Origin of the sequence: Mesorhizobium sp. M0910, from assembly GCF_040319465.1 — a bacterium.
GTDB lineage: Bacteria > Pseudomonadota > Alphaproteobacteria > Rhizobiales > Rhizobiaceae > Mesorhizobium.
In genome coordinates, this window is record NZ_JAMYNZ010000001.1 from 1 (window position 1) to 115,343 (window position 115,343).

Annotated in this window: 102 protein-coding genes and 14 pseudogenes (1 of these 116 running past the window's edge); 54 read left to right on the top strand and 62 right to left on the bottom strand. The window is 60.0% G+C overall.

Features of this window, described 5'->3' with window-relative positions:
• A pseudogene (locus NKH78_RS00005) lies at positions 1–441 on the top strand (ATP-grasp domain-containing protein); the annotation flags it as partial.
• Positions 442–635: 194 nt separating this feature from the next.
• On the opposite strand, the gene NKH78_RS00010 reads toward NKH78_RS00005, so the two are convergent.
• From NKH78_RS00010 to NKH78_RS00200, 38 genes and pseudogenes are all read right to left on the bottom strand, one after another.
• On the bottom strand, positions 636–1,382 hold the full coding sequence (locus NKH78_RS00010) for a GntR family transcriptional regulator (RefSeq protein WP_352881353.1): 747 nt from the start codon (positions 1,380–1,382) through the stop codon (positions 636–638).
• A 258-nt stretch (positions 1,383–1,640) separates the two neighbouring features.
• Positions 1,641–1,892 carry a hypothetical protein gene (locus NKH78_RS32550; protein WP_502899771.1) on the bottom strand — a complete coding sequence of 84 codons (252 nt, stop codon included), beginning with the start codon at positions 1,890–1,892 and terminating at the stop codon, positions 1,641–1,643.
• Between the two features lie 300 nt (positions 1,893–2,192).
• On the bottom strand, positions 2,193–4,133 hold the full coding sequence (locus NKH78_RS00020) for an HAD-IA family hydrolase (protein ID WP_352881356.1): 1,941 nt from the start codon (positions 4,131–4,133) through the stop codon (positions 2,193–2,195).
• Positions 4,134–4,433: 300 nt separating this feature from the next.
• Positions 4,434–5,456 (bottom strand): hydroxymethylglutaryl-CoA lyase-like TIM-barrel protein, encoded by a 1,023-nt coding sequence (locus tag NKH78_RS00025; protein WP_352881359.1) that lies wholly within the window; start codon positions 5,454–5,456, stop codon positions 4,434–4,436.
• A gap of 45 nt (positions 5,457–5,501) precedes the next feature.
• Positions 5,502–6,308 carry an SDR family NAD(P)-dependent oxidoreductase gene (locus NKH78_RS00030; protein ID WP_352881362.1) on the bottom strand — a complete coding sequence of 269 codons (807 nt, stop codon included), beginning with the start codon at positions 6,306–6,308 and terminating at the stop codon, positions 5,502–5,504.
• A 47-nt stretch (positions 6,309–6,355) separates the two neighbouring features.
• Entirely contained in the window at positions 6,356–6,712 is a 357-nt protein-coding gene (locus NKH78_RS00035) for a hypothetical protein (protein ID WP_352881365.1), read from the bottom strand.
• 27 nt (positions 6,713–6,739) lie between these two features.
• On the bottom strand, positions 6,740–7,504 hold the full coding sequence (locus NKH78_RS00040; RefSeq protein ID WP_352881368.1) for an SDR family oxidoreductase: 765 nt from the start codon (positions 7,502–7,504) through the stop codon (positions 6,740–6,742).
• A gap of 547 nt (positions 7,505–8,051) precedes the next feature.
• Positions 8,052–8,822: pseudogene (locus tag NKH78_RS00045) on the bottom strand (transposase); the annotation flags it as partial.
• 637 nt (positions 8,823–9,459) lie between these two features.
• Positions 9,460–10,082: pseudogene (gene queE, locus NKH78_RS00050) on the bottom strand (7-carboxy-7-deazaguanine synthase).
• Between the two features lie 177 nt (positions 10,083–10,259).
• Positions 10,260–11,180: pseudogene (locus NKH78_RS00055) on the bottom strand (aminocyclopropane-1-carboxylate deaminase).
• Between the two features lie 49 nt (positions 11,181–11,229).
• Positions 11,230–11,451, bottom strand: a complete 222-nt coding sequence (locus NKH78_RS00060) for a hypothetical protein (protein ID WP_352881371.1) — start codon at positions 11,449–11,451, stop codon at positions 11,230–11,232.
• A 34-nt stretch (positions 11,452–11,485) separates the two neighbouring features.
• Positions 11,486–11,926 (bottom strand): exopolysaccharide production repressor protein, encoded by a 441-nt coding sequence (locus NKH78_RS00065; RefSeq protein WP_352881374.1) that lies wholly within the window; start codon positions 11,924–11,926, stop codon positions 11,486–11,488.
• A complete protein-coding gene (gene fdxB, locus NKH78_RS00070; RefSeq protein WP_352881377.1) occupies positions 11,835–12,155 on the bottom strand; it encodes a ferredoxin III, nif-specific in 321 nt (106 codons plus the stop codon). Before fdxB ends, NKH78_RS00065 begins: the two co-directional genes overlap by 92 nt.
• Positions 12,152–12,355 (bottom strand): CCE_0567 family metalloprotein, encoded by a 204-nt coding sequence (locus NKH78_RS00075; protein WP_352881379.1) that lies wholly within the window; start codon positions 12,353–12,355, stop codon positions 12,152–12,154. The genes fdxB and NKH78_RS00075 overlap by 4 nt, the downstream gene beginning before the upstream one ends.
• Before the next feature lie 25 nt (positions 12,356–12,380).
• Positions 12,381–12,668, bottom strand: a complete 288-nt coding sequence (locus NKH78_RS00080; RefSeq protein WP_352881382.1) for a DUF269 domain-containing protein — start codon at positions 12,666–12,668, stop codon at positions 12,381–12,383.
• A 524-nt stretch (positions 12,669–13,192) separates the two neighbouring features.
• The gene (locus tag NKH78_RS00085) at positions 13,193–14,353 is read right to left on the bottom strand and encodes a TlpA disulfide reductase family protein (protein WP_352881385.1); all 1,161 of its coding nucleotides are present in this window, start codon (positions 14,351–14,353) and stop codon (positions 13,193–13,195) included.
• 419 nt (positions 14,354–14,772) lie between these two features.
• Positions 14,773–15,030 carry a FixH family protein gene (locus NKH78_RS00090; protein WP_352881387.1) on the bottom strand — a complete coding sequence of 86 codons (258 nt, stop codon included), beginning with the start codon at positions 15,028–15,030 and terminating at the stop codon, positions 14,773–14,775.
• Positions 15,031–15,721: 691 nt separating this feature from the next.
• Positions 15,722–16,608, bottom strand: a pseudogene (locus NKH78_RS32555) (universal stress protein).
• A 107-nt stretch (positions 16,609–16,715) separates the two neighbouring features.
• Entirely contained in the window at positions 16,716–17,501 is a 786-nt protein-coding gene (locus NKH78_RS00100; protein WP_352881393.1) for a response regulator transcription factor, read from the bottom strand.
• Positions 17,502–17,528: 27 nt separating this feature from the next.
• On the bottom strand, positions 17,529–18,008 hold the full coding sequence (locus tag NKH78_RS00105; RefSeq protein WP_352881395.1) for a NifX-associated nitrogen fixation protein: 480 nt from the start codon (positions 18,006–18,008) through the stop codon (positions 17,529–17,531).
• Positions 18,009–18,025: 17 nt separating this feature from the next.
• Positions 18,026–18,523 carry a nitrogen fixation protein NifX gene (gene nifX / locus NKH78_RS00110; protein ID WP_352786134.1) on the bottom strand — a complete coding sequence of 166 codons (498 nt, stop codon included), beginning with the start codon at positions 18,521–18,523 and terminating at the stop codon, positions 18,026–18,028.
• On the bottom strand, positions 18,489–19,871 hold the full coding sequence (nifN, locus tag NKH78_RS00115) for a nitrogenase iron-molybdenum cofactor biosynthesis protein NifN (protein ID WP_352881400.1): 1,383 nt from the start codon (positions 19,869–19,871) through the stop codon (positions 18,489–18,491). The genes nifX and nifN overlap by 35 nt, the downstream gene beginning before the upstream one ends.
• 9 nt (positions 19,872–19,880) lie before the next feature.
• A complete protein-coding gene (gene nifE, locus NKH78_RS00120; protein WP_352881403.1) occupies positions 19,881–21,371 on the bottom strand; it encodes a nitrogenase iron-molybdenum cofactor biosynthesis protein NifE in 1,491 nt (496 codons plus the stop codon).
• A gap of 57 nt (positions 21,372–21,428) precedes the next feature.
• Positions 21,429–22,970, bottom strand: coding sequence for a nitrogenase molybdenum-iron protein subunit beta (gene nifK, locus NKH78_RS00125; protein WP_352881406.1), 1,542 nt, complete (start codon positions 22,968–22,970; stop codon positions 21,429–21,431).
• A gap of 128 nt (positions 22,971–23,098) precedes the next feature.
• Positions 23,099–24,601, bottom strand: a complete 1,503-nt coding sequence (gene nifD, locus NKH78_RS00130; RefSeq protein WP_352623436.1) for a nitrogenase molybdenum-iron protein alpha chain — start codon at positions 24,599–24,601, stop codon at positions 23,099–23,101.
• A gap of 99 nt (positions 24,602–24,700) precedes the next feature.
• A complete protein-coding gene (nifH, locus tag NKH78_RS00135; protein WP_352881409.1) occupies positions 24,701–25,594 on the bottom strand; it encodes a nitrogenase iron protein in 894 nt (297 codons plus the stop codon).
• Between the two features lie 486 nt (positions 25,595–26,080).
• Positions 26,081–27,332 (bottom strand): annotated as a pseudogene (locus NKH78_RS00140) (type II toxin-antitoxin system HipA family toxin).
• Positions 27,307–27,636 carry a helix-turn-helix domain-containing protein gene (locus NKH78_RS00145; RefSeq protein ID WP_352615419.1) on the bottom strand — a complete coding sequence of 110 codons (330 nt, stop codon included), beginning with the start codon at positions 27,634–27,636 and terminating at the stop codon, positions 27,307–27,309. Before NKH78_RS00145 ends, NKH78_RS00140 begins: the two are co-directional and overlap by 26 nt.
• 472 nt (positions 27,637–28,108) lie before the next feature.
• Positions 28,109–28,303 (bottom strand): annotated as a pseudogene (locus NKH78_RS00150) (hypothetical protein); the annotation flags it as partial.
• Between the two features lie 297 nt (positions 28,304–28,600).
• Positions 28,601–29,650 carry a type 2 isopentenyl-diphosphate Delta-isomerase gene (gene fni, locus NKH78_RS00160; RefSeq protein WP_352881413.1) on the bottom strand — a complete coding sequence of 350 codons (1,050 nt, stop codon included), beginning with the start codon at positions 29,648–29,650 and terminating at the stop codon, positions 28,601–28,603.
• 85 nt (positions 29,651–29,735) lie between these two features.
• Positions 29,736–30,638 (bottom strand): terpene synthase family protein, encoded by a 903-nt coding sequence (locus NKH78_RS00165; protein WP_352881416.1) that lies wholly within the window; start codon positions 30,636–30,638, stop codon positions 29,736–29,738.
• Positions 30,635–32,185 carry a hypothetical protein gene (locus NKH78_RS00170; RefSeq protein ID WP_352881420.1) on the bottom strand — a complete coding sequence of 517 codons (1,551 nt, stop codon included), beginning with the start codon at positions 32,183–32,185 and terminating at the stop codon, positions 30,635–30,637. The genes NKH78_RS00165 and NKH78_RS00170 overlap by 4 nt, the downstream gene beginning before the upstream one ends.
• Before the next feature lie 149 nt (positions 32,186–32,334).
• On the bottom strand, positions 32,335–33,333 hold the full coding sequence (locus NKH78_RS00175; RefSeq protein ID WP_352881960.1) for a polyprenyl synthetase family protein: 999 nt from the start codon (positions 33,331–33,333) through the stop codon (positions 32,335–32,337).
• 148 nt (positions 33,334–33,481) lie between these two features.
• The gene (locus NKH78_RS00180; RefSeq protein ID WP_352881423.1) at positions 33,482–34,825 is read right to left on the bottom strand and encodes a cytochrome P450; all 1,344 of its coding nucleotides are present in this window, start codon (positions 34,823–34,825) and stop codon (positions 33,482–33,484) included.
• Positions 34,825–35,667: an SDR family oxidoreductase gene (locus NKH78_RS00185; protein ID WP_352881963.1), complete on the bottom strand. Its 843-nt coding sequence runs from the start codon at positions 35,665–35,667 to the stop codon at positions 34,825–34,827. Before NKH78_RS00185 ends, NKH78_RS00180 begins: the two co-directional genes overlap by 1 nt.
• A 168-nt stretch (positions 35,668–35,835) precedes the next feature.
• Positions 35,836–35,979: pseudogene (locus tag NKH78_RS00190) on the bottom strand (ferredoxin); the annotation flags it as partial.
• Positions 35,963–37,252 (bottom strand): cytochrome P450, encoded by a 1,290-nt coding sequence (locus tag NKH78_RS00195; protein ID WP_352881426.1) that lies wholly within the window; start codon positions 37,250–37,252, stop codon positions 35,963–35,965. The gene NKH78_RS00195 and the pseudogene NKH78_RS00190, both read right to left, overlap by 17 nt.
• A 90-nt stretch (positions 37,253–37,342) precedes the next feature.
• Positions 37,343–38,545, bottom strand: coding sequence for a cytochrome P450 (locus NKH78_RS00200; RefSeq protein ID WP_352881429.1), 1,203 nt, complete (start codon positions 38,543–38,545; stop codon positions 37,343–37,345).
• A 1,651-nt stretch (positions 38,546–40,196) separates the two neighbouring features.
• Between NKH78_RS00200 and NKH78_RS00205 the strand changes: the two genes are divergently transcribed.
• The 9 genes from NKH78_RS00205 (at position 40,197) to NKH78_RS00245 (ending at position 46,526) form a co-directional block, all read left to right on the top strand.
• On the top strand, positions 40,197–40,730 hold the full coding sequence (locus NKH78_RS00205) for a peroxiredoxin (protein WP_352881432.1): 534 nt from the start codon (positions 40,197–40,199) through the stop codon (positions 40,728–40,730).
• Between the two features lie 70 nt (positions 40,731–40,800).
• Positions 40,801–42,237, top strand: coding sequence for an RNA polymerase factor sigma-54 (gene rpoN, locus NKH78_RS00210; protein WP_352829388.1), 1,437 nt, complete (start codon positions 40,801–40,803; stop codon positions 42,235–42,237).
• A gap of 57 nt (positions 42,238–42,294) precedes the next feature.
• The gene (locus NKH78_RS00215; protein WP_352881436.1) at positions 42,295–43,512 is read left to right on the top strand and encodes an MFS transporter; all 1,218 of its coding nucleotides are present in this window, start codon (positions 42,295–42,297) and stop codon (positions 43,510–43,512) included.
• 367 nt (positions 43,513–43,879) lie between these two features.
• Entirely contained in the window at positions 43,880–44,086 is a 207-nt protein-coding gene (locus NKH78_RS00220; RefSeq protein WP_352881440.1) for a transcriptional regulator, read from the top strand.
• Between the two features lie 456 nt (positions 44,087–44,542).
• A complete protein-coding gene (locus NKH78_RS00225) occupies positions 44,543–45,028 on the top strand; it encodes a hypothetical protein (protein WP_352881443.1) in 486 nt (161 codons plus the stop codon).
• A gap of 357 nt (positions 45,029–45,385) precedes the next feature.
• A complete protein-coding gene (locus tag NKH78_RS00230; RefSeq protein ID WP_352881445.1) occupies positions 45,386–45,520 on the top strand; it encodes a YHYH domain-containing protein in 135 nt (44 codons plus the stop codon).
• Positions 45,521–45,530: 10 nt separating this feature from the next.
• Positions 45,531–45,806 (top strand): hypothetical protein, encoded by a 276-nt coding sequence (locus NKH78_RS00235; protein ID WP_352548246.1) that lies wholly within the window; start codon positions 45,531–45,533, stop codon positions 45,804–45,806.
• A 303-nt stretch (positions 45,807–46,109) separates the two neighbouring features.
• Positions 46,110–46,340: a hypothetical protein gene (locus NKH78_RS00240; RefSeq protein ID WP_352881448.1), complete on the top strand. Its 231-nt coding sequence runs from the start codon at positions 46,110–46,112 to the stop codon at positions 46,338–46,340.
• 57 nt (positions 46,341–46,397) lie between these two features.
• Positions 46,398–46,526, top strand: coding sequence for a hypothetical protein (locus NKH78_RS00245; protein WP_352548242.1), 129 nt, complete (start codon positions 46,398–46,400; stop codon positions 46,524–46,526).
• Between the two features lie 604 nt (positions 46,527–47,130).
• On the opposite strand, the gene NKH78_RS00250 is transcribed toward NKH78_RS00245, so the two are convergent.
• Positions 47,131–47,442: a hypothetical protein gene (locus NKH78_RS00250; protein WP_352548240.1), complete on the bottom strand. Its 312-nt coding sequence runs from the start codon at positions 47,440–47,442 to the stop codon at positions 47,131–47,133.
• Positions 47,426–47,602 carry a hypothetical protein gene (locus NKH78_RS00255; protein ID WP_352548238.1) on the bottom strand — a complete coding sequence of 59 codons (177 nt, stop codon included), beginning with the start codon at positions 47,600–47,602 and terminating at the stop codon, positions 47,426–47,428. Before NKH78_RS00255 ends, NKH78_RS00250 begins: the two co-directional genes overlap by 17 nt.
• 801 nt (positions 47,603–48,403) lie before the next feature.
• Between NKH78_RS00255 and NKH78_RS00260 the strand changes: the two genes are divergently transcribed.
• Complete coding sequence (locus tag NKH78_RS00260; RefSeq protein ID WP_352548236.1) at positions 48,404–48,850, top strand: hypothetical protein; 447 nt, start codon at positions 48,404–48,406, stop codon at positions 48,848–48,850.
• Positions 48,851–49,061: 211 nt separating this feature from the next.
• Here NKH78_RS00260 and NKH78_RS00265 read toward each other — a convergent pair.
• Positions 49,062–50,251 (bottom strand): IS3 family transposase gene (locus NKH78_RS00265; RefSeq protein WP_352881454.1). Its coding sequence is split into 2 segments (ribosomal slippage): positions 49,062–50,002 and positions 50,002–50,251, totalling 1,191 coding nucleotides; the frame shifts between segments, so codons are not numbered across the junction.
• Positions 50,252–50,361: 110 nt separating this feature from the next.
• Between NKH78_RS00265 and NKH78_RS00270 the strand changes: the two are divergent.
• A pseudogene (locus NKH78_RS00270) lies at positions 50,362–51,361 on the top strand (IS5 family transposase); the annotation flags it as partial.
• 305 nt (positions 51,362–51,666) lie between these two features.
• On the opposite strand, the gene NKH78_RS00275 reads toward NKH78_RS00270, so the two are convergent.
• The 5 genes from NKH78_RS00275 to NKH78_RS00295 form a co-directional block, all read right to left on the bottom strand.
• Positions 51,667–51,810, bottom strand: coding sequence for a DUF3768 domain-containing protein (locus NKH78_RS00275; protein ID WP_352881966.1), 144 nt, complete (start codon positions 51,808–51,810; stop codon positions 51,667–51,669).
• Positions 51,811–52,271: 461 nt separating this feature from the next.
• Positions 52,272–52,892 (bottom strand): nitrogen fixation protein NifQ, encoded by a 621-nt coding sequence (locus NKH78_RS00280; RefSeq protein WP_352881969.1) that lies wholly within the window; start codon positions 52,890–52,892, stop codon positions 52,272–52,274.
• A 360-nt stretch (positions 52,893–53,252) separates the two neighbouring features.
• Positions 53,253–53,444 (bottom strand): ferredoxin, encoded by a 192-nt coding sequence (locus NKH78_RS00285; protein ID WP_352705440.1) that lies wholly within the window; start codon positions 53,442–53,444, stop codon positions 53,253–53,255.
• Between the two features lie 40 nt (positions 53,445–53,484).
• Entirely contained in the window at positions 53,485–54,702 is a 1,218-nt protein-coding gene (locus NKH78_RS00290) for a cytochrome P450 (RefSeq protein WP_352881457.1), read from the bottom strand.
• 853 nt (positions 54,703–55,555) lie between these two features.
• Complete coding sequence (locus NKH78_RS00295) at positions 55,556–56,623, bottom strand: hemin-degrading factor (RefSeq protein ID WP_352881460.1); 1,068 nt, start codon at positions 56,621–56,623, stop codon at positions 55,556–55,558.
• 725 nt (positions 56,624–57,348) lie between these two features.
• Between NKH78_RS00295 and NKH78_RS00300 the strand changes: the two genes are divergently transcribed.
• Positions 57,349–57,669, top strand: a complete 321-nt coding sequence (locus NKH78_RS00300) for a HesB/IscA family protein (protein WP_352881463.1) — start codon at positions 57,349–57,351, stop codon at positions 57,667–57,669.
• A gap of 69 nt (positions 57,670–57,738) precedes the next feature.
• On the opposite strand, the gene NKH78_RS00305 is transcribed toward NKH78_RS00300, so the two are convergent.
• Positions 57,739–58,131 (bottom strand): hypothetical protein, encoded by a 393-nt coding sequence (locus NKH78_RS00305; protein ID WP_352705436.1) that lies wholly within the window; start codon positions 58,129–58,131, stop codon positions 57,739–57,741.
• On the opposite strand from NKH78_RS00305, the gene nifS reads away from it, so the two are divergent.
• From nifS to NKH78_RS00380, 15 genes are all read left to right on the top strand, one after another.
• The gene (nifS, locus tag NKH78_RS00310; RefSeq protein WP_352881467.1) at positions 58,130–59,347 is read left to right on the top strand and encodes a cysteine desulfurase NifS; all 1,218 of its coding nucleotides are present in this window, start codon (positions 58,130–58,132) and stop codon (positions 59,345–59,347) included. The genes NKH78_RS00305 and nifS overlap by 2 nt on opposite strands.
• A complete protein-coding gene (nifV, locus tag NKH78_RS00315; RefSeq protein ID WP_352881470.1) occupies positions 59,344–60,552 on the top strand; it encodes a homocitrate synthase in 1,209 nt (402 codons plus the stop codon). The genes nifS and nifV overlap by 4 nt, the downstream gene beginning before the upstream one ends.
• Positions 60,549–60,929 (top strand): nitrogenase stabilizing/protective protein NifW, encoded by a 381-nt coding sequence (gene nifW / locus NKH78_RS00320; RefSeq protein WP_352881473.1) that lies wholly within the window; start codon positions 60,549–60,551, stop codon positions 60,927–60,929. The genes nifV and nifW overlap by 4 nt, the downstream gene beginning before the upstream one ends.
• A gap of 178 nt (positions 60,930–61,107) precedes the next feature.
• On the top strand, positions 61,108–61,959 hold the full coding sequence (locus tag NKH78_RS00325) for an electron transfer flavoprotein subunit beta/FixA family protein (protein WP_352881476.1): 852 nt from the start codon (positions 61,108–61,110) through the stop codon (positions 61,957–61,959).
• An 18-nt stretch (positions 61,960–61,977) separates the two neighbouring features.
• Positions 61,978–63,087, top strand: coding sequence for an electron transfer flavoprotein subunit alpha/FixB family protein (locus tag NKH78_RS00330; protein ID WP_352491473.1), 1,110 nt, complete (start codon positions 61,978–61,980; stop codon positions 63,085–63,087).
• Between the two features lie 9 nt (positions 63,088–63,096).
• Complete coding sequence (locus NKH78_RS00335; RefSeq protein ID WP_352491521.1) at positions 63,097–64,404, top strand: FAD-binding protein; 1,308 nt, start codon at positions 63,097–63,099, stop codon at positions 64,402–64,404.
• 11 nt (positions 64,405–64,415) lie between these two features.
• Positions 64,416–64,715 carry a ferredoxin family protein gene (locus NKH78_RS00340; protein WP_352480510.1) on the top strand — a complete coding sequence of 100 codons (300 nt, stop codon included), beginning with the start codon at positions 64,416–64,418 and terminating at the stop codon, positions 64,713–64,715.
• Positions 64,716–64,897: 182 nt separating this feature from the next.
• The gene (gene nifA / locus NKH78_RS00345; protein WP_352881479.1) at positions 64,898–66,661 is read left to right on the top strand and encodes a nif-specific transcriptional activator NifA; all 1,764 of its coding nucleotides are present in this window, start codon (positions 64,898–64,900) and stop codon (positions 66,659–66,661) included.
• A 238-nt stretch (positions 66,662–66,899) separates the two neighbouring features.
• The gene (gene nifB / locus NKH78_RS00350) at positions 66,900–68,378 is read left to right on the top strand and encodes a nitrogenase cofactor biosynthesis protein NifB (protein ID WP_352881481.1); all 1,479 of its coding nucleotides are present in this window, start codon (positions 66,900–66,902) and stop codon (positions 68,376–68,378) included.
• Positions 68,379–68,410: 32 nt separating this feature from the next.
• The gene (locus NKH78_RS32560) at positions 68,411–68,605 is read left to right on the top strand and encodes a 4Fe-4S dicluster domain-containing protein (protein ID WP_023678248.1); all 195 of its coding nucleotides are present in this window, start codon (positions 68,411–68,413) and stop codon (positions 68,603–68,605) included.
• Positions 68,606–68,704: 99 nt separating this feature from the next.
• Entirely contained in the window at positions 68,705–69,025 is a 321-nt protein-coding gene (locus NKH78_RS00360) for a nitrogen fixation protein NifZ (protein WP_352450751.1), read from the top strand.
• Positions 69,022–69,234 carry a putative nitrogen fixation protein NifT gene (nifT, locus tag NKH78_RS00365; RefSeq protein ID WP_352506796.1) on the top strand — a complete coding sequence of 71 codons (213 nt, stop codon included), beginning with the start codon at positions 69,022–69,024 and terminating at the stop codon, positions 69,232–69,234. The genes NKH78_RS00360 and nifT overlap by 4 nt, the downstream gene beginning before the upstream one ends.
• 36 nt (positions 69,235–69,270) lie before the next feature.
• Positions 69,271–70,176: an SIR2 family NAD-dependent protein deacylase gene (locus NKH78_RS00370; RefSeq protein ID WP_352881485.1), complete on the top strand. Its 906-nt coding sequence runs from the start codon at positions 69,271–69,273 to the stop codon at positions 70,174–70,176.
• Positions 70,177–70,249: 73 nt separating this feature from the next.
• Entirely contained in the window at positions 70,250–72,118 is a 1,869-nt protein-coding gene (locus NKH78_RS00375) for an ABC transporter ATP-binding protein (protein WP_352881488.1), read from the top strand.
• The gene (locus tag NKH78_RS00380; RefSeq protein ID WP_352881492.1) at positions 72,118–74,013 is read left to right on the top strand and encodes an ABC transporter ATP-binding protein; all 1,896 of its coding nucleotides are present in this window, start codon (positions 72,118–72,120) and stop codon (positions 74,011–74,013) included. The genes NKH78_RS00375 and NKH78_RS00380 overlap by 1 nt, the downstream gene beginning before the upstream one ends.
• A gap of 609 nt (positions 74,014–74,622) precedes the next feature.
• On the opposite strand, the gene NKH78_RS00385 is transcribed toward NKH78_RS00380, so the two are convergent.
• The 4 genes from NKH78_RS00385 to NKH78_RS00400 form a co-directional block, all read right to left on the bottom strand.
• Positions 74,623–75,663, bottom strand: a complete 1,041-nt coding sequence (locus NKH78_RS00385) for an LLM class flavin-dependent oxidoreductase (RefSeq protein WP_023678254.1) — start codon at positions 75,661–75,663, stop codon at positions 74,623–74,625.
• A 91-nt stretch (positions 75,664–75,754) separates the two neighbouring features.
• Entirely contained in the window at positions 75,755–76,894 is a 1,140-nt protein-coding gene (hisC, locus tag NKH78_RS00390) for a histidinol-phosphate transaminase (RefSeq protein ID WP_352720350.1), read from the bottom strand.
• A 235-nt stretch (positions 76,895–77,129) separates the two neighbouring features.
• On the bottom strand, positions 77,130–78,902 hold the full coding sequence (gene nifA, locus NKH78_RS00395) for a nif-specific transcriptional activator NifA (protein ID WP_352881497.1): 1,773 nt from the start codon (positions 78,900–78,902) through the stop codon (positions 77,130–77,132).
• Between the two features lie 253 nt (positions 78,903–79,155).
• A complete protein-coding gene (locus NKH78_RS00400; protein WP_352855089.1) occupies positions 79,156–79,371 on the bottom strand; it encodes a hypothetical protein in 216 nt (71 codons plus the stop codon).
• A 273-nt stretch (positions 79,372–79,644) separates the two neighbouring features.
• Here NKH78_RS00400 and NKH78_RS00405 point away from each other — a divergent pair, with 273 nt between their 5' ends.
• From NKH78_RS00405 to NKH78_RS00420, 4 genes and pseudogenes are all read left to right on the top strand, one after another.
• Positions 79,645–79,854 carry a hypothetical protein gene (locus NKH78_RS00405; protein WP_156937379.1) on the top strand — a complete coding sequence of 70 codons (210 nt, stop codon included), beginning with the start codon at positions 79,645–79,647 and terminating at the stop codon, positions 79,852–79,854.
• A gap of 54 nt (positions 79,855–79,908) precedes the next feature.
• Positions 79,909–81,237 carry a dicarboxylate/amino acid:cation symporter gene (locus NKH78_RS00410; protein WP_023678259.1) on the top strand — a complete coding sequence of 443 codons (1,329 nt, stop codon included), beginning with the start codon at positions 79,909–79,911 and terminating at the stop codon, positions 81,235–81,237.
• 302 nt (positions 81,238–81,539) lie between these two features.
• Positions 81,540–82,570, top strand: a pseudogene (locus tag NKH78_RS00415) (LacI family DNA-binding transcriptional regulator).
• A 61-nt stretch (positions 82,571–82,631) separates the two neighbouring features.
• Positions 82,632–82,817, top strand: coding sequence for a hypothetical protein (locus NKH78_RS00420; protein ID WP_352591356.1), 186 nt, complete (start codon positions 82,632–82,634; stop codon positions 82,815–82,817).
• 307 nt (positions 82,818–83,124) lie between these two features.
• On the opposite strand, the gene NKH78_RS00425 is transcribed toward NKH78_RS00420, so the two are convergent.
• Positions 83,125–84,054 carry a LysR family transcriptional regulator gene (locus NKH78_RS00425; RefSeq protein WP_352457033.1) on the bottom strand — a complete coding sequence of 310 codons (930 nt, stop codon included), beginning with the start codon at positions 84,052–84,054 and terminating at the stop codon, positions 83,125–83,127.
• A gap of 266 nt (positions 84,055–84,320) precedes the next feature.
• On the opposite strand from NKH78_RS00425, the gene NKH78_RS00430 reads away from it, so the two are divergent.
• From NKH78_RS00430 to NKH78_RS00470, 9 genes and pseudogenes are all read left to right on the top strand, one after another.
• Positions 84,321–84,914, top strand: coding sequence for a NodA family N-acyltransferase (locus tag NKH78_RS00430; protein WP_352881500.1), 594 nt, complete (start codon positions 84,321–84,323; stop codon positions 84,912–84,914).
• Positions 84,911–85,570 (top strand): chitooligosaccharide deacetylase NodB, encoded by a 660-nt coding sequence (gene nodB, locus NKH78_RS00435; protein WP_352523368.1) that lies wholly within the window; start codon positions 84,911–84,913, stop codon positions 85,568–85,570. The genes NKH78_RS00430 and nodB overlap by 4 nt, the downstream gene beginning before the upstream one ends.
• A gap of 14 nt (positions 85,571–85,584) precedes the next feature.
• Complete coding sequence (nodC, locus tag NKH78_RS00440) at positions 85,585–86,910, top strand: chitooligosaccharide synthase NodC (RefSeq protein ID WP_352457036.1); 1,326 nt, start codon at positions 85,585–85,587, stop codon at positions 86,908–86,910.
• 80 nt (positions 86,911–86,990) lie between these two features.
• Positions 86,991–87,587, top strand: coding sequence for a nodulation methyltransferase NodS (nodS, locus tag NKH78_RS00445; RefSeq protein WP_352450799.1), 597 nt, complete (start codon positions 86,991–86,993; stop codon positions 87,585–87,587).
• 35 nt (positions 87,588–87,622) lie between these two features.
• Positions 87,623–87,868: pseudogene (locus tag NKH78_RS00450) on the top strand (carbamoyltransferase N-terminal domain-containing protein); the annotation flags it as partial.
• A gap of 43 nt (positions 87,869–87,911) precedes the next feature.
• Positions 87,912–88,823, top strand: coding sequence for a nodulation factor ABC transporter ATP-binding protein NodI (gene nodI / locus NKH78_RS00455; RefSeq protein WP_023719311.1), 912 nt, complete (start codon positions 87,912–87,914; stop codon positions 88,821–88,823).
• A gap of 3 nt (positions 88,824–88,826) precedes the next feature.
• On the top strand, positions 88,827–89,615 hold the full coding sequence (locus tag NKH78_RS00460; protein ID WP_352483783.1) for an ABC transporter permease: 789 nt from the start codon (positions 88,827–88,829) through the stop codon (positions 89,613–89,615).
• Between the two features lie 67 nt (positions 89,616–89,682).
• Positions 89,683–90,645 carry a LysR family transcriptional regulator gene (locus NKH78_RS00465; RefSeq protein ID WP_023678269.1) on the top strand — a complete coding sequence of 321 codons (963 nt, stop codon included), beginning with the start codon at positions 89,683–89,685 and terminating at the stop codon, positions 90,643–90,645.
• An 8-nt stretch (positions 90,646–90,653) separates the two neighbouring features.
• A pseudogene (locus NKH78_RS00470) lies at positions 90,654–90,916 on the top strand (hypothetical protein); the annotation flags it as partial.
• Between the two features lie 111 nt (positions 90,917–91,027).
• On the opposite strand, the gene NKH78_RS00475 reads toward NKH78_RS00470, so the two are convergent.
• Positions 91,028–91,261 (bottom strand): hypothetical protein, encoded by a 234-nt coding sequence (locus NKH78_RS00475; protein WP_352881504.1) that lies wholly within the window; start codon positions 91,259–91,261, stop codon positions 91,028–91,030.
• A 542-nt stretch (positions 91,262–91,803) separates the two neighbouring features.
• Here NKH78_RS00475 and NKH78_RS00480 point away from each other — a divergent pair.
• The 9 genes and pseudogenes from NKH78_RS00480 to NKH78_RS00520 all read left to right on the top strand — a co-directional run bounded on the left by NKH78_RS00480 (position 91,804) and on the right by NKH78_RS00520 (position 102,129).
• A complete protein-coding gene (locus NKH78_RS00480; RefSeq protein WP_352450736.1) occupies positions 91,804–92,595 on the top strand; it encodes a calcium-binding protein in 792 nt (263 codons plus the stop codon).
• Between the two features lie 396 nt (positions 92,596–92,991).
• Positions 92,992–94,767, top strand: coding sequence for a type I secretion system permease/ATPase (locus NKH78_RS00485; RefSeq protein ID WP_352881972.1), 1,776 nt, complete (start codon positions 92,992–92,994; stop codon positions 94,765–94,767).
• The gene (locus NKH78_RS00490; protein ID WP_352881507.1) at positions 94,742–96,055 is read left to right on the top strand and encodes an HlyD family type I secretion periplasmic adaptor subunit; all 1,314 of its coding nucleotides are present in this window, start codon (positions 94,742–94,744) and stop codon (positions 96,053–96,055) included. Before NKH78_RS00485 ends, NKH78_RS00490 begins: the two co-directional genes overlap by 26 nt.
• 671 nt (positions 96,056–96,726) lie before the next feature.
• A complete protein-coding gene (locus NKH78_RS00495; protein ID WP_352881510.1) occupies positions 96,727–97,944 on the top strand; it encodes a tyrosine-type recombinase/integrase in 1,218 nt (405 codons plus the stop codon).
• 404 nt (positions 97,945–98,348) lie between these two features.
• Positions 98,349–99,265: pseudogene (locus NKH78_RS00500) on the top strand (MBL fold metallo-hydrolase).
• Between the two features lie 27 nt (positions 99,266–99,292).
• On the top strand, positions 99,293–99,556 hold the full coding sequence (locus tag NKH78_RS00505; RefSeq protein WP_352571041.1) for a hypothetical protein: 264 nt from the start codon (positions 99,293–99,295) through the stop codon (positions 99,554–99,556).
• A gap of 1 nt (position 99,557) precedes the next feature.
• Positions 99,558–100,790: an aconitase family protein gene (locus tag NKH78_RS00510; protein ID WP_352881514.1), complete on the top strand. Its 1,233-nt coding sequence runs from the start codon at positions 99,558–99,560 to the stop codon at positions 100,788–100,790.
• Between the two features lie 17 nt (positions 100,791–100,807).
• Complete coding sequence (locus NKH78_RS00515; RefSeq protein ID WP_352571039.1) at positions 100,808–101,170, top strand: hypothetical protein; 363 nt, start codon at positions 100,808–100,810, stop codon at positions 101,168–101,170.
• On the top strand, positions 101,170–102,129 hold the full coding sequence (locus NKH78_RS00520) for a radical SAM protein (RefSeq protein WP_352881518.1): 960 nt from the start codon (positions 101,170–101,172) through the stop codon (positions 102,127–102,129). Before NKH78_RS00515 ends, NKH78_RS00520 begins: the two co-directional genes overlap by 1 nt.
• Before the next feature lie 527 nt (positions 102,130–102,656).
• Here the strand turns inward: NKH78_RS00520 and NKH78_RS00525 are convergent.
• From NKH78_RS00525 to NKH78_RS00545, 5 genes are all read right to left on the bottom strand, one after another.
• Positions 102,657–102,872, bottom strand: coding sequence for a hypothetical protein (locus NKH78_RS00525; protein WP_352571036.1), 216 nt, complete (start codon positions 102,870–102,872; stop codon positions 102,657–102,659).
• 204 nt (positions 102,873–103,076) lie between these two features.
• Positions 103,077–103,589 (bottom strand): P-loop nucleotide/nucleoside kinase family protein, encoded by a 513-nt coding sequence (locus tag NKH78_RS00530; RefSeq protein WP_352571035.1) that lies wholly within the window; start codon positions 103,587–103,589, stop codon positions 103,077–103,079.
• Positions 103,590–103,614: 25 nt separating this feature from the next.
• On the bottom strand, positions 103,615–103,920 hold the full coding sequence (locus NKH78_RS00535; protein WP_352571034.1) for a hypothetical protein: 306 nt from the start codon (positions 103,918–103,920) through the stop codon (positions 103,615–103,617).
• Positions 103,921–103,948: 28 nt separating this feature from the next.
• Positions 103,949–104,932 carry a phosphoribosylaminoimidazolesuccinocarboxamide synthase gene (locus tag NKH78_RS00540; RefSeq protein WP_352571033.1) on the bottom strand — a complete coding sequence of 328 codons (984 nt, stop codon included), beginning with the start codon at positions 104,930–104,932 and terminating at the stop codon, positions 103,949–103,951.
• Positions 104,933–104,945: 13 nt separating this feature from the next.
• On the bottom strand, positions 104,946–106,244 hold the full coding sequence (locus NKH78_RS00545) for a hypothetical protein (protein ID WP_352571032.1): 1,299 nt from the start codon (positions 106,242–106,244) through the stop codon (positions 104,946–104,948).
• Between the two features lie 249 nt (positions 106,245–106,493).
• Here NKH78_RS00545 and NKH78_RS00550 point away from each other — a divergent pair, with 249 nt between their 5' ends.
• A complete protein-coding gene (locus NKH78_RS00550) occupies positions 106,494–107,771 on the top strand; it encodes a hypothetical protein (protein WP_352881527.1) in 1,278 nt (425 codons plus the stop codon).
• A gap of 17 nt (positions 107,772–107,788) precedes the next feature.
• On the opposite strand, the gene NKH78_RS00555 is transcribed toward NKH78_RS00550, so the two are convergent.
• The 3 genes from NKH78_RS00555 to NKH78_RS00565 are packed head-to-tail and all read right to left on the bottom strand — an operon-like array spanning position 107,789 to position 111,057.
• Entirely contained in the window at positions 107,789–108,982 is a 1,194-nt protein-coding gene (locus tag NKH78_RS00555) for a ferritin-like domain-containing protein (protein ID WP_352822214.1), read from the bottom strand.
• A 4-nt stretch (positions 108,983–108,986) separates the two neighbouring features.
• Entirely contained in the window at positions 108,987–110,669 is a 1,683-nt protein-coding gene (locus tag NKH78_RS00560; protein ID WP_352881530.1) for a GMC family oxidoreductase, read from the bottom strand.
• Positions 110,662–111,057 carry a sugar dehydrogenase complex small subunit gene (locus tag NKH78_RS00565; RefSeq protein ID WP_352571027.1) on the bottom strand — a complete coding sequence of 132 codons (396 nt, stop codon included), beginning with the start codon at positions 111,055–111,057 and terminating at the stop codon, positions 110,662–110,664. Before NKH78_RS00565 ends, NKH78_RS00560 begins: the two co-directional genes overlap by 8 nt.
• Before the next feature lie 285 nt (positions 111,058–111,342).
• Between NKH78_RS00565 and NKH78_RS00570 the strand changes: the two genes are divergently transcribed.
• The 3 genes and pseudogenes from NKH78_RS00570 (at position 111,343) to NKH78_RS00580 (ending at position 114,460) form a co-directional block, all read left to right on the top strand.
• A complete protein-coding gene (locus NKH78_RS00570) occupies positions 111,343–112,230 on the top strand; it encodes a carbon-nitrogen hydrolase family protein (protein ID WP_352881534.1) in 888 nt (295 codons plus the stop codon).
• A gap of 352 nt (positions 112,231–112,582) precedes the next feature.
• Positions 112,583–112,684 (top strand): annotated as a pseudogene (locus tag NKH78_RS00575) (transposase); the annotation flags it as partial.
• A 432-nt stretch (positions 112,685–113,116) separates the two neighbouring features.
• Positions 113,117–114,460: a hypothetical protein gene (locus NKH78_RS00580; RefSeq protein WP_352822207.1), complete on the top strand. Its 1,344-nt coding sequence runs from the start codon at positions 113,117–113,119 to the stop codon at positions 114,458–114,460.
• A 173-nt stretch (positions 114,461–114,633) separates the two neighbouring features.
• Here NKH78_RS00580 and NKH78_RS00585 read toward each other — a convergent pair whose 3' ends face one another.
• On the bottom strand, positions 114,634–115,343 hold the 3' portion of the coding sequence (locus NKH78_RS00585; RefSeq protein ID WP_352881537.1) for a restriction endonuclease. 169 nt of this gene lie beyond the right edge of the window; 710 of the gene's 879 nt are visible here — the last part of the coding sequence; its start codon lies off the right edge, out of view — the gene reads right to left on this strand; it ends in the stop codon at positions 114,634–114,636.

The following is a 115,343-nucleotide window of genomic DNA, read 5'->3' on the forward strand; positions in this document are numbered from 1 at the left end:
GCGTCAACTTCTCGCGGCCTCAGGCGTTCCGATACCTGCTTATCGCTTGGCGGCCAATGCAGCGGATGTAGAGGATTCTGCCGCGGAGATCGGACTGCCGGTGATAGTTAAGCCTGTGGTGGGCAGCGGCAGCGTCGGGGTCCGATTGTGCCGCACTGCCGATGAGGTAGTCGAACACACGATTCATCTGTTGGGCGGGACACACATTGGGCGGTCGGCGCCGAGGATACTGGTCGAAGAATTCGCACAAGCACCTTGTATGGCGCCGACAAAATCGGGAATGAGCTCATTGGGATTGGCACCGGTGACTTCGGCCCTCCACCGCATTTCGTCTATCGTGGGTGCACCTACCCGGCACTGCTGAGTGATGACGAGCATGAGCGTATCGCCGATGTTTCGCTGAGCTGTTTGCGCGCTCTGGGCCTTGGCTGGGGGCCAACGGGAAATGACACTGCGCGAGGCGCTCAGCGCGATCGAGAGCGGTACGCGGGGTGGATGTATCAACATCAGCCGATCGAGCAGGAGCGACCAGCGCTTCATGGTCAAACCTCTCCACACACCAGAACAGGCTGATTGTCAAGTCAGGCAGGCGGCGCCTCGACCTGCTCAAATGATCTCGCAGCCGGCAGCCCGGCTTAGGCCATTACGATCTTCACTTTTGACGTGACTGACTGCTCTAGATACTCGAGAAAGTTCCCCTTAAACTGGGTGGCGTGCTCGTACGCCAACTGCTCGGCTCGGTCGGCGTCCCGGTCGCGAATGGCCTCCACGATCTCGGGGTGACCGAGATCAAGCCGATCCGCGGTCGCTCCGAGGCGTTTAGAAAGGAACTCGTTGTGGAAGTAAAGCATACGCCTGCCTTCCTCAAGAACGCGCTTGTAAAAGCTGGCTAAATACTGGTTCCGACCCGCCCTCGCGATTGTCATGTGGAAATTATAGTTGCCCTCGATGATCGCCAGCCACTCGCCGCTCTCATAAGTTTTTTGTGCGGCCAGGCTGCAGTTCCGTTCGGACTCCTCGATTTCCTTAAGTTCTTCTTCCGACCTGCACACAGCCGCCGACCGGTGCGTGGCGCGTTGTAGGAGGTCGAGGGCGTCCAAATATTCGGGCACGCTGCGGAAATCGAGCGGGGCGACGATGGTGCTTCTGTTCGGAAGCGTCAGAACGAGCCCTTCGCTCGCCAGCCTGACCAGCGCTTCGCGTATCGGCGATCTCGAAAGATTGAAACGCTGGCTCAGGCTGACCTCGTCCAATGGGTAGCTCGGCGGCAAAGACATGTTGAGGATGTTGTGGCGGAGCTCGGAATAAACCCTTGCGCTACCGGTTTCCTTGCTGATGACCGGTATGCTCACGTTATTGCAAACGGCCTTTTTCTTAGTCATCACTTTCCTTTCATGCGACATGGAACCCTCGGTTGCCTCCGGATCCTGAACCTCCTTCTCGCTGGGACGGCAACACGCACCCTCATTAGAGCGCGCGTGTTGCGTCCCAAAATATGAGCCGCAGCCCTATCACTGCGCTTGGGGCGGAAGACAAAGACGTAGCCGCAAGAGCGGCCGCGACCAGCGCAATCAGGCCGTTTATGGCGCGGCGGAAACCGACATCGCTACAGCGACCTTCACCTCAACCGCAAAGGGCAATTACTGCGCCACTCGCACCGCACCCACAACATCAACCGCCAAGGATGGTTCGACCGAACCCGTCAGGTCGAGCCGGCTTCCACCCATCTCAAGCAACTGAAGAGTTGTCGTCTCCGTCATCACGTCTGGGTTCACTAATTTAGCCCCGCCTGCCGCCGCCAGACCCAAAAGCAGGCCGCGGCTGACGCCCCAACGCCGTGCGGCGGCCGAGATGTTGGCGCCCGGCTGCGCACTTTCCGCAACGATCCGCACCTTCTCCGCCGGCGTCCAGTCGCGCCGCCTCCAGACGGCCAGTAATCACTTCCACGCGGCGATAATGATCATCTTCGTGCCTGTCTTGATGCCTGGCATCACTGCGTCCCACTACATCCGTCGGTGCTCCTTGCAAATCAGCGACAAATCTCGGCGGGGCCCAAAAAAACCCGCAAGGTGGGCTGCATCATCACGACCCTTTCGCCGAAATAGTCGAAACGATTATCGCCATCTCCCTCATAACCATGCTGCCGCGTTCAACCGCTGCCGCCAAGATGCGCCTTGTCCGCTCCGCAATTCTCACTCGAAGCTGCCCCAAACCTGATTTGTTGTGCTGGAATGCTTCGACGATCGAAGATGTGGACACAAACTGCCGTCGAAGATCTGACCGAGGTTTTTTGCGACATAATCGGGAGCGCCGTTCTCGTCTTGACGCAACTCGCCGCTGTTGTTGAGGCCAGTGGTTACGAGAAGTGCGTCGAGCCCGGCAGCCTTTGCGCCCTTGATGTCAGTGTCAACCTGATCGCCGACCATCAAAAGACGGTCGGTACCGGCCCGACCGATGCACTCTTCGAAAATCGCTCTTCCTGGCTTGCCCATAATCTCTAGTGAGATTGGAGGAGCACCGAAGGGCGCTAATCCAGCTTGAAGCATTGGCCCTATTATGCCTGGTCCAAAGACGAGTGTGCCGTTTTTGCCAGGATAAATGATGTCCGCGTTTGCCGCTATAATACGGGGCATTTCACCCGTCTCGATCAGTCTGCGTTGAAAGGTCGACAGGATGTTATCGGCAGCCCGCTTAAAATCGAAATCTTCGTCATCGAGCACTACGAGTGTGTCGAATGTCGCGGCCGTATCAGCGCAATGAAGATTTGGATGCTTGCCGAAGATGTCATGCGCAGCGTGTGCACTGCCCACATACGAAACTAGTCGCCCGGCCGCTAGCTCTCCGAGTACGCAATGTCGCGTGACCCCGCCCGCAGACACGATACGGTCGACCGCCGGAATTGGAAGTCCCGCGCAGCGAAGACGCGCAAATATCGTTTCGTCCGATCCACTGCTGATATTCGTCACGATATAGTATGGTTGACCTGACATATTAAGTCGGGCCAAAACATCAGCGGCGCCCGGGAGGGCATCATTTTGGCTGATCAGGACCCCCGTCGCGTCGAAAAGCATCGCGTCATAGCAATCTGCCAGTGTCTGGGGTGGTGGGCTTTCGAGGGCCGCGGTTTGAGGACAAGCCGACTCCGTCCTTGGCTGAACTACGAGCGCCTTAGAGGGCGGAAAGTAGCCGTGACGCACGACCCTCGCTTCGGGTGGTATGTTGGCCTCGCACGTCTGGCTATAAGCCCAGGCCAGCCACTCGCATAGAATCGCCAAGTCGTCTGTCTCGACCGTAGGCCCCGCCCATATCCGGAATCCCGGCGGCGCGTCACCGTAGCTCCAGATGTCAAAAGCCGCGCCTTCGGCTTCGAGTAGACGGATTATCCCCCCAGCGATTTTACCGTCGTCCTCTGTCTCGCCGGCAGCGAGTTGCTCTCGCACAAGCCGAAGGGTAATTGAACAGGTGGAGCGTGCTGCCTGATCGGTGCAAATCCAATCGATCCAAGGAGTAGAGTTCACCCAGTCGTCCATCACAGCATAATTATTGGCAACCCTGTTCAGAAGCGCGGGTAGTCCACCGCACGCTTCGGCCCAGTCGAGCGCAGAGTGGATATCCTCGACGGCGAACATGCTGGGGGTCGAGATCGTGCGGCCGCCAAAGAACGCTTTGTTTAGAGACCCGTCGGCGTTGTGCAGCCTCATGAGCCTGGCGACAGGCTTACGACCGCCGGCTTCCAGCCGTGCCTGGGCTCGAGGCGAGAGCGCGATCATGCCGTGGCCGCCTTCGCCGCCAAGCGCCTTTTGCCATGACCAGCACAGAACATCGATCCGATCGTAGTCGATCTGCCTCGTAAAAGCTGCCGAGACGGCATCTGCGATCACAAGCCCGGCACGGTCAGGACGAATCCAGTCAAGGTCCGGTGGACAAACGCCGCTGCTGGTGCCGTTTAGCACTAGAACGATGTCGTGATTGGGGTCGATCCTGCTGGTGTTCGGAAAATCGCCGTAAGCACAGATGTGCCGCCTTTGGGACGTAAGGGCCAACGTATCGATCTCATTTGCCCAATACTGCGAGAAGCTGTCTGACAAGAATGTCTCGACTGGAAACGGGCCGAGTAGATTTTGTAAGGCCATGCTGCAAGCCCCAGTGCCTGAACCGGGCACGATTCCGCAAAGCCAGCTATCAGGGAGTTCTAGCAAAGAGGCCATGCGCCTGATTACTTCACCTAGCCTTTCTGCTCCCTCGGAGCTCCGGTGACTCCGTCCAACATAGCGCAGCATAGTTGGGTGCACGCTCCAACCGGGATGTTTACGGCAAGGGCCTGATGAAAACCGTGGATCGGACGGGAGGACTGATGGTTTCACTACCGCATTCGATGGAGTCATGGCTTCCTCCAAGTTTGGAAAAGGGCACCTCAACAGAGATATCTGCGATCAAGCGATGTCCTGCGCCATCAGCGCCGACACCTTTTCATCGGCAAAACTCATCCGTTCATCGGCGCGAAGTTCCGAAAGGCGCCTGATAATCGCGGCGTCAGACAAAGCCCCGCCTTCACGTAGCTTTTGAACATAGGACGGATGGATAAAGTTTGAGCCCGCGAATTGATATGCCGCGCTGCTGCCCCAGCCATAGCGTTTGCGAAGCGGATCGAAGTGACGCAAGACGTGCTCGAGGAGTGCCCGTTCCTTGGATGTTTCGAGACGAGTGAGAATCGGTAGGAGCTGTTCACTAGCCGTATTTCCTGCCCCGCGGCCCATGCCACCCATGGTGCAGTCTATCCAGGTCGCTCCCGCCATAGCGGCGGCTACTGAATTGACCAGTGCATATCCGCGGTTGTCATGGCCGTGGAATCCAATGTCAGGCTCAAGTCGACCCGCAAACCGGCCGATAAGTTCCTGAACGCGATTCGGCTTCATTGAGCCAAAGGAGTCGGCAATATAAAGCACGTCGATCGTGTCGATCTGCTTTACCTCCTCCAGGCACGTCTCAACTTCTGCAGCAGTTGCTGCATCGAGCTGCATGAGATTCAAAAACACACGGAAGCCTCTGTGAGACAACTCAGCGCAAATGTTTTGGCAGGCAGCCAAGTTGCTGTAATGCGCTGCCACGCGGACGGTCGTGATGCGCCCTGGTAGTAGGCCTTCTGTCAGACGGATCACGGCAAGGGGCGTAGGCAGTTCGCTCGCAAGCACATCCTTGGCATCGATCATCACGCATGCCTTGACCAGGAGACCAGCAGCCACCTCTTCGGCCTTAGAGCTCGTCACACTGGCGAAATATCCGTGGCTCTCAGGCTTTCCGGCGAGCCCCAGCTCGACCATGCGCACCGGGAGAGTGTTGATAGTAGCGACATAGTCCGACACCAGTTCCGGCGCGAAATCCCAACCTGTGTAGTAGCCACCGTCGCGCAAGGTGCAGTCTAGGAAGTTCACTTCATCTGGTATTGCGCTTAACATTGCCTAGCCACCTCCAAATACCGCCACAACATGGAACCACCTGCATCAGCTCGCGGCGTAGCCCCCATCGACATAGAGAATCTCGCCTGTGACGAATGATGCAGCTGGGCTCGCGAGGAAAATGTAAGGCCCGAAATACTCGGACAAATTGCCGCGGCGTCGCATCGGAGTGAGTTCCATTGCGCGGCGCTGATAAGGGCTATCGAGATTAGGATGAACCCCATCCATGAAGTTGTTGATGAATCCAGGTGCGACCGCGTTTACACGAATACCCTTATTGGCCCATTCTACCGCCATGGTACGCGTCAGTTGATTGACGCCACCCTTGCTCGCAGCATAGACAGCGAGGCCCGGTATGCCGAGCGAACTGGCGACAGAAGAAGTCATGATGATGCTGCCGCCGCCTTGTTCCAGCATTGCTTGGGCGGCAAACTTCGCACAATAATAGTAGCCCCGCAGATTGGTATCGACGATTTCGTCCCATTCCGGCTCTTCATATGAATGCGCTGGCTTAATGACGTCGGTACCTGCGTTGCAGACCATCACATCGATCTGGCCAAACCGGTCGACCGTGCCACTGATAAGTAGCTTGCAATCGTCGTGCGACCGCACATCAGCGCGGATAGCCGTCACGTTGATTCCTTGGCCCGCAAGTTCGGCCTCTGCTTCGGCCAGCTCTTCATAATTGTGCGAGGAAACGACTACCTTCGCCCCCAATCGGCCAAAGCAGGTGGCGAGCGACTTCCCTAGACCGCGGCTGGAGCCTGAAATGCAGACTACCTTGCCATCAACTCCGAAGAGCTCCTGGTATCTTTCTGCACCAATTGGAGAATTACGATTCGTATCGGACATTGTAGATTACTCACTATAGCTATTATTTTGATTTAGTTGAGGTAACGTCATGGTTCGGCAGGAAAGATCAGCGTGAGGCAAATCGCAAGAGCGGCGATGCCCCGCGATAAAAGTAAATACCTTGCATAGCCAAAAGCGCGATGAAACGCAGGAAGCGCGTCGACCAGCTCAGCTGCGTCAACCACCTCTTCAGAATTCATTCCCGAGTCGCGCTGTGAAAGATCGATCACCTTGAATTGATCGCGCACTGTCAGGCGCGGCGTCGGCGGGTTTGCGGATCTATTTCCAAGGGTTAGAAGACTAAAGGGCAAAGTGAGCTCCTGCTCAGGACGATCCCGAATACACGCATGTGCGGTTGAAGGGCCAAGATCGATGACGGCTCTGTTTGCGTTGACTTCGTTCATGCGACGGCTCCTAGAACGACGAATTGTTCAGACGGTTGCACTCAGCCCACCATCGATGACGATCAGCACGCCGCTGACATAGGCCGCACGGGCGCTGGCCAAGAATGCAGCGACTGCTGCGAATTCCGAAGGATCGCCAAGGCGCCTTGCCGGGGTCCTATCCTCGAGCGCACGGATGGCTTCGGCGTGGTCGCCGAGGCGATTGGCTTCGTGAATAGCGGTGCTGTGTGCTCCAGGAGCGAGCACGTTTACGGTGATGCTCTCCCCCGACAATTCTTGTACGAGCGCGTGGCAGTAGGGCACTAGCCCTGCTCGTGCGACACCCGAGAGCGCGAAATGTACTGGGGTCCGTACAATAGCCTCGGAAGCGAGCATCAATATTCGCCCCGCCCGCGAGCGCCGCAGATACGGCAAGGCAGCCGTAACTAGATTTATCGAAGGTAAAAGCACTCGGTCAAACGCATCGCCGAAATCCTTAGGCGTCATGGCCGAGGGTGGTCCGGCAGAAACGCCGCCGCTATTCGTCACCAAGATGTCGATACACCGAAAATGCTCTGCTGTTTCGGCAACCCAAGCTGCGGCATCCGCGCAGTCAGTTACATCGGTCGCGCGCGCGAGCACTTCGGCGCGTGTGCCGCGCAACCGATCCGCTGCTCTTTCGAGCCGCCCCGAATCCCGCCCACAGATGGACAGGCGGCAGCCTTCCTTAGCTAGCTCCTCAGCTGTGGCAAAACCTAAGCCGCTGGAGGCGGCCGCGACCATTGCCACCTTGCCGTCAAGCCCTAAATCCATTTCTCACCCCAATCAACATCACAACGCTTCTTGGCATCGTTGCAGACAGCGCAGCATGTATCGTGCCAAACGAAAAATCCTTCCAAAACAAGATGACAGCCCTGCTGATAAAACGTCGGTTTGCTCTTACGTCGGATCCCCTACATTTGTGTCGCATGCACGCCGAACCCCTTTCGGCTCTGAAGACAGCGGTGGGTGGAGTTTTTGCCCCAGGTGAATTAGTGTGCACAAGATCGGCTGCAGCGCCCTCACGACGCACTGGGCGGCGTGCCGCTCGATCGCTACCATCGCTCGCCGCGCGAGTATCACAAAACTGTCGAGCCATTCGAATACGCCAAGGGAGGTCTTCTGCGTCGCGTACAGCAGCATGGCTTTAGCGTTCAACCCCTGACCATCGCGGACCGCATCTCGAGTGATGTAAGTGAGGGGCGGTTGCCTCGCAGGTGCCGCAAAGATCAGCGTGCCACACTGCCAGCAGACTGATCATGTCGTTTTGCAGTTAATCATGAGACTCTCTCCGCGACGATTTCAATGGGATGCCTTGGCACTGATGGGGCAGCCAGAGCCAGGCCGTCTGGATCAGCGACGTTCGCAACCTCGGATTGCCGGCTTTCGATACCCCCTGGTCGTGATTGACCGAGCCGCTCTGCCAGGGGGTCGCCGCCAGGCCGGCATTGGGCGGCGACCTGTCGCCGGTTGTCGAAGTGACGCGACAGCCCCCTCCGACCACAGAACAGCGGCAAACTCCGGCCCGATGCCCTTCAGGTCGAGCAGCATCGCCGGTGCCGGCGAGACAACCTCGGTGGCCGCGAGCATGGCATCGCGCTCGGTCTCGACCGCCTTGTGCTCGAGCAGCAGTTCGAGCCTGTCGAGTTCCCGGCCGACCTGCGCCTGCAGATGGGCCGGCAAGGGTCGGCCGTCGCCGGTCTTGAGCGCCTCCAATCTCTTCCGCCGGTCGCGGCGGAGCGGCTCTTAGCCGGACACGCCCTGGGCGAACGGCAGGCCTTTGACGCGATTGACGTGTCGCACGCGCTCGTTCGTCAAGGGTCTTGGCTCGGCGCCGTCGGCGCGAGGTTGCAATCGATGCCGGATCGACGACGTGGCTTTCGATTCCTTCGGCTTGCAGCACGCCATGGATCCAGAAGCCGTCGAGCCCGTCCTCCTGGATCACGATGATCGGAAAGCACTGCCCGGTCCGAGCCTCTGCCTTTTCCTGAGCTCGGCAAAGCGCGCCAGCATGCCGGCGACGTCGCCGGCCGCCACCATATGTTTCGACATCTTCTCGGCCACCCGGCGACAGCGAGGTGAAAACCGCGATCGTGAAGAAGACACAGGCGGTTCCTGGGGTGTTCGGCGCCTCTCGGCCTTTGCAGGTCGTTCAGGTCGATCATACGAAGGAGATATCTTTGTCGTCTCTTCATCGTAAGACCGTATGTCCGCCTCTGTCGGTGAGGTGGCTCGCCCTACACTGCGCGTCCGAAGATTGCTCGGGCGGGCCGAGCCGATACTCAACACCGCATAGAGCTTTCAGATTTCATGCTCGAGTTTTTCCCTCGATGAACGCAAGCTCACTCCTCTTGTGCTCTGCGTCAGTTCAGATTTCAGAACTACTAGCGACGCCCGCTTACGTCCGGCGGGCAAAGGGACCTGCGAACCTGCCGCCATCGATGACAAGTTCTGTCCCGCTCGTGAAGCTCGCGACGAGGGCAAGATACAAGACGTGTCAGCGACTTCCCAGGCCTGCCCCGCGAAACCCACCAGTAGCAGTCGTTTCGCGTCCTTGGAATGGACAAGCGCGGTATTTTCCGCGCCACCGGCTCCTCCCATTGAAATCTTTCCCCGCATGCACGCGCTCTGTAGCCATACGGGCCAGTTCGGGATCGAGACCGGGTTCGTCATCGCACCGCGCTGCCATCGAATTCATGCTGCCTCGAACGTGAAAGCCTGTGTAATTTTCATGGGATCCCACGAAACTTGTCGGTTAGAAGAGTCAGCCGCCAGCGTGGGTTGGCAAGGCAATAGCGGACGGCAGCCGCCGTATTCGCCTCGCGTTTAGGCCCGTCCATCGGCTGGAGTAAAAAGTGCTTAAATGCGGGCCTTCAAGAAGCTCGGGCTCCGCCCCAGCTGAGGATAGACAAGCTTAAGTTCGTCACCGGCCGTGACTACGAGCGGTGCGCCGGCCTTCGGACTGATACCGATTCAAGCGATGCCAGTCGGCGGATGAATGGTACCGTTGGTCTCCACAGCAATTTCAAATCCCGAGTCGTGCAGGGCTTTTAGCTTTACAAGTTTTTTCATCTACCTGCAGAAGCGGTTCCCCTCCAGTGAGGACGACTAGGCGCTCCCCAGCCCCACGCCATGCCTGCTCAATGTCAGATGCAAGCTCCAGCGCGGTCGCAAAGCGTCCACCGCCGGCGCCGTCCATACCAAGGAAATCGGTATCACAAAACCTGCAGATTGCCGTAGCGCGATCGAGCTGCACGCCCCGACCAAAGGTTACATCCAGCGAACGACAGAATTCGGCAGCCCGCCCAACACCTTGGAGCGTGTAGAAGATTTCCTTGACCGCGTATGACATGGCTAAATTGCCTCTGATTGAGCAAGTGACAGCTTCGCCTCGCCCACCGGACGAGCGTGAGTCAGCGTATATCCGACGGCAGCGTCTGGAGCCCATTCCACCGTCGATCCCGAAATCCAGTCACCCGAACTTGGAGCGCATCGCCGGCACGGCAGGGACGTCGCAGCCTCTCGATCGTCAGCCGTTGCGGAAGGTGTAGCTATAACCGCTGATCGCCGGCGCGCCGCCGAGGTGCGCATAGAGAACTCTCGATCCCTCTGGAAAGAAGCCCGTTTGGACGCGGTCGATCATCCCTTGCATCGCTTTGCCATCATAGATGGGATCAGTAATTGTACCCTCGAGCCGCGCGCACAGACGGATGGCATCCTTGGTTTCCTCGGACGGAATGCCATAACGCGGGTACGCGTACTCCTCGAGCAACACCACGTCATCCTCGACGATTTCCGTGCCAAGCTCGACGAGCTTCGCAGTATGCCGGGCAAGTGTTTAGGACCTGCGCCATGGTTTGGGCGGGAGTGGCGGAGGCATCGATACCGATCACGTTTCGCTGTCGACCGTCCTTAGCGAATCCAACGACCATGCCGGCATGCGTCGAGCCCGTGACTGTGCAAACGACGATGTGGTCGAAGGCGAACCCAAGCTGTTTCTCCTGGGCGCGCACCTCCTAAGCGCTTGTTCCCGGCTGCGGCGGATGCCGATGTCAAAGCCCTCATCGACCAGGCGCACCTCTGCTCCCATGATGCGGCTCAAGAGAATGTTGCCGACCCGGTCATAGACGGCATCCTCATGTGGTACCCAGCTCTCCTGACCAGGAGGCATTTCATGCCGATCTTGGCGGCGACCGCGGCGACCATCCGCGTGTGGTTGGACTGCACGCCGCCGATGGAGACGAGCGTATCGGCGTTTGACGCGATCACGTCGGGGATTAATATATTCGAGCTTGCGCAGCTTGTTTCCGCCAAATGCGAGACCGGAGTTGCAGTCCTCGCGTTTGGCGTAAATTTCCACCTTGCCCCCGAGATGCTTGCCGAAGCGGTCGAGCTTCTCGATGGGCGTTGGTCCAAAGGTGAGCGGATAGCGTTCGAATCTTTCAAGCATGTTCTCTCCGAACACGTGATTGAGCTGAAATTAGCTTGCACGGGTCATTCTAAAAGGCATGTTTGATTTGAGGTTTAGCTGCATCCTCCGACGTTCCAGAATGAGGCCCATCATTAGTTCCAGCGCCTCGTTTGTCGTCGAGACCAAGCACCCGCATGGACAAGCTACCATCTATGGACTCGAAGAACTGCATTTCCCGGATTAAATAGAATGACCGATTGCGGCCGCCATCGACCTCAAGCCCTCCTTGCAAGATCCGCTCAATGTTCATGCTTGATCCAAAGTATCCTGACCTTTCATGGCCCTCAAGGCAGCAGCAGCGATATGGCTAGCATTTGATCGAGCTGGCGTAAGTCTGCAGATTCATTCGTCACCTCATCATGGCCTGGCGGCTCGGATCCAAGGTCCTTGCAGCTGCCGAAATGCACAGCCATTCGGCCATCTCTGGTAGCGCAGCCAGACCGCCAGATTATAAAGAGCACGCTCGCGAAATAGCAGACCTGGAGGAGCAGCCAACAAGCCAGCGTCGTGACGACTACTGTGCGGATGGAGTGAGAAGCGAAGTAGACAATCAGAGCGTTGCTGCACAGCACCAGCCCCAGGACGCGACAAAAGATTTTTAAGGGCAACGCCGTTCTCCTGGTTCTCCTCAGATCATGCTGCGACCTGGTCGGCCGCAACATGGGTCTGGCAGTTCTTCGGGCAGACGCGGCCGCAGGCTCCGCAGCCAATGCAGCGGCCGGCATGGTCGACGACCATGATCATGCGATTGAGCTCCCCATCGAAGTCGTCGTCGTCCTCGCCGTCGCAGGCGCCGAGGATTTTACCCGCGTCATCGACGCCGTAGAGATGCATGACCTCGCGCGAGCAGACTTTGAAACAGCGGCCGCAGCCGATGCAGGTCGTGCCGTCTATTGCGGTGAGATATTCCGGCACCCATCCGGAGCCGTCGCGGGTGGTGAATGTGCTCGTCATCGTAACTTCTTCATTGCAGCGAGCTCTCTCTTGGCACCATCCAACTCGGCAAAAACCGCCGACGTTTCCTCGGCAACTTCCTTGATCTCCGTCCATTTTCCCGGGAGATTCTCTGCAAGGTCGCGCAATTTCATCTTGGCAACTGCCGCGCGCAGCTGAAGCTTTCGGACTTTCTTCCCCATCTCATCTAGCTTTGACATAAATCCTTCCTCGAAATCGGTTTCTTCACGCCCGTGCCACGTCGGGATAGTCTTCGATGGCTGCAGTCGCATCGTCGACCAGTTTCGTACCGGTCTCCGAGAGCGTCCTGAACGTCTCGAAGCCGAACCGGTGGATGTCTCGACAGAGCGACCAACCGCCCGGCCGTGGCAAGCAATCGTCCGAAGCCCCCATGGGTTTCATCTCCATTGTTGGCGATGTCATCAGGCCGGAGCGCTCCTCGATCCTAAGCCCGACGGCCGTGTAGAACATATCGAGCCTCCACAGCAGGTCCGGATCGGGATCGCCGATCATGGGGATCGCACGGCGCTGTTCTGGTGATGATGAAGTCGCCCAGCAGTCCGGCGTCCGATTTGGCTTCCCGTGACCCGGAGGCATCCTGAGCACGGATCAGCCCGCACGAGGCATCTGACAAAAGGCATGGCAAGGGCCGCCTCGTCCTCGTTGACAGCCGGGCTGACCGCGGCATCAGACATTTAGCCTTCTCCTCATTTCAGTCCCCTTCCTCGAAGCACGATGTCTGTTTTCTGGGATGCCTACTTCGGGCACACTTGCGCAGCCGACGCCCGGCTCGGCGCGGCTGATGCCACGCAATTAAAATCCCTCTGGCCGACCTTGAACACGTCCTTGACTGCGAAGTCTTCAACGTAAATTCGCGTCGAACATCACTTCCGCCGCAATGCGGCCGGAGGCCATGAAGTTTCGAGCCTCGATCCTGCTGGAAGCGATCGACCAAGTGCTGCATGGACCCTCCTGCTGCGGTCACGCCAGGGAAATGGACGAATTGGCCAGTAAGCCAATTCGACCAATTACCCTTTTTATCTTTCCTCCTCGGCCGACCACGCTTTGGCGCCTTCGGGAAATTGTTTTTGCGGAGCCGCAAAGAGAGCGCCGCAACAAACCTTCCCACCCCTGTACTTGGCGAGGGCCTGCAGCAAATCCGGCAGATGCTGCTCTTTCAATTCGGCCGGGATAGGCTCCGGACCGTCCAGCGACGTCAGTGCCATTTCGACCAACTCGATCGCGCGATCATTGTTGCCGTTCTCGTGATAACACCGGGCGACCGCGGGATAGGATCGGAACTTAGGGCTGTCGCCTTGCGGGGGATTCAGCGCCAGGATGTGTTCGGACAGCTCCTTGCCCATCGCGAAGCGCTCAGCAGGGGGAAGGCGCGAATGGTCATTGGCCGGATGGAAAAGTTGGTCTAGCGCCGAAACCATCCAGTCCTCGGAGTTTTTGTCGATCGCGTCGCGAACCAATTGGCGCATCACGGGCAAGCCGGTCCACATGTCTTGAATTTTGTGTAGCAACAGATGCGCATGAGCCAGGCGAAAATTGATGTCGTCGGGCATCAAGGCGATGCCCTCTTCGATCGCCCAGAGCGCCGTCTTCCAATCTTCTAACTTCACCGCCGCCCAGAATCTGTCATCGATCGGCTGCTTCAACGCTTGTTTGCGCGCCATGGGTTCGCTTGTGGCGATCCGCTCCATATCGGCGGCTTTAGCTTTATCGCTGATGCGCCAGCTGCCGTTGAGCACTTTGGACAAAACCTCATCGAGTTGGCTGGGATGACCGGTAAAGGCGATGTGGCCGTCTCGGTCGACCACGAACGAGGTCGGAATCCCGACGGAAAAGCTGGGGTTCATCCAAAGCTTGTTCATTTCACCTGTGTGGTCGAACGCGATCCGATAGCTCAGATGCGAGCACTTTTCGGTCAACCACGCGTCCAACTTGGTGCGAGCCTCAACGGCTGTTGCAGCGTCTTCATTAGCCGCGACGCCGACGACCTCAAGTCCGCTGTCCCTGTATTTTTCCTGGAGCCGCATCAGATCGAGCATCTCCGCCATGCATAGTTCGCACCAAGTTGCCCAAAATTCGACGATATAGACTTTGCCGGGCTGGAAGTTCGCAAGGGGCTCGCCACGCAGCCAGTCCTCCACTTTGATCGAAGGAGCCGGTGACCCCATCTGCAATACCATGTTGCTCTCCAAAGCTGTTGCCAAAGGTTGCGTGACCTATGCGCGAGCTTGTTCCCCCTTTGAGACGGGGCACGAGGGTTCAAGGAAGGGAGAGCATCGCTCGTCTTGCGCATCTGCGTGCAGTCAGCATTCACTCCGTGTTGCTGAAGCTCAATTCGCAAAGGCCGTGCCAACGCGCTAAGCGCGCACTAAACGCATGATTACAGTAGAAAAACACCTCCGGATGCCCAAGATGGCCGGTTGTATTGAACCCGACATGTTTTCTGCCGCTGTCAGGTTTTGGACAAGCATCACGCGCTTCGCGTCGGCAGAAAAGCGTGGCCCGGACGACTCGATGTGCATTCGGGCGAGGGACGAGGCCGATGGACATCATGACTGCGTTGGCTATCGTCAGGCCCGTCACAATCGTCTCGTCCGCTTCACGCCACCGGCTTGAGCGTCTTGCCGTTCCAGTCCTTCAGGCGGTAGCGGATTTCGCCATTTGCGATTGCAGGGAGGCGCTCCATCCCGATCGAGCGCCGCCTGCCTCTGCCCTCTTGCGCGTTGCGATTGAATTCGTGGCTGTCGACATGGGAGTTTTTCACGACGAAGCCGGTCCAGCTTCGGCTCGCCAATACCGCCATCGTCAGCTCGACGATTATGATCGTGGCGAAAAAGGCCAGGATGAGTGCCGGCATGTGCGGCCGGTGAGCTCTCCGGGGTTCCTGCTTCGTGCCTTTATCTTCTGTGTTCCCTGTGCTCAGGCGCTACAGGGACCGCCTGGTGCGAATGTGAGCGTTGTCGGAATTTGACCAGCCTCAAGGCCGCTCGGTCGCCACGCGGTGGGCCGGGCAGACTGAAAGCGCTGAAGATGCGGCCGCCCTCGCCGCTGACGGCTACCATCCCAGGCGATGACAATGTGATTGATGCCATCGTTCGCGCCGACTCCGGCAAGAGCCCGACCGTCCCGACTCGAAGTTGGGGGCCTCGGCCACGGCACGGTCATCGCGTTGTTCAGCTCCCGGCCAAAGTTGAGGAGATCGGGATAGCGCCCATGCGATGCCGCTACGGGTCCGAACTCGGCCAGCCGCGCTGAAACGACTCTCTTCGACCATACGCCGACCTGCGCGCGTGATCTTGGCTGCATTGAGGACTGCCCATACCTCTGCCCGGCCATTGGTCTCCGCATTACGGACCAACTCGGGCGAGCAGACCCCCTGAGCGCGGTTAGAGACGTCCGGGATGTTCTCGCCGGGCTCGTGCACATTGGCTCCGAGGAGCTTCGCGAAAGTTGCGCCCCCTTGCCGCGACCCTTCTCCGACTTGGCATCAGAATAGGTGACCAAGGGGAGTAGAGCCTCGAACAGCATCGGGGCTACTTCAGAACCCGTCAGCGAGCCAAAAACAGCGGCAATGGCGGCTTCCCAATTATCCATCTCGTCACGCCACCGAAGAGCCGCTCGCGCAGCCGGCGGCTGCCGTAAGCGCCCATGACTATCATGTCGGCAGACGTGTCGATTGCGTGCTGCGCGAGTACCGTGGCCACCGGTTTGCCGGCACTCGCCAGCAGGTCAACCGACACCCGAGCACCGTGCCGAGTGAGATAGGCAGCGATGTCGGCTCCCGGCTCGGCGCCGCTTCCGGTCCAGGTCGTCTCAGGATCGACGAGGGCGACACGAACTTCCTCAGCGGCGGATAGCAGATCCAGCGCTTCCCGAACCGCGCGGGACGCCTCGGCTCGCGAATCCCAGCCGACCAGCACGCGCCGTGGCGACAGAGTCGCCTCAGCGCCCTCCGGCACGACAAGCACCGGCTTTCCGGTATCGAATAGGCTGCCGTTGATAACAAGGGGCCGAGGTTAATGTCGTTGAGAAGTGCGGGGCCGACGATTGTCAGGTCGTTGCAGAGCGCCCGCTGTCGCACCGCGTCACCGACACTGGCCTGATCGCAGTTGGCAATATCGACATCATAGCACCGCCACGTGCCTCTCAGCAGTTTGTGAATTTCCCTGGATGTTTTTTCCAGGCTGGCTATGTCCTGTGAAAATCTCTCGATCTGCCTAAACCGTTTGTCCAGTCTGGCGATGGCCTGTGCGCGTTGTCCGGGCCACTCGGGGATGCCATCGCCGAGCAGCGGAGACGGCATAATGAGCGGCGGAGGCGACATCACCAGTACGGAAAGATACGCGCCGACTTCGGCACACAAGTTGGCAGCTGTTCTGACATCCTGATCGGAGTGGTCAGCTCCCGTCACACTGAGTACGCTTCTGAAAGCCATTTGACTGCTTCTTTCTGAATATGTCGTACCTGCCGGCGCGTTTCGAAGCCGCAAGACTTGCCCTTAGCCCCGCGGAAATGCGGAGTGGCACCACATCGGTTATCTATTCAGCCGTCCGGCCACTCGAGCGAGTAGCCGGCCGACCTGACGGTACGAATGACGCTGGAGGGGGAGGCCGCTTTCAGCGCCCTTCTGAGCCGGCTGATATGGACATCCACGGTGCGTACACCGACATGAATATTGGCCGGCCAGGCCGCGCTGATCAGCTCGTCTCTGGTGAAGACCTTGCCGGGAGTCTCAAGCAAAAGCCGCAGCAGGTTGAACTCGATCGGCCCAAGGTGGACTTCGTGGCCATTGCCCCGAACCCGGTGGGCATCGAGCCTTATCTCAAGGTCGCCACAGGAGATCCATCCGCCGATTTCAATCCCGTTCGAACCCGGCTTTGGCAGGGCCAGCTTCATCCGTAGACAGTCAAGCAGCTTGGCCGGCGCGAAGGGCCGCACAAAGCTCTCGTCAATACCAGCCTTCAATAGATCGAGGTGCTGGTTCTCGGCGCCGGGCGCGATCAGCGCAATTACGGGCAGGCCGCCGGTCCGGGGCTCCCCCTTGAACCGGGCGCAGATTATGGAGCCTGTCGCGCTTGTTGGCTGGCAGTCCAGCACCACGGCCTTCGGCTCCCGTTCACTGGCTAATGCAAGCGCCTCCTCCACGCTGCCGGCCAGTTGAATCGTGAAGCCATCCACCTCCAGAATGTGGCTGTGGACCAGATAGAACTCCGGATCCTGCGAACAGATCAGGACTAGTGGCTTCATCAGCGCTGCCCCAAGAACCACATCGGCCTCGATCGCCTCGATTGAGAGGGCTGGCCATCGCATGTCCTCAAGGCCTGACACGATCCCGTTGATCGAAAATCGGTTCCATCACGCCCGCGCCACCTCGGGATGAGCCTCAATGGCTGCGGTCGCATTGCCGGCCAGTTTGGTACCGGCCGCGGCGAGTTTCCGGAACGTCTCGAAGCCGAACCGGTGGACGTCGCGCAGGGTCTTCGACAGAACGACCAACCGCCCGGCCGTGAAAAGCACGCGCCCGAAGCCCTCATGGCTCATCTCCATCATCGGCGATGCCATCAGGCCGGAGCGCTCCTCGATCGCAAGCCCGACGGCGGTGTAAAACATCTCGAGCCTCCACAGCACGTCCGGATCGGGATCGCCGATGATCGGGATCGAACGGCGCTGTTCCCTGGTGATGATGAAGTCGCCCAGCAGCTCGGCGTCCGATTTGCCTTCCCAAGACCCGTGGGAATCATGAGCCCGGACCAGCCGCACGAGACATTTGACGAACGGGGTGGCAAGGGCCTCCTCGTCTTCGGCGACAGCAGGGCTAACCACGGCGTCAGACATTTCGCCCACTCCTCATTTCAGTCCTCGTCCTCGAAGGACGGTTTCTGTTCGGCGACACCTGCCTGCGCCAGCACCTTGCGCAACCAAGGGGGAGGACACGTCCTGAGCATCATCTGCGTGCGCAACAGCACCTCTTGGATGGTTTGGGGGTGCGGCACTTTGATCGGATGAATTTTTGCCGAAACAACTTTGGCTGCCGAAGGCCCCCCGATAGCCAGACAAAACAGGAGATGACAGCCCTTCAGCGCCTCCACCTTCGGGGTGATGCGGTCGTCGCCCTCAGTCCGATGCTTCCCGCTCTCGTCGGAAACGTCATCGAAGGCCACGGCTTCCACGAGATTCCACTCCTCGCGCATCACGTCGTAGACAGCAAAGCGCCTGGCCGACCCGAAATGGGCGTTGAGGTTCTTCATATCCTGCGTGGCGATCGCCACGCGCAATGCGCCGGCTTGGCGTTCCGGCGTCGGTGCGTGAACCTCGTCAGTGACGAGCGAGAGGCGACGAACGGAGCTCATCTGGGATTTCTCGCTTACGGAGTGGATCAAGCGCCTCGGGCGTCGGCGCATGCCGGTTGGCTTCAAAAATGTTGGCGACCTCGAAGATCAGGTCGCGGGTCCCCTGATAGAGGATTGTGAGCTTGTGCTGGCTGCCGAGCCGGTCGAAGATCGGGAAGCCGACCCGCATGAGCGGAATGCCGAGACGCTGCGCCGCCTGGCGGCCGTGGGAATGGGTGACGAGAAGATCAGCGCCGGCGCCAAGAGCTTCCAAATCGCCGAGATCGCCGATTTGAACCGACTGCGCCGGTACTTCCTCCAAAATTTTCGACATATCGGTCGTGGTGACCGCCGCCGCGATTTCGGAGCCCATTCCGATGAAGAAGCTCGCGAGCTGGTAGAGTTGGTCTGGTTCAGCAGCGATCGCAATTTTCTTGCCTCCAAAGTGGAAATGTCCGTCGAGCAACGCGTCCTGCAACTGCGCCCGGCGACGGCGCACCCCAGCCGGCGCCGCCGCGCCCGAAACCGCGGACAGCAGCGAGACGAACCCGTCGGCGTCGTTCAATCCAGTCAGCGACCGGAACAGCACGTAAGGCACGCCGGTCAGCCTCTGCAGCAGCTCGGCCGGGCGGCGCATATGCTCACCGATGACGAGGCATTGCTCGGCCGTGCCAAGCTCGCGGATGTCCTCGACGCTGGTGCCGCCATAGGTGGTGGTGACCCAGCGGTCGGGCACCGTACCGTCGAGCGAGCCGGAGACGTCCGGCAGAATCACCGGCTTGAGTCCAAAGCTTTCAACCATCTCACGCAAATGCTCAATATCAGCCACAGTGAGGTTCCAGCCAGGCAGGATCACGATCTTCTTCGACTGCCGCGCCTGCTCGCCGGGCCGCGTAATCCTTTCGATCATCGCTGTGACAGCCTTGGCCCAGCCCTCTTCGATCGCGCCATCGAAATCCGGCGTGTTGGCTAGCACCACCTCCGTACCCGCGAGTTCTTCCGTGCGCTTCAGCCTGATATTGGCGATATCTCCTGCGCAGTCTTCGCCCCGGGTTTCCACCAGCGCCGTCGTGCAGACCCCGATCAGCGTTGGCTTTGTGCGGGCCTTGAGGTTGAGTATCGCCTCTTCCAGATGGTCTGCCCCGCCGAGGATCGTCGCCACCTCGTCCATCGCCGTTGTCTGCAAGGGGATGGCTTCCTTGAAATGCCGCACGAACAGCACGAGCGCAAAGCTGGTGCACCCCTGGCTGCCGTGGAACAACGGCATCGCGCCGTCAACGCCAAGAAAGGCCAAGGCGGCACCCAACGGCTGCGATGACTTCAGCGGATTGACCGCCGCCGCTTTGGTCTGGGGAAGGATGCGGACCATCGGCTTTCCTCAACACTCGCCGAAATCGTCGGCCGTCGTGCCGGCGAATTCCTGGACAACATGCAAGGTGGCGGTCTCGCTTTTCGTGCTCGGCAGTTCCTCCCTCACCGTAGGCTGGCAATCCCATGGTGCCGGCTCCCGCACCTGGCGCCAGATCGGGTTATGAATGGCAAGGTCGATCTGGCGTACGAGTTCCACCATGCCGTCATAGCCGGCGTAAGGGTGTTGGCGCTCCTGGTTGATATCGAGCCAGGGTGTCTTGGCCTTCAGCGCGATGAACTGCGTGCGCCCGCCCGACAGCATGATATCGGCCTTGCATTCTGAGAGCATGGCGTAAAGCTCGCGCGCTGCCATCTGCTCGAATATGTGGTTGTCGTCCTTGAGTATCTGCTTGATGCGCTCCTTGTCTTCGACGGTCGACTTCTTGACAGAGGTGCCAACGATCTCGATGCCGATCTCCTTCAGCGCATGGACGACCGACCAGGACTTCACACCGCCGGTGTTGAGCAGCACGCGCTTGCCTTCGAGCCTCGGCCGGTAGGCCGCGAGCTTCTTCCAAGCGATCGCCTCCTCCTCTGCAATCAATGCCTCGGTGCGGCCGAGGATCTCCGGATCGGCACCCTTCTTCACGAGCAGCTGAGAGATCTGTCGGAGCGCTTCCGAGGTGTCGGTGATCCCGTAGAAGGAGCCCTCGAAAAACGGGATGTCCCAGCGCTGCTCCATCTTGCGGGCGAGATTGATGAGCGCGGTCGAGCATACCATCATAGCCGCCCGGGCACGGTGCGCGGAGGCAATGTCGAGGTAGCGCGCGTCGCCCGGAATGCAGGCGCGCACCCGGATGCCCAGCCGATCAAGGAGTGGCTTCACCAGCCAGAATTCGCCCGAGAGGTTGAATTCGCCAAGAATGTTGATGTCATAGGGCCCGGCGTCGTCCGGTTCTACCGTGCCGATGACATGCTTGAGCAACGCCTCGCCGGCAAGCTTGTTGCCGAGATTCTTGGAGCCGACGAAGCCCGGCGCATTGACCGGCACCACCGGCAGGCCGAACTTTTCCGCCGCCCGCTTGCAGACGGCCTCGATGTCGTCGCCGATCAGCGCCGTCACGCAGGTCGGATAGACGAAGATAGCCGGCGGCCCATACGCTTCCTTGATCTCGCGGATCGCTTTGAAGAGCTTCCGCTCGCCGTGCCCCATCACAACATCGAGTTCGGTGAGGTCGGTCGTGAAGCTTGTGCGCCACAGCGTTGGCCCATACGAAGCCGCACCGCGGTTGTCCCAGGAATTGCCCTCGCAGGCGAGCGGCGCATGGATCAAATGCGCAACGTCGGTGATCGGCTGCAGCACGATCTTGGCGCCATCAAAGGCACAGCCGCCGGCCGCCGCCCCGGGGGTCAGTGGCTTCGAACAGCCCTTTTTGCGCGCCTTGGCATCCTTGCCGCGGTTCTCCTCGCAGGCAGGCTCGTTGAAGACATCCTGGATTTTGGTGCTGAGCGAGGACATTGCGTCGGTCTCCAAAGTCCAACGAGAAGAAGACCGGCCAAAAGCCGGCCGCCACTCTTAGCGGGTGAGGTCATACGAATAGTCGGTCACGCCCGTCTCGCTTGTCTCGCGATCGAGCTTGTCGAAGATCTTGTCGAGGATCGTCGTCAGCACGCGCAACCCGCCTTGGTAGCCCATGAGCGCAAAGCGATGGTGATGGTGGCGGTCGAAGATCGGAAACGCCAGCCGGATCAGCGGCGTGCCCGTGTCGCGCTCCAGATACTTGCCATAGGAGTTGCCGATCAGCAGGTCCACCGGCTCGGTGAAGAGCAGCGAGCGCATCGCCCAGAGGTCCTTGCCCGCCCAGACTTGAGCATCCTTGCCGAAGGGCGAGGATGCAAGCAGTTCCTTCAACTCCGCTTCCCAGGCCGAGGTGCCGTTGGTGGCGAGGCAATGGGTCGGCTCGCCGCCCGTCTCCATGATGAAGCGGGCCATGGCATAGACAAAGTCCGGATCGCCGTAGATGGCGTATTTCTTACCGTGCAGCCAGGATTGGCTGTCCGCCATGGCGTCAACAAGTCGGCCGCGCTCCAGGCGGATTGCCTCGGGGATTTGCTTGCCGGAAATCGCGGAGACCTCCATCAGGAAGTCGTCGGTCGCTTGGACTCCGAGCGGGTAATGGAACGAGGCAGTCGCCTGCCCTACCCCCTCGCAATACTCCAGTGTTTTTCGGGTGTTGTAATGCTGTAGCGAAAGTGTCGCCTCGGCGTTGAGCGCCTTCCTCACGTCTTCGATCTTGGTGCCGCCGTCGTACATGCGGTATTCGCCGTCGGACGGCGTGTCGAACTGGTCAGAGGCGTCTTGGATGAAGGTATAGGACACGCCCAGCAGATCGAGCAGGCGCTTGAGTTCCCGGTTGTTGCCAACACAGAAGCCGTCGAAACCCGGAATGATGTTGATGGTTCCCTCGGCTTCCGTGCGCTCCTCGCCTTTCCAGAAATGCTCCAAAATGCCCTTGACCGTAACGTCATAGCCGTCGACATGGCTGCCGACGAAGGCCGGCGTGTGGGCGAAGGGCACGTCGAAGTCGCGCGGGACCGAGCCTTCGTCCTTGGCGTTCTCGATGAAGCTGTGCAGGTCGTCGCCAATAACCTCCGCCATACAAGTGGTCGAGACGGCGATCATCTTCGGGTCATAGAGTTGGTACGTGTTGGCGAGCCCGTCGACCATGTTCTTCAGGCCACCGAACACTGCCGCGTCCTCGGTCATCGAGGAGGAAACTGCCGAAGCAGGCTCCTTGAAATGGCGCGACAGGTGCGAGCGGTAATAGGCCACGCAGCCCTGGCTGCCGTGGACGAAGGACATGGTTCGCTCGAAGCCCGCGGCCGCGAACACCGCGCCGAGCGGCTGGCAAGCCTTGGCGGGGTTCACGACAAGCGCTTCGCGAGCAAGGTTCTTTTCGCGGTATTCCCACGTCTTGGTGAATTCGCGTTGGTCGGTAACGATCTGGTCCGGGTGAGGACATTCGAAATTCAGCCTCTTCTCGGCGAGCATCTGCCTGTATTCCGGCTCGCGGAACAGGGGCGCGTGGTCGAGAACTTTTTCAGCCGACTGCGGCATGGGTGGTTACCTCTTCTCCATCTGGCCGCGCCATACGGCGGCACAGGGACGTCGAAACGTTTCAGGTCTCCCGCGGACAAACTGCCACAGGCGTTCAACGGCCTCCCGGCTTCCGGGAGGCCAGATTTTCATTCGGCTGCGATCGCCGCCGACGGCTCGGCTTTTTTCTTCCAGGGGGCGTCGTAGAGGTTCCAGACCGGGTTGTTGATGGCCAGATCCATGTCGCGGGCGAAGATGGCGAAGCCGTCGTAGCCGTGATACGGGCCGGAATAATCCCAGGAATGCATTTGACGGAACGGTATGCCCATCTTCTGGACCGGGTACTTTTCTTTGATGCCGGAGCCCACGAGATCAGGACGGATCCCCTCGATGAACTTCTCCAGCTCGTAACCAGTCACGTCGTCATAGATCAGCGTGCCCTTCTTCACGTAGTGGCCAGTGCGCTGATAGTCGTCGTTATGGCCAAATTCATAGCCAGTGCCGACGATCACCATGCCCAGATCCTCATATGCCGTGACGACGTGACGGGGGCGCAGCCCGCCGACATAGAGCATCACCGTCCTGCCTTCGAGGCGCGGCCGGTACTTGGCGATGACGGCATCGACCAACGGCCGGTATTTGGCGATGACCGCCTCGGCCTTGGCCTCGATTTCCGGCCCGAAATGCTTGGCTATCTTGCGCAGAGAGGCTTCGGTCTGGGAGGGGCCGAAGAAATTATACTCCATCCAGTCGATGCCATACTTTTCCTCCATGTGCCGGCAGATGTAGTTCATCGACCTGTAGCAATGGATGAGATTGAGCTTGGCCTTTGGCGCTCGCTCTATTTCGGCCAGCGTAGCGTCGCCCGACCAGTTGCCGACCACGCGCAGGCCCATCTCCTCGAGCAGGATGCGCGAAGCCCAGGCGTCGCCGCCGATATTATAGTCGCCGATCACATTGACATCGTACGGGCCGGCCTCGAACTCGACCTCCTTCTTCTCGAACACCCAGTCGCGGATCGCGTCGTTGGCGATGTGGTGGCCGAGTGATTGCGAGACGCCGCGGAAGCCCTCGCAGCGCACCGGCACGATCGTCTTTTCGTGCTCCTTGGCCTTGTTGCGGGACACCGCTTCAGTGTCGTCGCCAATCAGGCCGATCGGGCATTCGGATTGCACAGTCATGCCCTTGTTCAGCGGAAACAGTTCCTCGATCTCGTCGATGATCCGTTCCAGCTTCTTGTCGCCGCCGAAAACAATGTCCTTCTCCTGGAAATCGGAGGTGAACTGCATCGTGACGAACGTGTCGATGCCGGTCGTGCCGACGTAGTAGTTGCGGCGTTGCGACCAGGAATATTGCCCGCAGCCGACCGGGCCGTGCGAGATATGGACCATATCCTTGACCGGACCCCACACCACGCCTTTCGAGCCGGCATAGGCGCAGCCGCGAATCGTCATCACGCCGGGAATGGACTTGATGTTCGATTTGACCTCGCATTCGGAAAGGACCTCGCTTTCCTCGCCAGCCTCGTCGCCGCTCTTTGCGACGCTGAGGTGCTTTTTGCGGCGCTTCGCCGCCTTGTCAGGATATTGCGACAGCACCTCCTCGATAAGCTTCGCATGGAGGGCGCCGTCATTCTCGTATTCCAGGCTCATGGGACCCCTTTCAAGGTTCAGGGTGACGCCTCACCAACGAGGCGCCGTTTTTTGAAAGGCGCGCCGGGTCAAGGCCGCGCCCCTAGTCAGTAGCGGTCGTTACTGTGCGGCCGCCTTCGCCGCTTCCTTGACCTGAAGCTCGGCAAGCATCTGCTCGTCGGTCTTCATGATGCCGAAGTCGAGCAGCATGTCCTCGAGCTCCTCCATGGTGATCGGGGTGGGGATGGTGCCCTGGCCCGAATTGGTATGAATCTTCTCGGCCAGCGCCCGGTATTCCCCGGCCTGCTTGGAGTCCGGCGCATACTGGATGACAGACATCTTCCTGAGTTCGGCGTGCTGGACGATGTTGTCGCGCGGCACGAAGTGGATGAGCTTGGAATTGAGCCTGGAAGCCAGCGCTTCGGCGAGGTCGAGCTCGCGGTCGGTTTGGCGCTCGTTGCAGATCAGGCCGCCGAGCCGCACGCCGCCCGAATGGGCGTATTTCAGGATGCCCTTGGCGATGTTGTTGGCGGCATAGAGCGCCATCATCTCGCCGGACATGACGATATAGATTTCCTGGGCCTTGTTCTCGCGGATCGGCATCGCGAAACCGCCGCACACCACATCCCCGAGCACGTCGTAGGAGACATAGTCGACATCGTCGTAGGCACCGTTCTCCTCGAGGAAGTTGATCGAGGTGATCACGCCGCGGCCGGCGCAGCCGACACCCGGCTCAGGGCCGCCCGACTCCACGCATTTGATGCCTTTGTAGCCGACCTTGAGCACGTCCGCGAGTTCCAGGTCTTCCACCGAACCTTCCTCTGCCGCGAGGTGCAGGACCGTATCCTGCGCCTTCGCGTTCAGGATCAGGCGGGTGGAGTCGGCTTTGGGGTCGCAGCCGACGATGAGGATTCTCTGCCCGAGGTCGACAAGGGCGGCGAGCGTATTTTGGGAGGTGGTGGACTTGCCGATGCCGCCCTTGCCGTAAAAGGCGATCTGACGCAAACCTGACATGTAGCTTTCCTTCCTTCGTTCCATTCATCGCGGCTGCCGCGACATGAATGCCGGTCGGGCAGCTGTCGCCGCCTCGCACCCAAGGATCTCAAGACTCGTGCCAATTTGGCTGACCGAACCGAAGAATAATTTCATGGTTGCTTTTCAGGGATTTAGCTTGAGGCCAAAGAAAGGATCGTCGGAACAAGCCGTGTAGCGGACCCGACAATGGCGACACAAAGCGTCGGATCGCGATCCTCAGTCACCACATCCGTTCGAACCGCATCGTTGTGTTGAGCTGGGCGAACAGCATCTCGACCCTCTTGCGTAATTGCGGGATGCTGCGAACTCTTCTGTTCCGGCGAGCTGACGTGCTTGGTCTCGCGTGTCCTCATCGACACTGCGCGGAATCTTGCGCTCCACGCTGGCATACCATCGATCCACGGCCATCCATCCGGGGCCACGGGCGGATAATTCCGCCATATCACCAACCCAAGGGGACTCGGCTCACTTATCGGCGCAGGAGTTCAGTATCGGCGTCATCGCCTTCACATGTTCGTCGATCCGCTCGAGCACTTTCGCCGTGACAACGTCGCGCTCAGGCAGATGCCACCAGTGCTCGTTGACGAGTTCGACGGTCTCGACCACTGCCTTCAGGACTGCCGGCTCCGGAAGCCTTGCACGGTTCGCAAATGCTTTCCATCGCGGTGCTGCTAGCGCCTTGAACGAGCGCTCCCCTCCAAGCGAAAGCGCCATGGCGTCGGCGGGAATATATGGGACGGTCGACAGAACGTCGTAGATTGGTGCAAGCACCGGCTTGTCGCCGTTACCGGGATAAATCAAAGACCAGTTCTTCAGGTGCATGTCGCCATTGCCAGTGATGACCGTCAGCGCCAGGCGGCGGACGAATTCGAGAGCCGCCGTAGGCGAGACGGCCACGCCAAGGGCCAAGGCTATGTCGTGATAAGCGGCCCCCTCATATTTGCGCGAGGGATAGACACCGAAGACCTGAGCGAAATCCTCGATGTGTATCCTCTCGCCATCGGCGCCGCGATCGAAGCGTTTGACGAGAAGGACCTTGCCCTCCGACAGCGTGTTGAATTCTTCGGGAACGCTAATCGGACTTCTCGACCAGTTCGGATTCAGGAACCTCCACGCCGATTGCTGCAGCCAGCGCGAGGTTGGCGAATTCGTTCTCGGAAACGCCCGGAAACGCCGTCGAAGGGAACTTGGCGATGTACCGGCCCTGCTCGTCGTCCATCGGCAAGGTAAGGCCGCCGCCTTTTCCAGTGTTCTTCATGACCGACAGCTTAATCTGCACGCCGGCAAGTGAGAACCGTGCCTTGGGCTTATCCTTTGAAGCATCCTGCGAAACCGCTATCGCGCCGTCACTGGGCAATGCCCGTACGGCTCCCGGCAGATCGGCGCCCAGCGCCGCCAAAAGATCGAAATCATTGCCTCGCCGCACATTGCCTTCGTGGTGCTTTTCCATCGCCTCGCGCAATTTCTCCTCCGGCAGGAGGTTCGCGAAGAAAGCGGGCAAGGCGCCCGCCAGAGGCTTCGGATCTTTCCGCAATCCTCCCGTCGCTGCCCGGAACGACAGGCTGAAAACCGGAAAGCCGCCCGTCGCGCGGTAGGCCTCATCGAAGTTGAATGCATTGAAATCGCCCGGCGTCCTAACGATTGTGCCGACCTTCAGTGCGTTCAAGAGCACGTCCAGCGACGGGATCGTCTTAGCTGCGCGAAAAACTGGAGCCATGATCGTCATCGTCAGGTTGAGGAACAAAGGCGGGTCGATCGTCATCATCATTCGGACGCAATAGAGCCTGGACAGCCGGCACCATGACTTGCGGAACCATCATCATTTCCAGACCGAGTGCGCGAGCGATATTCATGAGCGTCGTCGCACGCGCCGCTGCGGCTCCCTTTTCGATGTCGCGATAGCGGGGACGGGATATACCCGCCAAATCAGCGACCTGCTCCTGCGTCATGGCAGCGGCCAGCCTCGCCTGCCTGAAAAGCCGACCGATTTCGCGCAGAATTTCCGATTCAGAGTCCGTCATGATACCTATACGATCTATTCCAATGCGCGATGCAAAGGTATCTCATTCCAGCGAGCAAGTCAAAATCTATGATCTGTTCGCGTATCATATATGGAGATAATGATATGCAAAGAGATCAATCCGTCATTGAGGATCTCCGAGCCTTTAGCGCGGCACAGCGAATGGCGTTCCTCCAAGAACAGCTGCTACGGCCACCGCCCACCGGGGTTCTACCGAATGGGCCCGGTGCGTACGTTCGCTGCGAAAACGGCCAACTGAAAGAACATTCAGCGAACGGCTATTTTGGCCTCGGCGCCGATGCGCCCGACGGTGGCCCTATAAACGCGAAAGAGAGGAGCGATTTCAGCTGCCGGACGGCCTTCATTAACATGCCGATGATTTCGGAGCGCTGACAGGGCTTTAGTTTCGGACGGCGTCCATCCTTTCGCCCGCGTTCGCGGGCTGCCTGTAACCGGGGCTACAATAATACCCGCTAAGGGAATTCGAAATTGTTTGGATTGAAGCGGTTAGCGCGGATCGGCCTGAAGCGTTCGAGGGGTCGGTCAATTTCGTTCCAGAGATAGTCTCCGGTGAGAGCGATATGAGCCCAAGGAAGCGGTGCGACCTGGGAGAGCAAATCGGCGGGAATATCGATGCCCTGGCTGCGGACATAATCGACAGCGCGGCTGAGATAGACGGTAAAGCGCGTAGGCTATTGGACCCGTTCAGTTCTGGCTATCGGAAAGGCGCCCGAAGCCGGTTGCGAAGTTCGCCCTTGATCTCCGCCGCCCGGACCTGCACGAGCATATGCGCACCGTGAAGTGACCAGCGCATCTGCTGCTTTTCCCGACGACTGAGTTCACCGCCGACTCGGCGAGAGTGGTGGCGACGGCGAAGCCCAGCCCGGTAGCGCTTTCCATAGTTAACGCGACTTTCGGACTCAGTAAGACTAGGCGCCCGCCGCCACGTGCGGGCGACGCCGGCATCAACCGGCGGGCAGATGCGCCGAGGGCAACAAGCGCGCCTGACGCAACGCCGCCAGATCAGCCGAGCCGGTGCAGAAGCAGGCGACGGCCAACTGGCGGATAACGATCTCGAAATGCGCGACAACCGCCTCGGTGGATACCGTAGCCGCGCGCAGCACGCCGGCCGCCTGCCCGGCGATGTCCGCGCCCAGGCGGATGGCCTTGGCCACGTCGACGCCGTCGCGGATCCCGCCCGACGCGATCAGCTTCACCCTTGGCAGCGCCCGACGTACCGCCTGCACGCTGGCCGGGGTCGGAATCCCCCAATCGGCGAACGCCATCGCCACTGCACGGTCGGCGGCATCGCGGGCGCGCTCGCCCTCCACCGCGGCCCAACTGGTGCCGCCGGCACCGGCGACATCGATCACCGCCACGCCCGCCTCGACGAGCGCACAGGCCACCGAGGCCGACAGGCCCGACCCCACTTCTTTGGCCACGATCGGCACGCCCACGCTGCGCGCGGCGCGAGCGATCTGCGCCAGGACGCCGCGCCAGTCGCGGTCGCCCTCCAGCTGTACCGCTTCCTGCAGCGGATTGAGATGGACGATGAGTCCATCGGCCTCCAGCGCATCCACCGCCCGGCGCGCCAGGTCGAGGCCGTCGGCCTCGCGCAGTTGCGCGGCGCCGATATTGGCCAGCAAGGGAATGTCTGGGGCCAGGCGGCGCAGCGTGCGCGTCAGCCCCTGGGAGTTGCGGGATTGCAGGCTCACGCGCTGCGAACCGACGCACATGGCGATTCCCAAGGCTTGCGCTGCCTCGCTCAGATGCCGGTTGATGGCCTCGGCGCGTGGCATGCCGCCGGTCATCGAGCTGATCAGCAGCGGCGCGCGCATGGTCTTGCCCAGCAGCGAGGCGCGCAGGTCGATCTGCGTCAGGTCCAACTCGGGCAATGCGCAGTGTTCGAAACGGATGTACTCCCAGCCGGCGGCGACCGTGGCCGACGCCGTTCGCCGATCCAGCACGATGTCCAGGTGGTCGTCCTTGCGCCGGCTCAGGGCGGTGTCGCTCATGCTCGCTCCATCCGTCGCATCGGGCGACGGCGTTGCGTCGGATCGGACCGACGGCAGCGCGCGCAAGCCGCCGCCTCCCGTGCGTTCAGGCCGGCGCACGCTGGCCTCCCCCCGCAGCGTCGCTGCGGTAGCGGCTGATCGAGGTCTGGTAGTACTGCGCGCGGATGGCCGCCATGGCCTCGATCAACGGTCCCCACGGCGCGGGAAAGCGTTCTTCCGCCATCACCCGGTGCAGCATGCGCGTATGGCCGGCCAGCTCATCGTTGAGGAACTCCACCACAGGCATAGCCGGATAGCGCTGCAGCAGCAGGATCGCCGCGTTGTCGGCCTCGCCGGCCGACCTGTCCTTTTCGCGTCCATGCAGATCGTTCTGCAGGCGCCCTATCGCGGAGATGAGCCGCAGGACCTGGCGAAACGCCGGACCCGCGCGCAAGGTCGCCATGTCCAGTCCCCACAGCAACGACAGGCAACAGAACACGTTCGTGTAGGCGATCGAATCGATGCCGTTGTGCAGGTACTCGGCGTAGGACCAGCGTTCCGCCCCTGCCGCCTGCGCGTGTCCGGCGCGCAGCGCCGCGCAGTAGCACCGGGTATCGTCGAGAAGCTGAGCATAGTCGCGACGATCGTAGGCGAGCGCGGCCAGCGAAGCGCGCAGCACAGCGCAGCCCTCGAATCCGGGGAGCGCGCACGGCACGCCCTGCCCCAGCGCCTGCTCCACCGCGGCGAGCTGCTCCGGCGCGATCAGGCCAAGGTCGTTGCAATCGTCGAGCCAGAACAGCAGCGCCAGTTCGCGATAGAACGCTACGATCAGCGTTTCGTCCTGCGGATCGCGGCCGGTGCGGGCGCTGGTGTCGCGCAGGCTCGGGTAGATGCGCTGCAGGATGTACTGGCCGCCCCTGACCGCTTCCACGGCATGCTCGTCGGCGAACCCGGTCAGGGAATGCCCCCACTCCAGCACCTGCTGCAGCGCGCGTTCGGTCTGGATCATCGCGCCGCTCCTGCTCCCTCGGCCAGGACGCGCCGCCCCCAACGAAGCGCCAGCCACAACCCGGCAAGTTCGGCCACGCGCACCACCCGGGTGGGGCAATACAGTTCCTTGCCGATCCACAGCGGCGTCTGCGGCAATGCATGCGCCGCATGGCGGGCGAGCATCCACTCCAGCGCACGCGCCACCGCCTGCGCGATGCGCCGGCGCCCTGTCGGCTCTTCGCTCCCGTCCATCACGTGCAACGCGAACAGCGCATAGGCGGTTTCCTCGAATGTGGACGCGCGACCGGCGCCCCAGCCGCCGTCGTCGCGCTGCGCCTGCAGCAGCGCCGTCAGCGCGCGCTCGTCGCGCCACTGGGGCTTGCCTTGCGCCAGCACAGCGACCGCATGCGCGGTGGGATACAGCCACGAAACGTGCCATTTTCCGTTGTCCCATAGACCGTGCGGGTTGCGATTGGCCTCGACGTAGGCGCTGGTGCCGGCCGCGGGCTTTCCCAACATTCGCAACGCATGCAGGGCATGGATGTTGGTCGACACCGAGGCATTGCGCTCGCCGGGGAAGGTGACGAACAGCTCGCCGATTTCGAAATGGCGCAACGCATCGACCGCCGGGTCGCGGCCTGCAAGGCGCAGGACGCACATCGCAACGGCGGTATCGTCCGCATCGGCCGCGAAGTGCAAGGACGGGCCCAGGCCGCGCACGCCCAGGCGGGCGTCGAGCTGCGCGACGATCACGTGCACCGCCTCGGCGAGCGCGGGATGCGCGAACAGACCGGCCAGATGCAGGGTGTACAGCGACCAGCATGGCTCGAACACATTGATCGGCCAGACGTTGGGAACGACACCTTCGATGCCGCTGCGCGTCGCCCGCGATGCCGCCTGCAGATACGCGTCGGCGCGCCCGACCTGCGGCGTGCTCCCCTGTGCTACGGCGTGCGCACGCCACGCGGCGGTGGCCGCCGGACTGATGCCGATGCTGCCGTCGTCATCCGGGCATGCGGTGGTCGGCGACGTCCCCCAGGCTTCCCAGGAGTGCAGCAACGGATGGCCGCTCGGCAAGGTCGCCACCGCCCCCAGCTTGACCTGGCGCGCTTGCCGCAACGGCAACAGCGCCGGGTGGCGCGGAAACGCCACGCCGCCCTGCAAGGATGCGGCCTCGCCGCACAACTGCGGCAGGATCAGCTCCGCGCCGATCGGCGCGTCTTCCGGCACCGCATGCGCGTAGGGATCGGGCTGGCGCTCGAGGAACCGGGTTGCAGCCTGGACTGCGTCGGCAGCGCCGGGAAGAGGGTCGGCACGCTGCAATGCCAGCAACGCCGCCCACGTGGGCGCATGGCGGAACAGCGGGAAGTCCGCACTTCCCCATCCGCCATCGGCCTGTTGCTGCGCGATGAGCCACGCGTATGCGTCCTGCCGACCGGTGACGTTGCCGTGGAACTGCAGAGCTCGCGCCGTGTCGTAGACGGACGGACCGACGCTGCCGCCGTCGCTCATCTCGCTCAGCAGGTGGCGCAATTCGGAAAGGATCTGTTCGGACAGCGCGTTCACGCGGGATGTTCCTTCTGCAGACGGTTGACGAGAACCAGGATCGGACAGACGCCGCGCACCTCGCCGCGGACTCGGACACAGTGCAGCATGCACCGCTGCCGCTGGCCGATCGCAGCGGCACAGAGGCGACTCCATGCGGACGGGCGCGCTCATGCGCATGGCGCGTGCTTGAACAGATATGCGTTGGCCCGCTGCAGCATCTGCGCCAACCGTTCCGCACGCGGCCCCAGCGGGGCGATGGCCTCCCCGGCGTCGCGCAACAAATCCAGCGCGAACTGGCGCGCTGCCTGCAGCCCCATGATCGACGCGCAGGTCGGCTTCTGCGCCGCCGCGTCCTTGCCGGGGGTCTTGCCCAGCGTCGCGGTATCCGCTGTCGCGTCGAGAATGTCGTCGACCACCTGCAACGCCAGGCCGAAACAGGCGGTGTAGCGATCGAGCGCACAGTACAGCGCAGCGTGCGCGGCATCCTCCGCGATGGCGCATAGCGCGCCCATGCGAACGGACGCGCGCACTAGCGCTCCGCTCTTCATCCGGTGCATCGCCACGATCCTGTCCAGCTCGACGTGCTTTCCGACCAGCGACAGATCCATGGCCTGCCCGCCTGCGGCACCCTCGGCGGACACGGCCTGCGCCAGTTCGCGCACCAGCGCGATACGGTTGTCGCCCGGCGCATCGAGGCTCGCCAGGGTCAGGAAGGCGTGCGCCTGCAGTGCATCGCCGACCAGGATCGCAGTGGCTTCGCCGAACTTGACGTGCACGGTCGGAAGGCCGCGGCGAAGCACGTCGTCGTCCATCGCGGGCAGGTCGTCGTGGACCAGGGTACAGGCGTGCATCATCTCGATGGCGGCGCCGACGTCGTCGAGCAGGTTCGCCGGCGTGTCGGCCAGTGTGCCGGCAGCCAGACAGAGCAAGGCGCGGGTGCGCTTCCCGCCATGCAAGGTGGCGTAGCGCATCCCCGCCATCAGCTCGGTCTCACCGTCGTCTTCGGCGCAGAGAAGACGCGCCAGCGCCTGTTCGACCCGCTTTGCGCCGTCCTGCATCCAGATCTCCGGCAGCAGCCTGCCGGATGCGCCGCGCGCCTGCGCGCCCAATCCGCCGAGCGCGGAAACGCCAGTTCGGTCGTCGTGTAGCGTGGAACCGGTCTGCATGTTGTTCATGTCCTTGTACCTGACACGGCCACGGCGAGCGCCGAGCCGCCGCGGTGTTGCCGGCGTCGCACCGAGCGCGCGCGCCGAGTGCAGCAATGTCGCGCGTCGCCGGCGCCGCTGCCCGCCACACGGGGCATGCGATGCCAGCTCATGAGAATCCGATGCGGATTGTCATGGACGGATGTGCGGTCGGGTAATAGCGCCGGCCTTTTTCGACGCCGCTCAGCAACCGCGGCCGCACCCCGGCCTGGTGCATGGTCAGCGCCAAGGCGATGCAGAACTGCACCATTTCCAGCCATACCAGGTGGTAGCCGATGCAGACGTGTGGGCCGGTACCGAACTGCAGCATGTCCACCGGCCGGATCGGCTCCGTGCGTTGCAGCCACCGCGCCAGGCGGAACTGATCAGGCGCCTCGTGCAGCAACGCCGAGGTCGAGAAATGCAGCAGCGGGATGCACAGATGGGTGCCCGCGGGAATGCGGCGTTGGCCGAGTTGCAATTCCTGCAGCGCGCGACGCGGCAGGAGCGTGGTCGCCGGATGCAGGCGCAGCGTCTCGCGGAACAGTGCCTCGGCGACCGGACACTGCGCCAGGTCCGCGTGCCGGGTCGGCACCGCGCCCACGCGTTGCGCCTCCTCGACCAGGGCGTCCCACAGAACAGGCTGCCGCGCCAGCTCGATCACCATCCAGGCCATCGTCGAGGCAGTGGTGTCGTGACCGGCAAGCAGCAGCAAGCGGATATTGGCGACCAGGACGTCATCGGAGAGCCCATCGTCGCTGCGGTCGAAGGCGCTCACCATGTCGTTGATCAACCCGGTGCGCGCGGCGTGCGCGCGCGCGTCGCGAACGAACTGGCGCAACTGCGCGTCGATCCAGTCGCGGGCGGCGCGGCCGCGCCGCAAGGGCAGTCCGGGGAGGTCGACCGGGGGCGCGACGATCAACTGCAGCAGTTGCCGGTACTTGCGATGCCATCCCGGCAGGTCCTGCGCGGGGATTCCCATGAGGCTGAAGATGAGCTTGAGCATCAGGTCGCCGGTTTCGCGCAGGATGGTTACGTCGCCGCGCTCGCGCCATGCCTGCACCCGCGCCCGGATGACGGGCGCGAACAGGTCGCCGATGCCGGCCTGGGTTAGCCCCTTGGGCAGGAACGCCGCCTTGATCGCATCGCGCGCTTGCCGGTGCGCGCCGCCGTCCTGGGCAACCAACGTTCCGCCAAGCAATTCGGGCGCGATCTCTTCGATCAGCGCCGAGGACACGTCCTTGTGCCGGAGCAGTGCGAACGCATCCGGATGCACGCAGGTCATCAGGTGTCCGGCAGGGCCGAAATCCAGCCAGAAGTGGCTGCCCAGCGTCCGTTCTGCGCGCTGCAGCAGGCGCGGCAGGTCGCAGACGATGGCGGGAAGATGCCCGACCAGGGGGAAAGCGCCAGGCATGACCGGGATGTCGCATCGCAGCCGGTGCCGACGGTTGAGTGGGTTGAGCAGCATGTCCATCAGCAGCGCGCCGCCGCCGCCGATTCGGTGTCGCCGGCAGGGCGCGCGGCGCAGCTGTTGCCGCCGTCGGCGTATGTCGGCACATGCGCCAGCATGCCGCCATCGATGCACACGACTTGGCCGGTGATGAACGCAGCATCGTCGGAGAGCAGGAACGCCACGAGGGCGGCCACGTCCTCGGGGCGGCCGACGCGCGGCAGGAGCTGGTGCCGGCGCAAGTGCCGTTGCATGCACTCGTCCAGCTTGGCGAGGAGACGCTCTGTCATGACGAGACCCGGCGCAACCGCGTTGCAGCGGATCTGCGCATGACCGTATTGGGTGGCGAGCGAAGCCGAGAGCATGTTCATCGCCGCCTTCGACGCGGCGTAGGACGTCTGCGCCGTGTCACCGCTGAGCCCCTGGCACGACGACATGTTGACGATCGCGCCACCGCCGCGGGCGATCATACGTGGGATGGCCTGCCGGCAGCAGAGCAGCGTGCCGCGCAGATTGGTCGCGATGGTCTGGTCCCAGACTGCCAGGTCTAGGTCAAGGATCGCGCGGTCGCGCGGGGTCAGATGCATGGCGCTCGCATTGTTCACCAGCAGGTCGACCCCCCCGAAGTGACGCTCCGCCGTCTCGAACAGCGCTGCCACCGCCTGCTCATCGGCGATATCCATGGCTATGGGCAGCGCGTGGCCTGCTTCGGCCGCGATCTGCGCGGTGCAGGCGATGGCCGCCGAGCCATCAATGTCGGCCACCACCACTCTGCCGCCTCCGCGCGCGATGGCGAGAGCGCATGCCTTGCCGATGCCGGCGCCGGCGCCGGTCACCACGGCCACCTTGCCTTCAAACCGTCCCATCGTGTCTCCTGAATTGCATTGGTCCTTCGCGGCATGCCGCTGGGCCTGCGCCGGAGAAGGCGCAGGGTCCGCGCTGGCGCGCTCGTCATCGCCAGCGTCGCTTTCGATGACCCGAATGGCGGCGACCGGGCACTGGTTGGCCGCAAGCCGCACGGCGGCGTGCAGCGCCTGCGGGACCGTCGCCACGCACACTTCGGCCACGCCGTCCGGTTCGCGCTGGCGAAAGGTGCCCGGCAGCGTCTGCACGCACTGCCCGGTAGTTCCGCACAGATCCTGATCGACCAGGACGCGCATCTCAGCCCTCCTGCCCATGCAGCCGCACCGGCAGCGCGCGGAAGGTCCTAAGGAACGCGGAGGGCTCCCGGGTCGGCTGCTCGGCCAATGCCAGCGTGGGGAAGCGCGCCTGGATCCGCGGCAGGCTCTCGGCCAACTGCACTCGGGCCAGTTGCGCACCCAGGCAGAAGTGGATGCCGTGGCCGAAGGTCAGCATGATCTTCCCGTCGATCGACATGCCAGGACTGGTGCCGTAGAACCGCACGGGATCGAAGCGGTCGGGATCGGCGAAGGCGTCCGGGTCGCGATTGCCGGCCGCGATCAGCACGCGCACGTCCGCGTTCTTCGGGATCACCACGCCGCCCAGTTCGATGTCGCGCTGGGCGATACGCGGAATGGAGCTGAACATGGCGGGCGCGTCGTAGCGCAAGGCTTCTTCGACGAATGCCTTCACCCCCACGGCATCTCCCTTCAGCCAGTGCCGCTGTTCGGGATACGCCAGCATCGCCAGGACCGCATGGCCGATGGCCGCGGCAGTGGTGGCGAAGCCGCCCAGCAGCATGCCCCATAGCATGCTGATCAATTCCGCATCCGACAGCATCTCGGCATCGTCGTCGTGTGCGCCAACCAGCATTGACACGATGTCGTGGCGGGCATCGGTGCGCTTGCGCTGTATGAGGTCGCCGAAGTAGGCCTGCACCCTGGCGCTGGCCGCGTCCCCCGCAGCGAGTTGGGGATCGCTGGCGTGCGGGCTCAGGCCTTCCAGAATGGCGCTGATGCCGGTGACGAGCCCGAGAATGTCGTCCGGGGGCATGCCGAACAGTTCGCCGAAAACCAGCATGGGCAAGGCCAGCGCGAATTCCTGATGCAGGTCCACTGCCTCCCCGCGCTCCAGTGCGGGCGCCATGCCGTCCAGGCGCGCTGTGACAATGCGAGCGATGGTCGGCCTCAGGTTGTCGATCCGGCCGATGGTGAAATCGCGCGAGATCAGCCGGCGCAGACGCGTATGCGTTGGAGGTTCCTTCATCGCTAAAGTGGACGCCAGCAAACTTAGCGACAGGCTGGTCGCCGCACGCGGGAAATAGCGCGCCAGTTCGCCTGGCGCCGGCCCCCGAAAAGCATCGCCCGTGGCCTTGAGCACCCAGTAGATGTCAGCGTGGCGGCTCAACAGAAAGAGGCCCGACGCCGCGCGATGTACCGGATTGTGCTCGCGCAACCACCGCATGAATGGGTACGGGTCCTGAATGCACGCTGGCGACGCCAGTTCGGCGAAGGCGTCCCGGCATGCTGCCGTGGTTTCTTGCACGTCCATCTTGGTCACCTGTTGGCTGGCTGATCTGATCGGCGCGCGGCAGGCGCGCCGGCAATTCGAGAACATCGCGTTCCTGGTGGGGTCCGCGCATCACCAGAGCACCGGGAACTCCTCGAACCCGCCAGTGATGATCTCCTTGCGCAACTTCAGTTCTTCGGGCGCCACGGCCAGGCGCAGCGCGGGAAAGCGCTGGAAGATCGAACCGAACACCGCCTTGAGTTCCAGCCTGGCCAGCGCCAAGCCGATGCAGTTGTGCGGCCCGTAGGAGAACGCCAGGTGCGGGTTTTCGTCGCGTCCGATGTCGAAGATTTCCGGGTCGTCGAAATGGCGCGGATCGAACGACGTCGCCGGCAGGCCGACCAGCACCTTGCTCTCCGCGGGAACATGCACGCCCGCGATGGTCACGTCGGTCCTCGGATAGCGCATGATGCCGTCCCAGCCGGCGCCCGGCGGGTACATGCGCAGGATTTCCTCCACCGCCTTGTCCACCAGGGATGGATCGCCGACCAGGCGTTCGCGCTGTTGCGGATGGCGGAACATGGCCAGCAGGCCGAATTCGATCTGCGCGACGGTGCTCTCGTGCCCCGCCACCAGCATGCCCGCCGCCAGGCCGATCGCCTCTTCCTCGGTCGCCTTGCCCTGGTCGACCGCCGCGAGCAGATCCGTCAGCACGTTGTCGCCCGGATCCTGGCGCTTGTCCCGCATCTTGCCGCGAATGTAGGCGCGGAGTTCTTCCCAGGCCAGGCGCGACGCGCTTCGCGGGCCGCTTTCATGCTGGTGCGTCATCACCTCGTCGGACAGCCCGGCGAAAAAGGCGTGATCCTCGTAGGGCACGCCCATCAGCGCGCCAATGACCATGGCCGGAAGCGGAAAGGAGAGGTGGCGCCGCAGATCGGCGGGCTGGGGCTGGGCCGCCAGCGTCTCGAACAACTGCGCGGCGATCGCCTCGACCTGCTGCGCGAGCTGCTTCACCCTGCCGTTGCTGAAGGCCGGCGCCACGATCGTGCGTAACCGCGTATGCTCGCCCCCCTCGTGCGACACCAGCCATCCTGGCGAACCGAGAATCACCGAATCCGGGGTGAATGCCGCCGGCGGCATTCCCGCGGGCCGGAACGCCGCGTCGGACAACACCGCCTTGGCCTCGTCATAGCCTGTGACCCACCAGCCTTCGTGCCCGGACGGGAAGCGCACGTGGTGGATCGGACGGTTGGCGCGTAGCGCCAACATCTCGGGCGAGGGCTCAATGTGATCGACGCGCCACATCGGCAGCGTCGGCAAAGGTTGTTCGGACATGGTGGCACTTCACTCTATAGCGATGGAAGGGCGGAAGGTGACCGGCGGGCGCTGCGGCAGCGATGACCTAAGACGGCATGTAGACGACATCGTCCGAAGGCAGACCGATTATCAAGATCGGCTAACGCGTAACTGTCTAGGCACATCGCGCGGCGAGATGCAGAACTTTATCCTGCACCTTCGAGGTCAGGATAAAGTCGGCGCGGTGGGCCTTTGAGCCGCCGCCGGCCAAGCTTTCCTGCGCAAGGGTCCACAAGGGCGGCGAGCTGTTGGGTAAGGGCGGTTTCGCCGAGGACCCCCTGCCCATAGACGCTATCCGACGCGGATTTGACATTTTGCTTTTCTTTCTTCGTTCCATTCGTGTCATCCACGAAATGAAAGTCGGTCGGCGGCTCCCGGCCCGCAACGAAGGTGCTTCAAATCTCGTGCCAATTTGGCCGCAGCAGAAAAAGATTGTGGCAGCTTCTCAGCGGCTTAGCCTGAGGCCAGAGAAGAGCTAGGCGAAATAAGCCGGTGTCGCGGGCCAACAAAGGCGACGGAACAGTGTCGGACAGAACGCCTCGGGCGACCTTTAGGTCGGGCTTGCGACATTCTGGTCCAGTTTCGAACATAAGAGGGCGGCAAACAGACACGATTGTGGAATTCGATCCTCACGGAATCAGGGCGCTTGCCCAAGAGCGCGCGCTCATGGTTGCTGCGACAGGCGCGTGTTCGCGATAGCCGTGCCTCCGCACGCAAGAACACGCTAGTGGCACACGCTACGCAATCGCTGCAGTGCCCGCCGGTGTGAGGTAGTGCATCGGCTCGGCTTCCGGTTCGTCTTTGCCCAGCCGGGGCGGAAGCGCCGAATACCCGCACCATACAGCACCGTTGTTGCGTGTGGTGACGAGGCGGTTATAGCGCGCGCCCGATCTTCTAAGACACGGTCTCCGAGAAAAAGGGGGCGGTCCAAAAGCATCTCTATTTGAAATGGCACGCCGCTTGCTGCTCCTGGTTAGAGCACCATCAAAACGATGAAAGCGACTTGCACTATGCCCGACACGCGAAGCTCTAGACCGTGGCCTGAGGAGACGGTGCCCGCTCCCGTTGAACATCGGGGCATCCTCTCCTCCGGAAGTCCGTTCTCGGTGGCCGCTTTGCGCATGGCTGGTCCGGTGCCGGCACGCCAACACGGGGCCCTCGCGCAATTGCCGTTTGCCGGTTCTGTTCAGCATGTGAGTGCCGAAGAGTCCCCGTCAAAGGGTCGCCCAAGCCAAGGTCGGCGGGTCACCGCCACATATCGACAACACGCTGAACCAGTCCAGTGACGCGGGTCTGTTGCGTAAAGTCACATTTGAGGGCTGCACATGCTTGCGATATTGGCTACTTCCGGCCGCTATCACTTTTCCTTGGGCACGAGCGCGAGTGATCGATCCCGCTTGCGGCGCCATAGCCGTGGAAAGCAAGCGGCTCGACGGTCTCCAGCTCGCTCAGATCGATTGCGTTCGGATGGCAAAGACCAGCAGCCAGGACGTTCCCATACGTCGGGATGGAAAAGGAGGTTGCGAGCCGCGAGGTCCTCATTCCGTGCCCAAGCATACGAGCCTTTTCTCGGTATTGCGCCAGCCTCTGCCAGAAATCAACGGCAGTTTTCTTCTTTAGGAGCAACTTGATGACAGTTCAAAAGAAAGTTCCCTTCGTCACCTTTCTCACGCGTGTTCACGATAAGTCGGTCCAAGGGCCAAATCCATATCGCTGGGAAGAAAAGACATCTGACGACTACTTTGCCGGCAAGCGGGTCATCCTGTTCTCGCTGCCTGGCGCCTTCACGCCGACCTGCTCGACCTACCAATTGCCCAAGTTCGAAGAGCTCTATGATGAGTTTGAGAAGGAGGGAATTGACGCGATTTACTGCCTCTCAGTCAACGACGCCTTCGTCATGAATGCGTGGGGGAAGTCCTTGGGCCTGCAGAAGGTTGAGCTCATCCCCGATGGCTCAGGCGAGTTCACACGCAAGATGGGCATGCTGGTCGCCAAGGACAATCTCGGCTTCGGGATGCGCTCCTGGCGCTACGCCGCCCTGATCAACAATGGCGTGGTGGAGCAGTGGTTCGAGGAGGAAGGTTTCTCCGACAACTGCGAGGCCGACCCCTATGGCGTCTCATCCCCGCAAAACGTTCTCGAAACGCTGAAAGTCGCCGCATGACCTAGAAAACGTCTCACTGGTGCCATTGCCCGCCCCAAGAGGCTCCCTCGACAGGATTATCGCGCTCACCATGCAATCCTCAGCAAGCCTGCTTCAGCGCCAGAAGCAATCCATGGTCGCATCGCCTCAACTCATTGAGTCGATTCGCTTGCTGCAACTGGCGCATACTGAACTGCATCAGTTCGTGGAGCGGGAAATCGAGAAGAACCCGCTCTTGGAATCTGCGTCAAACGATGGCGGGCCTTTTGGCGATGTTTCGATTTCGGGAGCGGATCAGCGTGTCGGCCCACGCGCAAACGCCGTTCACGGATCGACCGGGGCCGGGTCGCCTGAACGGCTCGGGCAATGGAAATCACTTCGCAACACGACCAACAACCCGCCGGGTAATGGCCCTTCCCTCGACGAGTTTGCCACCCTCGCCGAAACATTGCACGACCATGTCGCTCGTCAGATCGCCCTCACTGCGTTCACACCACAGGAGCGGCTGATCGCTGGCCAGCTTGCCGCCGATCTGGAAGACACTGGCTATCTTCGGGCCAACCTTTTGGAGCTGGCCGAGAGCCTGAATGTCCGGGAGACTGATGTGGAACGGGTTCTCGGAACCTTGCAGCACTTTGATCCACCGGGAATTTTTGCGCGAACACTCAGAGAATGCCTCGAGATCCAGTTGCGCCAGCGAGACCGGTTCGACCCGGCAATGGCAGCTTTGGTTGCCAATCTTGAAATGCTTGCGCGACGCGATTTTCAGGCGCTGAAGCAGCATTGCGGCGTCGATGAAGACGACCTTCTCGACATGATGCATGAGATTCGTGCGCTCGATCCCAAGCCTGGAAACCAGTTCCAATCCGGTGCGTGTGAATCAATCATACCCGACGTCTGGGTCACGCCCTCGCCGGAAGGCGGATGGCAGATCGAACTTGATCCGGCCACACTGCCCAAGCTGCTGATCAACCAAACCTACTATGCTGAAGTCTCGCGTCACACTGTCCAAAATTCGAAAGATCAAGCATTTCTCAACGAATGCCTGCAAAACGCGAACTGGCTGATCCGCAGCCTCGATCAGCGCGCCAAGACGATTCTTAAGGTTGCGGCTGAAATCGTGCGCCAGCAGGATGCGTTTTTGGAACATGGCGTCGCCCACCTGCGGCCTCTCAATCTCAGGACCGTCGCTGACGCGATCGGCGTGCACGAGTCGACGGTAAGCCGGGTGACCTCGAACAAGTACATGCTTACCCCGCGCGGAGTGTTCGAACTGAAGTATTTTTTCACCGTCGCGATCGCGTCCTGCCAAGGCGGCGATGCGCACTCCGCCGAAGCTGTCCGCCATCGGATCAAAGCGATAATTGCCGCAGAATCTCCCGGCGACGTGCTTTCCGACGATGACATCGCTGTCCGGCTGAAGGAAACCGGCATCGATGTTGCGCGCCGCACCGTCACAAAATATCGCGAAGCAATGAACATCCCCTCCTCCGTGCAACGCCGCCGCGAAATGCGCTTGTGTCTTTAATGTGGGTGAAGGCAGCCAACCTCATGTTGCAGTGCATCCAAAGTGGAGACTTCGTTCATGACCCGATCCGCGGCAGGCGTCATGGACGCTGTTCTGCACGACCCAGAAAAGCCCGACCAACCGTCTGGTCCCGCATGGGGCGCGGTCATTTCGCTTTCCTTGGGCACCTTCGGGCTGGTGACGGCAGAGTTTCTGCCTGTCAGCCTCCTCACGCCCCTCGCGCATGATCTCGATGTCACCGAGGGTGCGGCTGGACAGGCGATGACGGCGACCGCTATCGTCGGGGCGATCTCGGCGCCGACGCTGGCCATCATCACAAAGCGCCTGGACCGCAGGATCGTCATGTGGGCGATGACGCTGCTGCTGATCCTGTCGGACGTTCTGGCGTCCGGCGCGTGGTCGCTGGCAGTACTCCTGACGGCACGCGTCGTGCTCGGCATAGCGCTCGGAGGCTTCTGGTCGATGTCGGCAGCACTGGCGATGCGGCTCGTTCCAAGCCACCTCCTGCCGCGCGCCATGTCGATCATCCTCACCGGCGTTTCCGTCGCTACCGTTTGCGCAGCTCCAATCGGCGCTTATGTCGGCGATATCTGGGGATGGCGAAGCGCCTTCATGGTCGCCGCAGTCGTCGGCGCCGCTACACTGCTGGTGCAACTCGTAACCATTCCGAGGCTGCCTCCGGTTGGAGTGGCTAGCTTCCGCAGCCTGCTGGATGTGGCCAAGATTCCGACGATCAAGGTCGCGCTTTTGGTCGTCCTGCTGGTCGCTTCCGGCCACTTCGCCGGCTTCACCTATATCCGCGCCTTCCTCGAGAAGGTTCCCGCGCTGGATGTCGAGACGATCTCGCTTGTGTTGCTTGCTTTTGGCATCGGCGGATTCTTCGGCAATTTGGCCGGCGGGCTGCTGGCCGAGTACAGTCTCAAGGCAGTCGCGGCCCTTGCACCGCTGCTCATAGCGATAGCCGCTGTTTCGCTGCTGACGGCGGGAGCACTGGCCTCGGCCTCGGCGGTTGCGGTTGCCGCCTGGGGCTTTGCCTTCGGCGCAGTGCCGGTGGGATTGCAGACGTGGATGGTGTGGCGCGCCGCTCCCGAGCAGGCCGAAAGCGCCGGTGTGCTGATGGTCGTAGCGTTCCAAGTGGCAATCGCAGCCGGCGCGATTTTCGGCGGACTATTGGTGGACAATGCCGGGATTACCAGTGCCATTGCCTACAGTGCTGTTGCCACGTTTGTCGCCGCCCTGACAGTGTTCCTGCTCGGCCCGAAGCGCGAAACCTAGACCGCCTGACAGAAGAGGTCTCAGCAGCGCAGCGGGGCGAGAGATGCAATCGCATGCACAGCGCGGCGCGATCCTCCGCTTGCATGGACCAACGGAAGCGCCTCGCCGGCTTCACCTCCGGCCATGGCGACCTTCGCCGCCAGACACGCGAACCGCCATCTTATTCACGGCGTTCCTTGGTCGGCCGACGGCACACCAAACCGACAGTCGCTCTCATCCTCACGCCGTCCCCTGCCGGGACTTCCGCCGCAGCGGATACGGTTGTCCAACATCCTAGACTAAACGTTGGCAAGCGCCGTTTTCTGCTACCGGAACGGCTCGCCCGTCAGCCACATCTTATGCAGGGTAGCTGCAACCCTGGCGTCCAATGGCGACGCTCGCCTTCGCGATACCGCGGCTCTTCGCTTTTCGCGTCAGCATATCCACAATAAGAGACTTTGAGACAGGTAAGCGCCAGCCGATCACAAACAACCTCTCGGCAATCGGCACTGCCGTAGAGACGGCAGGAGCCATCTTCCTGGCCGACGGCGATACAGTAGACGGCGGGCCAGGCGTGAGGCTGAGGAGTCTCTAGGGCGCAACGGAAGCCCAAGTCCCGTCCGGTTGGCACTCATTCTTCCGGCTGTCCTTCCCGCCCTCGATTGCGCCCGTGCATAGAACTCGCCCTTGTAGATGCAGCCTGAAGCTGAGGCATTGGTGTTCTGCCAGACAAGCGTCGGCGAACATACCATAACCGCATCATTTGCTATTATGGTTGAACCGATGGAGTACCCCATGCCGCCAAGCCAGCATCGCTGCTGTTCGAGCGGAGCTTCCTGGGCGATTGCGGCATCGGAAGCAAGAAGAACCAGAACCGTTGAGATGATCGACCGCATTCGACTGCCGCTAAGAATAAAATCGGAGTGACTAGACTCTATTCAGTGACTCCGTGGCTTTCGGATTTCGTCAAGCGCTGCTCCCTTCGGGGAGCCGGCTTGCGCGCGCTTTCAAGTTGCGCGAATGTCGGCCGTAGGGATGGGAGGGCTTTTCCTTGAACAAGTGGCTACTAATGGCCTCAACTGCAGCTGTCGCGGCAGTTGCGACGTTCTTTGTGCTTAACAGCGACTACAACCCGTTCGTATCCCCAATGACCCGAGCTTGTGAGGTAGTCTTAAAGAAACGGCTTCTTGCACCGGCCGGCTACAAGCGGGTCGAGATTACGGAAAATTCCGAACCACTGTCTTTGGACGATTACTTGAAGGACCGCAACACGACATCCGAGTCAGAACGGCTTCTATGGACCAGGATGTACAACGACGACATTGTTGGCAAAAATCCGCCGACAAAGTTCACGCTATTCATCAGCTACGACGCGCCGAACGCCTACGGAACGCCAGTTCGTGGCCTCTCCATGTGCGAATACCGATCCATCTCCGCTAGCAAATTGAATGCGGCATGGTACTCGGTGATCGTCGATAACTTCACACAGATGGGATGGCTGAAAGACCAACTGGTCAAGGGCAACCTGCAGAATTGATCGCGCTCTACTCGCCGCCATCACCGCCCTTATGCTCGCCAGCGCGGTCTGGCGCTACCGGCAGCGCGATATGATCTGGACGGCTGCCTGCCTGGTTAAGGCGATCAGCGCGGTGATCCTTCTTTTGCTGCCGGTGCATTTGGAAGGAAAACGCCAGGCCCGACCCAGCACTTCCGACGACGCTACGTCAAGAATCGGATATCCATAAAGCCGCGGCGGACCTGATACCCGCCTGGCCGGCGCTGATCAGGCAACCTCCCATTGCGGCGCCGGTCATTTTCTCCCAGCTTATTTCCTAGTGGACAGTTGTGCTGGCACGGCGATAGTGCTCTGCTGTCAAGATTACTGGAGGGTGAAATGAAAATAGCAATTCTGGCTGCATTGGTGGCTTTTACATTGGCTCTTGCGACCAGCGCCTATGCACACAGCGGCGGCACGGACAAAAACGGGTGTCATACAAACCACAAGACTGGTGAGTATCACTGCCACTAGGAGCCCCTACGTGAGATTTCGAACGTTAGTCAATTTGGCCACCGTGACGATTACAGCGGCGTTGGCCACCCCCTGCCTTGCGCAGGAGACCTTTGGGGGAAACGACTGCACTGTTGATTGCTCTGGTCACAAGGCGGGCTACGACTGGGCCGAGCAAAACCAGATTTCCAACGAAAGCGACTGCAGCTCGAACAGCCAATCTTTCAACGAGGGCTGTCAGACGTTCGTTGAAGATCCGTCTCGTGGCTCGGACGAAGACGATGAAGGTGAGGAGATTGACGACTGAGTTGCAGGCTGTTGAACCGGTCGTGTTACTCGGGTCTTCGCCCGGCGAGTTCTACCTGCATCAACACGGTGCCGTCGATGACTAGCAAGAACGGCCCGACAGTCTGTTGGGGTGCATTCGACTGACCGTCGGGCCTGACCAGGCGAGCCTGGCTAAAGCAGAACCCTAATATTAGCAACTCTGCATCAGAACCCCTGTTCGGATGTAATGTCCCGGCAGCCTTCGTAGCGCCATTGGCAAGCAGTAAGCGTCAGGATCTATTCCTCCCGTTGCGTCGACACCCCCTCCAACGGAGATCGCCAAATGGCCAGAACCAAACCTTCCGAACGGCTTTCACAGGCGGAAATTGACCGCTTCCTGGCCGCAGCCGAAGCGCTGCACAAGAGCATCGTTAGCCCGCTCCTAGCCTACCACAGCGAGCACTACCAAGCTCTGCGGGAGGTCCAGTCGATCGAGACCATCACCGGCCACAAGGCGCGGTTCATTCAGTGGGACGGCACAGGGCCGGCGCAGCCGCGGGAGCCGTCTGGCTGACCTCTATTAGCTCCCGCTCATCTTGACGCCAGCGCCGGCTGCTCCAGAATCTCGGACATGGCTCGGGGTAATATAAAAGTTGGCGACGAGGTCGCCGTCACCGCCGTTGTGCGCGGCCGGGTGACACCCGATCGCATAAGCGTGACGATCCCCTCCTACGACTTCCCGCATTCTGTTGTCGATTAGACTTCGAATCGCCGTGGTCGGCCAGCATATGGGATTAATAGGCCCGGTCACGCGCATCGACGGCGACAAGGTGACTGTCAGCCTCCCGCCATTGGTGACTGTCCACGCCGAGCACGTGCGCCTGGTCCAAAGCCATGTGGCGCCGCCGGCGAAAAAAGCCGCTTGTTGACAAAGCTTAACGGCGCTGCCGACCCAAAGCAAAAGGCCACCGTAACTTTAAAAAGTGAGTGGGCCCGCACGGACTGGCGAGGCGATGCGAGCCCGGCCGAGTCTTGCGGATCTCGACCAGCAGCGACCACTCGGTGCAGTCCAATCAACAAACCCCAAAATATCAGGTCCGCTTATGTACAAAAAAGCCCACCGGCCGGAGTCAGCGGGCTTCCGGTGGTCGAACATCGGCTCAGGTCTCAGAAGCAGTACCCATCCCAATGATGACGATTTGCGACGTGAGATAGGAAGATTTCCGCGCTTCGTCAGGACAGGCTCTTCATAGGTCTTTTTCATGCGGTGACTCCTCGCTTTTCCATCCCACCTGCGACAATGTTCCAGCAGATGAGAATAATGAGGCAGCGTCGCCAGCGCGCGCGCTATGTTGCGGGGGCGGCTAGTCTCTATATTCAACAGCCGTTGTTGGTGTCCATGTGTAGGTGATCGTCGTGATGGCGGAGCCGTTCAGAGACCCAGAAAACTGCAACCCGGTGCCGCTGGTATATTGCAGCTGCCAGCAGCGATTGTTGGAAAAGGGAGAGTTCGCATTGTAGTTCCCCAGCAGCACCTGCGTGGCGGTATCGGCAAACTTCATCTTTAAGATTTCGACAGTGAAGTTCCCAGCAAAGGCCGTGAACGCGTTGCTCGGCCGCGCGATTGCGCACGGCGCCAGCTTGTTCGCCGATGGCGACCTATCGATCAGGAGCATTGCGAACCTCCACCTGCAGCGTTTCGCCGGCGCGGAGATGATCGGCTGTGAAAACCAGATCGGGCTTGCCGGGAACCGAGAAGATCACCACGGAAGCGAAGAATTCATAGCGACCGGCTGGGGTCCGCATCGGTTCGGGAGATATAATTTCGTCAGTCATTGGCTCTGCTGGCGCGGCGCGGCGCGCTGTGCGAATTTGGGCATTTGGGGGTTCCTAATGAAAAGGCCCGCCTTTTTTGGTGGCGGCTTTGCTGCAGTGCAGCAATCTATGACCAGAATAATTATAGAGTTACTTGCTCTGTGGATTAGCCGTATTTCCCGAGTAGTTACCGGGTGGGGCTATTTACTAACTGCTGATGTTCCGCATAAAAAAGAGGCAGACGGCGAATCACCGTCTGCCTCTGTCTGTTGCGCGTACTCACGGTCGTGGTGCCGAGTGAACGAACGAAGACCGCGAGTCCGCTCCCTAGCAGGTCGGCAACTAGCGTCCTGAGGCCCCTTTGGCAAGCCACAGGAGTAAGACAGATGTCGAAGAATCCTCCCCTTCGGCCGGGTCAACCTGCTCCGCGTTCCGGCCAATACGAGATCGTTGGCCCCCGCGGCGGCAAAGGTCCCGAAAGGACAGTAGTTCGCAATGAACCGCTGCCCCCGACACCTTCGAAAGGATCTACCTACAAGTTAGTGGATCCGACCAAGCACGGCAAATAAATGACACTGGCGGCGGGCTTCGGCCCGCCGTTTTCGTTAAACCGCGTTGAGGGAAGAAAATGGCGAACAAAGGCGACGGCCCGAAGAAGACGGGCGGCGGCAATAAAAACGGGAGCCAACCCCGGACGGGTACCAGCAAGGAAGTTGGCTCCGTTTCCAAATCAGCAACCACAAACCACTACACCGCGCGCCTTGGTGGCAAGTCGAGCCAGGGCGGTCAGGGCGGCGGTAGTGAAGGGGGTGGTGGTCGGTAGTGAATGCAGCCAACATAGCCAACTATGTGACGATAGTTGGGTTTCCCATTGCAATTGTTGGCCTGGCCTTTGTATTTCGACAAATTAGAATGGACAAGCTAACCGCTTCAGCGGGTGCCGTTGTGACAATTCACGAAGGCATACGAGAGCGATTGGATTTGATCTCCCGAATCGAACGGACAAAAGGCGGCGTCGACAACTCGGACTGGATCGGGGCGTTTTTCGACCTCGCCAACGATTTGGAACTAGCTTGCGCGATAGTGTTGGATAGCCAGTTAACCGGTCGCACTGGTAAATTCGCCGAGTTTCTGATCAGCGACATGCTGAAGATGATTGAAAGCGACCCACGTCTTAGGGACAGGTTTGCCGGAGCGATTCATGATCCGGAGACATTTTCCAACATAAGAGACTATATAGCGCTGAGAAAGCTTGGGGGCGACGCCTAGACCCGCATCGATGGGCGGTCGGACGTGTGAAAGAGATGACGGAGGCGCGAGAGTTTAGCCCGCCGCCAGTATTTTGTCGGCCGTGAAGAATACGGAAGCCGCTGATATCGCATAGGAATAGTGTACTTTTCAGGCTTCCGAATTGCAGGTAACGGCCAGTTTGTGGATAGTTTTCTTGCAATTCCAGTTTGCGTGACGTTGCCCCCAGTTTCTATCCAGTTTTGAGTTCGTTTCCGGCGTGGGTTGTGCCCTGCTGGGCGGGTGAAGCGACGGGCGCTGGCGCGGAGCCTTTGGCATAGCGCAGCGCGAGCGACCGTCGCGGGTTGAAGGTGCTGGCGAACTCGGCCGGTGTCTGCCAGGCGATTTGGGAGTGCGGCCGCGCGGTGTTGTAGTCGGCGTGCCACAGGGCGATGGCGACGCGCGCCTGAGCCAGCGAGGTAAACAGTGTCTCGTTGAGCAGTTCATCGCGCAGTCGGCCGTTGAAGCTCTCGATGAAGCCATTCTGCATCGGCTTGCCGGGCGCAATGTAATGCCATTCGACGCGGTTCTGATCCGCCCAGGCGAGGATGGCGTTCGAGGTGAACTCGCTGCCATTGTCGCTGACGATCATTCTCGGCCGGCCGCGCTCGGTGATGAGCCGGTCCAATTCGCGGGCAACCCGCATGCCCGAGAGAGATGTATCAACGATGAGTGCCAGGCACTCTCTCGTGCAGTCGTCGACGACGGCCATGATGCGGAAGCGGCGCCCGTCGGTGAGCTGGTCCGATACGAAGTCGAGCGACCAGCGCTCGTCGGGCCTCAGCGGCACCAGCATCGGCGCCCTGGTCCCGATCGCCCGCTTGCGGCCGCCACGGCGGCGAACGGCGAGCTTCTCCTCCCGATAAAGCCGGAACAGCTTCTTGTGGTTCACGACCAGGCCCTCCCGCCTCAGCATCACGAGAAGACGCCGGTAGCCGAACCGACGACGCTCCTGCGCGATCGCCTTCATCCGTTCGCGAACCTCGCGGTCGTCCGGCCTGCTGGTCTCGTAGCGAACCGTCATGCGGCAACAGCCGATGGCTTTACACGCCCGCCGTTCGCTCATCCCGAAGCCTTCCTTCAGGCGAGCGACAGCTTTCCGCTTGGCCGCGGGCGTCACCATTTCTTTCCCACAAGATCCTTCAACGCGGCATTGTCGAGCATGGCGTCGGCCAGAAGCCGCTTCAGCCGCGTGTTCTCGTCCTCCAGCGCCTTCAGCCGCCGAGCCTCGGACACATCCATCCCGCCGAAGCGGGCCTTCCAGTTGTAGATCGAGGCGTCGCTGACCCCGTGCTTGCGGCACAGATCGGCAACCGATACCCCGGCCTCGTGTTCCTTCAAAATTCCGATGATCTGCTCTTCAGAGAAGCGGCTGCGTTTCATGTCCTGGTCCTCTCGATGGGCCAGAACGAACTTCAAACCGGATTAGATCAGAGGGGCAAGGTCATGCGATTTCGCCGCTTGGCGAAGCGTGATGCAGTGCTTTCATCGCAGTGAATCGGAGCCAGGTGGGCAGGCGACGCGAGACGGGAGAGCAGGATCTTTTCCGCTCCAGGCTCGATCAGATCATCAACATGAAGCACGAGCTGGTGCGCCTGACGCAGGCGATCGACTGGCCGGTGCTGGAGGCGCGCTTCGGTGCGGTCTATTCGGACGGTCCCGGCATGCCGCCGCTGCCGACCCGGCTGATGGCGGGGCTGGCGATCCTCAAGCACACCTTCAACCTGTCGGACGAGGTGCTGTGCGAGCGCTGGGTGGAAAACCCCTACTTCCAGTATCTGTGCGGCGAGGAGTTCTTCCGCCACGACCTGCCCTTCGACCGCTCGTCGATGACGCGCTGGCGCAGCCGCATGGGCGAGGAGCGGATCGTCGCGCTTTTGCAGGAAAGCCTCAGCATTGCGGTCAAGACCGGGGCGATGAAGCCGACCGACACGCGCCAAGTGATCGTGGACACGACCGTGCAGCCGAAGAACGTGATGTTCCCGACCGACGCCAAGCTCATCCATCGCGCCCGCGAGCGGCTGGTGCGGCTGGCGAAGAAGACGCGGCTCGACCTGCGCCAGACCTATGTGCGGGTCGGCAAGCTGGCGCTGATCAAGCACCAGCGCTACGCCCACGCCAAGCAATTCAAGCGGGCCAACAAGGCCCTGCGCAGGCTCAGGACGTATCTGGGGCGCACCGTCCGCGACATCTCCCGTCAGATCGCCAGCGACGCGGAGCTGGACGCGATCTTCAAGTGGCCGCTCTACCAGGCCTCCGTTCTCGAGCAGCGTCAGCGCCAGCGCGGCCGCAAAATCTACAGCCTGCATGCGCACGAGGTGGAATGCATCGGTAAGGGCAAGGCGCATGCGCCCTACGAGTTCGGGGTGAAGGTGTCGGTGGCCACCACGCTGAAGCGCTCAAAAGGGTGGCCAGTTCGCCCTGCATGCAAAAGCGCTGCCCGGTAATCCCTATGACGGCCACACGCTCGCACCGATCATCCCTGACATGGAAGCGCCGTGACAGAACTTACCAGTTTTCTAGGTGCCCAATACCGTACCAATCCGCTCATCATTCTCCACCGAATAGCGGAGGACAATGAGGATTCTTGGTTGGGCACTACCTTCTTTTACCACCAGCATTCTGACCGCTCGCATAGTAAGTCGTTCTATCAACAGCAAGATCGAATTGGGAAGCATGGGAGCCATCAAAAAAGGAAATGGCACCCCCGTAGTGCGTCATAGTATGGATGCTGCGCTTGGTACTCTTCCGCCAGCATGATGGTCATAACCCGGCGAGTGACCTAGGAGTTAGCAGGATCAACTGCCGGTTGAAGCAGGTTTGGTCAAAGTAGTCGATCTTCCAAATGACGTGAGGCCACCAATGTCGACAACGGCACAGTCGTGCTCACCATACGGATCATTGTCCTGATCGAAAGCCTCAAAGGCTGCGACCGCGCGGATGACTTCCGCTTACACCTGGCGGTCGAGCGCTGCCAGACCCCGCGAAATGACAACTATGCCACCAAAATGAAGTTCCGGAGCTGATCGTCAAATATACGAATACGGTCAGATTCAGAAACCAGAGAACTCATCGAAGTGCTCCTTCTCTTCCGCTGAACTCAATCATGACGTCTATGGCCTCGTATGCCATATCTTCGTCCAGCACCGCTACACGTCTTCGCCGAGCCATTTCCTGGCTTTGATAACGCCGCCCGGGCGAGCGCCATTGGGCGGGGTGCGGCCAGCATCCAGTTGCTCGGCGCTCGATTGGTGCGGGTCGGGTCCTGTACCGCCGTGATGACGGCCCGCCGAAGCGAGCACCAGAGCGCACAGCATTCAAATCCTCGAAGGCATCCGCCGACATTCGACAAGAGACATATGGCGCGGCGCGAGCGCTGGCGCTGTCCGACGAAAAGCGGCTCTCAATCCGAGGCGATGCCGTCCTTGATCCGTGTGAGGCGGCTTTCGCCTTCCTCTGGGCCGAAGCAGCTTTCGAAATCATTGCATTCCAGGCAACTGGGCGCGCTGCAGAGCGAAAAACCTTCGGCCTCGCAGAGCTTGCGGTAAAAGTATTTCTTCCATTTCATCTTTTGGGTGTTGCCGGCCGCCAGCGTCGGAAAATGCGAGGCGAGCAGGCGGCCGAGGTCGGTTCGATTAAAAAGCCCAAGGTCCTGCCAGAGATGGTCATTGCGCATGGCACGCCGGGCGATGATCTTGGCGAAGCGAGCGCTCGCCGGGTCGCCCGGCCGGGCATGCGCCAGCAGCAGTCCGCGCAGAAGTTCTTCCTCCAGATCCGGCTCGGGCTCGCTCACCTCTTCCAAGGCAAACGCGCTGATAGGAATAGCAGGGAAACAGCGGGCCAGGACATCGCGCAGCTCGGCGCGCGAAAGGCCGGTTGCCTGCGTCGCCGTCGCCTCGCCGGCCCCGATCTCCTCGAGCGCACGTGAAAGCACACAGGCAAGCACATGCTGGTCGAACCTCCTCTCCAGCTCGATCTGCGGCCATCGGCCGGTGCTGAGCCGGGCATAGTGTTGGGCAAATATGGTGCCGTTCTCCTGGTTTGTCCTATCAAGTCATGCAGCGACCCGGCCGGCCGCAACATGGGTCGGGCAGTTCTTCGGGTAGAGGCAGTCGCGGATCGTCTCGCGGTCGAGTAGTTCGGTAATTTTCGTCTGGTCCCTCGGCTCTGTCGCAAATTCTGTGATTGGAAGAGGTGTTTCGCGAACCCCCGCCGTGCCGTTTGCGCCTCATGGGGAACACCTCGGCGCCGGAAGTGCCCCCGCGGAGTTGGACGTGGACCGTGCTGGGACAGAGGTCGCGTGCCGTCCTTTCCAGTGCGGCCACATGGTCGACCCCATTCAAGCCCGCCAGACTCTCGGTTGAATGACGTCTGATTCAAAGCGTCAGCGGGTGAGTTCCAGCGCACGTTCAGGACAGCATCGCGCGCCTCGCGATGCAGGCAGCTCCTCCCCTTCCGCAACTTCAATGTCACCAGGCAGGATATAACCCTCGTCATCAAGCTTGAAGATGTCCGGCGCTTGCGCCGCGCATCGCGCGTGACCCTGGCATTTGGCATTTTGGACGATGATGCGCATGGCGCTGCCTCCATTCTCTGTGCCCCGGCTTGGGGCGGGCCTAGGACCAGTTCAGGATCAAATTTTCGATCCCGAACACATGGCCGCCAGAGGTTATCGGTGCCGTACCCTGCTTGATCCTGAAAGCCGGGATGCGCGCCAGCCACTCCTCCAGCCCAATGACAATCTCCCGCCGGGCAAGGTGTGAGCCAAGGCAACGGTGGGGACCATAGCCAAACGCGGCGTGGCGGTTGTCCTCCCGCTCCAAATCGATCGTGTTGGGGCATTCGAATTCCGCCGGGTCACGATTGGCAATCATCGTGGCGCAGGAAACATAGTCCCCCTTCCGGATCGGCGCGCCTTCGAAGTCGATATCTTTCGTAGCCACGCGGATCAACTGAATGGGCGGATAGGCCCGCAGCAATTCTTCGGTTGCGAGCGGGATGCGGTCCGGTTCGCTCCGCAGCAATTGCTGATCTTTGAGGTTGCGCGCGAGGTACGCCAAGTCAAAGCCTATAGCTGCTGCGACCGTGTCGAGCCCAGCGACGAAGACAAGCACGCCGATGCCGCGGACTTGGGTGTCCGTCAGCCGGCGGCCCTCGACCTGTGCCTGCACGATAAAGGTCATGAAATCGTCAACCGCCTCCTGGCGGCGCATGGCTGCAAGTTCGTCGATGAATGCCACGATCGTCCGGGCAGCCACAGGTCGTTCCTTATCGTCGCCGTGGAGCAGATCTTTCCCCCAGCCGACGAATGTATCGAGTCGGTCATCGGGCAACCCCAGAAAGCGAAGAAAGGTGCTCACCGCGAAAGGAAAGGCAAAATCCTTCATCACGTCGCAGCTTGTGCCCGACGCGGCGATCCTTTCGATCAGCTCGACCGCCCGTTCGCGGACAGCCGGTTCCAAAGCCAACACCCGCTTTGGCGAAAGCAGCGGATTGAGCAGTGAGCGAAAGACGCCATGGGCCGGTGGATCGAGCTCAAGCGGGATCGTCGGCCAGTTTTCACCCAGTATGGAGGAGAAGATGCTGCGATGGCTGGAAAAAGTCTCTGCGTCCTGCAGCACCTTCCGCTGGTCCGCGGCACGGGTGATGACCCAGGTACCCCGGCCATCTTGCGTGTTGTAGCGGGAGTAAAAGATCGGAGGCCCGTCATGTACGCAAGCGACAGCTGCGTGTGGATCCCCGTTGGGTGTTGGTGGCATCCCTGGCGATGTAAACAGGCTGAAGTCCCTCACCATTTCGGGCGGGACATGATCTGGAACGGGGTTGGTCGCCATTTTGTTTTCTCTACATTGGCGTTCATGGCTCGATTGAGATTGCACCGCTGTTCATAAAGTCGATTTCCAGCATGGGCACGTCTCTTGTCGGGCGCCTTCTAGATTCTGTCGCCTGATACAGCCCACCTGCACCAGCGCGGATGAGATCGGTTGCGAAGTCGATCAGAAGGGGCATCTCCGCCGCGCTGCGGTCATGAAGCAAAGCCGCCGCTTATCCCCGTTAGGGTTGAGAGGCTGGTCAATCACCTCTGAGCTCCGTGACGCACTGCTGATGCCCTGCTGATCAAATTGTCGAAGCAAGTCGCGTGCCGGATAGGCGTACCCATGGCGCTGCACCAAGCAATGCCAGCCTGCACTAGGCCCGCCGCTGATGATCACCTGTCCATCATTCTTAGGACAACGTCCGACAACCGACATCCGTGGTCGGTTTTGTCGAGTCCGCGACATCGGGCTGTTCGGCCTGGCTGCTGCTGCACAGCCTTCCGGTCGACGAGCGAGGAGATCGCTCGCACGGCCCGGATTGAGCAACGACGCGATCCGGCGCAAGGTTCGGGTGCGGTCCGACAAGACCCGGCCGCGCTTCCGATTCGGTTCGGCGCTGATGGCATATGCGTTGTTGTAGCCGCTGCAAGGATTTCCGGTCAGACGAGCGATGCACTCGTGCGCAGCGATCCGGCCGGCGACGAGCCTGACTGTATCGATGCGGTCAATTCCGGGGTGCACACCTGACCGTGCGTATGCGCTAACACGGCAAGCTCTATCGCACATGGACCTATATTTCCTCGCGAGCCGCTGTCGGAACGTGGTGCCGAGTCCTATGGCGGCCGGTTCAATCCGAGGGCCTGTCGGCACTCTACACATCCCGGTCGGTCGGACCGGGAACGCGTGGCAGACTCTCGGCCAGAAACCGCCAGTCGCTGCGCTCGCGTTCGCCTTCCTTGCGCGTGCCGAAGAACTGGACGATCATCTTGCCGTCGGCGCCATAGGCTTCAACGGACGTGACGTGACCGTCCCTCGTCGGCTTGCGCACGGCCCAGACCTCGCGGATGTGATGGGTCCTAAGATGCAGATGGAAGGTCTCGTCGAGCACATTGATCCGCGGCCCGATCTGCTTGACCGACTTGATCGGGCCGGAATGGATCTGGATGCAACCACGATTGCCGACAAAGCACATGATCGGCATCTCGTCTTCGGCCGCCTGTTGGAACAGGGCGCCAACGGCATCATTGTCGAGCAGCCAAGCGTAATCCTCGTCGGCCATACGCATCGCCTGGCAGCGGCTGAGCTTCAGTGCCTTCAACATATGGTAGAACTGATGCACGTCGCTCAGCCGGCTCCAGTGCTCGCGGAGGTCGTCGACCGTGGCGGCTTGGTCTGGACTCACTGCGTTATCGCGCGCCCCGCTCGCCTCGACCGATATGATCGGCTCCTGGTCGGAGGATGCGAGCTCTGCCGCCAGATTCTGATAGGCCTGCAGGTTCGAGGCGGGCCTGAGATGTACTTTGTGCATCGCCTCGCCGGTGGCATCAAAGAATTGCAGGCTGCGGCGGATCTCGGCTCCCTCGCGCTTCTCGACGGCGAAGCCATACGCCCACGCTTTCGGGAAGATGCGCAGGTCGATCTCGTCGCCGAGCACCATGGCATGCGGGTTGCCGGTGACCACTTTGTCGTAGACGCCGATCTTTTGGTGCACGGCACTTTGGTTGCGGGTGACCGCCATCACCTCGCCGACCGCTTCGAGGCCGGTCAGCAGATCATCGACGCGCGGCTCGATGCGCAGCGCGCCGTGACCACAATGCGCCGCGACCAATTCGGCTTCCGAAATGCCCAATCGAGCGGCGAGATCATGCTCCCGGATTTTCGGATTGTCTTCGCACGCCCGCCGGATTTCGTCCGGCGACGGTTTCTCGCGCTGGTCCATGTCTTACCCCTGCTTCCACCTACGTGTGAGGATCAGCTGCCCTGCCGGTGAATCTTCAGCCGATCGGGCGCGCCGTAATGCTCGACCCTGATCTGCTGCTGGCCCGTGAACAAAGTGTCGCTGGACAGCGTGCGCACGTCGTCGCACCCGCGCGAAAACGGGGGGTGCTATCGGAGCGGCGAGACCCGAGTGACACGAGCAGGCACATGCCGATGGAATCTCATCGAGGCGGTCGGTGGCCACCGGGCGGTGGTGAGCGATTGTGGGTGTTGTCGCAATCGGCCAATCGGTCATTCGGATGCCACGGGCGGCGCTGCTTCGCCAAACAAAGCGTGTCTGACCCAGTCCTGACATGTTGCTCCCTTGCTTTGCCGCATCGATCGCGAGGGCACCCACGACACGATTGTGGATCGGCAGTCTCTTGCCGCCTCGCCAGTGGAGCTTCAAAAACTGTGCCAATTGCGCCGAAGCAAGCTCAGAAGGAGTCTTCTGTAATGGTCATTGGTTTAATGTGAGTTCAGCCAACAACTCAGGCCCAACATCCCGCGTGGCGGACCCGACAAACCCGACAGTACGTGTCGGTTGGCCGACACCTTCGCAGCAATGGACTCACAAGAACCACCGCAGGGTCAGAGATGCCGCGCTGTGTTGAAACATTTTTTCGCTTTGGCACGGTGCATGCAACGTGATGCGCAAGCAGGTCCCGGACTGAGGAGAATGGAGCCATGATTACGCTCACCGACAACGCTGTTGCCGCCATCAAGACTGCTCTTTCCCGCGCCAGCGAGCCGGCGGAAGGCTTTCGCATCATGGTCCAGGCCGGCGGCTGCGCCGGCTTCAAATACTTAATGGGCCTGGAGAGCGTGTCGCGCGAGGGCGACGCGATCACCGAGACAGATGGGATCAAGCTGTTCGTGGACGCGGGCTCCCAACCCCATGCCGCCGGCATGACCGTCGACTTCCTCACCGGGCTCGAATCTTCCGGCTTTGTCTTCGATAACCCCAACGCGCGCGAGAAGTGCGGCTGCGGCAAGTCCTTCAGTTGATCGCCCGAAGCGCCTGTGCGGGTCCATGAAGCGATTGCCGCCGACGCACTCATTTGCGGCAGAGGAGGCTTATATGGCCGGCACAACAGATGTCCCTGTCCTCAAGAACAAGGCAAGGTCGAAGCCGATCTTGGGACCGGCAATCGCTTCAGGTAGGATGCAAAGAACGTCGCCTCCCGAAACAGTTCGGTTCCTGGTGGCACCCAAGCTGCTGGCGGCCAAATCGCGCCGCTGCGCCAAATTCGGCTTATCGATAACGTTGTCGTGTTCGGGCGTCCTTACCTGCGGGCTGACGGCGGCGACTGCGGACTTGGCCATGCCGACGCCGATCCGGTCTACGTCAAACTCTCGGGCGTCCGCGCCGGCCGCCAGTTCGGGCCCATCATCATCAACGGCATACGCCAGAGGCTCAATGAGCCGGTCGCGCGCTCGCGTCATTCCGGTCAACTGAGGATCGCACATGAAACCTGTCTACCTCGACAACAACGCAACCACACGGGTCGATCCTGAGGTCGTGCAAGCGATGTTGCCGTTCTTTAGGGATCAATTCGGCAACCCTTCGTCGGCGCACGCTCTTGGCGCCTCAGTCAGTGCGGCGGTGAGAAAGGCGCGGAGGCAGTTGCAAGCTCTGATCGGGGCGGAGTTCGACGATGAGATCACCTTCACCTCGGGTGGGACAGAAAGCGACAATGCAGCGCTTCTTTCGGCGCTCGAGGCGGCGCCCAACCGAACCGAGATCGTTACGTCCGCGGTCGAGCATCCCGCCGTGCTGACGCTCTGCGCGCATCTTGAGAAGACCCGCCGCGTCAAGGTGCACAGGATCCCGGTGGATTGCCGTGGCCGGCTCGACCTCGACGCCTATATGGCCGCCCTCACCCCACAGGTGGCAATCGTCTCGATAATGTGGGCGAACAACGAGACTGGTGTGATCTTCCCCGTGGCCAGGCTTGCCGAGTTGGCCAAGGAAGTGGGCGCCCTTTTCCATACCGATGCTGTGCAGGCGGTCGGCAAGCTTCCGATGGACCTGAAGTCGACTGCAATCGACATGCTGTCGCTCTCCGGCCACAAGCTGCACGGGCCGAAAGGGATCGGCGCGCTTTTCGTAAAACGTGGCGTCAATTTCCACTCGCTGATCAAGGGGGGCCACCAAGAACACAACCGGCGTGCTGGCACCGAGAATACGCCCGGCATAGTCGGGCTCGGCATGGCGGCCGAACTCGCCTTGAAATTCATGGACGACGAGACCACACGGGTAAAGTCGCTCCGCGACCGTTTAGAGGACGGAATTCTCCAGCGCATCCCAAGCACCTGTGTCACTGGTGATCCCCTGGAACGGTTGCCCAACACCGCAAACATCTCCTTCGAACATGTCGAAAGTGATGGAATTCCACTCCTCCTCAGCCGCCTGGGCATCGCGTGTTCCTCCGGCTCCGCCTGCACCTCCGGCTCTCTGGAACCGAGCCATGTCCTGAGCGCGATGAAAACGCCACACGCGGCAGTCCGCTTCTCCTTGGCGCGGGACAACGGCGAAGCGGACGTCGACCGGGTGCTCGAGGTCATGCCGGCAATCGTGGAGAAGCTGCGTGGCTTTCCCAGTTCTGGGCCGGGTAACCGAAGCTCCGAAGACGTTCAATCCGGTCCATGCCCGAGCGGCAGCAGAACCGGCTACCGTTCATGACCCGTCATGTCTTTCTCAACGATACGACCTTGCGCGATGGCGAGCAGGCGCCCGGCGTCGCCTTTACCACGACGGAAAAGCTGGAGATCGCCGAGTCTCTTGCGGCGGCCGGCGTCACAGAGATCGAGATCGGCACGCCGGTCATGGGCGCCGACGAGATCGAAACAATTCGCGCCGTGGTCGCGCGGTGTCTCCCGGTTCGGCTCATGGCCTGGTGCCGGATGACGTCGCTGGATCTCGATGCAGCGATCGAGAGCGGCGTCCACGCCGTCAATCTATCGCTGCCTGCGTCGGACATCCAACTTGCCGCCAAGCTCGGCCTCGATAAGGCGGGAGCGCTCCAGGTCATCGAACATATGGTCAGGCGCGCAGCCGCCGCCGGCTTCTTCGTCGCGGTGGGCTGCGAGGATGCCTCGCGGGCCAATCGGGATCATCTCGCCCGCGTCATCGAGACGGCTGCACGCGCCGGCGCAAGCCGCGTCAGGCTAGCCGACACAGTCGGCGTTCTCGATGCGTTTTCGACCTTCGAACTTGTCGCCCAGCTCGTGGCGCAGTCTCCAATCGACCTTGAATTTCATGCGCACAACGATCTCGGACTTGCTGCCGCCAACACGCTGGCCGCGATCCACGCAGGCGCGCGCCATGCGTCCGTCACCGTCCTGGGGCTCGGCGAGCGTGCGGGCAATGCCGCGCTGGAAGAGGTGGCCGCCGCGATGGCGGTCTTCGACGGCGCGGATACCGGCATCGAGCTGACCGCATTGCCCGACCTCGCCGCCCAGGTGGCTCGGGCCGCCCGCCGGCAGACCGCGGCCATTAAGCCGGTCGTCGGCGCCGATGTTTTCACCCACGAATCCGGCATTCACGTCGCAGGGCTGCTGAAGGACTCGCGTACTTATCAAGGGCTCGATCCGGCTCTCGTGGGCCGCCGCCGGCGTATCGTCATCGGCAAGCATTCCGGCGCCACTGCGATTGCCCATGTGCTGAGCGAAAGCGGTCGCGATCTCGACCCGGATCTGGCAGCCGCGATGGTGGCCCGCGTCCGGCGCGAGGCGGCCGAGACCAAATCGACCGTCACTGCAACTCAACTGGTCGAGCTCTACGATGGAATGTGCAGCGAGGCATCCCTCGCGGAGCTGTGCGGGTCCAGGTCAGCCGTGCGCGAGCGCACCGACACCACAGTTTTCCGACCAGGGAGAATGCAATGAATTGTTCCGCTGACAGCCGCCCCATCGATGTCACCGACATCCTCGCACGACTGAAGCGCCTGTCGGCTGCGGAGGAGTTCTTCGCAGTCCTTGGCGTCTCCTATGATCCGAAGGTGCTGAATGTCTCGCGGCTCCATATCATGAAGCGCGTGGGCCAATACCTTGCCGAAGAAGATTTCTCCGCTCTGCCCGACCAGGTGATTGCCGCGCGGGTGCGCGCGACTCTCGAACGCGCTTACGAGGACTTCGCGGTTTCCTCGCCGCTCACCCATCGGGTCTTCAAGGTGCTCAAAGACCACGATCCGAACAAACCTGCCACGCCGGGCCGCACCTTTGTCCCGTTCGACTCCGTACTGAAGCGGTTCGGACAGGAATGACCGCGACACGGGTTGCGACGCGACAATGTCGAGAAGCCGACAAATCCGGTCATCACCACGGCGCCCTCAGAAGCAACCAATCGCAGAGGGGGCACGCAAAACAGTTGGCACGAATGATGCAAACCAAGGAGATGAACCGCCAAGCCCGCATCCGGACAGGAGCCTGGAGAAACCGCCAATGCACATCGTAATCTGCATCAAGCAGGTGCCGGACTCGGCACAGATAAGGGTCCATCCGGTGACGAACACGATCATGCGCCAGGGTGTTCCGACTATCATCAACCCTTACGACCTGTTCGCCCTCGAAGAAGCCCTCAGACTGCGCGACGCCTATGGTGGCGAAGTCACCGTGCTCACTATGGGTCCGCCCATGGCAGAGGACGCGCTGCGCAAGGCGCTCGGTTACGGCGCCGACCGAGCGGTGCTCTTGACCGACCGCTATTTTGCCGGCTCCGACACGCTGGCGACCTCGTTCGCCCTTTCCCAGGCAATCGCGAAGGTTGGCGAGACGTTCGGCACGCCAGACCTCGTCTTCACCGGCAAGCAGACGATCGATGGCGACACCGCCCAGGTCGGGCCCGGCATCGCCAAGCGCCTCGGACTCCTGCAACTGACCTATGTCGCGAAGATCGCCTCTATTGACCTTGCTGCGCGCGAGATCAAGGTTGAGCGCCGCTCCGAAGGCGGCACACAGATGCTGAAGAGCAGTCTCCCTTGCCTGATCACCATGCTGGAAGGCACAAACGAGATCCGCCGGGGCTCGATCCAGGACGCCCTGTGCGCCGCGCGCAGCCAGGTCTTGAAATGGAGTGCCGCCGACGCCGGCATTGAGGATCTCACCAAATGCGGCCTGCGCGGTTCACCGACCGTCGTCAAGCGCGTTTTCGCCCCTCCTGCGCGGGCGGAAAAGGCGGCAAAAATCGAAACCGCCGAGATGGCCTTGCGCGATGTCGCTGACGAACTCATCACGGCAATCTTCACCCGCCAGCCGGCATTGGAACATGAGCTCGCCTTCAACGGCGGCGCGTGAGAGGGCAAGGAGCAGACGATGTCGAACGCGAACCGAGAAACCCCTCGCCCTGCCGCCGGCCGTGCCGGCATAAAGAAGGAGCTGCCCGCGCATTTCAAGGACTACCGGCACGTTTGGGTTTTCATCGAGCTCGAACGCGGCCAGGTCCATCCCGTATCATTCGAACTGCTCGGCGAAGGCCGCAAGTTAGCAGACAAGCTTCAGGTCCAGCTTGCAGGCGTCGTGCTTGGACCGCCGGGAGAGGCCATCGGGAACGCCGTTGCCGAAGCGTTCGCTTATGGCGCCGACCTTGTCTACATCGTCGAGGCGCCGCTGCTCGCCGACTATCGTAACGAGCCATTCACCAAGGCGATGACGGATCTGGTCGATACCCACAAACCCGAGATCCTTCTTCTCGGTGCCACCACACTCGGCAGGGATCTTGCCGGCTCCGTGGCGACGACCTTGCAGACAGGGCTCACGGCGGACTGCACCGAACTTGATGTGGATACCGACGGTTCGCTCGCCGCCACCCGTCCGACTTTCGGCGGTTCCTTGCTGTGCACGATCTATACGCTCAATTTCCGCCCCCAGATGGCGACAGTGCGACCGAGGGTCATGCCCATGCCACCGCGGGCGGATAAACCGGTCGGGCGTGTCATCCGGCACAAGCTCTCGGTAGCCGAGGACGAGATCGTTACCAAAGTCCTGGGCTTCCTGCCGGATAGTCAGTCGGCAAAGGCAAATCTTGCCTATGCCGACGTCGTGGTTGCGGGAGGCCTCGGTCTAGGCGCGGCGGAGAACCTGCAGCTTGTGAAGAATCTCGCGCGGGCAATTGGTGCCGAGCATGGCTGTTCGCGCCCGTTGGTCCAGAAGAGCTGGATGCCGGCTGATCGGCAGATCGGCCAAACTGGCAAGACCATCCGGCCGAAGCTTTACATAGCGGCTGGGATTTCCGGCGCCATCCAGCACCGGGTTGGCGTCGAGGGGGCGGATCTCATCGTGGCCATCAACACCGACCCGAACGCGCCGATTTTCGATTTCGCTCACCTCGGGATCGTCACCGACGCGATCCGCTTCCTGCCCGCACTGACGGAAGCCTTCACCCGGCGGCTGTCGCCCCACAGTCGCGATAAGCTTGCGAGCTAAGGGATGGACATGATTGAGGAACAATTCGACGCCATTGTTATTGGGGCCGGCATGTCCGGAAACGCAGCTGCTTACACCATGGCCAGCCACGGCCTGAAGGTGCTGCAGTTGGAGCGGGGTGAATATCCGGGCTCCAAGAATGTCCAGGGTGCCATCATGTACGCGAACATGCTGGAGAAGATCATCCCGGATTTCCGGGACGATGCGCCTCTCGAGCGGCATTTGGTTGAACAGCGGCTTTGGGTGATGGACGACACATCCCATACCGGGATTCACTATCGGTCGGACGACTTCAATGAGGCGAAGCCCAACCGCTACACGATCATCCGTGCCCAGTTCGATAAATGGTTTTCGCGTAAGGTGCGCGAGGCCGGCGCGACGGTTCTGTGCGAGACGACCGTGACGGAACTCATCCGTGACGCCAAGCACAGGGTGATCGGCGTCCGCACAGACCGGGCCGGCGGAGCCATCTACGCGGACGTGGTCGTCCTCGCAGAAGGTGTATGCGGACTGCTTGGCACGCGGGCCGGCCTGCGCGAGATGCCGAAGCCGCAAACCGTGGCGCTCGCCGTCAAGGAAATGCATTTCCTGCCCGAAGAGGTCATTGAGCAGCGGTTCGGCCTCAAAGGCGATGAAGGCTGCGTGATCGAGGCGGTGGGCACGACCTCCCGCAGCATGGCCGGGCTCGGCTTCCTCTACACCAACAAGGAGTCGATCTCACTGGGCATTGGCTGTCTCGTCTCCGATTTCGCCGCGATGGTCGAGAGCCCTTACGTCCTCCTCGACGCCTTAAAAACCCATCCTTCGATTCGGCCGCTGATCGCCGGCTCGGAAGTGAAAGAATATTCCGCGCATCTCATTCCCGAAGGCGGCTACAAGGCTATTCCGCAGCTCTTTGGCGACGGTTGGGTCGTGGTCGGCGATGCCGCGCAACTGAACAACGCCATTCACCGCGAGGGTTCGAACCTCGCCATGACCTCCGGCCGCATCGCGGCTGAGGCAATCATCGAGGTCAAGAGCCGCAACGGTCCTATGACCAAACGGAATCTCGCCCTTTACAAAGCCATGCTGGACAAGTCCTTCGTGGTCAAGGACCTAAGGAAATACAAAGACATGCCGGCCTTGCTCCACACCAATTCCTGCAATTACTTCACGGCTTATCCGCGGTTGATGTCGCAAGCCGCGCAGAACTTCATGCGTGTCGACGGCACGCCGAAGATCGAGAAGGAAAAGGCGACCACGGCGGCCTTCATCAAGGCGCGCTCGCGCTGGGGGCTGGTCAGCGACGCGGTCCGCCTTGCATTGGCGTGGCGCTGAGGGGAGACGAAATGACGATCGCAGTGACGAAGTCACGTGTCGAGGACAAGCTTTACCAGAACCGCTACTTGGTGGATTCCGGCCGTCCGCATATCAAAGTGCTACCGCACGAGAGGCCAAGCGCGAACTTGCTCGCGCTGACCCACGTCTGCCCGGCGAAATGTTATGAGTTGAACGACAAAGGCCAAGTGGAGATCACCGCCGACGGCTGCATGGAGTGCGGCACCTGCCGGATTTTGTGCGAGACCAGTGGCGAGATCGAGTGGAACTATCCACGCGGCGGCTTCGGAGTCCTCTTCAAATTCGGATGACCGAGGCACGCACCGTGTCAACAGGGTCAATCTTGGTACACCTGAGGTCGGGACCAAGGCCAAGTCTGTCTTTGCTGGAATCGCCTCGCAACGAAGAGAAGCTCGTGAATACTGTGCTTTCAGAATTCAGACTCAGATTCAAAAGGAGGAGCACTCTGGACGACAACCCCTGAGGTGTTTCCATGGCTCACGTACCGCAAGATCGGGTCGACCAGGTAGCACCTCGGGATACCCGCCCTGAACCGCCCATCAAAAGCATGCCCCAAGCAGATATCGCGCTCAGGGGACTCTACGAGATATCGAAGGTGCTGACCGCCCCCAGCGAGCTGGAGATTACGCTCGCCAATGTCGTGAACATCCTGCCTTCGTTTCTGCAGATGCGTCACGGAGCAATCGTCGTCCTGGACGCTGAAGGAGAGCCGGAGATTGCCGCAACTGCCGGCAATACCCACGCACCTCAATCAGGCACTCGCCGCCTCATACCACAGGCCGTAACAGATCAAATCGTCGCTACGGGGACGCCGCTGTTCATACCGGACGTCCGCAAGTCCCAACTATTTCAGGCTGACCTTCAAACGTCTTCGAGCAGCGGGACCATCCCAATTGCCTTTATCGGTATCCCGCTAAAGGCTGATCATAAGATCCTTGGGACATTGTCGATCGACCGCGCCGGAGACGGCGTCACCGACTTTCGCGACGACGAGGACACATACTTCCTGACGATGGTCGCCAACCTTGTCGGCCGGACCATCCGTCTCCATCGCACCCTGAGTACAGATCGTCAGCGGTCTGTCCATGAACAATGGGGACCGGAGAAATCGCCCAACGAGGGGAGGACCTACGACCCTGCCCGGCATGCGGATTCCAAAATCGACGGGATCATCGGGGAAAGCCCCGCACTCAAGCAGGTGCTCGAAACCGTCTCGGTCGTAGCAGGGACCAATTCCACCGTGCTTCTGCGGGGTGAAAGCGGCACCGGCAAGGAATTCTTTGCGCAAGCCATCCATAAGCTCTCACGTCGGAGGAAGAGGTCTTTCGTCAAATTGAACTGCGCCGCACTGTCTGAAAGCGTTCTGGAGTCAGAACTGTTTGGGCATGAAAAGGGCGCTTTCACGGGTGCTATCTCCCAGCGCGCCGGTCGTTTTGAATTGGCAAATGAGGGAACGCTGCTACTTGATGAAATCGGCGAGATTTCGCCGGCCTTTCAAGCCAAGTTGTTGCGTGTCTTGCAGGAAGGCGAGTTGGAGCGAGTCGGCGGCACCAAAACGCTACAGGTCGACGTGCGCCTCATATGCGCCACCAACAAGGACCTCGAGACGGCCGTCATAAAAGGGGAGTTCAGGGCCGACCTTTATTACCGCATCAATGTGGTGCCAATTATCCTGCCTCCGCTCAGAGAGCGACCCGGCGATATTCCACGCCTTGCGAACGCGTTCCTCAACCGATTCAACAAGGAGAACGATCGCGCACTCGCCTTCGCGCCGTCGGCGCTTGACCTGATCTCGCAATGCTACTTCCCTGGTAACGTCCGCGAGCTGGAGAACTGCGTCCAAAGGACGGCGACACTTGCGCGTTCAAGGACGATCACGCCATCCGATTTCGCCTGTAAGAAGAGCCAGTGCCTTTCCTGGCTCCTCTGGAAGCGAGCCGACCGCTCGAATGGCGGCAATACCATCGACGATCTCGCACGGGTCAACGCAGTGCCGGTCGGATTGCGGCTGCCGGCCAGTCGCATCGGTGCCTCCGCAGGCAACGTATCTCCCCTTGCGGCCGGCGATCCAAACGATCCCGCTTGTCCCCCGCGTCTGACGGAACGCGACCGGCTGATCGACGCGATGGACAAGGCCGGTTGGGTTCAGGCCAGGGCGGCTCGTATCCTCGGCCTCACGCCGCGGCAAATCGGCTACGCGCTGCGCCGATATGGCATCGAGGTGAAGAAATTCTAGACGTTGTGATGACGTCAAACGTAAGCCCGGAGTAGTCTCCCTCACACTCTGCGCGCCCAAGGCTGGTAGCCTTCGCGACCCGATTTGCTTGTCCACTGTCGGAAGCCCGACAAAGGTGTGTCGGAGCAATCCGACGGAATCCGACACGAAAGCCAATTCGTGAACCAAAACCGCTCTTTGAGCTGGCATAGCTCTTGCGGTTTGAACTGCGACATTCACCCAGCAACGGAGCCGTTCGATGTCCGCACCGGCAATTTCGCTTGAGAGCCTCAGCACGACATTCGATGACCAGTTGCTTGCCACCGTGAAAGCCGGTGGCTGCGCGTCTTCGTCCTGCGGCTCGTCGATAAAGCCGGACGACACGGATCCGGCTGTCTGGGAGAAGATCAAGGATCACCCCTGCTTTTCAGAAGAGGCGCATCACTATTTCGCGCGCATGCACGTCGCGGTCGCGCCCGGCTGCAATATCCAGTGCAACTACTGCAATCGCAAATATAACTGCGCCAACGAAAGCCGGCCTGGGGTGGTCTCCGAAAAGCTGACGCCCGACCAGGCGCTACGCAAGGTGATCGCGGTCGCCAACGAGGTGCCGCAGCTTTCCGTGCTCGGCATCGCCGGACCTGGCGATGCCTGTTACGACTGGAAGAAGACGAAGGCAACGTTCGAACGAGTCGCCAGGGAAATCCCAGACATCAAGTTTTGCATCTCCACGAATGGGCTCGCGCTGCCGGACCATGTCGATGAGCTTGCCGACATGAATGTCGATCACGTGACGATCACCATCAACATGGTCGACCCTGAGGTCGGTGCAAAGATCTATCCTTGGATCTTTTACGACCATCGCCGCTACGTCGGCATCGAAGCCGCCCGGATCCTGCACGAGCGCCAGATGTTGGGTCTGGAGATGCTGACCGCGCGCGGCATTCTCACCAAAATCAATTCGGTGATGATCCCCGGCGTGAACGATGAGCATCTGATCGAGGTGAATAGATGGGTCAAGGAGCGAGGCGCGTTCCTGCACAACCTCATGCCGCTGATTTCGGACCCAGCGCACGGCACGCACTACGGACTGAGCGGGCAGCGCGGCCCAAACGCAATGGAGATGAAGGCTCTTCAGGATCGTCTCGAAGGCGGCGCCCAGTTGATGCGCCACTGCCGGCAGTGCCGGGCAGATGCCGTCGGCCTGCTCGGAGAGGATCGTGGCCAGGAATTCACAGTCGACCGGATTCCCGGCGAGGTCACCTACGATGCCAGCAATCGCAAGGCCTATCGGGAGCTGGTCGCGGAGGAGCGCCGTGATCACGTGGCGGCTAGGAGAGAAGCGATCGGAATGGTCAAGGCAGCGAGCCCAGGCAAGTCCCTTCTCTTCGCGGTGGCGACCAAGGGCGGTGGCCGCGTCAATGAACATTTCGGCCATGCGAAGGAATTCCAGGTTTATCAAGCCTCGCCGAGAGGGATCAGTTTTGTCGGGCATCGGAAGGTGGAGCAGTATTGCCTCGGCGGCTGGGGCGGAGAAGCCGCCCTCGATGGCGTCATCGCAGCGCTTGAAGGCATAGATATCGTGCTGTGCGCCAAGATCGGAAACTGCCCGCAGGATCAGCTCGCCGACGCTGGAATCCAAGCCACCGACGCATATGCCCACGACTATATCGAGACCGCAATCAGCGCGATTTACGCGGCCGCGTCTGGGACCCCCGCACTCGCGGCGACGGCCTGAGCGCGTCTCATCCATTCGGACCAGGAGTTAAAATGGCTTTCAAGATCATCGCATCCCAATGCACCCAATGCGGCGCCTGCGAATTCGAGTGTCCCTCCGGCGCGATCAAGTTCAAAGGCGAGAGCTATGTGATCGAGCCGCAAAAGTGCACCGAATGCGAGGGGGTCTTCGATGCGCAGCAATGTGCCTCGGTATGCCCGGTGCCGAAGACCTGCGTTCCTGCGTGACGGACATTGGGCCGCCGACATGGTCGGGGATGCCTGCGCAGGACGCCTGGAACGCCTTTGTTCACAATCTGCAGCCTCAAGAGAAATCAGGGAACGGACATGTCGCTCGGACGCGAAGAGGAGGTCGAAATCCGCAGGCCTCCACGATTCATGCCGGGAGAGCGGGTACGTGCCACTCGCCACATAAAGAATGACGGCACCTATCCTGGCAGGGAGATCGGCGAAAATCTCGTGCGGAAGGGGGACGAGGGATATGTGCGCGACATTGGCACCTTTCTCCAGCAGTTCTTCATCTATGCGGTCGAATGGATCGACCGTGGCACCGTCGTCGGCATGCGAGCGCGTGAACTGATGAGCCTCGACAAAGCCGAGGTGCCCTGCAGTGCTGATAGCAATACCAATGAAGGGACGGCCAGATGAAAGTCATGATCCGCAGGACCGATGCTGGCTTGTCGGCGTATGTCCCGAAGAAGGACCTCGAAGAGCCGATCATCAAGCTCGAGAAGGAAGAGTTGTGGGGCGGAACTGTGACGCTCAGGAACGGGTGGCGGCTCCTCCTACCCGATCTTCCACGGGATACGCGTCTGCCGATCACCGTCGAGGCAAGGAAGATTTCCGAAGAGGACTGATGCTGCCCCTTGATAGGTGCGTCGGGAGGAACGAGCATGAACACGATCCTGACATCGGGCCACCTCGTCATCGTGCGGGACAGTTTTGCCGAAAAGCTGCATGACCTGGCGAAGGAAGCGCTCGCCGCCGATGAGGTGATCCCCTATCTCGGTCCGGGTCTTCTTGGGTTCAACTGTGCGGAACCGCCTGTGCCGCATACGCCCGAGGTCGTTGCCGCGGCACTCAATGCACGGGCGCCAGCCCCTTCCAGGATCCGCACCAATATGTGGTCGGTTGCGCAGTTCATCGAACAGCGCCGGCATCGCCGGACGCTTCAAGCTTGGATGACCGACATATTCGCAGCGCCGGTGGCGCCTACCCTCCTTCACGCCTGGCTCGCAAGGCTGCCGCTCTCCCTCATCCTCGACAGCTGGTACGACGGCGCGATGCGCACGGCTCTCGTAGAGACCGGCCGAACGGACGTCGTTGAGATACAAGGCGTCACGCGGGCGAACGAAATCGGTAACATTTGGACGAAAACCTACGATCTGTCCGGGAGGGAACTCGACCCCCGATCGGGGGCAAAGACGGTTCTCTATACACCTCACGGGAGTATTAGGCCGGCGCAAAACTTTCTCGTCGCAGATTCCGACTATGTCGAAGTCCTGACCGAAATCGATATCCAGACACCGATCCCAGACGTGGTGAAGGAACGGCGCATCACCCGCGGATTTTTCTTCGTTGGCTGCCGCTTCAACGATCAGATGCTGCGCACCTACGCCAGGCAGATCATGAAGCGCTCCCGAGGTCCACATTGCGCGGTAATGGACGCGGAAACGCTGACCAGAAACGAAGCGCGTTTCCTTGCGGCAAGCGGAATCACGGTGATCGACATGCCAGTAAGTGAAGCCGCGGCTCGGCTTATAGGAACGGGCACTGCTGCAGGTGGTGGACAGGATTAACAATGGCGGGCCCCTTTGATGATTGGTCCTTCGGCTTGCCTCGAAGGCGCAAAATGCAGTCGGGAATACACCCGTGAGCAGTGATGCTATCGGCAGCGCAACGAACGCTCTAAATTCGTTGACCCATGTGGAAGCGGCGCGCTGGGGCCGGGATTTGAGTACGCTGTTGCGCATCACGCGTATGAATTTGCGGCATCCCTGGCAGGTCGCCTTCGCCATGGGCTCGACGGTCCTGGCGGCAATCCTCCAGTTGCTCATTCCCCAGCTTCTCGGCCGGGCCGTCGACCTGACCCAGACAGCCATCGGGGGCGGTGTCGCGGGGACCGCGGCAGGACAAGCGCTCTGGATCCCGGCTCTCCTGCTGCTCGCCGTCAGCGCGCTACGCGGCCTTTTCACGATGGCGCAGAACTATTTTGCCGAAGCCGTCGGGCATCATGTCGCGTACGAACTGCGGCTCGCCTACTACGACAAGATCCAGCGTCTCAGCTTTTCCTTTCACGACCGGGTCCATTCAGGCGATCTGATCACCATCGGAATGCTCGATCTCCAAGGCGTGCGGATGTATTTTTCCACCGCGCTCGTTCGCGTGCTCCTGCTCACCATGCTGATCGGGATCGGCGCCTACATGATGATCTCGACCGATCCCATGCTCGGCCTGGTCGCGCTGAGCTTCGTGCCTTTTGTCGCCTGGCGCTCATCGGCCACACAGCTTAGGCTGCGCGCCACCTGGCTCGACCTGCATGAGCGGCTTTCAGTACTAAGCCGCGTGATGGAGGAAAATCTCGCAGGCATCCGCGTGGTCCGCGCTTTTGCGGCTCAAGCCTATGAGATGCTGAAGTTCGACGGCGCTTCCAAGAACGCGCTCGACCTCGCCCACGACCGAGTTGACATCTACGTGCCCAGCACGTCGGCGATGACCTTGTCCTTCTTTTTCGCAATGGGATTGGTGCTCTGGATCGGTGGCAGCAAGCTCGTCGCTGGCGAGATAAGCGTCGGAACGGTGGCGACCTTCCTGACCTTCATGACAATCCTGCAAATGCCAGTCCGCCAGATCGGCCTCATGGTCAATGCCTTTGCCCGCGCTTCTAGCTGCGGTTCGCGGCTTTTCGGTCTCCTCGACCAGGAGGTCACAATCAGGGATGCTCTCGAGGCCAGACCGCTTGAGATAAGCGACGGCACTCTGCGCTTCCACAATGTCTCGTTTGCGTACCCCAGCGCCGAAAACCGCGCCATTCTGAAGAACCTCAGCTTTGAGGCCCGTAGAGGCGAGACGATCGCGATCGTCGGTCCGCCGGGTTCGGGCAAATCGACGATGGCTCATCTGGTCTCCCGCTTTTACGACGTGACCGGTGGCGCCATCACGCTGGACGGCCAGGACATACGCAATGTCACCCTCGCGACGCTTCGCAAGGCGGTCGCCGTCGTACAGCAGGATGCATTCCTATTCACCACCACGATCGAGAACAACATCGCTTATGGCGATCCCTGGGCGAAGAGACAGCGAATCGAACGCGCTGGCGAATTCGCCCAGCTCCACAACTACATCCTCGGGCTCCCAGCAGGCTACGAGACGGTCGTGGGCGAACGCGGCGTCTCTCTCTCTGGCGGCCAGCGCCAGCGTCTCACGATTGCTCGCAGCATGATGCTGCGCCCCTCCGTCGTCGTTTTCGACGACTCAACGGCGGCGATCGATGCCGGCACCGAGCAGCGCATCCGCGCGGCGATGAGGCGCTTCGCCAAGGATCGGGTGACGATCATCATCGCGCACCGGCTGAGTGCGCTTATGCATGCCGATCAGATCCTTTTTGTCGATAACGGCGAAATCGTAGAACGCGGCACGCATCAAGAGCTTTTGGAGAAGCGGGGACGCTACAGGGCCCTTTACGATCTCCAGACGCGCCCGGGTGATGACATTATGACCCAGTATGGGGGCGCCCGCTGATGGCGCAGGGCCGCGCCGGCGAACTCGAAGCCGAACGTGACGACGGCAGACGCCCTCCGCGCGCGGTTGTCGGCTCGCACCGCATCGAGGAGGAGATGTTCGGCCGGGCTTTCGACAAGAGCATCCTCCGGCGCATCTGGGCCTTCCTCCGTCCCTATCGGGCCAGGGTAGTCATCACGATTGCAGCAATGCTGATCTTCACCGGGACGCAGCTTCTCATCCCGTTGATCATCCGCTACGCGCTCGACCAGGGCATGAACCCGGCAAGGACCGATCGCTCAGCCCAGCTTGCGGCCGTCGGCGCGTTCGTTTTGGCGATTTTGGTCAATTTCGCTGCCGGCTACATGCAGGAAACCGTGGTTGGGAAAGTGGCCGAAACTGTCCTGTTCGACATCCGCCGCGCCATGTTTGGCCATCTGCAGAAGGTTTCGCTCTCCTTCATGGACAAGACCGAGGTCGGACGCCTCATGTCGCGCCTGCAAGGCGACGTCAACTCCATACAGGAATTCCTCGAAACCTCGGTATATTCCGTAGGCGATGTTGCGCTTCTCTTCGGCATCGTTTTCGTAATGCTGTGGCTCGACTTCCGCCTCGGCCTCCTGACGCTCTCGGTTCTGCCGGTCCTGGTGATCGTCCGCATTGTCTGGCTGCCGCGTGCCCGCGACGCCTTCATGGCCGCACACGAGACTAATTCCGTCGTCAACGGCGCGCTGGCCGAAGCCATTCACGGCGTGCGCACCGTCCAGTCAATGGACCGCCAGCAGGTGAATTTCATCCTTTTTGACGACAAGGCCCATGCCAACCTCAGGACCCACCTGATCGCTGCCAAATATGCACTGGTCATGGTGCCTATCGTCGATGGCCTCACCGGCCTCGCCATGGCCGCCGTTATTGTGGTCGGCGGCTCGATGGTCATGAATGGCCGCATAGATGTGGGCGTATTGGTTGCCTACCTATTTTACATCCAGCGCTTCTTTGACCCGATCCGCTCACTCACCCTGCAATATTCGGTCATGCAGCGCGCCATGGCCTCAGGCAAGCGCCTGACCGATGTGCTCGACGTCAAGATCGATGTTCAGGACAAACCCAATGCCGAGGTGCTTTCGCCCGAAATGGACGGCTCGGTCGAGTTCAGGGACGTCACCTTCGGCTACAATCCGAACCGTTCGGTGCTGAAAAATGTCTCCTTCCGGGTCAATCCCGGCGAGACGGTCGCACTGGTCGGGCCGAGCGGTTCTGGCAAATCGAGCGCGATGGCCCTGGTCCACCGCTTCTATGATGTTCAGCAGGGCCAAGTGCTGGTCGGCGGACATGATGTGCGCGATCTCACCCAGGAATCGCTCGGCCGCCAGGTCGCCATGGTGCTGCAGGAGCCGTTCCTGTTCACCGGGACGGTCTTCGAGAACATTCGATACCACAAGACGGAAGCCACGCGCGACAAGGTGATCGAGGCCGCCAAGGCGGTCGGTGCCCACGACTTCATAATGAGCCTCGCCGACGGGTATGAGACCCAACTTGGCGAACGCGGCGACAACTTATCTCTCGGCCAGCGCCAGCTTATCAGTTTCGCCCGCGCCCTCGTCGCCGACGCCAAGATCCTCGTGCTCGACGAAGCTACCGCCAACATCGACAGCTACACGGAAATGCAGATTCAGAAGGCTCTGATAAAGCTGCTTGAAGGGCGCACTGGCCTCGTCATCGCCCACCGTCTTGCCACGATCCGGGGTGCCGACCGCATCATCGTGCTTCAGAATGGCCAAGTTATTGCGACTGGCAACCACGATCAGCTAATAGCCATGGGGGGCCTGTATTCCAAACTCTACAATCTCAACTACGCCTCCTTTGACGATATTCCAGAACACGATACGACCGTACAAGCCGGCTCCCAGACCTGACGTCTTGGCGGCCTTGTGGTACTGACATTGACTTCGGGCGTGCCGGCGGACACTCAGGCCGCCGCAGACGAGGAAGCAGGCAGCATTCATGCAAAGCACTCGCGCGGATCGTGAAGACCGGCTGCGAACGATTTCCTCCAGCGTCGTTATCCGACCGCGGTGCACGCCGCGACATCGGGCGAACTCGCTCCAGGTGGTGTCGCTCGGCGTAGCAAAGCCGCTCGCGAGCGCGCCCTCAACAGCGCCGTAGCGAGTGACGGCTTTGCTACCGCCGAGCCGCTGATGAAGCTGGATGCGGGAGCCGCCACCGGCGCCGCCCCGGTCGAGAAGAACCTCTTGCGGCGGGCTATGGGCAACGACTAGCGCGAGCGCGACGAGCAGATGCGTGCCGGCATCGTGACGCGCTCGGCCATCATCTCCTTAGGATCGTGCAGTCTCACACCGTGCCCAGATGCCGGCCAACGCACAAACCTGGTAATCTGTGTCGCCGGCTCGTCGTCAGTTTGGCCTCCCTCACGATTTCCCAATCCCCACCACGTGCACGCTCGAGCAATGTGAGGGAGCGCTGTTACAACGATTTACCTTCGGATCAGACCGCGAATTTCATGGTCAGCCAAGTCGAGCCATGATTTCGGATTGAATGGTCGTCGCGGTGTATAGGGAAGCATCTAGCGGCAGATTCCCAAATGCCAGTTGACAAAGAAGGTAGTTAGCACCTGCCTCTTCCAACTGACTGAGCAGAGCTTCTCGCACAGACGCTGCTGATCCTACCACGCACAATTCACTCTCGACTGCCGCATCGAAGGTCAGCGGCAGGTTGGGTGGAGTGGGGATAGCGTTAAGCTCGTAAAGGAATTGGAAGCTCTTGAGCCATCGTTCGTAAGCAGGTGCCGCGAGCGAATAGGCATGTGTGTCACAACGCCCAACCACGACCATGCGGAGCAATCCAATAAATGGCGCTCGATCGCCCGCGCCAGTGTTGTCCTCTTGATAGGCGCGGAACGCATCAGTAGTTTTGCGAACAGAAGAGGAAGGTCCTACACACGCGATATTTGCTCCATTCGCAGCGGCCCAGGCTGCGGACTCGGGTCGATTGGCGGCGACCCATGTTGGCGGATGTGGACGCTGATGAGGTCTTAGCGTCAAAGGAACGTCATTGAGCTCAAAATGGCGGCCTTGATAGCACAGCGTGCCAACCTTCATGGCATTAACAAGTATTTCAACAAGAATTTCGCTGGCTTCCGCATAGCGGCCCGGCACCGCGTCCGCACCAATCCCGAAGTAACCCAATTCGATCGGGAGAGCACCGCGCCCTATGCCCAGTTCGAGCCTGCCACCGCTCAACTGGTCCAGCATACAGATCTCTTCGAACGCACGCAGCGGATGATAAAGCGCAAGCAGCATCACCAAGGGTCCGAGACGCAGGCGCCGGGTGCGCTGGGCGACGCTCGATAAGAACAGATTCGGCGATGGACCTCTCCCATGGGGGGTACAGTGGTGCTCTGCGAGATGATAGGCATAGAACCCTAGCTGATCGCACGCCTCTGCTAATATCAGGCGATCTTCGTACTGCCGGGCGATATCGAGGCCGTCCTCGTCCAGATGATCGAAGATGCCGAAGGCTAGGTTTGAAGGAAAGACGTTTGTCACTCGATATTGTCCCTGATTTTAAAGAAAAATGTTGTCGTGCTTGGGTGACCAAGCAAGTCTAAAGATAGCAATGTGTGATATCGGATTAGCGTCAGCGTACCGAACGAGCAGAGCCTGACGCTCCCCTGCCCGTTGTGCTTGGTATGTTTAAGCTTCCAACTATATCGCGAGCGGCAGCAAGAAATGCATCCAATTGCTCTTTTGTGCCGATGCTGACGCGGATGCAATGTTCCAAACCATTGTCCGGAAAGTAGGCAACGAGTATCTTTTGCCTTTCCAAGGCTGCTTGCCACCATGAGCCGTCCTGTCCCGCTGGCACACGGGCTAGCAGGAAATTTGCGTGGGAGGGCGTTACGGAAAATCCAAGTTGCGACAGTGCGGCTGTCACTCGCTGTCGTTCATGTCTGATGTGCTTGTGGTTCTCTGCGTAGGCGCCGCGATGCGCAAGCACGCTGATACCAACCGCATGCCCGATCACGTTCATGTTGAAGACGTTCTGGATGTTGCGCAGCCTGCCAATGATCTCAGGGTGACCGAAACCGAAACCGACGCGAATGCCGGCGGCGGCATAGCTCTTCGAAAATGTTCTCAAGATCAGAAGGTTCGAATAACGGTTGATGAGGCGCAGCCCGTGATCGGGTGCAAAGTCGACATAGGCCTCATCAAGGACGACCAGGCGATCCGATTGTGCCACGAGGCGTTCGATATTGCTTATCGAGAGGAATGTTCCGGTCGGATTGTTTGGATTGGCCACCAGAATGAACTTGGCGTCTTTTGCCGGACCGGAAAGCAATTGCTCCATTGGCAGCGAATGAGTTTGACATCCGATCTCGAGAAACTCAGCACCATGCAACATGGCAAGTTTGCGGTTGAACGAAAACCCTGGCGATATCATCGCCACCTTGTCGCCAGGGGCGAGGAAAGCTCTGTAGATGAGTCCGAGCAGTTCAGACGACCCGTTGCCTGCGATGACCTGATCCGTGGATACCCCATAGGTATTGGACGCTGCTTCCCTCAAGCTGATGTTATCGTCGTCCGGATACAGATACTGGCGATTGAGGGCCGCCACTGCACTTTGCATTATGATTGGCGGCAACGGAAACGGGTTCTCATTCGTATTCAGCTTGACAAAACTTTCGTCCGGCGCTGGTCCGTTGGACGGCAGAGCATCTAACTGTCGCGTCCCTTGCGGAAGAGACGAAAGCACAGCTTGCAGTTTTGCATCGGACATATTTTATCTCCGTTTCAGTCGCACAGGGGCATCCGTATGAGCTCGCAACGAGAGCAACATGGCGGACGGATTGACGATGGCAGCGTCGCCTTTCACAAGATGGTCGCAACGCCGGCTGCCACGGGAATTCGGCCAGGCTGTCCTCGGTCGGATCGACTTGACGCGGACGCGGATCTGCATCCCTGCGCGGGCCAAGCCGCTAAGCGGTCTCAGCTAATCCGCCTGAGTCATGCTTTCACAGACGCTTGACCTCGATGCCGTATTTCCTCAGCACGTAGCCAATCTGGCGCGGGGTCAGTCCAAGCAGGCGCGCCGCCTTTGCCTGCACCCAGCCACATCTTTCCATGGCAGCAATGACGCGCTCGGCGTCGGTGGTCCTCGCGCCCAATGAGTGGGTTGCTCCGGCAGGCGGGACTGAGGTGGCGGCCGAACGAGCGGCCGCATCCGGCGGCGTGGCCGGATTCACTGCCTCTGGGAGGATTGGCGCTGGTTGCAGCGCGGCCTTGCCCGATCTGCTCTTCCGCAGCGCCTCGGCAAAGCATTGGTCGTGGGAGCACGCAAAGTCGTTTCTCCCGATTGATCGTCCCTCCGCCAGGATCGCTGTCCGGTGCACGCAATTTTCAAGCTCGCGAATGTTGCCGGGAAATTCACATTTCATCAGTACTTCAATCGCACGCGCATCGAAGGTCAGCGTACGGCCGTTCTCATCGTTGAAATTCTTGAGAAACTCAGCTGCGAGGAGCGGAATATCGCTGCGCCTTTGGCGTAATGCCGGCACCAGCAAGGGAACCACGTTGATGCGATAATATAGGTCGGCGCGGAACTCATTCCTTGCAACCGCCTCTTCAAGGTTCCTGTTCGTGGCGGCAATCACGCGAACGTCGACCTTGATGGTCTGGTTGCTGCCGACGCGCTCAAACTCCTGCTCCTGCAGCACGCGCAGTAGCTTTGCCTGGAAGGAGGCCGAGATCTCGCCGATCTCATCCAGAAACAACGTCCCCTTGTCGGCGAGCTCAAAGCGACCCTTGCGGGAATTGAACGCGCTTGTGAAGGCACCCTTCTCATGACCGAACAATTCGGATTCCAGGACTGTCTCTGGCAGCGCTGCACAATTGAGTTTGATGAAGGGCCGCTTGGCGCGCGGCGACAACTCGTGAATTGCCTTGGCGACCAGCTCCTTCCCGGTACCGGATTCGCCTCGCAACAGAACCGTGGTCTTTGCCTTAGCTACCACTGCGATCTTCTCGAGCAGCGCGCTTAGCGCCGGACTATCGCCAATCATCCCCTTGACGTGAACCTTCTTGCGCTGCGGTGCAGAGTGCTTGACATCAGAGAATTGCGTTTGCAGCCGATCTTCCACCTCTGTCGGTCGTTCGCGGTCGCCCGCGGAGAAGCGGTGCAACTTGACTGTCTGTCCCACCATGTTGGCGATCATGGTGAGCAGCCGGACATCATAATCGAGCCGATACGTTGACCTGCTGTCCAAGGCGCGGTCGATAGTCAGCGTGCCTACGGCGTTCCCATCAACACGAATGGGAACGCCGATGAAGGACACGGGGTCGGAGGCCCCAAGCACCTCTATGTCAGCGGCAGTGAAGGCCGAATGCACCGCTATGTTCTCGGCGACGAGCGGCGTGTCCGTCGTCACAATCCGATCGATTGCCTTGCGCGGCAGACGCATCCGGGAGCGCTCATCGCTGTTCTCGTCGCAGCCGGTGACTACGGTGATGTCCAGTATGCCCTCAGCGTCGAAGAGAGCGATGATGCCGTGCCGCATCTGCACAAACGAGGGCAGGAGATCGACGACCTTGGCCAACCTGACTTCGAGCCGGGCGGGGTCGGTGAGTACTTTCGATATTTCGAAGATGCCGGTAAGCGCGTGCTCGTGCGATGGCACTAAAGGGACCGCGGTGTTCGTCTCGGACTTTGGGTAAGCCCTTTTCGCATCCGGAAGCGAAATGCGGCACTCGCTGGCATTTTGTTCTGATTTGGGAATGTTGTGGTGCATGTGATCCTCGATCTCGCGCCATGAAATGCATGCCGGCGGCATGTGCGCCCGCGACGTCGCGGGCAAGCGCGAAAATGCTCTGACGTGAACTCGTGCCACCGCCGTGTGGTCGAGTACAAAGCGGGTCGACCCCTGACGCATCGCTTGGCTCTCCCTCCACGAAGCTTGGCCACGTTCTCGGCTTCCACGGGGGCAACCACACGTTGATTTTCAAAAGACTGGAGCGAGGCGGGATAGTCAATCGAGCTTTCTTTCATTCGTGAAAGGAAACCTCGCGGCCTATGATAGAATTCATCAGTTCTAATTTTTTGTCGGCGATGTTGAACGACAGAAATACGGCGCCGGCGATGCGGTGCCTGAGCGGCTGACCGCGCCGAGTATAAATTGCCGGGCCGTGCCATTCACCAGCGCCTGCGAACCAGGGGCGGGAGCGATAATCACTGCCGACGACACTGGTCGGTCGCGGCAACCGCCATTTCCTCGATATTGATGACACAGATAAGGCGGCGGCGTCGCGTGTGAAGGCGCGAAGGTGGCGGTCGAGCGCGGCTTTCTCGGCGGTGCTCGGAACTTCTGAACCGCATCGTCGCGGTCAGCACCAGCGGCGTCAATCCCTACGTCTCGACGTCGCTTTCAAGCTGTCGCTGCAGCGGCAGCGCGGCAAAGAACACGGCAATTCTCCGCTCTGGTGCCAGCGATGCGGCCCTTCCCAAAGTCGGCAAACCGAGGAGCCCACCACGATGTGCAGCAAAACCGCAAGCCAGAGAGATCGACCGGCAATCTGCCGGAGAACATCAAGCGCGTGCTGGACGGCGGCCTTGTCATTCCCGTCTTGTGCCACCGCATTCATCCCATCATTGGCGAGCCCAACGTCAGTTCAGGTCATGCGGATCCATTTGGCATGGGTATTGCGGCGGCGTTGGTGCAGCGTTCGACCGGAGCGCCGCGATAGGGAGAAGCCCGGGAGAAGTCACGCCACCTCGATCCGGTCAGGGAGAGAGAAACAGTGTCAGCTGCACAAGTCCGCGGCGCGAGTCCCGCGCCCCGCAAACCCTTCTATGCCAAGCTTTACGCGCAGGTGCTTGCCGCCATCGCCCTCGGCGTCGCAATTGGCTATTTCTATCCGGGAACCGGCGAGAGCCTGAAGCCGCTGGGTGATGCCTTCATCAAGCTGGTCAAGATGATCATCGCGCCTGTCATCTTCCTGACAATTGCGACCGGCATTGCCGGCATGAACGATCTTCACAAGGTCGGCCGGGTCGCCGGCAAGGCAATGGTCTATTTCCTCACCTTCTCGACGCTCGCGCTGATCGTCGGCCTGATCGTCGCCAATGTCGTCCAGCCTGGCGCCGGCCTCAACATCGATCCGGCCTCGCTCGATGTCCAGGCCGTGAATACCTATGCCGCAAAGGCCCACGAGCAGTCGGTCACCGGCTTCCTGATGAACATCATCCCGCCAACGATAGTCGGCGCCTTCGCGGAAGGCGACATCCTGCAGGTGCTGTTCTTCTCGGTTCTGTTCGGCATGGCGCTCGCGATGGCCGGAGAGACGGGCAAGCCTGTCGTTTCCTTCCTTCAGGCGCTCATCGCGCCTGTCTTCAAGCTCGTCGGCATTCTGATGAAAGCCGCGCCGATCGGCGCTTTCGGCGCAATGGCCTTCACCATCGGCAGATATGGCATCGGTTCGGTCGTCAACCTCGCGATGCTGGTCGCGACGTTCTATTTCACCGCCTTCCTCTTCGTGTTCGGGGTTCTCGGCGCGGTCTGCCGCTACAACGGCTTTTCGATCTGTTCTCTCATTCGCTACATCAAGGAAGAGCTGCTGCTTGTCCTCGCAACGTCCTCCTCGGAGGCCGCGCTCCCCTCGCTCATGCAGAAGATGGAGAAGGCGGGCGCCAGGCGTTCGGTTGTGGGTCTCGTCATCCCGGCCGGATATTCGTTCAATCTGGACGGCACGAATATCTACATGACCTTGGCGGCCCTCTTCATCGCGCAGGCGACGAACACGGATCTGTCAATCGGCGATCAGGTGCTGCTGCTGCTCGTTGCGATGCTTTCCTCCAAGGGCGCTGCAGGTGTAACAGGTGCGGGCTTCATCACCCTGGCTGCTACGCTCGCCGTAGTTCCGAGTGTTCCCGTTGCTGGGATGGCCCTGATTCTCGGCATCGACCGCTTCATGTCCGAATGCCGGGCGCTGACGAATTGCGTCGGCAACGCAGTGGCATCCCTCGTCGTTGCCCGCTGGGAAGGAGAATTGGACCGAGCGCAGATGAAAGCCGCCTTCTGCGGTCATCAGCTTGCCGAGGCATCAAACCGGCTATCCTCCGCCGAGTAAGGGCGACGCACCGCGACCGGTTTCGCCAAGCTGGTCACATGACCTGAACGATCGACTCGCAGGCTCTAAACGGCGCCTCACGGACCATGTATCAGAAGCGCTAAATGTGTGAGTGCAAATCGTCGCCGCCCTAAGCGAATGAACCTTCCGTTATACCCGGCCGGTCTACGTCTGGAGTAGTCCAATACGCTGTCGATCATTCAGTATGCGGGCGTCTTCACTTTGCCCACCCGAAACCATTGTCGAATCGCGCTAGGTGACAGAGAGCCAGCCTGCGTCAAAAACCAATCAGAATAGGACCCATGACCAAGCGCCCCACAATTGCCGATCTCGCCCGCGAAGCCCGAGTCAGCGTAGCAACGGTCGATCGGGTTCTGAACGCCCGCCATCCGGTGCGCGAGGAGACCGCGCGGCGGGTCCACGACGCCGCCCACGCGATCGGCTATCATGCTGCCGGGCTCATCAAGCAGCGCTTGCGGCGAGACCTACCGTGCTACCGTCTGGGCTTCATCTTGAGAAAACCGGCCCAGCATTTCTACCAAGACTTTGCGCGCGAGGTCGAAGCGTCGGTCAATTTGGCCCAGTCCTTCCACGGCATTCCGCTCATCCAATTCGCCCCGTCACATATGCCGAGCGACCTAATCGCACCGCTCAAGGATTTGGGCGCACGCTGCCATGCGATCGCGATGGTGGCACCGGACCACCAAAAATTACAGCAGCGGTTGAGGACCTCAAGGCCAAAGGCATTCCGGTTTTCTCGCTGCTTTCCGACTTCGCCGCCGGCGTGCGACAGGGCTATATCGGCCTCAACAACCGCAAGGTGGGGCGCACGGCCGCTTGGATGGTGTCCAAGGTCGCAAAACGGCCCGGCAAGGTGGCGGTGTTTGTCGGTAGCCATCGTTTCCAGGGGCACGAGCTCCGTGACGTCGGCTTTCGCTCCTATTGCCGTGAGAACGCGCCGACGTTCGAGGTGCTCGATCCGCTTGTGAACCTGGAGAAACGGCAGGTCACCTACGAGGCAACGCTTGATCTCATGCAGCGGGAACCCGAGCTCGTCGGCTTCTATGTCGCCGGGGGCGGCATGGAGGGCGCCATCTCCGCGGTCCGGGAAGAGGGTAAAAGTCGCGATCTCGTCGCGATCGTGAATGAAATCACGCCGGAATCTCGGGCGGCACTCGCTGATAACATCATCACGATGGCGGTCGCCACGCCAATGCGCCGGCTTTCCCAAGAGCTGATAACGCTGATGACGCGGGCTATCGAGACCGGCACTGCTGAAACACCAGGACAGACATTTCTGCCGTTCGATATTCATCTGCCGGAAAATATATGAAACTGATGGCTTCTATCGTAAGCGGGGAAGTTTCCTTTCATAAATGAGAGAAAGTTGATTGATGATCCCATCCACGCGGGGTAGCCGCACCCCACAGGCCTCAGCCGCGGCCCAGGATGAAGCGCCAATTGGTGAACGGATCGGCCACGCGTTCAGGCGGAAGCGCGAGGTCGCGACCGGCTTCATTGCCAACATCTCGACGTTGTCGGTCCAGGGCGGTGTCGTCAAGGATGCCTCACGCCAGTAGCCGAGCGAGGCCGGCACAGTCCATTGGGTTTGACCTCGTCGACCGGCATCTCCTCGCCTGGCCGCGCGTGAAAAGCCGCGGCAAGGCCGGCAAAGTTGGCATTTGAGTGGGGCTAGACATCTTCTGGGACTTCGCACGCGAAATCGGAGGCGGCAGTCAACTCAGCACCAACCCGGGCATGTGTTCTGCTCGTTCCTGGCCCTCGTACTCAGCAAGGAACTGCGCCGCTCTGCCGAGCCAAAGGCCTGACGCCCGAATGGCAACCGCTCCTACGCGATCGCGACCGCCTCCAGGAAGCCCGAGACGCTCAATAGCTTTCAAGCAAAGGCGCCAGGCGAGATGCCTCCTGCAACATCATTTCCCGCATCCACAGGCTTGCCGGATCAGTATTGTGAAGCGCAGGCCATTGGACGGCCTCCGTGAATGCGGGATGAGGAAGTGGCGGCGGAAGTCCGACAATCCGCAGGGGTGTTGTTTTTGCGAAATGCTGCGCCAGCCGTAAGGGCATGGTACCGATGCGGTTGGTGCCTGATAGGACGGGCGCGATCAGGCTAAAGCCCTGTACGACGACCTCGATACGTCTCTCGAAACCGTGCTCGAGCAAATACCACTCCTCCATGGTGGGCTGCCGGGTGTGCCTGAATTTGAGCACGACATGCCCCATCGACAAGTATCGCTCGAATGTAAGTGGCTCTGACAGCTGCTTGTTCGTGCCGCAGCCTACGCATACGAGCATATCTTCGAACAGGGCTGCGCGAGGATGTTTCGACATGAACACTTCCGGCATAATCAGAAAATCAACGTCGCCGCGCCGGAGAAGCTCCTCGGGGTCGTCGCAAATAGGCAGACATTCGAAGCGGACGGCGGGAGCTTCCCGCGCAGTACGCTCTACGATCCTCTTAAAAAGCACGAGCGTGAGGTAATCGGAAAGCATGATTCGGAAGAGACGATCCGATTGGGCTGGGTTAAAGGCGTCGGAGGAAATAATCGATAGCTGGATGTGCAGCAATGCGTCCCGGACTGCTGGGGCAAGCCCCTCCGCGCGCGGTGTCAAAATGAGCTCGCGGCCGTTCATCGTAAATAGCTCATTGCTGAAGTAGGCGCGTAACCGAGCGACGGCGGCGCTCATGGCCGGCTGGCTCAGATTAATACTGTTGGCCGCGGCAGTGACTTTACGCTCCCTGATCAGAGCGTCCAGCACAACGAGGAGATTCAGATCCAGCCCCTTAAACCGCATATCCTGATCTATCCAGCGTGTGGATGGGCATCATCTAAACAATCAATTTTACGAATTTACGAACCATGCATTAGAGGAACGTAAATGACCGACGTCAAGCTCAAATCGACGGCGCCGACACGGGCGGGAACATCGAGAGAGCTCATTGGCGAGCCCCACCGGCTGGCTCACCTTCGCTAACGACAACGGTTGAGTGCAGCCAACAACGCCGCCGCTTTGGCCGGGTAATGCGGCCCGCAAGAAACTATTTTGAAGAGAGGTCCTGAATGCGCCCTCAGGTGCAGTGGAAATTGTGCTGGGAAAACGAGTTGCAGCTCTCGGACCACGTCGAGCTCGCCCAGTTCTTTCGTAATACCTACGGGCCGACTGGGGCGTCCAACGCAGAACCGTTCGAAGGTAGTCGAAGCTGGGCCGGAGCCAGGCCTGAACTCCGCGCAATCGCCTATGATTCGAGCGGTGTAGCGGCTCACATGGGCATACTGCGCCGTTTCATCAAGGTTGACGCGGTCGATCTGTTGGTGGCTGAGCTGGGCCTGTACGGGGTACGTCCGGATCTTGAGGGTCTCGGAATCGCCCATTCAATCCATGTCGTGCTTCCAATACTGCAGGAGCTTGGCGTTCCATTCGCTTTCGGAACCGTCCGGGACGCGCTGCGGAATCATGTTGAGAGGTTCGGGCGGCGATACAGCCCTTTGGCCGTTTTGTCGGGAATTCGCGTGCGCTCCACCCGACCAGAGGCGCGCCTCGACCTGCCGCCCACACGCATCGATGACGCACTCACCATTGTTCTGCCAGTTGGACGGCCGATCAGCGAATGGCCCACGGGCACGATGATCGATCGGAACGGACCAGAGCTATGAGCCGTCCCGATTGCTTGTACGAAGTGCGCCGTGAGTGCTCTGACGGCACCGGCCGTCGCAGCGTTTATCTGACGTTTGACGACGGTCCCAATCCACTTTTCACACCGGAGATTCTCGATGTGCTGGCAGAGCAGCGGGTACCGGCGACTTTCTTCGTCATCGGCGCCTACGCCTTAGAGCACCCGGATCTCGTCCAACGAATGTTTGCAGAAGGGCACGAGCTAGGCAACCACACGATGACTCATCCGGATCTGTACAAATGCGGCTTCGGCGAAGTGCAACGTGAGATCTTTGAAGCGAACGGCGCCATCATGAGGGCGTGCCCGCAGGCCTCGGTGCGCTATATTCGCGCGCCCTATGGCGCCTGGAGCGAAGAAGTCTTCACAGCGTCACAGATCGCCGGGCTGACGGCCCTCCATTGGTCCGTCGACCCACGAGATTGGTCTCGCCCTGGGGTCGACGCGATTATCGATACCGTGCTCGCCTCTGTCCGGCCGGGCGCAATCGTACTCTTGCACGACGGATGCCCTCCCGGCGAGTTGAGCCAGGGCGCTCACGCCGGTCTGCGCGACCAGACGGTCACGGCGCTGTCCCGGCTGATTCCAGCACTTCATGAGCGCGGATTTGTAATCCGCTCACTTCCTCAACATCACTGAACAAACGAGATCCCATGACTCTTCTTGGTACAACCAGCACTGTGGCCATTTCGCTTTATGCACTGCTCTCGACTGCTTATAAGAGCATGCAGGGGATTTATGCTCTGCCGACAAACGACTCATCGGCGTTGGAGGATCTCGTCGGCTCCGATCAACTGCCCAGCGTGGATGTCATCGTCCCCTGCTTCAACGAGGATCCGCGCACGCTTTCAGAGTGCCTGGCGTCCATTGCAGACCAAGAATACGCCGGAAGACTTCGGGTCTATGTGGTTGATGACGGTTCTGGAAATCGCGAAGCCGTAGGAACTGTCCACGAAACCTACGCGCGCGACCCTAGGTTCGACATCATTTTGCTTCCCGAGAATGTTGGAAAGCGCAAGGCGCAGATCGCCGCGATACGCCGCTCATCCGGGGATTTGGTGCTTAACGTTGATTCAGACACGATACTCGCGTCCGACGTCATCACCAAGCTTGTACCGAAGATGCGAGATCCAGCGGTCGGCGCAGTCATGGGTCAGTTGATTGCCAGTAACCGGAGCGAGAGCTGGCTGACAAGGCTGATAGACATGGAGTACTGGCTGGCTTGCAACGAGGAGCGCGCGGCACAGGCTCGCTTCGGTGCCGTTATGTGCTGTTGCGGCCCATGTGCCATGTACCGCCGGTCTGCGCTCCTTTTGTTACTGGACCAGTACGAGTCGCAATTTTTTCGGGGCAAGCCAAGCGACTTCGGGGAGGATCGCCATCTCACTATCCTCATGCTGAAAGCAGGCTTTCGAACCGAGTACGTTCCGGGCGCCATCGCGGCCACAGTCGTTCCGAACAGACTCGGACCGTATCTGCGCCAACAACTCCGTTGGGCACGAAGCACATTCCGGGACACGCTGCTTGGGCTGCGCTTGCTGCCCGGCCTCAATAGCTATCTCACGTTGGACGTGGTCGGACAGAATCTCGGGCCGCTACTCCTCGCCCTATCGGTACTAACGGGCCTCGCACATTTCGCACTGACAGGCACTGTGCCTTGGTGGACAGGACTGATGATTGTGTCCATGACCATGCTCCGATGCTGCGTGGTAGCATTTCGTGCTCGACAGTTTCGATTTCTGGGCTTTTCCCTGCACACGTTCATCAACATCTTTCTCTTACTTCCCTTGAAGGCCTACGCGCTGTGTACATTGAGCAATAGCGATTGGCTGTCGCGAAGCTCTGCTGTCGCTACATCGAACACTGGGGGAAAACAGGCCCCCACCCAAACTCCGATCACTGGATCAAGCAGGGCAGAATTCTCACCGCATGCGGCTCCGCTTCGCAGGCTCAATCTTGCGCGGATTCTTCGGGATTAGCGCTGTCGAGCAACATCTGCGGCGACGAGTGATCGCTAATTACCTAGGTGGACGAGAGGTGGACGAGTTTGACCCAGAACATGAATCATCAGTTGCTCGATCGGGAATTGGCCGCAGACGATCCGTGGCGCCTCGACGGCAATCCGTTCGAGCGGGAGCGCCACACGCAAATGCTCCAGCTGGCGCTTGCCCAAGGCTCCATTACAAATGCCCTCGAAGTCGGGTGCGCTGCCGGCGCATTCACGGAAAAACTAGCTCCCTACTGCCAAGGGCTCACCGTCATCGATGTCGTGGCGCAAGCGATTGCTCGAGCACGTCAACGGATAAAGGAGCCGTCGCGCATCAACTGGATAGTCTCCGATGTTCAACAGTTTTCGACCGACGAGTTGTTTGACCTGATCGTTGTGGCGGAGGTCCTATACTACCTCGAAGACATAGCCGAGATGCGCGCGGCCGTCAAAAACCTGGTGCGGGTGCTTGCGCCAGGCGGGCATCTGATCTTCGGATCGGCAAGGGATGCTAATTGCCGTCGCTGGGGTCACGCCGCTGGTGCTGAGCCGGTCATCGCCATGCTGAACGAAACGTTGATCGAGGTAGAGCGTCTTGAGTGTCGGGGCGAGTCGGTCAACGAAGACTGCTTGCTCGTCCGTTTCCGGAACCCGCTTTCCGCTTCCTGATCAATCGAATCTATCGCCGTTAACGTGGAGACACTATGCGCATCTGTGGTACCAAGCTGACCCATGATGGGGCGATCGCCCTTGTCGAGGATGGACGGCTCGTCTTCTGCGTTGAGCAGGAAAAGCGGCACAACAATCCGCGTTATCAAACCATCGATAATCTCGACGCAATTGTCGCCGCTTTGGCGGAACAGGGGCTAAATCCTTGTGATGTCGATCAGTTCGTTATCGACGGCTGGGATGGCGAAGACGAGTCACAGTTTCAGGTCCGGCAGGCAACCAAGCAACCGCCAGTCTTGGCGTCCCTCTCGGTAAAATGAACCCATGTCCATGGTAGCGATCGATCTTACTGACGTAAGCAAAACTTATGACAAGCTCGTTGTCGACAGACTGTCGTTCCGCGTTGCGGCGGGGGAATGCTTCGGGCTCCTGGGACCGAACGGTGCGGGCAAAAGCACGATTGCGCGTATGGTCCTCGGCATGACATCGCCTGATGCGGGGAAGATTACTGTGCTCGGCGCTCCAGTGCCGGCGCGCGCGCGTTTGGCACGTATGCGCATCGGAGTGGTCCCGCAGTTCGACAATCTTGATACCGCGTTCACTGTACGCGAGAACCTGTTGGTGTTCGGGCGCTACTTCCGGATGAGCAGACGCCAGATCGAAGCGGTCATACCATCGCTGCTTGAGTTCGCCCGCCTCGAGAACAAAGCGGATGCGCGCGTCGCCGAACTGTCCGGCGGCATGAAGCGGCGCCTGACGCTCGCGCGTGCGCTGATCAATGACCCGCACTTGCTGGTGATGGACGAGCCGACCACCGGCCTCGATCCGCAGGCCCGCCACCTGATCTGGGAACGGCTGCGATCGCTGCTGGCGCGGGGCAAGACTATTCTTTTGACTACCCATTTCATGGAAGAGGCCGAGCGGCTGTGCGATCGGCTGTGCGTTATGGAGGAGGGGCGCAAGATCGCCGAAGGCCGCCCGTCCGCACTCATTGACGAGCAGATCGGCTGTGACGTGGTCGAGGTCTACGGCGGCAATCCGCATGAACTGGGTGCGCTGATCCGGCCGTACGCACAGCGCATCGAGGTGAGCGGTGAGACGCTTTTTTGCTATGCACCCGATCCGGAGCAGGTGCTGGTGCAGCTACGCGGGCGCGCGGGTCTGCGCCTTCTGCAGCGTCCCCCCAATCTCGAGGATGTGTTCTTGCGGCTAACCGGGCGCGAGATGGAGGACTGAACAATGGGCGAACGTTATGCGGCGGCCATGCCCGCCAATGCGTGGAATTGGGTCGCGGTTTGGCGCCGCAACTATCTTGGATGGAAGAAAATCGGGCTTGCATCGGTTCTCGGCAACCTCGCCGATCCGATGATCTATCTGTTCGGTCTCGGCTTTGGCATCGGAACAATGATAGGTCCTGTTGAGGGCACTTCGTACATTGCGTTTCTCGCGGCTGGCATGGTTGCCACAAGCGCGATGGCATCGGCGACTGCTGAAACGGTTTACGGGAGTTTCGGCCGCATGGACAACCAGCGCACCTGGGAAGGAATGCTATGCACTCAGCTGACGCTCGGCGATATCTTACTCGGCGAATTGGCGTGGGCAGCCACCAAGGCCCTGATGGCGGGCACAGCAATCACTATTGTTGCCACCACGCTCGGCTACACATCGTGGCCATCCATCCTCTGCTTGCTGCCAGTCATCGCTCTCAGTGGCCTCGCCTTCGCGAGTCTAGCGATGGTCGTCACGGCGCTTGCGCCCAGTTATGAATATTTCATATTTTATAATACGCTTGTTGTAACACCCATGCTGTTCCTTTGCGGCGCGATGTTTCCGGTCAACCAATTGCCCGGCGCTTTTCAGGACGTCGCCTCCTTGTTGCCGCTCGCACATGCAATTGACCTCATTCGTCCGGCGATGCTTGGCCGTCCGGCCGGCAGCATGGGCCTGCATATCGGCGCGCTTTGCATATACACGGTTTTGCCGTTCTTCCTATCGGTTGCTCTATTTCGTCGTCGGCTGATGCGTTGACGCTACTCACCATTCGTAAAATTGATTCTTTGGGCGATACCCATCCACGCGTCGGATAGGTCAATACATGCGTTTTAAGGGACTCGATCTAAATCTCCTCGTTGTGCTGGACGCTTTGATCAGGGAGCGTAAAGTCACCGCCGCGGCCCGCAGTATTAACCTGAGTCAGCCGGCCATGAGCGCCGCCGTCGGTCGGTTACGCGCCTATTTCAGCGATGAGCTATTTACGATGAACGGCCGCGAACTCATTTTGACACCGCGCGCGGAGGGGCTCGCCACAGCAGTCCGGGAGGCATTGCTGCACATCCAGCTGTCGATTATTTCCTGGGACGCCTTTAACCCGGCCCGATCGGATCGTCGCTTCCGCATCATCCTTTCCGATTACCTCACACTCGTATTTTTTAAGAAGATCGTAAAGCGTGCTGCGCGGGAAGCTCCCGCCGTCCGCTTCGAATGTCTGCTTATTTCCGACGACCCCGAGGAGCTTCTCCGGCGCGGCGACGTTGATTTTCTGATTATGCCGGAAGTGTTCATGTCGAAACATCCTCGCGCAGCCCTGTTCGAAGATATACTCGTATGCGTAGGCTGCGGCACGAACAAGCAGCTGTCAGAGCCACTTACATTCGACCGATACTTGTCGATGGGGCAGGTTGTGCTTAAATTCGGGGACACCCGGCAGCCCTCCATCGAGGAATGGTATTTGCTCGAGAACGGTTTCGAGAGACGTATCGAGGTCGTCGTACAGGGCTTTAGCATGATCCCGCCCCTTCTATCAGGCACCAACCGCATCGGGACAATGCCCTTACGGCTGGCGCAGCATTTCGCAAAATTAACACCCCTGCGGATTGTCGAACTTCCGCCGCCACTTCCTGCCGCATTCACGGAGGCCGTCCAATGGCCTGCGCTTCACAATAATGATCCAGCAAGCCTATGGATGCGGGAAATGATGTTGCAGGAGGCATCTCGTATGATCACCCCGCCTAAGAGCACCGGACGTCTCAGTTGTCGGCCGACGACCCCTCGGTTATGAGAGGAGGCATGGATGGCGATTGGGATTGGGCGATTCCTGCATTGTCGAGAACGATGCAGGGAGAGCAGATCCTTCAGCCTGAAGAGGTGGCAGCGATGCTGCCGCTGCATGAGCTTGGCTGGGGAACCGACGGGCGAACGAATTCGGGTGCGCTCGCAACACGGTGCCTCGGTATCTAAGCGAGGGCGGGACTGTTCCGTTTCGCAAGCCTGTGCGGCCGACCGCGTTTGACGGACTGGACGATTGGCTGCGGGAGCGCTTCTTCCCCCATGGCTCGGGCTGGATGACGATCTCGACCCGCTCCAAATGCGCCGGGAACGCCTTGCGCGGTCGCGCAGCACGTCGCGGCTCGCCTGTCGGTCTTGCGGCCTCGAGCTCGGACTCAATCGCGCCGAGCCCGGTCTGATTTCGAAGGCGAAGGCCTGCTGGTCACGTTCGAGCTTCTCGGAGCTGCGACCGAAGCGGCGCGCTCCAGCTGCTTGACGATCCCATGAAGGTCGGCGATCCGCTCCTGGGCAGGCTCGTTGAGTGTCGCCATCCGGACGATCTCGGCCTTGAGTGTTTCGCTCCGGAGTTGTTGCAGTTCGGCCTTCTCCGCCGCCATGGCGACGAACATCGCCTTGAGCGTATCGATTTCGTGGGGACGGGCCGAAGCGCTTCTCGTCATGACGCCGACAGAAGCTTATTGTGCACGGCCTGAAGCCCGCCTTTTGCGCCTGAGTCACTTCGCCACCGCCTTCCGGCCGGACGCCGTCGCCGTTCGGCTCGAACGCGTGTCCAGTCCATGCCTTCGACGAGCGCCATCAGTTTCGGCGCGGCAAGCCGATCACGCCGTTCTCCGCCAGCGGAACTTGTCCTCGTCCAGCGCTCACGGTGCGGGTATGCCGGCGTCGAGCAAACAGAGAGAAGTTTGGGGCCCAACCAGGACGGCCCCGTTACGAAGTTCGTCCTGGTCCCGGTTTGAGTGTCGAATCTTCATCGATTTGGGCGACCAGCGTCCCCGCCGCCAGCGAGCCCGCAACTGCTCAGCAGAAGGGCGAAGTGAACGTGAATGCATCCATTTCGTAAATGTGTGTCTATCCAAGCAATCGATTTCTCTAATTATCCGATGAGCAATATGAACGCGTCAGGCAGGGTGCATCATTAGGAGTATTTTCGATGGCAAAGATTATCGAGGGTGGCCCGGGTGCCGAAACACTCATCGGCACCGAGCTTGACGATTGGATGGAGGGTTTCCAGGGCGGTGACTGGATTGACGGTCGTGGCGGCAACGACGAGATCTCGGGTGGCCCGGACAGTGACCGACTCATCGGCGGCAAGGGTAACGACCGCATCTTCGGCGGAGATGGCTGGGACGATCTCTCCGGCGACAACGGCCGCTTCAACCCGCGCGTCTCCGGTGAGGACAATGACAGGCTCAGCGGCGGTCCCGGCCAGGATGTCCTCTACGTGGGTGACGGCCAGGACACGTTGACCGGGGGCACCGACAGTGACACGTTCGTGTTCCAGTTCCACAATCCGGTGCCTGGGGTTGTCGGGTCGAAGTCGGACATTACCACTATCACCGATTTCAACCCGGCGGAGGACAAGTTCGCCTTCGATGCGGTGGGCCTCTACAATGACGGTTTTGGCGCGAACTTCGTCAACAACGCCAGCATACAGTCCGGCTACCCGGTGAGCAGCTTCTACAGTGGTGCGGCCTCGGGTGCGAACGGCGAACACGTCGTGGTAATCACTGGCGAATCTTTCAACTCTGCTTCTGAAGCCGCGAGTGCGATCTCCGGCGAGCACGCCGGCGACATCATTGTCTACCAAAGCAGCTACACCGACAGAGTCGCAACTCTGGCCTATGTCACCGCCGACAACAGCGCGCATGAATTCGTCCACCTGGGCGGTGTGGTCACCGTGGCCGACCTAGGCCTGACCGCGTCGGACTTCACCTTCGTTTGATCCAGAAAACCCATACGGAACAGCGCCCCGCCCCCCGGGGGCGGGCGCTTTCCGTTTCCGCTACGTGCGATGGGCCGGGGCGCCCGGGAGCAGTCGCAGCGTGTACAGCTTGACGAAGCCCTGCACGTCGCGCTGGTCGTACACCGAAATCTCCCTGAAGGCGTGGAGGCGGAAGCCTGTTCGGGCCCTTGCGGCCGGCCACGATGACGTTGCCCTTCCAAACCTTCAGCCGGACGGTGTTGTTGTTGACCCGCTCCATTAGATGCCAAACCAAACATATTCGGCGGGAGCACTGATCCTGAAGCAGCGAGCGGATGCAGTCGGTCGCCGCTCGGGGAGCAATATGGGGAGCTGGGTCGCCAGATCCTCACGGAGACCTGCGTGAGTAACCATTCCTTGAAGGATTCAGCTTTGAGACCTTTCCCTCTGAGTTCCGCTATTTGGGGAATTCTGTTGATCAGCGGCGTGGTGAACGTGCTTGCGCTGATCTCGCCGCTGTTCATGCTTCAGGTCTACGACCGCGTTCTGGCAAGTGGCAGCGTATCGACGCTAGTGGGGCTCGTCGTGCTTGCTACAGGGCTTTATGCGTTCCAGTGCCTGCTCGACATTTTGCGCGCGCGCGTGCTGCTGCGGATTGGCGAGCGTTTCGATGAACAGTTTTCCGGACGCGTTCACGATGCGATCGTTCGCCTTCCGCTTTCAACGCGCATGCCGGGCGACGGCTTGCAGCCGCTACGCGATCTCGACAATGTTCGCGGATTCTTAGGTGGAAACGGCCCGACAGCGTTCTTCGATCTGCCATGGATGCTGCTTTATCTTGGCATTTGCTTCCTCTTTCATTTCTGGATCGGCATGACGGCACTTGTCGGGGCGATCGGTCTCACATCTCTGACACTTCTTGCCAACACTCTCTCGCAACGACCGATACGCGATACCATTGCCCACAACATGGCACGCAATGGTCTACTGCAAGCAGCGCGTTGCAATGCCGAGGTCGTGCAAGCTCTCGGTCTCGGAAAGCGGATCGCTGCCCGATGGCACAAGGCCAATGCCAAGTATCTGGCCGCCAGCCGGAAAGCCGGGGACGTGGCAGGTGGGCTGGGTGCCATTTCAAAGTCGCTGCGCGTGCTGCTGCAATCGGCCATTCTTGCCGTCGGCGCGTACCTTGTGATCAGGCAGGAGGCTACGGCCGGGGTCATGATTGCCAGTTCGATCATGATGGGGCGTGCGCTGGCTCCGGTCGATCTGGCCATTTCAAGCTGGAAACCCTTCCTCATGGCGCGCGAGGGTTGGGCGCGGCTGGAGGACCTCCTGGGAAAGGTTCCTGAAACCGCTCCTGTTATGCCAATGCCTGCACCTGAACGCGAACTCCGCCTCGAAGGCGTGACAATCGTTCCGCCCGGCGAAAGGAAGCCGACCGTGACCGGCCTTGCGTTTGCCGTTCAGGCGGGAAGCGCACTCGGGATCATCGGTGCATCGGGTTCGGGCAAGTCGACACTCTCGCGCGCCATCGTCGGCGCATGGACGCCGGTCGCCGGAAAGGTTCGCATCGACAGCGCAAGCCTCGATCAATGGGACCGGGAAGCGCTAGGCCGTCATATCGGCTATCTGCCGCAAGGTGTTGAACTGTTCGACGGCACCATTGCCGAAAACATCGCTCGTTTTGAAGATAATCCTGACCCTGAGGCTATTGTCACCGCGGCGAAAGCAGCGGGCACGCACGAACTGATCCTCCGATTTGAGCACGGCTACGAAACTCCGATTGGTGAGGCCGGATCGGCACTTTCCGCCGGGCAGCGCCAGCGTATCGGTCTTGCCCGTGCTCTTTATCGAGACCCTTTCCTTGTTGTGCTGGATGAACCCAATGCCAATCTCGATGCGGAAGGCGAGGCTGCGGTCGTCAAGGCGATCGCCTCCGTGCGCGGGCGCAAGGGCATTGCGGTTGTCGTCGCCCATCGGCCGAGCGCCATCCGCGCCGTGGATTTTGTGTTGGTCATGGAAGGTGGACGGCAGCGAGCATTCGGTGCGCGTGATGAAGCGCTTTCCAAAGTCTTGAAGAGGGCAGCGATGGCACCAGGCGCTGGCGTCAAGGCCATCGAGTCTACACAGGATAACGTGGGAGAGCGCGCTGACATGGAGGGTCCCGGTGGCCGGCATTCATCAGAACAATGACGTTTCCAGCTCCATTCGCCGGCACCTGGTGGCGGGCCTTCTGGCGAGCGTGATCTTTGTTGGAGGAGCCGGAGCCTGGGCGGCCTTCACGAATCTCTCCGGTGCGGTTGTCGCGTCCGGACACTTTGTCGTCGATTCCTATGTGAAGAAGGTGCAGCACCCGACCGGCGGGGTGGTGGGAGAAATCCTGGTGAGCGAAGGTGATAAAGTAAAAGCCGGCGACATCCTCATGCGGCTCGACGCCACCCAGACGCGCGCCACTCTCGCTGTAGTCACCAAGCGGCTCGATGAGCTGGCCGCCAACCTGGCACGACTCGAAGCTGAGCGTGACGATCTGGCGGAGATCGCCTTCCCGGACTGGCTGCTCGCCCGCAGAGATGTTCCGGACGTAGCTTCGGCAGTACATGGCGAGACGCGGCTGTTCGAATTCCGCAGACAATCCCGCGACGGAAGGCAGGCGCAGCTAGCGGAACGCATCACTCAATATGAGCACGAGATCGAGGGGCTCAAGGCGCAGGAAATCGCTTGTGAGAAAAGCACCGAGATTCTCCAAAAGGAAATTGCTGCCCTGAGTGGGCTGCGCGACCAAGGCATTGTCTCGGACCAACGCTTGAACAGCCTGAAGACGCAGGTTGCCACTTTCGGCGGCGAACGCGGTGAGAAGATTGCACATCAGGCACAGACGGCAGCCCGCATAGCCGAAACGCGCCTGCAGATCCTGCAGATCGATCCGGATTTCAAGACGGAAGTCGGCCAGGAGCTCAGAGAGGTTCAGGCGCAGGTTGGGGAGTATGTTGAGCGCAAGGTGGCGGCTGAACAGGAGCTGCGACGGATCGATATTGTCGCGCCGCAGTCAGGCGCCATTCAACAACTCGCAGTTCATACGGTCGGAGGAGTGATCACGCCCGCCGATCCGATTATGCTAATCGTGCCGGAAGGCGACGATCTTGTGCTTGAAGCACGAATCACCCCGAAGGACATCGACCAAATCCAGCTTGGTCACAAGGCCGTGCTGCGGATGTCAGCCTTCAATCTGAGGACCACGCCGGTATTGAACGGATATGTCAGCCGGATCGCAGCCGATCTGGCGACGGACGAAAAAAACGGCGTTTCGTATTACCTGGTGCGTCTGTCGGTTCCGCATGCGGAACTGACGAAGCTCAAGGACCTGACGCTCGTGCCCGGCATGCCGGCCGAAGCGATCATCCAGACGGGCGAGCGTACGGCGCTTTCTTATTTTGTGAAGCCGCTGTCGGACCAAATCAGTCGCGCATTCCATGAGGAATGAAAGTAATCCACAGAAATATTTTGTTTGTATTCTTGTTGGTTGTTACGCATGCATGAGAGTCATAACCGTCTGAAAACACAGCCATACTTTCCTCAGTTGGATTGCGCCTCTGACTCAGATTCGTGGTTCCACGGTCATTTTGCCCTTCCAAGTCGCCGACCATTCAGTTCTTGGCCTCGAGCGCATTAAGATACCCATCATCGTACACAAAGGCTGGAAAAGAGTCCGGTGTCTTGAGCGATCCTGAGGTCTGGAGACCTAGGGTGAGCCTGCAAGCACAGGGCCAGGACATGATTGAGCGTCTGCAATATTCGGACAGGTACATAGGAAGACAGGCAGGCGTCAAAAACGCGCTTTCAACGCGCTAAACCGATGCTACGCACCCCGAGCGTCTTGCCGCCCTCGCTCCCGCCGGTAGGAATCAATCGCGAGCAGGCTGCGACGTTCATCGGCGTAAGCTCAACGACCTTTGATGAAATGGTCCAGGACGGCCGGATGCCGCAGCCACGAATGCCGAGCAAGGGGCGCATTGTTTGGGACGTCGAGGAACTTGTATTGGCGTTTCGAAAGCTCCCTCACCGCCAAATCGGAGGAGCACCAAAGCTTGACGAAGATTCGCCGCCACTAGACAATCCTTGGGATCGAAAACCACGAACATGACGGATGAGCCCGTGAAGGTCGATCTTAAGGGCGTAGTGAAGGACACTGATCGCCACGGCAATGATCGGTACTATTTTCGCGCACCGGGTCGGAAGAAGGTCCGGCTCCGTGAACCGACCGGCAGCGACGAGTTCCTCGAGGAACTGCGGTGCGCGCGCGCCGAGGTCACTTATGTTCGGCCCGGCACTCTTCCCGAGATTTGCCGGCGCCTCCCCAAGCCTTCTGAGCCAGCGAAGAAAGGCACGTTGCTGTGGCTTTGCCAGGAGTATTACCGTCGGGGCGGCACGGAAATCACCCAAGACACTATGGCGCGCCGACGAGCAATTCTGGAGCGCGTATGCGAATTACCTCATCCCCTCGAAGGTGACCCGGATCCTCAGTATCCCACCAAGGGATCTCTGCCATTCGCCGGTATGAAACGGTCTCATGTTAAGGAGATCAGGGACACCAGGCTCGACGCCCTTGGCGCGGCAAACAATATCGTAAAAGCCATCAGCGCGATGTTTGAGTGGGCAAAGGACACAGAGATTCCGGGCGTCGACTCCAATCCCGCCCGCGGCATCAGACGGCTAAAGAGCGGCGACGGCTGGCACCCATGGGACGTGTCGGAGATCGTTCAATATGAGAAGCGGCATCCGCTGGGTACCGCAGCCAGACGTGCGCTCTCGATCTTCATGTTTACTGGCCTGCGGTTGTCCGACGTCGCGATCTTCGGTCGACAGCACATCACGCTCGTCTACAACGAGGAGACCGAGCAGTGGGAGAAGTGGATCAGAATTAAGCCTGGGAAGACCAGTCGTAACAAGGATGCGGTGTTGGTGGAGCTCCCGCTTCTGCCCGAACTAGAGGCGGAACTTGAGCACACGCCCTCCGACCAGATGACCTTCCTGGTCAATGAGTATGGTCGCCGGTTCTCGGAGAACGGTCTGGGCAACAAGATGCGCCAGTGGTGTGATCAAGCTGAGCTGCCGCACTGCAGTGCTCATGGAATTCGCAAGGCCGGCGCGACGATCGCCGCTGAGAACGGCGCGACGCACGAGCAGCTGAAGGCGATATATGGGTGGACTACGTACCAGCAGCCCGACCACTACATCAAGAAAGCGCGTCGCCGGAAGGTAGCGAGAGCGGCGAAATACCTGCTGGTTATCGATCGAAAAGAGAACAAAATTGTCCCAGTTTCTGAGGGGGTTGAAAGAGGTGGGACAAAAATGGCCAAAAAATCCAATTAAATCAACGGCCACAAAAGCCAATGGTGGGCCCCGGAGGATGCTTGGAAAGGAAGCCAAGCGGTTAGGGATCAGTGGGATCGCGAAGTATTCAAATCTCTTCCAATGTTTTTCGATGTTTTTGTCCCGCTCACAACGGGTTTGTTTCAGCCAGCTCGACTACTGACGTTCGTGCACGGCGAAGAAGAACCCCTTGCTGTATCATATGAGAGCGTCGCGGTAACGCCAGAAGCGGCAGTAGGAGAAATAACTGCGGACGACTCGAATAGGGCCGATTTTGGACTGTCGGCTTTTTGCATGGAGCAGGCTAAAGGTTCCGTCCGCCAACAGCCACATACAAGCCGCAGCCGCCACGGCGCGTTTCCCGCCAGCATCACCTTACCCGCCGTGGTTTCTGCCTCTGCTGCATCGGCGCCTCGGCCATCGCGGCAGGTGGCGGACGGCTCAGCCCCCGCGCTGCCTATGCGGAGGCCAGGGGCATTGTCAGCTTGATCAAGGACAGCGCCACCACGTCGCCCATCACGGTCCACAGGCTGCGCAACAATGTCGGCGTGCTGGAGGGGTCGGGCGGCAACGTCGCCGTGCTGACCGGGCCGGATGGCAAGATGCTCGTGGATGCGGGGATTTAGCGTTTCGAAACAGCAGATGACCAAGTCGCTGCAGGCCATTTCCGCCGACCCCGTGCCCCACCTGATCAACACCCACTGGCATTTCGACAATGCCGACGGCAATGCCTTGGCTGGCGCCGGCGGGCGCAAGGATCATCGCGCAGGACAACACCCGCAAATATCTGTCGCAGGTGCAGCGCGTCGAGGAGTGGGATTACAATTTCCTGCCGCTGGCCGCCGACGGCCTACCGACGGACGTTTGCGACGAGAGCCACGATCTCGAGCTCAACGGCCAGTCCATCGCGCTCAAGCACTACGGTCCGGCCGACACCGACAGCGATATTTCCGTCACCTTTGGGGAAGCCGACATCGTGCATGTCGCCGACACGTTTTGGAACGGCGTCTACTCCTTCATCGACTACTCGACCGGTGAGCATCGAAAGGATGATCGCGGCCTCGGATGCCAATCTCGCGGCGACGACCGACTAGACAATCATTATTCCCGGCCGCGGACAGCCGGTCAGCAACAGCACCGAGTTGCAGGCTTCTCGCGATATGCTTGTTGGCATCCGGGACAACGTCGCCAAGCTTAAGCGCGAGGGCCGCACGCGCGACGAGACTGTCGCAGCCAAACCCACGGCCGCTTTCGACGCCGTGTTCGGAAACTTCGTCATCGACCCGGCCTTTTTCACCCCCTGGTCTACGAGGGTGTCTGACAGAAGCCGTGCAAAGGGAGGATTGCCATGGGCAAACTCCGCGGAAAGGTGGCCGTTACTACCGGCGCGGTCTCACCATTCACCTCGCGCAATCATCCCGCGAACAGCGCCTCAAGCTCGCAGCCCATCTACGAAAGCACGGCCAGTCTAGCCTCGCTTCTCATTGAAGACGGCGGCTACGTCATCGACGGGCGCGTCGTCACTACAAGAAATCTGTGCCACGAGAACGATCCCATATTTACTTTTGCCAAACTCACTGGTAACGTCTACACAAGAGGGGCGGTACACTGAAATGTACTTGCTGGATCAACTACTTCTCAAGCATGGAGTAGAGCCATCAAGGTTCAACGAGCCAGCAATTTTGCCGGTGAGCTACCTCTACGCGCACGATCGCAATGCTTTCAAGATTATTAATGAGCTCGATCTGCTTGGTGTGGGCCTTGAGACGTATTCAAAGCTGAAACTAGGCAGAAAGGTCCTGTTCTTTTTGGACCACTATAGTCCAGCACCGACGCCCGAGACAGCAGCACTGCATGCGCAACAGAGAGCGGTCGCCAAAGCACTTGGGGCACCCATCTTTGACGAGGGTAGCGGCGTGGGGCACCAACTCGCGCTCGAGACGTCAGTGCGCCCAAATGACATTGCGGTTGGTGTCGACAGCCATACTTGCACCGTGGGAGCAGTCGGTGCGCTTGGTTTGCGGATGCCGCCCGTGAGCGTTGCCGCTGCCATGGTGTCGGGCACTGTAGAGTTTTACCGACCAAAGATCATCCGGATACAGCTCCTAAATAGTCTCGAACGCCCGTCAACAGGTAAAGATGTGGCATTGTTCCTTGCGGGCCTCGGCCCTAGGCGTTTTGCCGATGCTCTATTGGAAGTGGGTGGCCCCGGTCTGAACTCGCTTGAACTGCCCGATCGAATAACGCTGGCGAACCTCTCCACAGATCTCCACGCTCGAAGCGTCTTGTTTGAGGTCGACAATGTAATAGTAGATTCTCACAATATTTCGGACGAACATAAGACGGAGTGCTCACTCGACGAGTATACGGATCGGGTTGTGGTCGATTTGGCACAAATTCCTCCGTTCGTTGCTCGTCCAGGCGGCATTCACAATGTCGTTCCACTCAGTGAGCTGAGAACAAGATCAAGAGTTGACGTAGTGGCCGTAGGAAGTTGCACAAACGGCCAGTTTGAGGATTTTGTGGCTTTCTGTAACGCTCTAGGTAACGATAGAATCGCTCCACATGTGCGTGTAATCGTAACTCCCACATCCGGCACGGTGCTGAAACGGCTCAGCTCAAGTGGTCTTCTTTCAAAGCTTATTGAGCTTGGAGCTACAATAAATCCGCCAGGGTGCGGCCCTTGCATGGGACTACACCAAGGAATACTTTCAGATGGAGAAATTTGTGTCGCAACCGGCAGCCGCAATACGGCTGGGCGGATGGGATCGAACAAAGCGGAAATATATTTGGTCAGCCCTCGAACAGCTGGGCTAGCCGCGATTGCTGGTTACATCGGTCATTAAATGTATAGGAGCAAAAAATGACAAATATGGTGAAATCACTGCCAGGCGGCAACGTCTTTGTTGTTGAACCGGGTTTCAATGGCGTAGTCACGCCTGACGATTTTCGCGCGCTCACAGAGCCAGCGAATCCCGAACTATTCGACGACGACTTTCTTACCGCCACGGAGAATAAGGGGCCATTCATTATGGTACTGGGTTCTGGGTTCGAGACCGCCGACGTTACGGGCGGTCTTGGCGCCTGCGCAGGTCTTGCCAGCGTTGAACAGCTTAGATTTTTGCAAGGGCGTGGTCTCTCGACGATCGTCATGGCTCGGTCACACCCGGTTTTGGTACAGAATGCCAGAGCTGTCGGTCTTGACGTCGTTGTTGGTGGCGTCTGATGCTCCGCGAAGTTCGAATCGAGGTGAACAAGCGCTGTAACCTAGCATGCGCTCATTGCTACACCGACAAAAAGGGGTCGCTTGCTCCTATTTCAACTATGGAAGATGCGATTGCTCAAGCTAAATCAATGGGAGCGACGGATCTCTCACTGACCGGCGGAGAACCATTGTTGGATCCAGAAAGAACGCTGGCGCTTGTTCGTGCTGGGAAGGCTAACGGAATGAGAGTGCGATTGAACACAAACGGGTGGTTTGCCGACCGACCGATGCAAGACAGACTTCACCAAAGTGGCCTGACTGAATTGCAAGTGAGCATGAGCCACGCGGATCCAGAAGCATTTGACCGTTTTGTCCGACGCAAGGGGGCGTTTGAACACGCGCTGTCGGCTATTACTACATCGTCTAACCTCAGGATGCAGGTTACAGTGCGATGTACACTGATGAATAGCAACGTCGACCAATTACAGCCTCTCTACGAACTGACCGCTACAGCAGGCGCCACTTCCTTCAAGATTAGGGCGTTGGTGGAAGTTAATGGGGTTGCTGATCTTGAACCTGAGGTGAATGAGGCGCGAAGGCTTCTTGCGATTGAGGCTCTCAAAAAGAGCGCCGACAGTCGTCGTGTACCAATAAGCTTCGCAGACGAGGGTGAATTCGAACTAGGCTCTCATCCCTATGTGGAGCGTCTCGAATGCAAATGTGGCGAATTGGCGGTTTTTATTACGGCAGAGGGTGTTGTGACACCTTGCCCGTTCCTGCGAGAAGATAGTCGGTATTGGTGCGGCGACATAAATCGTCAACCCATCGGCGAAATAATGCATTCGGACACCTACCGACACTTCGTCGGTAACCGCACTTCGGGTTCATGCGGGAACGATGCTGCCTGTGCCTGCAAGGCAAACCGTGTCTCAGAGCCAAGTCACGCCGCCTCAACATCGCGGCACATTAAGTTGCAATAGTATGTTGTCTCCGGAAGATCCGCGATGGACCCTTTTGCCCGAGGCTGGCAGTACTCTCTATTTGCACATGCCGGCCGACCAGAATACAGACGATATGGTCTGTGGTCCGTTTCGTTCTGCAGGTAGCGCGATCGAGCGCAGTGCTCTCACCTCAATTGACGACACACGCAGGCGAAGGCTGGTAGCTTACGAGCAACAGACTGCGGAGGAGAGCGCAAAAGTCAAGGATCAGCGCAGAGAGGTAGACCTTCGACTGGAATACGTTGGAAGTGCCCCGGATGAACTTGTTCGCTCTTACCACGACGCAGTTCTGGCTGTTGAGGCGTGCATACCGTCTATTTTCGGCGGTGTCGTCTGCTCGATGATGCGAATAGTAATCAGTGCATACATCTTGGATGCCAAAGGTTGGATTGTTGCGACAGCAAGGGATAGAGAGAAGATCCCTGGTTTGTCGACCCCTTTGTGCTATCTAAGGCCCAATCAAGACCGTATCGAATGGTTCGGCGATGAACTGGCCCCCCCGACATCTAGCGGGAGTATGGCTGTGGAGTTTCACTCCCTGGTACAAAAGCCAGGTCTGTTGCTACATACTCATCCTGTGTTTGCTGTCCTGCTGGATAGACCGGTTCAAAATTCTCATCTTTTGACAAGCGCACCGCGCAGTTCGGCATTTGCTGAGGAAATTGCAAGAGCCGCACTGGAGCATCGAGTTGCATTCCGGCCGAAGGAAGGAATTTGGACATTCGGTGGGTCCAGCGCCGATGTCGTGGGAGCTACGCGCACGTATCAAGCGGGTGCGGTGGCAGAAATCTTGGCAGAACTCTCTCTATAGGCCGATCTCGACACATTTGAAGATAGGTTGGTCAATCCTACCCATTCACTAGCGCGTCGCATAGACGCTCTCGACAAAACACCACGTGTGCATGGTCATTACCTCTTCAAGGGTATTAAGTTCTCCGGGCGATCCCGTTGAAATACGCCTCTAGTTCGCTAAGGCACTGATTGCGGTCATTCAAATCCGTTCGGATGCTCGGTCCCTCGCACAAAAGCCGCCGGTCCTTGTAACGCGCCAGGAAATCCTCGTGCCAAGCGGTTGTTTCAGGTTTTTCGGCTTTGCGCTCACCAAGGCGTAAAAGTGTCGCCGGCAGGTCGCACCAGAGCAGTGCCGTTGGGATCCAGAGTCGCCAGCGAGCCCTAAAGAAATCGGCTGGTAGCAGCGTCGCGATCGTCAACCACCCTCGGTCCAGCACTGCCGGCCTGCCTGCTGCACATTCCAGTGCTTCGGTGATGCCGCGCAACCCTGCATTAATCACGCCTTCGCGGTCGCCGCTATCGTAGGCACGCATCAACTCCCCGCCATGAGGATTGCCGAAAGGACGCAAATATTGCGCACCCACCATGTCCGCCAGCAGCTTCGCCAACGTCGTTTTGCCGGCTCCATCATGCCCGTCCAGCGCCATTATCCGATCCGTCAACCTGACACTCCTAATAGGGGTACAGGCGCACGATCTGCTGCTCGTCGTCGAGCTCGAACCAGTAATGTCGATGCGAGGCCTTCTCAAGTACCGCTCGTGGTTCGCCAACAAGTTCCATTTGCCCTTTTGGTGATACCCGTGATCCCGAATTACTGGGATCGGGTCGGAGCAGAACACTATCTTTTTGCATGGTCACAGCCACGCGCGTTCCCTTGCCGGGTTCCATCCGCAAAGTTTTTCGCGCTGAGAGCGGAAGCGTCAGTACTCCGCCGGGCGATATTTTCGAACTCCGGTTCTTAATGGTCATTATGGGCATCAGGACCTCCTCTCTCTTGTGCGACTACCTATGATGCGAACATGATCTGATACAGTTTCTCATACTGATCCAGAACGGCGGCTGGCTCACCGCCCGACCGCCACTGGTCTTTGTCCAACGCCTCACTGTCATCGGCGGCGCGACTTCGCACGCGCATGCAATCGGGACTAATCTCCCCGAAAATGACGGAGCCCGTGCGATCGACGAAAAAGCATATGTCGATGAGCTGAAGCCCCCGTTCGGCAAACAACTCTTCTAGCCACCCGAACGTGTCGCGTGCCAGTTGCTTGGCGCGCGCGCAATCGTCGATCCAGATGCTGGCGTAGTCGTCGGGCAGCGGCTCGTCTGCCAGACGCTTGCCATTTTCGTCTGCAAGAGGATTGCGCCAGTCGAAGCATACGAGCGGCGTCTCGAAACGGCTCCAGCGCGCCAGCGGCGTTCCACCGAAAGCAGTCTCATGGGCCTCGGTGTAGCGATAACGATGCACCGGGGATCCAATGTGGTAGCGCTTAACGCGAACCTCGAGATTGCCAGGTGTCACGACATGCTCCGCGAGAAGAAGCCCCTGGTCACTGTCGACCAAGCCAAGGAACGCATTGGACAAATGCCGGGGACCAGGTCGTCGGGTCATTGCACGGAAAACTTCGGCACAGAACATCGTGCGCACGCGTTCGGTCCCTGGGACAATTCCGTACCGGTTGTTGGTGAATGAATATACCGACGGCAAAAACCTGGCGAGCGCAATTCTGGGTGTGAGAAGGCGTACCTCCTTGCTTTCTCCAACCGCCAGAAGTTTCAGTTCGCCGAACGTCACGGAAAGACCGCGCAGGACCTGTTCGAGCATAGAATCGGCACTGCCGACGAGGTGAACAGAAATGACTTCTCCAGACGGCCCCTCGATGGTGAATCCGTCCGGCAGGCCGCCTAGAAACCTGACGGGGAGTTCAAGATCGGCGCACTGATCGAGGAGCACCTCAGACGCGTATCGAAACGAAGTTGCGGCTCTTGCCACGTTTGGTTCTCACTCACTTGGGGCGCAGTATTCGAAAATCTTCGTCAAGGCGCCTTAGCGTCTGTTCTGTTGCAGTTGCGGCGGCGGCCAGCGCGCTTGCCGGTCCCTCCGCAACAACACGCTGCTCGTGATAAGCAGTATCAAAGCCGCAAAGCTCAACCAACCACTGCTGAACTTTTTCTTTTGGCCAGTACCGCCCGGCTGCACCAAAGGTTCCCTTCGCAATATTGGCAGGAATTTTCACAAAGTAACTATATAGATTTCGACGATCGTTGGCATCTGAATTATTTGCCTGCAGCGCATATCCGATCATGCCGAGCTGCTGGCGCAAGCGAACCATGCCGAAGCTGAGATTGCGAGCCAGGAGCATCGGAGTCTGCTTTTGCGGCAATTCCACCTCGCCGAACAGGCAAAGGCCATAATCGGCGAGATTGTCGCCCGATAGAAGTTGCATATTCCACAGCTGCCGAGGGGTGTAGACGCCGACGTTCAGTTCCTTCCCGCCCCAAGTCGGGCACGTGTTGGCCATCTTTTGCAGGGTCACCGTTTCGTCGTCAACCACTAGCACCACGTCATAGTCGGCAAACCTCTCACTCAAGACGCTGGAGCCATACACGATGATCGCCTGCAGTCCCTGCACCCTGTCTCGGAGGTCATCGAGGAAGCCGAAACGTTTCGTGCGCGGATCCGATGTATCGATTTGTTTGATGCTGGCTCGCTCGGCGGTCATAGAAACGCCAAGCCGCTCGACCACGTGATCGAACAATTGCCGCAGGTCGAGCAGCCGTTGGATCTTCGAACGATCCGTTCGGGCTGCCAACGCTGCTACAGCGTCGCAAAGGCCAATTTCCGCCAGTTGCGGCATCTGAGCCTGCAGCAGGCCAGCTTGCCAAAGCTTGTCATACTTGCTCCCGATCGTTCCATCGGACGCTCTATCTTGCACAATGGCGGCCGACATTGTGACGGACGCCAGGAACAGGACTGACTGAATCCAGAATCGTGTTTGTTCGCCCGTGTCTGCGATCAGGCCATCTGAACCGGGATAAGCCATTCTCATGCTGGCGGCGGCTGGGCGCGGATGCACGGCCTCGAAAAAGCGAGGCTGAAACAGGGATGACCAGGACAGCGTCTGAGGTGAAATGCAGCGAGAATTTGCCAGACCCTGTTGCCAAGCCCATCGATGGATGTCGATCAGGTCGGCCTCGCAATAGTCACTGCCGAGGAGAATAAAGTCGACAGTGAATGGCTGCGCCCTCCAGGATGGCGGATGCTCCACGCGATGCACGTCCACTACCGCTTTAGGAGTCGGCATCTGCACTCAATTGGTTGGGCACCAGTTGTCAACGGCGGGAAGCGTAGGCGTTTCCGCCGCTGAAAGCCAGCCGACACACGCGGCAATCGAAGCGTGCAGGAGGACTTGAGAATCCTGGCATCGAGACCTACGCCAATCACGCCGTCCAGCGCCGCTATCTGCTCTCTGAATGCCCAGCAGCCATCTGCAGATTCCCTCTCGAGCATCAATTGCTAATTTCAGCCGTGGGACGTTGGGCTTTTCCGATCGGTGGCCGAGCAACGTGAGACCGGCGACCTTCCTTCGCTTGCCAAAATCTCGGTCTTGAAATTGAGACTCGCACTCTGGGAGAAACGACTTGAAAATCAAGCATATTGGTCTCACTCTCCTTTCGTGTTTGTGGGGGCGGCAATGGGCTATGTTGAGATATTAGGTGAGGTCGATGTTTTTCAATATTGGCCTCATGGAGTATCTGATGTCGACACTTTGAAATTCATTCCGGATTTGACAACCGCGACGTACCTTTCGGATAGCGCGCCCGTTAAGGTTGGCGCGTACTTCGAACACGGCGGCAGCTTCCAGCCGGACGACAACGAGCCGGGCGTAGAACGGTTCAAGGCAATTCTTCGCAGCAGCAGCGGAGGTTCATTGTCAGTTCGTCTGCAAGGCATCGATGCGCCGGAGACCCACTATGCCCCAAACCTTCGCGAGGGCATGTTCGATGGCGACTACGCCAAATGGATCGCCAAACATATGTCGCGGCAGATGTCGTACCGGCAGCCGTACGGAAAGCTGTGTACGGATTTCTTTGCTAACGGATTGCGCTCGAAGCTCGGCATAGGTCCGTATGACCCCGCGAACCCTGAAGTCAAGGTCACCGCAAACCTCAGGGTACTTGCCGACAGCATCAACAGTGCTGCAGATGTTTTCGGCAGGGTTGTTGGATATGTTGCGATTTCGCACAACGGGCAGGACGTCGTCTTGAACGATGTTGCCCTGTCGGAGGGGTTCGCTTTCTGCTCTTTCTACGGGAGCATGACATTGCACGAGATGCAGCGTCTCGCCGATCTTTTCGCCGCCCACGGGTCGGACCGTGCACGAAGATCGCAGTTGAGGAGCAATGTTTCAAACCATTTGCGTGACTTCGAGCCAGGGCTGTGCACGACGAAATCCATGCGTGACACCGATCTAGACGACAACGGTGCCAACTCAATTCGAGGAACGGATTCCTTCCGCTCGAAGTGCTTTGATCCGAAGCTCTTTCGGCGCTGCGTAGATTGGATCGGACGACGAGAAGCGCTCAACGATGCCAGCACATTGCTCGATTACATGCGCGCCAACGACGAGGAGGTGGTGCTGTTAAGCGACTTCGCCGCCGCGAATGGCGACTGGACCCAAGCTCGAAAGTTCTCGATGGGCTCTCTCATCGGCCGCGACGGCGCCTTTCGCTACAAGCCGGGCGAGGTCGTCTTCGAAGCCCGGCCGATCACTATCGTCGACGATCAGCGGCGGCCTCTGCCTGACAGCTTCCTGGCGGCTTATCCTTAAGTCATGTTCGTGGGTGATCATCTGGCTGATGCCAAGGCATCCGCAATCCGCTTCAGGCTTGCCTCGGCTACCCCGAGTTGGCCAGGCGCATGTTCCGAGGTGGCTAGCTCTGCCGCAGTTTCGGCGAGGTCGTGAGCGCACTCGGCCGCAACGGCAAGTGCAATACTTTCGGGAGCGGGAAGCGTGACGTGACGCGTCAGCCCAAAGGCGGCGCCTGCATTCGAGCCGTCGCCTCGGCCCGATGGAAGCTTGGCGAGCGCCTCGCCAAGCGGCTTGATGACCGTCGTCATCGCGTTGATTGCAGTATCGCAGAATAATTCCGCGACCTTGCTCGCCGGGCCAGACGCAAAGGCATGCTGCAGTAATCGCAGCATCAGCGAGTAAACATCGTCGAACAGATCACCGAGTTGGCTCGCGAACGGGTCTCTGATCAGGTTGACCCTTCCATGGGCGTTCCAGTCGCCTCGGATTCGGGGCACAGGATTTTCAAGGACCGGTCGCGCTGGTTCGAAGGAGGGGTCGCGCTCTTTCTCTCTTACAAGCGAAGCCAATGTCCGTTGAAAGACAGCAAAATGGGAGTCTCCTCGGTCATAGTCGGTCCCTTCACCTTGCTCCGTGATCATGTCGATCGCGGCGAGGGCAGAGGCCCTGTCTTTGATCGGAACGATGTTGGGGAAGTGGGTGATGTCAGGCCCCATCTCGCCTTGGGCGCCTTGAAAGAAAAGCTGGTCCTCCGGCAGGCTAAGAATCTGCTCGCGGATGAGCGCATAAAGCTGGCCGACCGATCGATAGGCTGCCGGCGCGTCATCGTCGGTTCGCGTATCGACAGGAAGGATGAGTTGGTCGGCCGGCGTTTCGTATGACACAAAGCGACGGAGCGCGGACGGACCAAAGCGCTCCAGAGCAAGCGGCAGATCGAAGCCGTAGTACGAACGGCGTTGAGGGAAATTCGGTCGCAGATAGTACGGCGATCCGCCCACGGCCGCGAGGATGTTCCAAGCTTGAGCAAGATGGAGCATCTCTTCGGCTGCGACCATGTAAATTTCTGAGGCCCAGAGCCTTGCGGCCTGAAGCTGCTTCCAGCTCAACCCACCCTCATCGAGGTCTTGCTTGATCGAGAACGCGGCGAACAGATAGGAGCATGCCAAGCCGTGTTCGAGTTCGCATGCCTCTGTGAGCAGGCTTAAGAGGCGTGATCGGCTTGCCTGCATGAATCTACGATCCTCTTTGCAGCAACGAGGAAATCTTCGATGCTGCCCGCAGCGCCAAGGCTGCGACGGTCAAGGTTGGGTTGGCTGTTCCACCAGTGGGAAAGGTAGAAGCGCCAACGATAAAGAGGTTGTCGTGTTCATGGGCGCGGCAGTGCTGGTTTACGACCGAGCTACCTGCATCACTTCCCATCCGCGTTGTGCCGATGATGTGACCTGCGCCTGAATAGGTATCTTTTGGTTGAGGTTTGCGATCAGCATCTGGGATCTCGAGGCGATCGAAAATGCTCGAGATTAATGCCGCGGCCTTTTCGAAAGCCAGGCGGTTGTAATCCTCTAGGTGCATGGAAAGCTGGGCGCGTGGCATGCCAAACGAATCGGGTACTGCGTCAGCAAGTGTGACGCGATTGTCGGCGGAAGGCAGCATCTCGGTGGAATAGCTTATTCGGAACTGCCGGATCAGCCGATCACCTAACGCGACCCTCAATCGAGCTCCGATCAAGCCGTCCATAAGCTTTTGTTCAAGAGCCGCAAACGGAGTCTCGACCCGGCCCATGCCGTCGTTGCCGATCGAGAGTCGGAAGGCGGCGTGCGACGCCCGAAACGTACCGTCGCGAAAGGTATCGATGCCCACCGTGGTGGGTGGCCCGCGATAGGGGAAAAGCGGTTGCGGAACGACAGCAGCGGTCTGGCCCTGGAGGTGATCCATTAGGTTGCGGCCGACCTGACCGCTGCTGTTTGCCACGCCGGTGGGCGCCGCGTCACCGTCGCTAGAGATCAGCAGGAGGCGGGGTGTTTCGATTGCATGAGCTGCAATGACGTAAATGTCGGCCTGGAGACGTCTCTCGCCCCTCCGCCCCTGTTCATCCCACCGGGTATAGCGCAAAGCACTGACGCGCCTGGTCATTCTATCAAGCTCGATCCGCGTCACGACGGCCTGCGTGCGCAGAACCGCACCAGCGGTCGTAGCCTTGCTGACATGCACAGTGGCATCGTACTTTGCGCCAATTGGACATATGGGAACGCAGGACGAATTTCCCGCGCAGGCCGGCCGGCCGTCATACGGTCGTGAGTTTCGGGCCTGGGGCGTGGTTAACACGCGGACATCGGCTCCATCGAAGGTCAACCCCTCGACGGCTTTCGCAACGACGATATCGCCGTAAGCCGGCCATATCTTGCTCATCGGGAAGGCACGGCTACGGTGTGCTCCGTGCAGGCCATTGAGCTCCGCATGATCACCGGCAACGCCGAGCTCCGTCTCGGCTTCACAATACCACGGCTCCAGGTCGTCGTAGTCGATCGGCCAATCCACGCCCACCCCATAGGAGGTCGCCAATCGGAAATCCGCCGGCACATGGCGCGGCATGTTTCCAAGCATGTGCCACGTCGATCCACCGACCCGGCGCAGATACGTACTTTTGAAAGGCGAAGGCCCCAACTGGATGTAGTGCTTTTCGGAATCGGGGCTCCAGACCGGAGACGGAGGCTGGTTGTCGGCATATGGGGAACGTGGCGTTTTGATTGCCGCAAGCGAATAGTCCGCCACGAGATCCTGCCGGTTCCCGCCCGTCGGCCCGGCCTCGAGCATCACGACGCGGTAGTTGGCGGCGGCCAAACGGTAGGCAATGAGGGCGCCAGCAACACCGGCACCGACAATGGCGACGTCGTAGCGGTCAAGATCATCAGACATCTGGAGCGTACCTCCAGTGGCCAAAATAGCCGCCGGAAAGGCCCGGCGGATGGGCTCGCGCGGCGCGCCAGATCAGTCCCCCGAAATACGCCTCTTCACTAACGAATGCGGCTTCGACACCATTCTCGGCTGAAAGTCGCCCGGCGTACCAGAGATGTGCGAGCCGTCGTGCCGCATGGCCAACCTCCGGCTGTTGCTCCATCGTGGCGATCAAGGCCGCCTCTGGATCGGCATTGGCCTTCGCTTTATCGACGGCGATCGCGAGGCTGGCGAGTTCGGAAGCCCAATCAGGCCTCGAGGACATGATCGTGGCGTAGACCTGTTCAAGCTCCCCGCCGATATCGGAGTAGCCGGTCACAAACCTCGACATTTCTAGAAATGTCGCCACGCCCTTGCTATCCCCCAGATACCATTATTCCTACTCCCTACCTTTTACCTCAAGCAAGCCGTACGCTCCGATTGTCGGTCCTCATCTATGACATAGAGGCACGTTCTAGATGGCGCTGCCACTGCGGCAGGCACTCCCAAGAGCTGAATCGAACGAGTAAGACTGACACAGTTTTGTTACTTGTGACATTACGCGCTCCCACAGCCAAGTCTACTGGATAGGCGGTCGTTCCCTTGATACCTTCGGAGACGAAATAGAAAAGGACGCTATCTTGGAGGGGAACTGATGACACGAATTGCATTTTTCTTCCTTGTCTATCTTTGCCTTTTGGGCAGCCAGCTTCGGGCCGACGAACCACGCCCGCCGGTGCGAGTGGCCGTGGTTCAGTTAAACTCTTCCAAGGTGGGAGACTTCGGCGCGATGTTAGGTTACGCGAAGGCTGCGAAGGACCGGGGGGCCGAGATCGTAGTCTATCCGGAAGAGGCGGTTTTTGGCTGGCTCAATCCAAAGGTGTTCTATGAAGCGCAGCCAATTCCCGGTCGGGCGCAGGCCGCCTTCGCGACCATTGCGAAGCAAGCCGGTGTTTGGGTTGCGACGGGCCTGGCAGAGAGAGGCCCACAGATAGCCTCCAACCCGGCCATCTACGAGGTGTTTGATTCCGGCATACTAATAGATTCGGAGGGCCGGTTAGTCCTGCATTACCGCCAGCACAACGTCATCAAAAATGCGTTCAGTGAGTGTCCGGTCAAGTATGGATCGCAAGGATGCAGTTATACGCCGGGTCCGCTCAGTGATGTTGAAGTCGTCGAGACCCCGTTTGGTCGCATAAGCATGCTAGTATGTGCCGATGCATATACCTTCGACACGTCGACGTTAGATGCCCTGAAATCGCTGAGGCCAGAACTCGTCATTATTCCTTGGGGCGTTACGGCGGGATCGGCCGCTGAGTGCGGCAAGACCGGCTTCAATGCGACGGGCTTCGCAGTGCAGGCGGCGGCACATCTCGGATCGGCCTACGTTGTCGGCGCCAATTCGGTGGGATCACGTCCCTACGGCCGGTTTCTTCCTTCCTGGTACTGCGGAACAAGTGGCTATGCGACCCCCCTCGGAAAGGTGGGTGGGGTTGCGGACGAAGAGCAAGAAATGGCGATTTTTGATATCCCGCTTCAATAGGCGAGATCAGCAGACCCCCCATTTACCTGACGCGCTCGAATTCGAGCGTATACGGATGAGGTTGTTCCCGATCATCACCTTTCGGCGATCTTGTCCAGAAGCGAACTCAGCAAGCGACGCCGGCGGGTGGCTCCAAGGAAATCTCCCCTTCGTCGGCAGTACTCAAGGGACGATTTTTTCAACGGCACCGGCGCTACCGCATGGACCGGAGTGGCCAAGCGTCACAGAATGCGAGGATGCGTAGCAAGATCTCTGGCCTGCTGCCGGTTCGTGGACGCCGAGATAAGGTGTTTGGACTGCCCCTGGCGCGATAGACAGGCCCCGCCTAACCTTTGAGCATAGGAGGCAGCTTGTGAGTACGCAGCGGTTTACCCCGGAATTCAAGGAAGAAGCAGTCAAGCAGGTCGTTGACCGCGGCTACGGCGTGCCGGATGTCGCTGCGCGTTTGGGCCTCTTCAGGCCTCCCGAGATCACGATCTTGGTCCATGTCTCGCAAGATGTTCTCATGCGGAGGACGAGAGAAGCCGTCAAATCAGTCGGTCGCAGAAAGGGATAGCAAGGCGTGCGATTCGGAAAGCTGTGAGTCGGATCGGCTGTCAGGCAAAAACCGCAGGTTCAAATCACGGGCACGCAACAGCGACCTTCACTGATCGGAGCGATTAGGCGCGCGTTTCGCCGCCTGTTTCGGTCGAGCCGATTTAGGCGCCGTTGAGCTTTGCCCATACCAACGTCTTTTCCCACAGTCGATCGTTGATGACGCAGCGAGAATTTGATGGAGTACCGTCAAAATTGACAAGATCGATACGCCCACCTCTATTTCTGGATCGATTGATCACTGCAGTTGGGGCCGTGTACACGTGGGCGGAAGAAGACAGAGGTCGAGACGGTGAGGACGGTTTCTCGCGACGAGCTTTACGAGCAGATCTGGTCCAAGCCGATGACCGAGGTTGCTGCGGACTACGGCGTTACGGGCACGGCATTGAAGAAGACCTGCGATCGCCACCACATTCCAACACCAGAACGCGGATACTGGGCAAAACTGAAATACGGCAAGCGCGTCAACAAGCAAGCGCTGCCTCCATCGGCCGAACCAAACTTGGCGTTGGTGAGGATCGCAGGAAGTTCCGAGCAGCACCTGTCGCCATCCGTCCGCGAAGCCAAAGAAAAAGCCCGAGATAGGCTCCACAAGCACGCTGCGGCCAATCCGATGGTGGCCACTACGCCGGAGTCTACGCCCAGCTTCGTTGAGCTCCCGTCTCTCGCTGTCACAAGGCGCGCGATCTCAAAAGCGCGTCCGGACGATCAGGGCTTCGCGATCGTTCGGTCCAGGGGCGTTGTCCCTCTCAAGATTGCTGCGGCTTCCATTGAAAGGGGAATTCGCATCCTAAGTCAGTTGTTCGCTCTTGCAGAAACTCAAGGCCATTTGCCCAAGGCAACCGAGAACGGGTTGGTACTCGTTGTCGAGAATGAACCAGTTGCGTTCGGCCTGGAGGAGCAGCCCGAAAAGACCCTGCATCAACCGACGCCGGCAGAATTGAAACGGCGGGATGAAAGAACGCGTTGGGGCAGCACCAACGACGCTTGGCCCAAGTACGACCAGTCTCCATCCGGCCGGCTCGCTATCGTCATTCACGCCAACCCGTATTCAGGCCTTCGCCGCATATATTCCGACGGAAAGACGCAAGCCTTGGAAAGCATGCTGCCGGACATATTGGCAGGCTTCGTTGGACACGCGGCGTTCATCAGCGAACGCAGGAGAGAAGGCGAGGAACGAGAGCGTCGTCAACGAGACGCCGAAGCCCAGCGGCAACGCGAGGAAGCGTTCAATAGCCGCGAGAAGCGCCGTATGGAATTTGTGGATGCGATCCATGAACAACTGACCCATCGGGACAAGCTGAACGCGGTGCTGACCCATCTCGAGAATACGACGCCTGAGGATGTCGGCAGAATGAGCGCGATGGCGACTTGGATCCGGCAGCGCCTGAAGCAGATCGATGCTCTGATCAGTCCCCATTTCCTCGATATTTCGGCAAGATCATCGAAAGTCGATTTTGATGAGCCAGACCCTGAAAAAGAGGCCGAGAGCGGCAATGGCTACTTTGGTTATTCGCCTTCCATCAGCCTTCAACTTTGGTCGATTGACAACGAAAAGAAGCTGGCCACCGCGTGCTCACCGCTGGGATGGGCGAGCGCTGTAGGGACGATGGTCGAGAAAAATCCGCCGGATTAGAGGAAACTATTCCGCATGAAAGATGCGCGGTCATCAAGACCACGCTGAAAAGCTACCGCTTTCTGGTCGTCTATTGCGCCCGGGTCGTGTCTCCATGTTGGCCGCTGAGGGGGTAGATCATGATCCCGGGAAGAATTTCTGCCTGACACGGCGATTGCGCCCTAGCGCCCGTTCTAGCTCCAGAACCGACAGGTGGTATTGGTCGACTCGGCGTTTCGAGCAGATCGCGTCGAGCTTGTCGTAGAGTGTGGCGTCCTTTGAGCTGAGGTGATCACGCCGAACCCTTGGGCGCCGTATTGCTCGAGCATGTCGCCGACGTCCGTCAGGCGTGTGGCTCCGAGGGACGAACCGTTGGTGACAAGCTTGCACTGGAAAATCCATTTCTTACGCTCCACCCAAGGGCCAATTGTTGCCTCATGGATGATGATATCGCGGCCGCCATCCCTCGATCTCGATTTGCCGAGCTTCCGAATGGTATCGGAATTGAACTTCGGGTTGTCAAAGATCAGCTGGTAGCAAAGCTCTTCAAAGGCCTCGTCGTCCAAGCTCGTCCAGTCGCACTGAAAGAAAGGCGCGGCGCCGGTCGCGGTGGACAGCTCTTCGGTCATTTGGGCCGAAGCCTCGCGGAACGCCTTGGCCGTCTGCAGCTGCGCCGGCCTGATGTCGTAGAGGAAATGGAGGAAATAGCCATCATTGACGAACGCAAGCGTACCAGTCTCGTGAAGGTAGCAGCCCTCCGCGAGCGTTGGCATGCCTTCTGCCGTGTCCCAAGTCGTGATGCCCATGGGAGCGGTTTTCTCTGCTTTCGGCGAACGGAGCGCGTTGAAGGGGTCGGATGACCAGCGTTCGCCATACTCGTCGTCTTGGGTCACGAGCCCTGCGC

Excerpts from the sequence above, each read along its gene's own strand:
- NKH78_RS00010 (WP_352881353.1), bottom strand. The coding sequence starts at position 1,382 with ATGACTAAGAAAAAGGCCGTTTGCAATAACGTGAGCATACCGGTCATC.
- NKH78_RS00020 (WP_352881356.1), bottom strand. The coding sequence starts at position 4,133 with ATGGCCTTACAAAATCTACTCGGCCCGTTTCCAGTCGAGACATTCTTG.
- NKH78_RS00025 (WP_352881359.1), bottom strand. The coding sequence starts at position 5,456 with ATGTTAAGCGCAATACCAGATGAAGTGAACTTCCTAGACTGCACCTTG.
- NKH78_RS00030 (WP_352881362.1), bottom strand. The coding sequence starts at position 6,308 with ATGTCCGATACGAATCGTAATTCTCCAATTGGTGCAGAAAGATACCAG.
- NKH78_RS00035 (WP_352881365.1), bottom strand. The coding sequence starts at position 6,712 with ATGAACGAAGTCAACGCAAACAGAGCCGTCATCGATCTTGGCCCTTCA.
- NKH78_RS00040 (WP_352881368.1), bottom strand. The coding sequence starts at position 7,504 with ATGGATTTAGGGCTTGACGGCAAGGTGGCAATGGTCGCGGCCGCCTCC.
- NKH78_RS00060 (WP_352881371.1), bottom strand. The coding sequence starts at position 11,451 with ATGAACATTGAGCGGATCTTGCAAGGAGGGCTTGAGGTCGATGGCGGC.
- NKH78_RS00065 (WP_352881374.1), bottom strand. The coding sequence starts at position 11,926 with ATGCCGGCCGCTGCATTGGCTGCGGAGCCTGCGGCCGCGTCTGCCCGA.
- fdxB (WP_352881377.1), bottom strand. The coding sequence starts at position 12,155 with ATGACGAGCACATTCACCACCCGCGACGGCTCCGGATGGGTGCCGGAA.
- NKH78_RS00075 (WP_352881379.1), bottom strand. The coding sequence starts at position 12,355 with ATGTCAAAGCTAGATGAGATGGGGAAGAAAGTCCGAAAGCTTCAGCTG.
- NKH78_RS00080 (WP_352881382.1), bottom strand. The coding sequence starts at position 12,668 with ATGATCGGCGATCCCGATCCGGACCTGCTGTGGAGGCTCGATATGTTC.
- NKH78_RS00085 (WP_352881385.1), bottom strand. The coding sequence starts at position 14,353 with ATGGTATTGCAGATGGGGTCACCGGCTCCTTCGATCAAAGTGGAGGAC.
- NKH78_RS00090 (WP_352881387.1), bottom strand. The coding sequence starts at position 15,030 with ATGCCGGCACTCATCCTGGCCTTTTTCGCCACGATCATAATCGTCGAG.
- NKH78_RS00105 (WP_352881395.1), bottom strand. The coding sequence starts at position 18,008 with ATGTCTGACGCCGTGGTTAGCCCTGCTGTCGCCGAAGACGAGGAGGCC.
- nifX (WP_352786134.1), bottom strand. The coding sequence starts at position 18,523 with ATGAGCTCCGTTCGTCGCCTCTCGCTCGTCACTGACGAGGTTCACGCA.
- nifN (WP_352881400.1), bottom strand. The coding sequence starts at position 19,871 with ATGGTCCGCATCCTTCCCCAGACCAAAGCGGCGGCGGTCAATCCGCTG.
- nifE (WP_352881403.1), bottom strand. The coding sequence starts at position 21,371 with ATGTCCTCGCTCAGCACCAAAATCCAGGATGTCTTCAACGAGCCTGCC.
- nifK (WP_352881406.1), bottom strand. The coding sequence starts at position 22,970 with ATGCCGCAGTCGGCTGAAAAAGTTCTCGACCACGCGCCCCTGTTCCGC.
- nifD (WP_352623436.1), bottom strand. The coding sequence starts at position 24,601 with ATGAGCCTGGAATACGAGAATGACGGCGCCCTCCATGCGAAGCTTATC.
- nifH (WP_352881409.1), bottom strand. The coding sequence starts at position 25,594 with ATGTCAGGTTTGCGTCAGATCGCCTTTTACGGCAAGGGCGGCATCGGC.
- NKH78_RS00145 (WP_352615419.1), bottom strand. The coding sequence starts at position 27,636 with ATGACGGACTCTGAATCGGAAATTCTGCGCGAAATCGGTCGGCTTTTC.
- fni (WP_352881413.1), bottom strand. The coding sequence starts at position 29,650 with ATGAGCGACACCGCCCTGAGCCGGCGCAAGGACGACCACCTGGACATC.
- NKH78_RS00165 (WP_352881416.1), bottom strand. The coding sequence starts at position 30,638 with ATGATCCAGACCGAACGCGCGCTGCAGCAGGTGCTGGAGTGGGGGCAT.
- NKH78_RS00175 (WP_352881960.1), bottom strand. The coding sequence starts at position 33,333 with ATGCAGACCGGTTCCACGCTACACGACGACCGAACTGGCGTTTCCGCG.
- NKH78_RS00180 (WP_352881423.1), bottom strand. The coding sequence starts at position 34,825 with ATGGACATGCTGCTCAACCCACTCAACCGTCGGCACCGGCTGCGATGC.
- NKH78_RS00185 (WP_352881963.1), bottom strand. The coding sequence starts at position 35,667 with ATGGGACGGTTTGAAGGCAAGGTGGCCGTGGTGACCGGCGCCGGCGCC.
- NKH78_RS00195 (WP_352881426.1), bottom strand. The coding sequence starts at position 37,252 with ATGGACGTGCAAGAAACCACGGCAGCATGCCGGGACGCCTTCGCCGAA.
- NKH78_RS00200 (WP_352881429.1), bottom strand. The coding sequence starts at position 38,545 with ATGTCCGAACAACCTTTGCCGACGCTGCCGATGTGGCGCGTCGATCAC.
- NKH78_RS00205 (WP_352881432.1), top strand. The coding sequence starts at position 40,197 with ATGACAGTTCAAAAGAAAGTTCCCTTCGTCACCTTTCTCACGCGTGTT.
- rpoN (WP_352829388.1), top strand. The coding sequence starts at position 40,801 with ATGCAATCCTCAGCAAGCCTGCTTCAGCGCCAGAAGCAATCCATGGTC.
- NKH78_RS00215 (WP_352881436.1), top strand. The coding sequence starts at position 42,295 with ATGACCCGATCCGCGGCAGGCGTCATGGACGCTGTTCTGCACGACCCA.
- NKH78_RS00220 (WP_352881440.1), top strand. The coding sequence starts at position 43,880 with ATGGCGACGCTCGCCTTCGCGATACCGCGGCTCTTCGCTTTTCGCGTC.
- NKH78_RS00230 (WP_352881445.1), top strand. The coding sequence starts at position 45,386 with ATGAAAATAGCAATTCTGGCTGCATTGGTGGCTTTTACATTGGCTCTT.
- NKH78_RS00240 (WP_352881448.1), top strand. The coding sequence starts at position 46,110 with ATGGCCAGAACCAAACCTTCCGAACGGCTTTCACAGGCGGAAATTGAC.
- NKH78_RS00245 (WP_352548242.1), top strand. The coding sequence starts at position 46,398 with ATGGCTCGGGGTAATATAAAAGTTGGCGACGAGGTCGCCGTCACCGCC.
- NKH78_RS00250 (WP_352548240.1), bottom strand. The coding sequence starts at position 47,442 with ATGCTCCTGATCGATAGGTCGCCATCGGCGAACAAGCTGGCGCCGTGC.
- NKH78_RS00255 (WP_352548238.1), bottom strand. The coding sequence starts at position 47,602 with ATGACTGACGAAATTATATCTCCCGAACCGATGCGGACCCCAGCCGGT.
- NKH78_RS00285 (WP_352705440.1), bottom strand. The coding sequence starts at position 53,444 with ATGCGCATCATCGTCCAAAATGCCAAATGCCAGGGTCACGCGCGATGC.
- NKH78_RS00290 (WP_352881457.1), bottom strand. The coding sequence starts at position 54,702 with ATGGCGACCAACCCCGTTCCAGATCATGTCCCGCCCGAAATGGTGAGG.
- NKH78_RS00295 (WP_352881460.1), bottom strand. The coding sequence starts at position 56,623 with ATGGACCAGCGCGAGAAACCGTCGCCGGACGAAATCCGGCGGGCGTGC.
- NKH78_RS00300 (WP_352881463.1), top strand. The coding sequence starts at position 57,349 with ATGATTACGCTCACCGACAACGCTGTTGCCGCCATCAAGACTGCTCTT.
- nifS (WP_352881467.1), top strand. The coding sequence starts at position 58,130 with ATGAAACCTGTCTACCTCGACAACAACGCAACCACACGGGTCGATCCT.
- NKH78_RS00305 (WP_352705436.1), bottom strand. The coding sequence starts at position 58,131 with ATGTGCGATCCTCAGTTGACCGGAATGACGCGAGCGCGCGACCGGCTC.
- nifV (WP_352881470.1), top strand. The coding sequence starts at position 59,344 with ATGACCCGTCATGTCTTTCTCAACGATACGACCTTGCGCGATGGCGAG.
- nifW (WP_352881473.1), top strand. The coding sequence starts at position 60,549 with ATGAATTGTTCCGCTGACAGCCGCCCCATCGATGTCACCGACATCCTC.
- NKH78_RS00325 (WP_352881476.1), top strand. The coding sequence starts at position 61,108 with ATGCACATCGTAATCTGCATCAAGCAGGTGCCGGACTCGGCACAGATA.
- NKH78_RS00330 (WP_352491473.1), top strand. The coding sequence starts at position 61,978 with ATGTCGAACGCGAACCGAGAAACCCCTCGCCCTGCCGCCGGCCGTGCC.
- NKH78_RS00335 (WP_352491521.1), top strand. The coding sequence starts at position 63,097 with ATGATTGAGGAACAATTCGACGCCATTGTTATTGGGGCCGGCATGTCC.
- NKH78_RS00340 (WP_352480510.1), top strand. The coding sequence starts at position 64,416 with ATGACGATCGCAGTGACGAAGTCACGTGTCGAGGACAAGCTTTACCAG.
- nifA (WP_352881479.1), top strand. The coding sequence starts at position 64,898 with ATGGCTCACGTACCGCAAGATCGGGTCGACCAGGTAGCACCTCGGGAT.
- nifB (WP_352881481.1), top strand. The coding sequence starts at position 66,900 with ATGTCCGCACCGGCAATTTCGCTTGAGAGCCTCAGCACGACATTCGAT.
- NKH78_RS32560 (WP_023678248.1), top strand. The coding sequence starts at position 68,411 with ATGGCTTTCAAGATCATCGCATCCCAATGCACCCAATGCGGCGCCTGC.
- NKH78_RS00360 (WP_352450751.1), top strand. The coding sequence starts at position 68,705 with ATGTCGCTCGGACGCGAAGAGGAGGTCGAAATCCGCAGGCCTCCACGA.
- nifT (WP_352506796.1), top strand. The coding sequence starts at position 69,022 with ATGAAAGTCATGATCCGCAGGACCGATGCTGGCTTGTCGGCGTATGTC.
- NKH78_RS00370 (WP_352881485.1), top strand. The coding sequence starts at position 69,271 with ATGAACACGATCCTGACATCGGGCCACCTCGTCATCGTGCGGGACAGT.
- NKH78_RS00380 (WP_352881492.1), top strand. The coding sequence starts at position 72,118 with ATGGCGCAGGGCCGCGCCGGCGAACTCGAAGCCGAACGTGACGACGGC.
- hisC (WP_352720350.1), bottom strand. The coding sequence starts at position 76,894 with ATGTCCGATGCAAAACTGCAAGCTGTGCTTTCGTCTCTTCCGCAAGGG.
- nifA (WP_352881497.1), bottom strand. The coding sequence starts at position 78,902 with ATGCACCACAACATTCCCAAATCAGAACAAAATGCCAGCGAGTGCCGC.
- NKH78_RS00420 (WP_352591356.1), top strand. The coding sequence starts at position 82,632 with ATGATCCCATCCACGCGGGGTAGCCGCACCCCACAGGCCTCAGCCGCG.
- NKH78_RS00425 (WP_352457033.1), bottom strand. The coding sequence starts at position 84,054 with ATGCGGTTTAAGGGGCTGGATCTGAATCTCCTCGTTGTGCTGGACGCT.
- NKH78_RS00430 (WP_352881500.1), top strand. The coding sequence starts at position 84,321 with ATGCGCCCTCAGGTGCAGTGGAAATTGTGCTGGGAAAACGAGTTGCAG.
- nodB (WP_352523368.1), top strand. The coding sequence starts at position 84,911 with ATGAGCCGTCCCGATTGCTTGTACGAAGTGCGCCGTGAGTGCTCTGAC.
- nodC (WP_352457036.1), top strand. The coding sequence starts at position 85,585 with ATGACTCTTCTTGGTACAACCAGCACTGTGGCCATTTCGCTTTATGCA.
- nodS (WP_352450799.1), top strand. The coding sequence starts at position 86,991 with ATGAATCATCAGTTGCTCGATCGGGAATTGGCCGCAGACGATCCGTGG.
- nodI (WP_023719311.1), top strand. The coding sequence starts at position 87,912 with ATGTCCATGGTAGCGATCGATCTTACTGACGTAAGCAAAACTTATGAC.
- NKH78_RS00460 (WP_352483783.1), top strand. The coding sequence starts at position 88,827 with ATGGGCGAACGTTATGCGGCGGCCATGCCCGCCAATGCGTGGAATTGG.
- NKH78_RS00465 (WP_023678269.1), top strand. The coding sequence starts at position 89,683 with ATGCGTTTTAAGGGACTCGATCTAAATCTCCTCGTTGTGCTGGACGCT.
- NKH78_RS00475 (WP_352881504.1), bottom strand. The coding sequence starts at position 91,261 with ATGTTCGTCGCCATGGCGGCGGAGAAGGCCGAACTGCAACAACTCCGG.
- NKH78_RS00480 (WP_352450736.1), top strand. The coding sequence starts at position 91,804 with ATGGCAAAGATTATCGAGGGTGGCCCGGGTGCCGAAACACTCATCGGC.
- NKH78_RS00505 (WP_352571041.1), top strand. The coding sequence starts at position 99,293 with ATGGGCAAACTCCGCGGAAAGGTGGCCGTTACTACCGGCGCGGTCTCA.
- NKH78_RS00510 (WP_352881514.1), top strand. The coding sequence starts at position 99,558 with ATGTACTTGCTGGATCAACTACTTCTCAAGCATGGAGTAGAGCCATCA.
- NKH78_RS00515 (WP_352571039.1), top strand. The coding sequence starts at position 100,808 with ATGACAAATATGGTGAAATCACTGCCAGGCGGCAACGTCTTTGTTGTT.
- NKH78_RS00520 (WP_352881518.1), top strand. The coding sequence starts at position 101,170 with ATGCTCCGCGAAGTTCGAATCGAGGTGAACAAGCGCTGTAACCTAGCA.
- NKH78_RS00525 (WP_352571036.1), bottom strand. The coding sequence starts at position 102,872 with ATGTCCAAATTCCTTCCTTCGGCCGGAATGCAACTCGATGCTCCAGTG.
- NKH78_RS00530 (WP_352571035.1), bottom strand. The coding sequence starts at position 103,589 with ATGGCGCTGGACGGGCATGATGGAGCCGGCAAAACGACGTTGGCGAAG.
- NKH78_RS00535 (WP_352571034.1), bottom strand. The coding sequence starts at position 103,920 with ATGCCCATAATGACCATTAAGAACCGGAGTTCGAAAATATCGCCCGGC.
- NKH78_RS00545 (WP_352571032.1), bottom strand. The coding sequence starts at position 106,244 with ATGCCGACTCCTAAAGCGGTAGTGGACGTGCATCGCGTGGAGCATCCG.
- NKH78_RS00555 (WP_352822214.1), bottom strand. The coding sequence starts at position 108,982 with ATGCAGGCAAGCCGATCACGCCTCTTAAGCCTGCTCACAGAGGCATGC.
- NKH78_RS00560 (WP_352881530.1), bottom strand. The coding sequence starts at position 110,669 with ATGTCTGATGATCTTGACCGCTACGACGTCGCCATTGTCGGTGCCGGT.
- NKH78_RS00570 (WP_352881534.1), top strand. The coding sequence starts at position 111,343 with ATGACACGAATTGCATTTTTCTTCCTTGTCTATCTTTGCCTTTTGGGC.